The sequence below is a fragment of the Pseudoalteromonas sp. ASV78 genome (genome assembly GCF_047806705.1).
GTDB lineage: Bacteria > Pseudomonadota > Gammaproteobacteria > Enterobacterales > Alteromonadaceae > Pseudoalteromonas > Pseudoalteromonas prydzensis_A.
The window spans coordinates 2,253,629-2,368,971 of sequence record NZ_JBLOPA010000001.1 but is presented as its reverse complement, the minus strand read 5'-3'; the positions used below and the strand labels follow the sequence as shown (position 1 = coordinate 2,368,971).

Annotated in this window: 112 protein-coding genes, 3 tRNA genes and 1 pseudogene (2 of these 116 running past the window's edge); 65 read left to right on the top strand and 51 right to left on the bottom strand. The window is 41.3% G+C overall.

Annotated elements, in window-relative coordinates:
* Both asd and rsgA read right to left on the bottom strand, forming a co-directional pair.
* On the bottom strand, nt 1-423 hold the 5' end (the start) of the coding sequence (gene asd, locus ACMVDV_RS10745) for an archaetidylserine decarboxylase (RefSeq protein WP_416158113.1). It extends 444 nt beyond the left edge of the window; the window shows 423 of its 867 coding nt (coding positions 1-423); the start codon lies at nt 421-423; the stop codon falls past the left edge of the window.
* Between the two features lie 15 nt (nt 424-438).
* Nucleotides 439-1,497 carry a small ribosomal subunit biogenesis GTPase RsgA gene (gene rsgA, locus ACMVDV_RS10740; RefSeq protein WP_416158112.1) on the bottom strand — a complete coding sequence of 353 codons (1,059 nt, stop codon included), beginning with the start codon at nt 1,495-1,497 and terminating at the stop codon, nt 439-441.
* A gap of 122 nt (nt 1,498-1,619) precedes the next feature.
* On the opposite strand from rsgA, the gene orn reads away from it, so the two are divergent.
* The 4 genes from orn (at nt 1,620) to ACMVDV_RS10720 (ending at nt 2,911) form a co-directional block, all read left to right on the top strand.
* Entirely contained in the window at nt 1,620-2,165 is a 546-nt protein-coding gene (orn, locus tag ACMVDV_RS10735; protein WP_416158111.1) for an oligoribonuclease, read from the top strand.
* A gap of 179 nt (nt 2,166-2,344) precedes the next feature.
* Nucleotides 2,345-2,420, top strand: a tRNA-Gly gene (locus ACMVDV_RS10730).
* 139 nt (nt 2,421-2,559) lie between these two features.
* Nucleotides 2,560-2,635 (top strand) — tRNA-Gly (locus ACMVDV_RS10725).
* 200 nt (nt 2,636-2,835) lie between these two features.
* Nucleotides 2,836-2,911, top strand: a tRNA-Gly gene (locus ACMVDV_RS10720).
* Between the two features lie 223 nt (nt 2,912-3,134).
* Here ACMVDV_RS10720 and ACMVDV_RS10715 read toward each other — a convergent pair.
* The 3 genes from ACMVDV_RS10715 to ACMVDV_RS10705 all read right to left on the bottom strand — a co-directional run bounded on the left by ACMVDV_RS10715 (nt 3,135) and on the right by ACMVDV_RS10705 (nt 4,541).
* Nucleotides 3,135-3,560 carry a secondary thiamine-phosphate synthase enzyme YjbQ gene (locus tag ACMVDV_RS10715; RefSeq protein WP_304179436.1) on the bottom strand — a complete coding sequence of 142 codons (426 nt, stop codon included), beginning with the start codon at nt 3,558-3,560 and terminating at the stop codon, nt 3,135-3,137.
* On the bottom strand, nt 3,557-4,024 hold the full coding sequence (locus ACMVDV_RS10710) for a chemotaxis protein CheX (protein WP_064665387.1): 468 nt from the start codon (nt 4,022-4,024) through the stop codon (nt 3,557-3,559). Before ACMVDV_RS10710 ends, ACMVDV_RS10715 begins: the two co-directional genes overlap by 4 nt.
* 82 nt (nt 4,025-4,106) lie before the next feature.
* Entirely contained in the window at nt 4,107-4,541 is a 435-nt protein-coding gene (locus ACMVDV_RS10705) for a transcriptional repressor (RefSeq protein ID WP_416158110.1), read from the bottom strand.
* Between the two features lie 95 nt (nt 4,542-4,636).
* Between ACMVDV_RS10705 and ACMVDV_RS10700 the strand changes: the two genes are divergently transcribed.
* The 9 genes from ACMVDV_RS10700 (at nt 4,637) to ACMVDV_RS10660 (ending at nt 10,768) form a co-directional block, all read left to right on the top strand.
* Complete coding sequence (locus ACMVDV_RS10700) at nt 4,637-5,260, top strand: MarC family protein (RefSeq protein WP_304179442.1); 624 nt, start codon at nt 4,637-4,639, stop codon at nt 5,258-5,260.
* A gap of 105 nt (nt 5,261-5,365) precedes the next feature.
* The gene (locus ACMVDV_RS10695; RefSeq protein WP_416158109.1) at nt 5,366-5,833 is read left to right on the top strand and encodes a hypothetical protein; all 468 of its coding nucleotides are present in this window, start codon (nt 5,366-5,368) and stop codon (nt 5,831-5,833) included.
* A gap of 141 nt (nt 5,834-5,974) precedes the next feature.
* Complete coding sequence (gene dusA, locus ACMVDV_RS10690) at nt 5,975-6,934, top strand: tRNA dihydrouridine(20/20a) synthase DusA (RefSeq protein WP_416158108.1); 960 nt, start codon at nt 5,975-5,977, stop codon at nt 6,932-6,934.
* A 237-nt stretch (nt 6,935-7,171) separates the two neighbouring features.
* A complete protein-coding gene (locus ACMVDV_RS10685; RefSeq protein WP_416158107.1) occupies nt 7,172-7,840 on the top strand; it encodes a PspA/IM30 family protein in 669 nt (222 codons plus the stop codon).
* A gap of 11 nt (nt 7,841-7,851) precedes the next feature.
* A complete protein-coding gene (locus ACMVDV_RS10680; RefSeq protein WP_416158106.1) occupies nt 7,852-8,055 on the top strand; it encodes a PspC domain-containing protein in 204 nt (67 codons plus the stop codon).
* A 9-nt stretch (nt 8,056-8,064) separates the two neighbouring features.
* Nucleotides 8,065-8,388: a hypothetical protein gene (locus ACMVDV_RS10675; RefSeq protein ID WP_416158105.1), complete on the top strand. Its 324-nt coding sequence runs from the start codon at nt 8,065-8,067 to the stop codon at nt 8,386-8,388.
* A 101-nt stretch (nt 8,389-8,489) separates the two neighbouring features.
* Nucleotides 8,490-9,008, top strand: a complete 519-nt coding sequence (locus tag ACMVDV_RS10670; protein ID WP_416158104.1) for a copper chaperone PCu(A)C — start codon at nt 8,490-8,492, stop codon at nt 9,006-9,008.
* An 8-nt stretch (nt 9,009-9,016) separates the two neighbouring features.
* Nucleotides 9,017-10,003, top strand: coding sequence for a DUF2333 family protein (locus ACMVDV_RS10665; protein WP_416158103.1), 987 nt, complete (start codon nt 9,017-9,019; stop codon nt 10,001-10,003).
* A 3-nt stretch (nt 10,004-10,006) separates the two neighbouring features.
* Nucleotides 10,007-10,768 (top strand): TIGR04219 family outer membrane beta-barrel protein, encoded by a 762-nt coding sequence (locus ACMVDV_RS10660; RefSeq protein WP_416158102.1) that lies wholly within the window; start codon nt 10,007-10,009, stop codon nt 10,766-10,768.
* 24 nt (nt 10,769-10,792) lie between these two features.
* On the opposite strand, the gene ACMVDV_RS10655 is transcribed toward ACMVDV_RS10660, so the two are convergent.
* Nucleotides 10,793-11,680 carry a TIGR03899 family protein gene (locus tag ACMVDV_RS10655; RefSeq protein WP_416158101.1) on the bottom strand — a complete coding sequence of 296 codons (888 nt, stop codon included), beginning with the start codon at nt 11,678-11,680 and terminating at the stop codon, nt 10,793-10,795.
* The gene (locus ACMVDV_RS10650) at nt 11,649-12,152 is read right to left on the bottom strand and encodes an SRPBCC family protein (protein ID WP_416158100.1); all 504 of its coding nucleotides are present in this window, start codon (nt 12,150-12,152) and stop codon (nt 11,649-11,651) included. The genes ACMVDV_RS10655 and ACMVDV_RS10650 overlap by 32 nt, the downstream gene beginning before the upstream one ends.
* Nucleotides 12,153-12,420: 268 nt before the next feature.
* On the opposite strand from ACMVDV_RS10650, the gene ACMVDV_RS10645 reads away from it, so the two are divergent.
* Complete coding sequence (locus ACMVDV_RS10645; protein WP_304179462.1) at nt 12,421-14,616, top strand: EAL domain-containing protein; 2,196 nt, start codon at nt 12,421-12,423, stop codon at nt 14,614-14,616.
* Between the two features lie 106 nt (nt 14,617-14,722).
* Nucleotides 14,723-16,897, top strand: a complete 2,175-nt coding sequence (locus tag ACMVDV_RS10640; RefSeq protein WP_416158099.1) for a YgiQ family radical SAM protein — start codon at nt 14,723-14,725, stop codon at nt 16,895-16,897.
* Between the two features lie 83 nt (nt 16,898-16,980).
* On the opposite strand, the gene ACMVDV_RS10635 is transcribed toward ACMVDV_RS10640, so the two are convergent.
* The 3 genes from ACMVDV_RS10635 to coaBC all read right to left on the bottom strand — a co-directional run bounded on the left by ACMVDV_RS10635 (nt 16,981) and on the right by coaBC (nt 21,815).
* Nucleotides 16,981-19,752 carry a prolyl oligopeptidase family serine peptidase gene (locus ACMVDV_RS10635; protein WP_416158098.1) on the bottom strand — a complete coding sequence of 924 codons (2,772 nt, stop codon included), beginning with the start codon at nt 19,750-19,752 and terminating at the stop codon, nt 16,981-16,983.
* A 142-nt stretch (nt 19,753-19,894) separates the two neighbouring features.
* Nucleotides 19,895-20,482: a nucleoid occlusion factor SlmA gene (slmA, locus tag ACMVDV_RS10630; protein WP_192542381.1), complete on the bottom strand. Its 588-nt coding sequence runs from the start codon at nt 20,480-20,482 to the stop codon at nt 19,895-19,897.
* A 115-nt stretch (nt 20,483-20,597) separates the two neighbouring features.
* Nucleotides 20,598-21,815, bottom strand: coding sequence for a bifunctional phosphopantothenoylcysteine decarboxylase/phosphopantothenate--cysteine ligase CoaBC (coaBC, locus tag ACMVDV_RS10625; protein WP_416158097.1), 1,218 nt, complete (start codon nt 21,813-21,815; stop codon nt 20,598-20,600).
* Nucleotides 21,816-21,970: 155 nt separating this feature from the next.
* Between coaBC and radC the strand changes: the two genes are divergently transcribed.
* The 3 genes from radC to rpmG all read left to right on the top strand — a co-directional run bounded on the left by radC (nt 21,971) and on the right by rpmG (nt 23,325).
* Nucleotides 21,971-22,645: a RadC family protein gene (gene radC, locus ACMVDV_RS10620; RefSeq protein ID WP_304179471.1), complete on the top strand. Its 675-nt coding sequence runs from the start codon at nt 21,971-21,973 to the stop codon at nt 22,643-22,645.
* Between the two features lie 276 nt (nt 22,646-22,921).
* The gene (gene rpmB / locus ACMVDV_RS10615) at nt 22,922-23,158 is read left to right on the top strand and encodes a 50S ribosomal protein L28 (RefSeq protein ID WP_004335549.1); all 237 of its coding nucleotides are present in this window, start codon (nt 22,922-22,924) and stop codon (nt 23,156-23,158) included.
* Between the two features lie 11 nt (nt 23,159-23,169).
* Entirely contained in the window at nt 23,170-23,325 is a 156-nt protein-coding gene (gene rpmG, locus ACMVDV_RS10610; RefSeq protein ID WP_004335545.1) for a 50S ribosomal protein L33, read from the top strand.
* A 229-nt stretch (nt 23,326-23,554) separates the two neighbouring features.
* Here the strand turns inward: rpmG and ACMVDV_RS10605 are convergent, their stop codons facing one another.
* Complete coding sequence (locus ACMVDV_RS10605) at nt 23,555-24,481, bottom strand: manganese-dependent inorganic pyrophosphatase (protein WP_416158096.1); 927 nt, start codon at nt 24,479-24,481, stop codon at nt 23,555-23,557.
* Between the two features lie 160 nt (nt 24,482-24,641).
* On the opposite strand from ACMVDV_RS10605, the gene ACMVDV_RS10600 reads away from it, so the two are divergent.
* Complete coding sequence (locus ACMVDV_RS10600) at nt 24,642-25,169, top strand: hypothetical protein (RefSeq protein WP_416158095.1); 528 nt, start codon at nt 24,642-24,644, stop codon at nt 25,167-25,169.
* Nucleotides 25,162-25,971 (top strand): bifunctional DNA-formamidopyrimidine glycosylase/DNA-(apurinic or apyrimidinic site) lyase, encoded by an 810-nt coding sequence (mutM, locus tag ACMVDV_RS10595; RefSeq protein ID WP_416158094.1) that lies wholly within the window; start codon nt 25,162-25,164, stop codon nt 25,969-25,971. The genes ACMVDV_RS10600 and mutM overlap by 8 nt, the downstream gene beginning before the upstream one ends.
* A 51-nt stretch (nt 25,972-26,022) precedes the next feature.
* On the opposite strand, the gene ACMVDV_RS10590 is transcribed toward mutM, so the two are convergent.
* The 3 genes from ACMVDV_RS10590 to ACMVDV_RS10580 are packed head-to-tail and all read right to left on the bottom strand — an operon-like array spanning nt 26,023 to nt 28,482.
* Complete coding sequence (locus tag ACMVDV_RS10590) at nt 26,023-26,523, bottom strand: DUF3299 domain-containing protein (RefSeq protein WP_416158093.1); 501 nt, start codon at nt 26,521-26,523, stop codon at nt 26,023-26,025.
* 10 nt (nt 26,524-26,533) lie between these two features.
* Nucleotides 26,534-27,796 carry an ABC transporter permease gene (locus ACMVDV_RS10585; protein WP_416158092.1) on the bottom strand — a complete coding sequence of 421 codons (1,263 nt, stop codon included), beginning with the start codon at nt 27,794-27,796 and terminating at the stop codon, nt 26,534-26,536.
* Complete coding sequence (locus ACMVDV_RS10580; protein ID WP_416159086.1) at nt 27,793-28,482, bottom strand: ABC transporter ATP-binding protein; 690 nt, start codon at nt 28,480-28,482, stop codon at nt 27,793-27,795. Before ACMVDV_RS10580 ends, ACMVDV_RS10585 begins: the two co-directional genes overlap by 4 nt.
* Nucleotides 28,483-28,666: 184 nt before the next feature.
* Here ACMVDV_RS10580 and ACMVDV_RS10575 point away from each other — a divergent pair, with 184 nt between their 5' ends.
* From ACMVDV_RS10575 to ACMVDV_RS10555, 5 genes are all read left to right on the top strand, one after another.
* Nucleotides 28,667-29,773 carry a phosphoribosylaminoimidazolesuccinocarboxamide synthase gene (locus tag ACMVDV_RS10575; protein WP_416158091.1) on the top strand — a complete coding sequence of 369 codons (1,107 nt, stop codon included), beginning with the start codon at nt 28,667-28,669 and terminating at the stop codon, nt 29,771-29,773.
* Nucleotides 29,774-29,936: 163 nt separating this feature from the next.
* Complete coding sequence (locus ACMVDV_RS10570; RefSeq protein WP_416158090.1) at nt 29,937-30,599, top strand: methylamine utilization protein; 663 nt, start codon at nt 29,937-29,939, stop codon at nt 30,597-30,599.
* Nucleotides 30,589-32,901 carry an EAL domain-containing protein gene (locus tag ACMVDV_RS10565; protein WP_416158089.1) on the top strand — a complete coding sequence of 771 codons (2,313 nt, stop codon included), beginning with the start codon at nt 30,589-30,591 and terminating at the stop codon, nt 32,899-32,901. The genes ACMVDV_RS10570 and ACMVDV_RS10565 overlap by 11 nt, the downstream gene beginning before the upstream one ends.
* Nucleotides 32,888-33,721 (top strand): DUF3034 family protein, encoded by an 834-nt coding sequence (locus tag ACMVDV_RS10560; protein ID WP_416158088.1) that lies wholly within the window; start codon nt 32,888-32,890, stop codon nt 33,719-33,721. Before ACMVDV_RS10565 ends, ACMVDV_RS10560 begins: the two co-directional genes overlap by 14 nt.
* A gap of 32 nt (nt 33,722-33,753) precedes the next feature.
* On the top strand, nt 33,754-34,140 hold the full coding sequence (locus ACMVDV_RS10555; protein WP_416159085.1) for a group I truncated hemoglobin: 387 nt from the start codon (nt 33,754-33,756) through the stop codon (nt 34,138-34,140).
* A gap of 71 nt (nt 34,141-34,211) precedes the next feature.
* Here ACMVDV_RS10555 and ACMVDV_RS10550 read toward each other — a convergent pair whose 3' ends face one another.
* On the bottom strand, nt 34,212-34,964 hold the full coding sequence (locus tag ACMVDV_RS10550) for a glycosyltransferase family 25 protein (RefSeq protein ID WP_416158087.1): 753 nt from the start codon (nt 34,962-34,964) through the stop codon (nt 34,212-34,214).
* A 235-nt stretch (nt 34,965-35,199) separates the two neighbouring features.
* Here ACMVDV_RS10550 and ACMVDV_RS10545 point away from each other — a divergent pair, with 235 nt between their 5' ends.
* Nucleotides 35,200-35,601: an adenylyltransferase/cytidyltransferase family protein gene (locus ACMVDV_RS10545; RefSeq protein ID WP_416158086.1), complete on the top strand. Its 402-nt coding sequence runs from the start codon at nt 35,200-35,202 to the stop codon at nt 35,599-35,601.
* A 36-nt stretch (nt 35,602-35,637) separates the two neighbouring features.
* On the opposite strand, the gene ACMVDV_RS10540 is transcribed toward ACMVDV_RS10545, so the two are convergent.
* Complete coding sequence (locus ACMVDV_RS10540; protein ID WP_416158085.1) at nt 35,638-36,654, bottom strand: CDP-glycerol glycerophosphotransferase family protein; 1,017 nt, start codon at nt 36,652-36,654, stop codon at nt 35,638-35,640.
* Nucleotides 36,655-36,877: 223 nt separating this feature from the next.
* On the opposite strand from ACMVDV_RS10540, the gene ACMVDV_RS10535 reads away from it, so the two are divergent.
* Together ACMVDV_RS10535 and ACMVDV_RS10530 are read left to right on the top strand one after the other, a co-directional pair.
* A complete protein-coding gene (locus ACMVDV_RS10535; protein WP_416158084.1) occupies nt 36,878-38,113 on the top strand; it encodes a capsular biosynthesis protein in 1,236 nt (411 codons plus the stop codon).
* Entirely contained in the window at nt 38,046-38,900 is an 855-nt protein-coding gene (locus tag ACMVDV_RS10530) for a sulfurtransferase (RefSeq protein ID WP_416158083.1), read from the top strand. Before ACMVDV_RS10535 ends, ACMVDV_RS10530 begins: the two co-directional genes overlap by 68 nt.
* Here the strand turns inward: ACMVDV_RS10530 and ACMVDV_RS10525 are convergent.
* From ACMVDV_RS10525 to ACMVDV_RS10515, 3 genes are all read right to left on the bottom strand, one after another.
* On the bottom strand, nt 38,897-40,414 hold the full coding sequence (locus ACMVDV_RS10525; protein WP_416158082.1) for a sulfotransferase: 1,518 nt from the start codon (nt 40,412-40,414) through the stop codon (nt 38,897-38,899). The two genes, ACMVDV_RS10530 and ACMVDV_RS10525, sit on opposite strands and share 4 nt — an antisense overlap.
* A 59-nt stretch (nt 40,415-40,473) precedes the next feature.
* Nucleotides 40,474-42,906, bottom strand: a complete 2,433-nt coding sequence (locus ACMVDV_RS10520) for a TonB-dependent receptor (protein WP_416158081.1) — start codon at nt 42,904-42,906, stop codon at nt 40,474-40,476.
* A 218-nt stretch (nt 42,907-43,124) separates the two neighbouring features.
* Nucleotides 43,125-43,493 carry a DUF5522 domain-containing protein gene (locus ACMVDV_RS10515; protein ID WP_416158080.1) on the bottom strand — a complete coding sequence of 123 codons (369 nt, stop codon included), beginning with the start codon at nt 43,491-43,493 and terminating at the stop codon, nt 43,125-43,127.
* A 50-nt stretch (nt 43,494-43,543) separates the two neighbouring features.
* Here ACMVDV_RS10515 and ACMVDV_RS10510 point away from each other — a divergent pair, with 50 nt between their 5' ends.
* A complete protein-coding gene (locus tag ACMVDV_RS10510) occupies nt 43,544-43,870 on the top strand; it encodes a hypothetical protein (RefSeq protein ID WP_416158079.1) in 327 nt (108 codons plus the stop codon).
* A 139-nt stretch (nt 43,871-44,009) separates the two neighbouring features.
* Here ACMVDV_RS10510 and ACMVDV_RS10505 read toward each other — a convergent pair whose 3' ends face one another.
* Entirely contained in the window at nt 44,010-44,978 is a 969-nt protein-coding gene (locus ACMVDV_RS10505; protein ID WP_416158078.1) for a class 1 fructose-bisphosphatase, read from the bottom strand.
* 162 nt (nt 44,979-45,140) lie between these two features.
* Between ACMVDV_RS10505 and ACMVDV_RS10500 the strand changes: the two genes are divergently transcribed.
* Nucleotides 45,141-47,570 carry a zinc-dependent metalloprotease gene (locus ACMVDV_RS10500; RefSeq protein ID WP_416158077.1) on the top strand — a complete coding sequence of 810 codons (2,430 nt, stop codon included), beginning with the start codon at nt 45,141-45,143 and terminating at the stop codon, nt 47,568-47,570.
* Nucleotides 47,571-47,704: 134 nt separating this feature from the next.
* Nucleotides 47,705-48,478, top strand: coding sequence for a YggN family protein (locus ACMVDV_RS10495; RefSeq protein ID WP_392342992.1), 774 nt, complete (start codon nt 47,705-47,707; stop codon nt 48,476-48,478).
* Between the two features lie 81 nt (nt 48,479-48,559).
* Here ACMVDV_RS10495 and ACMVDV_RS10490 read toward each other — a convergent pair whose 3' ends face one another.
* Both ACMVDV_RS10490 and rsuA read right to left on the bottom strand, forming a co-directional pair.
* Nucleotides 48,560-50,188, bottom strand: a complete 1,629-nt coding sequence (locus ACMVDV_RS10490) for a methyl-accepting chemotaxis protein (protein ID WP_304178400.1) — start codon at nt 50,186-50,188, stop codon at nt 48,560-48,562.
* A gap of 125 nt (nt 50,189-50,313) precedes the next feature.
* Nucleotides 50,314-51,012: a 16S rRNA pseudouridine(516) synthase RsuA gene (gene rsuA / locus ACMVDV_RS10485; RefSeq protein ID WP_416158076.1), complete on the bottom strand. Its 699-nt coding sequence runs from the start codon at nt 51,010-51,012 to the stop codon at nt 50,314-50,316.
* Between the two features lie 58 nt (nt 51,013-51,070).
* On the opposite strand from rsuA, the gene zapE reads away from it, so the two are divergent.
* From zapE to ACMVDV_RS10465, 4 genes are all read left to right on the top strand, one after another.
* Entirely contained in the window at nt 51,071-52,180 is a 1,110-nt protein-coding gene (gene zapE / locus ACMVDV_RS10480; protein ID WP_416158075.1) for a cell division protein ZapE, read from the top strand.
* A 430-nt stretch (nt 52,181-52,610) separates the two neighbouring features.
* Entirely contained in the window at nt 52,611-54,035 is a 1,425-nt protein-coding gene (locus tag ACMVDV_RS10475) for a hypothetical protein (protein ID WP_182739745.1), read from the top strand.
* Nucleotides 54,036-54,364: 329 nt separating this feature from the next.
* Complete coding sequence (locus tag ACMVDV_RS10470) at nt 54,365-54,817, top strand: Panacea domain-containing protein (protein ID WP_416158074.1); 453 nt, start codon at nt 54,365-54,367, stop codon at nt 54,815-54,817.
* 3 nt (nt 54,818-54,820) lie between these two features.
* Nucleotides 54,821-55,267 (top strand): hypothetical protein, encoded by a 447-nt coding sequence (locus ACMVDV_RS10465; RefSeq protein ID WP_416158073.1) that lies wholly within the window; start codon nt 54,821-54,823, stop codon nt 55,265-55,267.
* A 399-nt stretch (nt 55,268-55,666) separates the two neighbouring features.
* Here the strand turns inward: ACMVDV_RS10465 and ACMVDV_RS10460 are convergent, their stop codons facing one another.
* Together ACMVDV_RS10460 and ACMVDV_RS10455 are read right to left on the bottom strand one after the other, a co-directional pair.
* Nucleotides 55,667-55,996, bottom strand: a complete 330-nt coding sequence (locus ACMVDV_RS10460) for a 5-carboxymethyl-2-hydroxymuconate Delta-isomerase (protein WP_016708456.1) — start codon at nt 55,994-55,996, stop codon at nt 55,667-55,669.
* A gap of 16 nt (nt 55,997-56,012) precedes the next feature.
* Complete coding sequence (locus ACMVDV_RS10455) at nt 56,013-56,600, bottom strand: hypothetical protein (protein ID WP_416158072.1); 588 nt, start codon at nt 56,598-56,600, stop codon at nt 56,013-56,015.
* Nucleotides 56,601-56,698: 98 nt separating this feature from the next.
* Between ACMVDV_RS10455 and ACMVDV_RS10450 the strand changes: the two genes are divergently transcribed.
* The 6 genes from ACMVDV_RS10450 to ACMVDV_RS10425 all read left to right on the top strand — a co-directional run bounded on the left by ACMVDV_RS10450 (nt 56,699) and on the right by ACMVDV_RS10425 (nt 61,734).
* The gene (locus ACMVDV_RS10450) at nt 56,699-57,169 is read left to right on the top strand and encodes a CreA family protein (protein ID WP_304178414.1); all 471 of its coding nucleotides are present in this window, start codon (nt 56,699-56,701) and stop codon (nt 57,167-57,169) included.
* Between the two features lie 35 nt (nt 57,170-57,204).
* Entirely contained in the window at nt 57,205-57,987 is a 783-nt protein-coding gene (locus tag ACMVDV_RS10445; RefSeq protein ID WP_304178417.1) for a hypothetical protein, read from the top strand.
* A 3-nt stretch (nt 57,988-57,990) separates the two neighbouring features.
* A complete protein-coding gene (locus tag ACMVDV_RS10440) occupies nt 57,991-58,614 on the top strand; it encodes a LysE family translocator (protein ID WP_304178419.1) in 624 nt (207 codons plus the stop codon).
* A 44-nt stretch (nt 58,615-58,658) separates the two neighbouring features.
* The gene (locus ACMVDV_RS10435) at nt 58,659-59,159 is read left to right on the top strand and encodes a gamma-glutamylcyclotransferase family protein (protein WP_416158071.1); all 501 of its coding nucleotides are present in this window, start codon (nt 58,659-58,661) and stop codon (nt 59,157-59,159) included.
* Between the two features lie 20 nt (nt 59,160-59,179).
* Nucleotides 59,180-60,727 (top strand): serine hydrolase, encoded by a 1,548-nt coding sequence (locus ACMVDV_RS10430; RefSeq protein ID WP_416158070.1) that lies wholly within the window; start codon nt 59,180-59,182, stop codon nt 60,725-60,727.
* 86 nt (nt 60,728-60,813) lie between these two features.
* The gene (locus ACMVDV_RS10425) at nt 60,814-61,734 is read left to right on the top strand and encodes a histone deacetylase family protein (RefSeq protein ID WP_416158069.1); all 921 of its coding nucleotides are present in this window, start codon (nt 60,814-60,816) and stop codon (nt 61,732-61,734) included.
* Here the strand turns inward: ACMVDV_RS10425 and ACMVDV_RS10420 are convergent.
* Complete coding sequence (locus tag ACMVDV_RS10420; protein ID WP_192542438.1) at nt 61,717-62,007, bottom strand: DUF4144 family protein; 291 nt, start codon at nt 62,005-62,007, stop codon at nt 61,717-61,719. The genes ACMVDV_RS10425 and ACMVDV_RS10420 overlap by 18 nt on opposite strands.
* An 81-nt stretch (nt 62,008-62,088) precedes the next feature.
* On the opposite strand from ACMVDV_RS10420, the gene ACMVDV_RS10415 reads away from it, so the two are divergent.
* Nucleotides 62,089-64,605: an EAL domain-containing protein gene (locus tag ACMVDV_RS10415; RefSeq protein ID WP_416158068.1), complete on the top strand. Its 2,517-nt coding sequence runs from the start codon at nt 62,089-62,091 to the stop codon at nt 64,603-64,605.
* Here the strand turns inward: ACMVDV_RS10415 and ACMVDV_RS10410 are convergent.
* The 13 genes from ACMVDV_RS10410 to rsmD form a co-directional block, all read right to left on the bottom strand.
* Nucleotides 64,584-65,393 carry a DUF2797 domain-containing protein gene (locus ACMVDV_RS10410; protein ID WP_192542437.1) on the bottom strand — a complete coding sequence of 270 codons (810 nt, stop codon included), beginning with the start codon at nt 65,391-65,393 and terminating at the stop codon, nt 64,584-64,586. The genes ACMVDV_RS10415 and ACMVDV_RS10410 overlap by 22 nt on opposite strands.
* A 106-nt stretch (nt 65,394-65,499) precedes the next feature.
* On the bottom strand, nt 65,500-68,007 hold the full coding sequence (locus ACMVDV_RS10405) for an EAL domain-containing protein (RefSeq protein ID WP_416159084.1): 2,508 nt from the start codon (nt 68,005-68,007) through the stop codon (nt 65,500-65,502).
* A gap of 92 nt (nt 68,008-68,099) precedes the next feature.
* Nucleotides 68,100-69,383: a phosphoribosylamine--glycine ligase gene (purD, locus tag ACMVDV_RS10400; protein ID WP_416158067.1), complete on the bottom strand. Its 1,284-nt coding sequence runs from the start codon at nt 69,381-69,383 to the stop codon at nt 68,100-68,102.
* 14 nt (nt 69,384-69,397) lie between these two features.
* Nucleotides 69,398-70,216: a class I SAM-dependent methyltransferase gene (locus tag ACMVDV_RS10395; RefSeq protein ID WP_416158066.1), complete on the bottom strand. Its 819-nt coding sequence runs from the start codon at nt 70,214-70,216 to the stop codon at nt 69,398-69,400.
* Between the two features lie 107 nt (nt 70,217-70,323).
* Nucleotides 70,324-71,910, bottom strand: a complete 1,587-nt coding sequence (gene purH / locus ACMVDV_RS10390; protein ID WP_416158065.1) for a bifunctional phosphoribosylaminoimidazolecarboxamide formyltransferase/IMP cyclohydrolase — start codon at nt 71,908-71,910, stop codon at nt 70,324-70,326.
* A gap of 190 nt (nt 71,911-72,100) precedes the next feature.
* The gene (gene fis, locus ACMVDV_RS10385) at nt 72,101-72,391 is read right to left on the bottom strand and encodes a DNA-binding transcriptional regulator Fis (protein ID WP_002957804.1); all 291 of its coding nucleotides are present in this window, start codon (nt 72,389-72,391) and stop codon (nt 72,101-72,103) included.
* 20 nt (nt 72,392-72,411) lie between these two features.
* Nucleotides 72,412-73,383 carry a tRNA dihydrouridine synthase DusB gene (gene dusB / locus ACMVDV_RS10380; RefSeq protein ID WP_304179576.1) on the bottom strand — a complete coding sequence of 324 codons (972 nt, stop codon included), beginning with the start codon at nt 73,381-73,383 and terminating at the stop codon, nt 72,412-72,414.
* Between the two features lie 282 nt (nt 73,384-73,665).
* Entirely contained in the window at nt 73,666-74,547 is an 882-nt protein-coding gene (prmA, locus tag ACMVDV_RS10375) for a 50S ribosomal protein L11 methyltransferase (RefSeq protein WP_304179481.1), read from the bottom strand.
* 73 nt (nt 74,548-74,620) lie between these two features.
* Nucleotides 74,621-76,462, bottom strand: coding sequence for an RNA polymerase sigma factor RpoD (gene rpoD, locus ACMVDV_RS10370; RefSeq protein WP_192542433.1), 1,842 nt, complete (start codon nt 76,460-76,462; stop codon nt 74,621-74,623).
* A gap of 124 nt (nt 76,463-76,586) precedes the next feature.
* Complete coding sequence (dnaG, locus tag ACMVDV_RS10365) at nt 76,587-78,338, bottom strand: DNA primase (RefSeq protein WP_416158064.1); 1,752 nt, start codon at nt 78,336-78,338, stop codon at nt 76,587-76,589.
* A 149-nt stretch (nt 78,339-78,487) separates the two neighbouring features.
* A complete protein-coding gene (locus tag ACMVDV_RS10360; protein WP_416158063.1) occupies nt 78,488-78,934 on the bottom strand; it encodes a GatB/YqeY domain-containing protein in 447 nt (148 codons plus the stop codon).
* A gap of 20 nt (nt 78,935-78,954) precedes the next feature.
* Nucleotides 78,955-79,170, bottom strand: coding sequence for a 30S ribosomal protein S21 (gene rpsU / locus ACMVDV_RS10355; RefSeq protein ID WP_002957797.1), 216 nt, complete (start codon nt 79,168-79,170; stop codon nt 78,955-78,957).
* Between the two features lie 163 nt (nt 79,171-79,333).
* Entirely contained in the window at nt 79,334-79,933 is a 600-nt protein-coding gene (gene rsmD, locus ACMVDV_RS10350; RefSeq protein ID WP_416158062.1) for a 16S rRNA (guanine(966)-N(2))-methyltransferase RsmD, read from the bottom strand.
* A 212-nt stretch (nt 79,934-80,145) separates the two neighbouring features.
* Here rsmD and ftsY point away from each other — a divergent pair, with 212 nt between their 5' ends.
* The 5 genes from ftsY to ACMVDV_RS10325 all read left to right on the top strand — a co-directional run bounded on the left by ftsY (nt 80,146) and on the right by ACMVDV_RS10325 (nt 87,423).
* On the top strand, nt 80,146-82,158 hold the full coding sequence (gene ftsY / locus ACMVDV_RS10345; RefSeq protein ID WP_416158061.1) for a signal recognition particle-docking protein FtsY: 2,013 nt from the start codon (nt 80,146-80,148) through the stop codon (nt 82,156-82,158).
* 52 nt (nt 82,159-82,210) lie between these two features.
* Nucleotides 82,211-82,888: a cell division ATP-binding protein FtsE gene (gene ftsE / locus ACMVDV_RS10340; RefSeq protein WP_064665448.1), complete on the top strand. Its 678-nt coding sequence runs from the start codon at nt 82,211-82,213 to the stop codon at nt 82,886-82,888.
* Complete coding sequence (gene ftsX / locus ACMVDV_RS10335; RefSeq protein ID WP_416158060.1) at nt 82,885-83,871, top strand: permease-like cell division protein FtsX; 987 nt, start codon at nt 82,885-82,887, stop codon at nt 83,869-83,871. Before ftsE ends, ftsX begins: the two co-directional genes overlap by 4 nt.
* Nucleotides 83,872-84,084: 213 nt before the next feature.
* Nucleotides 84,085-84,948 carry an RNA polymerase sigma factor RpoH gene (gene rpoH, locus ACMVDV_RS10330; protein ID WP_416158059.1) on the top strand — a complete coding sequence of 288 codons (864 nt, stop codon included), beginning with the start codon at nt 84,085-84,087 and terminating at the stop codon, nt 84,946-84,948.
* 603 nt (nt 84,949-85,551) lie between these two features.
* Complete coding sequence (locus tag ACMVDV_RS10325) at nt 85,552-87,423, top strand: methyl-accepting chemotaxis protein (protein WP_416158058.1); 1,872 nt, start codon at nt 85,552-85,554, stop codon at nt 87,421-87,423.
* Between the two features lie 318 nt (nt 87,424-87,741).
* On the opposite strand, the gene ACMVDV_RS10320 is transcribed toward ACMVDV_RS10325, so the two are convergent.
* The 5 genes from ACMVDV_RS10320 to gpmM form a co-directional block, all read right to left on the bottom strand.
* Entirely contained in the window at nt 87,742-88,647 is a 906-nt protein-coding gene (locus ACMVDV_RS10320) for an NYN domain-containing protein (RefSeq protein ID WP_416158057.1), read from the bottom strand.
* Between the two features lie 630 nt (nt 88,648-89,277).
* Entirely contained in the window at nt 89,278-90,042 is a 765-nt protein-coding gene (locus ACMVDV_RS10315) for a divergent polysaccharide deacetylase family protein (RefSeq protein ID WP_416158056.1), read from the bottom strand.
* A 40-nt stretch (nt 90,043-90,082) separates the two neighbouring features.
* Nucleotides 90,083-91,342 (bottom strand): S41 family peptidase, encoded by a 1,260-nt coding sequence (locus ACMVDV_RS10310; RefSeq protein WP_416158055.1) that lies wholly within the window; start codon nt 91,340-91,342, stop codon nt 90,083-90,085.
* A gap of 35 nt (nt 91,343-91,377) precedes the next feature.
* Complete coding sequence (locus ACMVDV_RS10305) at nt 91,378-92,517, bottom strand: murein hydrolase activator EnvC family protein (RefSeq protein WP_416158054.1); 1,140 nt, start codon at nt 92,515-92,517, stop codon at nt 91,378-91,380.
* Nucleotides 92,518-92,520: 3 nt separating this feature from the next.
* The gene (gpmM, locus tag ACMVDV_RS10300) at nt 92,521-94,065 is read right to left on the bottom strand and encodes a 2,3-bisphosphoglycerate-independent phosphoglycerate mutase (RefSeq protein ID WP_416158053.1); all 1,545 of its coding nucleotides are present in this window, start codon (nt 94,063-94,065) and stop codon (nt 92,521-92,523) included.
* A gap of 200 nt (nt 94,066-94,265) precedes the next feature.
* Here gpmM and ACMVDV_RS10295 point away from each other — a divergent pair, with 200 nt between their 5' ends.
* Genes ACMVDV_RS10295 through gpsA form a run of 4 tightly spaced genes read left to right on the top strand, consistent with a single transcriptional unit; the run spans nt 94,266 to nt 96,524 of the window.
* Nucleotides 94,266-94,697: a rhodanese-like domain-containing protein gene (locus tag ACMVDV_RS10295; RefSeq protein WP_064665456.1), complete on the top strand. Its 432-nt coding sequence runs from the start codon at nt 94,266-94,268 to the stop codon at nt 94,695-94,697.
* 31 nt (nt 94,698-94,728) lie between these two features.
* Nucleotides 94,729-94,986, top strand: a complete 258-nt coding sequence (grxC, locus tag ACMVDV_RS10290) for a glutaredoxin 3 (RefSeq protein WP_304184112.1) — start codon at nt 94,729-94,731, stop codon at nt 94,984-94,986.
* A 38-nt stretch (nt 94,987-95,024) separates the two neighbouring features.
* Nucleotides 95,025-95,513 carry a protein-export chaperone SecB gene (gene secB / locus ACMVDV_RS10285; protein ID WP_304184116.1) on the top strand — a complete coding sequence of 163 codons (489 nt, stop codon included), beginning with the start codon at nt 95,025-95,027 and terminating at the stop codon, nt 95,511-95,513.
* Between the two features lie 3 nt (nt 95,514-95,516).
* A complete protein-coding gene (gpsA, locus tag ACMVDV_RS10280) occupies nt 95,517-96,524 on the top strand; it encodes an NAD(P)H-dependent glycerol-3-phosphate dehydrogenase (RefSeq protein ID WP_416158052.1) in 1,008 nt (335 codons plus the stop codon).
* A gap of 78 nt (nt 96,525-96,602) precedes the next feature.
* On the opposite strand, the gene ACMVDV_RS10275 is transcribed toward gpsA, so the two are convergent.
* Together ACMVDV_RS10275 and trmL are read right to left on the bottom strand one after the other, a co-directional pair.
* Complete coding sequence (locus tag ACMVDV_RS10275) at nt 96,603-100,439, bottom strand: EAL domain-containing protein (RefSeq protein ID WP_416158051.1); 3,837 nt, start codon at nt 100,437-100,439, stop codon at nt 96,603-96,605.
* 163 nt (nt 100,440-100,602) lie between these two features.
* Nucleotides 100,603-101,067 carry a tRNA (uridine(34)/cytosine(34)/5-carboxymethylaminomethyluridine(34)-2'-O)-methyltransferase TrmL gene (gene trmL, locus ACMVDV_RS10270; protein WP_169021215.1) on the bottom strand — a complete coding sequence of 155 codons (465 nt, stop codon included), beginning with the start codon at nt 101,065-101,067 and terminating at the stop codon, nt 100,603-100,605.
* Nucleotides 101,068-101,176: 109 nt separating this feature from the next.
* Here trmL and ACMVDV_RS10265 point away from each other — a divergent pair, with 109 nt between their 5' ends.
* Complete coding sequence (locus ACMVDV_RS10265; protein WP_416158050.1) at nt 101,177-102,088, top strand: cation diffusion facilitator family transporter; 912 nt, start codon at nt 101,177-101,179, stop codon at nt 102,086-102,088.
* Here the strand turns inward: ACMVDV_RS10265 and ACMVDV_RS10260 are convergent.
* The 3 genes from ACMVDV_RS10260 to ACMVDV_RS10250 are packed head-to-tail and all read right to left on the bottom strand — an operon-like array spanning nt 102,064 to nt 105,102.
* A complete protein-coding gene (locus ACMVDV_RS10260) occupies nt 102,064-103,008 on the bottom strand; it encodes an alpha/beta fold hydrolase (protein WP_416159083.1) in 945 nt (314 codons plus the stop codon). The genes ACMVDV_RS10265 and ACMVDV_RS10260 overlap by 25 nt on opposite strands.
* Nucleotides 103,009-103,019: 11 nt before the next feature.
* Entirely contained in the window at nt 103,020-104,435 is a 1,416-nt protein-coding gene (locus ACMVDV_RS10255; protein WP_416158049.1) for an ATP-binding protein, read from the bottom strand.
* On the bottom strand, nt 104,413-105,102 hold the full coding sequence (locus ACMVDV_RS10250; RefSeq protein ID WP_416158048.1) for a response regulator: 690 nt from the start codon (nt 105,100-105,102) through the stop codon (nt 104,413-104,415). The genes ACMVDV_RS10255 and ACMVDV_RS10250 overlap by 23 nt, the downstream gene beginning before the upstream one ends.
* 169 nt (nt 105,103-105,271) lie before the next feature.
* On the opposite strand from ACMVDV_RS10250, the gene ACMVDV_RS10245 reads away from it, so the two are divergent.
* The 4 genes and pseudogenes from ACMVDV_RS10245 (at nt 105,272) to ACMVDV_RS10230 (ending at nt 107,369) form a co-directional block, all read left to right on the top strand.
* Nucleotides 105,272-105,808 (top strand): Spy/CpxP family protein refolding chaperone, encoded by a 537-nt coding sequence (locus ACMVDV_RS10245; RefSeq protein WP_416158047.1) that lies wholly within the window; start codon nt 105,272-105,274, stop codon nt 105,806-105,808.
* A 587-nt stretch (nt 105,809-106,395) separates the two neighbouring features.
* Nucleotides 106,396-106,614 carry a hypothetical protein gene (locus ACMVDV_RS10240; RefSeq protein ID WP_416158046.1) on the top strand — a complete coding sequence of 73 codons (219 nt, stop codon included), beginning with the start codon at nt 106,396-106,398 and terminating at the stop codon, nt 106,612-106,614.
* Nucleotide 106,615: 1 nt separating this feature from the next.
* Complete coding sequence (locus ACMVDV_RS10235) at nt 106,616-106,987, top strand: hypothetical protein (RefSeq protein ID WP_416158045.1); 372 nt, start codon at nt 106,616-106,618, stop codon at nt 106,985-106,987.
* Between the two features lie 67 nt (nt 106,988-107,054).
* Nucleotides 107,055-107,369 (top strand): annotated as a pseudogene (locus tag ACMVDV_RS10230) (helix-turn-helix domain-containing protein).
* 32 nt (nt 107,370-107,401) lie between these two features.
* On the opposite strand, the gene ACMVDV_RS10225 reads toward ACMVDV_RS10230, so the two are convergent.
* From ACMVDV_RS10225 to ACMVDV_RS10215, 3 genes are read right to left on the bottom strand one after another with little or no spacing between them, the layout of a single operon-like run.
* A complete protein-coding gene (locus tag ACMVDV_RS10225) occupies nt 107,402-108,589 on the bottom strand; it encodes a vWA domain-containing protein (RefSeq protein ID WP_416158044.1) in 1,188 nt (395 codons plus the stop codon).
* Between the two features lies 1 nt (nt 108,590).
* The gene (locus tag ACMVDV_RS10220) at nt 108,591-109,439 is read right to left on the bottom strand and encodes an AAA family ATPase (RefSeq protein ID WP_416158043.1); all 849 of its coding nucleotides are present in this window, start codon (nt 109,437-109,439) and stop codon (nt 108,591-108,593) included.
* 51 nt (nt 109,440-109,490) lie between these two features.
* The gene (locus ACMVDV_RS10215) at nt 109,491-109,730 is read right to left on the bottom strand and encodes a DUF1653 domain-containing protein (protein ID WP_416158042.1); all 240 of its coding nucleotides are present in this window, start codon (nt 109,728-109,730) and stop codon (nt 109,491-109,493) included.
* 60 nt (nt 109,731-109,790) lie between these two features.
* On the opposite strand from ACMVDV_RS10215, the gene ACMVDV_RS10210 reads away from it, so the two are divergent.
* The 9 genes from ACMVDV_RS10210 to ACMVDV_RS10170 form a co-directional block, all read left to right on the top strand.
* Nucleotides 109,791-110,273: a DUF2947 domain-containing protein gene (locus tag ACMVDV_RS10210; protein ID WP_416158041.1), complete on the top strand. Its 483-nt coding sequence runs from the start codon at nt 109,791-109,793 to the stop codon at nt 110,271-110,273.
* Nucleotides 110,274-110,363: 90 nt separating this feature from the next.
* On the top strand, nt 110,364-110,993 hold the full coding sequence (locus tag ACMVDV_RS10205; protein ID WP_304184139.1) for a hypothetical protein: 630 nt from the start codon (nt 110,364-110,366) through the stop codon (nt 110,991-110,993).
* 62 nt (nt 110,994-111,055) lie between these two features.
* Nucleotides 111,056-111,346 carry a cell division protein FtsB gene (gene ftsB / locus ACMVDV_RS10200; RefSeq protein WP_304184141.1) on the top strand — a complete coding sequence of 97 codons (291 nt, stop codon included), beginning with the start codon at nt 111,056-111,058 and terminating at the stop codon, nt 111,344-111,346.
* Nucleotides 111,336-112,037 carry a 2-C-methyl-D-erythritol 4-phosphate cytidylyltransferase gene (gene ispD, locus ACMVDV_RS10195; RefSeq protein ID WP_416158040.1) on the top strand — a complete coding sequence of 234 codons (702 nt, stop codon included), beginning with the start codon at nt 111,336-111,338 and terminating at the stop codon, nt 112,035-112,037. Before ftsB ends, ispD begins: the two co-directional genes overlap by 11 nt.
* Entirely contained in the window at nt 112,034-112,516 is a 483-nt protein-coding gene (gene ispF / locus ACMVDV_RS10190; RefSeq protein WP_304184143.1) for a 2-C-methyl-D-erythritol 2,4-cyclodiphosphate synthase, read from the top strand. Before ispD ends, ispF begins: the two co-directional genes overlap by 4 nt.
* The gene (truD, locus tag ACMVDV_RS10185) at nt 112,513-113,562 is read left to right on the top strand and encodes a tRNA pseudouridine(13) synthase TruD (protein ID WP_416158039.1); all 1,050 of its coding nucleotides are present in this window, start codon (nt 112,513-112,515) and stop codon (nt 113,560-113,562) included. The genes ispF and truD overlap by 4 nt, the downstream gene beginning before the upstream one ends.
* Entirely contained in the window at nt 113,543-114,307 is a 765-nt protein-coding gene (gene surE / locus ACMVDV_RS10180) for a 5'/3'-nucleotidase SurE (protein ID WP_304184146.1), read from the top strand. Before truD ends, surE begins: the two co-directional genes overlap by 20 nt.
* Complete coding sequence (locus tag ACMVDV_RS10175; RefSeq protein ID WP_283711149.1) at nt 114,297-114,935, top strand: protein-L-isoaspartate(D-aspartate) O-methyltransferase; 639 nt, start codon at nt 114,297-114,299, stop codon at nt 114,933-114,935. Before surE ends, ACMVDV_RS10175 begins: the two co-directional genes overlap by 11 nt.
* Before the next feature lie 9 nt (nt 114,936-114,944).
* Nucleotides 114,945-115,343, top strand: the 5' portion of a protein-coding gene (locus tag ACMVDV_RS10170; RefSeq protein WP_416158038.1) for a YqaA family protein. 180 nt of this gene lie beyond the right edge of the window; the window shows 399 of its 579 coding nt (coding positions 1-399); its start codon is at nt 114,945-114,947; the stop codon falls past the right edge of the window.

The window sequence follows — 115,343 nt, the reverse complement described above, 5'->3', positions numbered from 1 at the left end:
TGGTGCCAAATAAATAGTTGCAAAGTCACCACCTAAAAAAGGCGCTGTATCTTGCTCTGAGCCACCAAGTAATGCTTGTAAGCTGTAGTTATGACCTTTAGCTTGAATAAGCTGCCCTTCAACAATCGGGCCTAATTGGCTAATTGCACCATCTACTGGATGTGCAATGATGTCACTATCCGTTGTTAATGGCCGTACGCCGTCTTTTAATGGGCGAGTAAAAAATTCATTAAAAGTTTTATAATGAGCAGGGTCGCTATATTGCGCTTCACTCATATCTATTTTGTATTGCTTAATAAATAGTTTGATCAAGGTAGTGGTTAATGCACCTGCTTTGGCTGCGGCTAATTTACCCACAATGCGCGATACAAAGTGCTTTGGCATTGCGTATTGCATTGCGATTTTGAATTTATCTAAACTCACTGACTTCTTCCTAATTTATACGCGCGGAGCACGAGCTCCGGCACGGCCATCGGCCATTGTTTCTAAAATTCTGTGGTAACTATCAAACCGTAGCTGCGAAATATCACCCTCATCAACTGCTTGGCGAATTATACAACCTGGATCGTTTAAATGCTTGCAGTCTCGAAAACGACAGCCACCGATAAACTCACGAAATTCTTTAAAGCACCAAGTAACGCGCTCTACATCTAAGTGCCATAAACCAAACTCACGAATACCTGGTGAGTCAATTAAATTACCGCCAGAAGGGAGGTGATGTAATCGCGAGACTGTCGTGGTATGTTGGCCAAGGCCACTGTTTTCAGAGACTTCTTTCGTGAGTATTTCGGCATCAGGTAACACGGTATTCACTAAGGTTGATTTACCCACACCACTTTGACCAACAAAAATACTGTTTTTATCAACTAAGGTTTCTTTTAGTGCATCAATGCCGTAACCGTTTTTATTACTTACTAGTAAAACCTGATAACCAAGGCCACGGTAAATATCGAGGACTTGGTTAATGCCTGCTAAGCCTTGCTCATCAATTAAATCTATTTTATTGAGCACTAAAATAGGCTCTATACCCATGTCTTCACAGGCAATTAAATAACGGTCGATAATACTTGGTGTAAATTCAGGTAATACTGCAGACACCATTAGAATTTGGTCAATGTTGGCAGCGATGACTTTTACCCCATCGTAAAAATCAGGGCGTGTTAGTTGCGAGCGACGCTCGTGCATGGCTTCGATCACACCGGCTAAATCACCTTCACTGACTTTGGCACGGCGAAATTGCACTTCGTCACCACATACAATGCCTTTAACAGTACGGCGAATATTACAACGTAGTACATCACCGTTATCGGTTTCGATGTCAGCATGTTGACCAAACCGACTGATCACCACGGCATTTTCCGCAGCGCCTAAATTATCAATTTGCCATTGCGCTGATGTACCTTTAGTCGAGGCAGTATCAGCATTAGACAAACGCTTTTGGTGATTGGCCTTGATCCGGCGGGATTGGCCTTTACTTAATTTCTTCTGTTTTGCCACTTTTGGCCCATAACTTAGTTAAATGTCGTGCTTTTTGAAAAAAAAGCTTTAGGTCGACTGATGATACTAATATGATATAACTAAATGCGTTGGATCTAAAGGAAAGTACCGCTTAGGTAATTATGTCTTTTCATAAATCAAATCTTATCTGGCTCGACCTTGAAATGACAGGTCTTGAACCAGCCACAGATAAAATACTCGAAATTGCGACTGTTGTCACCGACAGTGCGTTAAACATCTTGGCTGAAGGGCCAACTATTGCTATTCATCAAAGTGATGAGCTACTTGATAGCATGGATGAATGGTGTACCAATCAACATGGTCAGTCAGGGTTAACCGCCCGTTGTAAAGCAAGCACATTCACAGAGCAAGATGCTGTAGAGCAAACGTTGGCATTTTTAAAGCAATGGGTTCCTGCGGGCGCTTCACCTATGTGTGGTAATTCAATTGGCCAAGATAGACGCTTTATGAATAAATACATGCGTGAGCTTGAAGATTATTTTCATTATCGTAATTTAGATGTCAGCACCATTAAAGAACTTGCACGACGCTGGAAACCAGAAGTGTTAGCGCAAGTGAATAAAAAAGGCTCACACCTTGCCTTGGACGATATCAAAGATTCCATCATGGAATTAAAAGTCTACCAAGAAAAATTCTTTAATTTGTAAAAAACACTTGCAAACACATCGGATTATTGTAGAATCCTGCCCCGCTTAAGACGATAACCCCCGCGGGGTTAGTGTGTTTGAGCACAAGTTAAAGATTCAAGAAGAAAGGTTAAAGGAACGAGGTTTAATATTGATAGAACCTAGAACCTAGAACCTAGAACCTAGAACCTAGATATTATGCGGCACTAGCTCAGTTGGTAGAGCGCGACCTTGCCAAGGTCGAGGTCACGAGTTCGAGCCTCGTGTGCCGCTCCAATTTCTCACCAAAGAAATTGATTAAAAGTTTCAAGGTAAAAGATGAAAGTCACAAGCTTTTGTTAGAACCTAGAACCTAGAACCTAGAACCTAGAACCTAGAACCTAGAACCTAGAACCTAGAACCTAAAAGTTATAATGCGGCACTAGCTCAGTTGGTAGAGCGCGACCTTGCCAAGGTCGAGGTCACGAGTTCGAGCCTCGTGTGCCGCTCCAATTTCTCACCAAAGAAATTGATTAAAAATTTTAAGGTAAAAGATGAAAGTCACAAGCTTTTGTTAGAACTTAGAACTTAGAACTTAGAACTTAGAACTTAGAACTTAGAACCTAGATATTATGCGGCACTAGCTCAGTTGCCAGAACGTTTACCGCGACTCGTCGCGCACTAACGGACAAATTACTGACTACTTTTAAATGCGGCACTAGCTCAGTTGGTAGAGCGCGACCTTGCCAAGGTCGAGGTCACGAGTTCGAGCCTCGTGTGCCGCTCCAATCTTTATAAAACATCAAAAATAAAAAAATATGCCAAGGTCGAACTAAGTCATAAGCAGTTCGAGCCTCGTGTGCCGCTTCAATTTCTTCGAAGTAAACATCTACCCTCTATTAATCCACTAGCGTAAATTAAAGCAAATAATAGTTTTACTTACTCTGCTGTTGGAATAATGCTTTTTTATAGCTTATAGCTTATAGCTTATAGCTTATAGCTGATAGCTTTTTAAACTTGCCCTTGCAGCGTTGCGACAATACGTCTTGCGCCACCATGGTCACGATGTTCGCCTAAATAGATACCTTGCCATGTACCAAGCTGTAAACGCCCTTGGTTAATTGGAATGGTGAGTTCACAACCTAAGGTGCTGGACTTAATGTGCGCAGGCATATCATCATCGCCCTCGTAATCATGACGATAATAAGGCTGACATTCTGGCACAAATTTGTTGAAGTGACTTTCCATATCCATACGTACAGTAGGATCGGCATTTTCGTTGATGGTTAAGCTTGCAGATGTGTGTTGAATAAAGAGATGTAATAAGCCAATTTGGTAATCGGCTATTTCGGGTAATTGGGTGATTATTTCATTGTCAATAATGTGAAAGCCTCTTGAACGAGGCTTTAACTGAATAGTTTTTTGCAACCAGCTCATATTTTATCGAAACTAACTTCGATATTGGCATTACCTGCATCAGAGGTGAATGGGATCAATATTTTTGCCCCTTCACTTTTATGAGTAATGGTATGACCGTGACCTGAGACAACTATGGGTGTTGCCATATCAAAATCATAGCCTTTTTCGCCTAATAAATTTTTTGCGCCGCCGGTAACCATATTGGTAATTTCACCCACCATATCAGTTACTTCTTCATTGATTGAATCAGGGCGTTCACCAAGCATTCTTTCCATTATAGTCAGTGCTAGGCTCTCATCAAAGGTGATCGAAAATGAGCCTTTAGTTTGCGGTCCTACCATGCCAATTAATCCAGAAACGTCGCCACAGGCAACTTCATCTTTTTTTATTTTCGGCTTTCCCGGTTTTAATTCGGTTTGCGCCATTGTGCTGAGTACATTCAACAAAGATGATAAAAAAGGATTGATGAACTCTACATTCATTGTTGTTTATCCCTCGAATTTAGCAGTTTTACTGCAATTTATTACATTAAAGTGTAGTGACTTATTTTAGCTCTGCACTTAATTATTCTTTACAACTACCACATTTACCGTGGGCTTCAATAGTCTGTCCAGATACGATAAATCCACTTTCAGCAGCAAGACTGTTAAGTTCATGCGAAATGACACTGGAATGTAGTTCTTTGACAAAACCACAGCTGTCGCATATTAAAAGTTGCACCGGATGAATATGATCAAAATGATGACACAGCATAAATGCGTTAGTGCTTTCAATTTTGTGGATAAAGCCAAGTTCGGCTAAAAAGTCTAAGGCACGATAAATGGTGGCTGGTTTTGCCCCTGATTCAGTCAGTTTTAGTTGCTCTAATAAATCATAAGCACCCACACCGCCTTGAGCACTCGCTAATAAGCGAAATACTTTTTCACGGATTGGTGTAAATCGCGCACCGCGATTATCACACACTTGCTTGGCTTTACTAACGAGTGATTCTATATTCATCTTCATCTTATCCTTACGCTACCCGTGATATACTAACATATTGTATTGTAGTTGCAGCGTTTTTATTCAACAGTTTTATTCTAGGATGTCTAGTAATGAATGAGCTATTAGCGATATTTATCTTCTTTTTTGCGGTTATTGATCCAATTGGTACCGTACCTGTTTTTATTGCAGTTACGCGTGGCCATGATGAAAAGTTTAAGCGTAAAGTTATTTTTAAAGCCGTGGCTGTTTCAGCTTTGGTGTTGTTATTTTTTGTAGTTGCGGGTGAGTTGTTACTTAACGCAATTAATATCCCATTATCTGCGTTTCAGATTGCCGGCGGTATTGTTTTATTATTATTCGCATTATCGATGATTTTTGGCGAAAGTAAGCCAGAATCAGAAATTAAAAGTTTGCCTAATAGCACTGAAACGGCCATTTTTCCTTTAGCTATACCTTCTATCGCAAGCCCTGGTGCCATGCTTGGCGCTGTTTTGATGACTCGAAACACAGAATACACTTGGGTTGAGCAATTAATCACATCCTCTATGATGATTGCTGTGCTTGGCGTGGTATTAGTCTTATTACTGTTAGCAACCCATGTACATAAATTAATTGGTGATAGTGGGGCTAGTATCATTAGTCGGATCATGGGACTAATATTATCATCAGTGGCCGTTACTAATATATTAGGCGGAATTGCGCATTACTTTGGCTTAGCTGTTGCTCCACTTTAATAAGTAGTAAATGGGATTAAATATATTTCACTGATTTAATTATTGAAATATCGTTAAGTGTTATCTAGTTTTACACTATAGGTTTTTTTAATTTAAGGAATAGAAATGAAGCTTAAAAGTATTGTTTTATCTGCGTTGATCCTGTTTGGAGCCGTAGCTTGCGTAGAACCTAGTTACGATAACGACAAAGTAAGAGTTGTTGAAGTTACAGAGCATGACTTTGAGTTAAATGGACAAAGTGCAGTAACTATATTTGTTGGTGAGAAGAACACACCTAAATTTAGTTTTACCATTTTAAAAAGTGATTTGAAAAAAGGCACTCTGCTGCAATCAACCTCCAACAGTGAACCAAATCTAGCCGTTAGTGCAAGTGTTGGCTCTGAGTATTATACTCAGTCAGCAGACTTTGCTACGTCAGCGTCATTGCAGATTGTAGAGTTAGACAAAACTAACAAAATTGCAAAAATAGCTGTCGGGGCTAAATTAGTTAATCCTAAAATTAAAAATTACACTGAACTTGCAGTTACCGTTGTTGAAGTTAGCGGTGTTAACTATGATTACTTAGTTAAATAATCTTCATTGAGCCATTTACAACGCTTGTTCGGGGGTTGTGACTGGCTTAATGCTTATCATTGAAGCAGCCCAGCTATTTGTGTAAAATGCAGCGCTTTTACGTAGCTAATACTAGCGACTAATAAACCTGAGGATTTTACTTTGAATAGACGTTTTTCCGTGGCACCGATGCTCGATTGGACAGATCGCCATTGCCGTACTTTTCATCGTAAAATGACTAAGCACGCGGTGCTTTATACCGAAATGGTGACAACAGGGGCGATTTTATTTGGCCGCGGAGATTACCTACATTTTAACCAGCATGAAAATCCCGTTGCTTTGCAATTAGGTGGCTCTGATCCTGATGCACTCGCAAAGTGTGCAAAACTTGCGGCTGAGCGTGGTTACGATGAAGTGAACCTCAATGTTGGTTGCCCATCTGATCGCGTACAGAATGGCCGTTTTGGTGCCTGTTTAATGGCGGAACCACAATTGGTAGCTGAATGTGTGGCTGCCATGAAAGCCGAAGTTAATATCCCGATTACGGTAAAGACACGTATTGGCATTGATGAGCAAGATTCATATGAGTTTTTATGTGCGCTGATCGAAGCGAGTCATAAGGTTGGCTGTGACGATTTTATTATTCATGCTCGTAAAGCTTGGCTCAGTGGCTTAAGTCCGAAAGAAAATCGTGAAGTGCCACCGCTTGATTACCCAAGAGTTTATCAATTAAAAAAAGATTACCCACAACTTGAGCTGAGCTTAAATGGTGGCGTTAAAACAATTGCTGATAGTCTCGCACATTTAGCGCATATCGATGGCGTGATGATAGGTCGTGAAGCTTACAGTAACCCGTTTATTTTAAGCGAAGTTGACGAAAAAGTTTATGGTGATAGCCCATTTACACTTTCTCGCCATGACGTGGTGCGCGCTATGTATGATTACATTGAAGATGAAATGCGTCAAGGTGCCAATTTTTGGCATATTGCACGGCATATGTTGGGAATTTTTCAAGGTCAACCAGGTGCACGCGGCTATAGACGTCATCTTTCAGAAAACGGCCATGGCAAACAGGCCGATTTATCGGTGATGGATAAAGCGTTAAGTTTTGTGCCTGAATAATCATATCATTTAAATATAAAAAGCCACTTTTTAGTGGCTTTTTTTGAACCTAAATAATGGTTAAAAAAGCATTTTTTTAGTCAAATTAACTTATCTACATTCATTTTAAAGTCAGCTTAATTTTTGTTTTTTAATCTTATCCTTTTGTTTTTTATTGTTTAAATTTTTATTTTCGTTACTTGGCACAAGTCTTGGAATCTCTTTGTTGTAATCACCCATAATCAACAGGAGAAAATCATGGGCTTAATTAATCGCGTTAATGATCTAATTCAATCAAACCTCGTTGCGGTATTAGATAAAGCAGAAGATCCAGAAAAACTACTTAACTTATTAATTCACGAAATGCAGCAAGCATTAGATGAATGCCGCACTACAGCTGCGACTATTCTCTGTGAAGAAAAAGCATTACAGCGCCAGCAAGCTGATAAAAAAGCGTCGATAGCGCAATGGCAAACAAAAGCTGAGCTTGCAGTAAGTAAAGGGCGTGATGATTTAGCGTGCGCAGCCTTGAAAGAAAAGCAACGTGTCGCAAATGATTTGGCTGCGATTGCACCAGAGCTAGTTAAATTGTCAGATTCATTAGCTAAGTTACGTGATGATGCACAGCGTTTGCAAGATAAGCTTAGTGCGGCTAAAGCTAAGCAGCAAAGCCTAGCGCAGGTTCATCATGTATTAAATGCACGGGTACGTGTTAATCAACAATTAAATAGCGATAAAGTCGCGCATGCACTTTCTCGGTTTGATGTCATTGAGCGACGTGTGGAATCAATTGAAGCGCAAGTTGAAGCGTATGATGTAACGGCAAAACAACATTCAACTGCAGAGCAAATAGACGCGTTAGTGAAAGATGAAGCGTTAGATAATGAGCTTGCCGAGCTTAAAGCTAAATTGAAACAGACCGCTTAGGAGTAATAACAATGAATACATTTAATCATGCTCGTTGGAGTAAAGATCCGTTAAATAAAAAAATATCGGGTGTATGTAGTGGCTTAGCGCGCCGGTTCGATTTTCCTATCTGGGCGACTAGGCTTGCAACGATCGTACTTTTTATTCAGTTTCCTGTATTTATAGCAGCAGGTTACTTAATTGCTCATTGTTGTTTAGACAATAAAGCGTACTAGGAAAGAGCCATGAAAGTTATTGCGTTTTGTTTATTGGTAATGTTGTTCATAGCATTTAATCCATTTGATGTGGTGCAATTTGACTCATGGCAATTTCCTCTTTGGATTGCAGACTTAAGTTGGGTCGGCATTGAGTTGTTTGGTGCGCTAGTGATGGTGATTGTTGTTATCGCGGTGATTGCACTGGTAAGTGTCGGCTTGCTTGGAGCGGGTCTAATTGTGGGGGTTGGCGTGGTATTAGCCTTGCTGTTTGGTTCTTTAATGATTGCTTGGCCGTTATTACTTATTGTTTGCTTGTGCTGGCTTGTTGCTGATAATCATAAAGTGGCTTAATTTGAGCCACTGAAATTACCTTAAATGCTAATTTAGCTGACTATTTTTTCGCAAATATGCTAAATTTAGTACTTCAAGTGATTACCATAACAAGGATCGAAATGTCTCTTAAGCCATTACTTACTATGCTCACACCCGCTATTTTAGCAATAAGCCTTTATTCTTCAGCGTTATTCGCTCATGCAGATCACCAGCATGAGACTGTAAACAAAGTTGTTGTTAGTAATGCTCAAATAAGAGACTTTTTACCGGGGAGTAAATCCAGCGCTGGTTATTTAACACTTGTAAATCATGGTGATACAGTCATAGAGTTAACAAAGGTTAGTGTTGAAAATTTAGGACGTGTTGAAGTTCATGAACATCAGCATGTTAATGGCATGATGAAAATGCAAAAAGTAGATGTGTTGCAGATCAAAGCTCATCAACAACTCGATTTTAAGCCTGGCGGTTATCATTTAATGGTTTTTGAACCAAAAGAGCCATTAAAAATAGGGCAAGAACTCAAACTCACGCTATATTTTAGCAACGGAGATCGGGTATTTACTCAAGCTTCAGTGGTTTCATTAGAAAGCCAAATTGAAGAAATACCACCATCTCAGCAGCACCATACACATCACTAGGAGGTAAAATGTCACAACATAAAGGGAAAATTATCACGGGGCTAATATTAGTCTTTATTTTATTTTATGCCGTATCTGTGTATTGGAGTATTGAGCCAAGCCGCGTAAATGTGATCACGCAAGCTAAACAGGATGCGCAGCAGCGTGGAGAAAAACTAGTAACAGGTTACACAACGACGACTGCTTTGATTAATGTTGCCAGCACATTATTGAATAAACCTGGCGGCTATTTATCAAATGATGTAATACCTCCGAGTATTTTTATGGATAACATGCCTGCTTGGGAATATGGCGCACTTGAGATGACGCGTGATTTAGCGCTATTAATGCGCAAAGATTTTAGCCGTTCACAGTCACAGTCAACTGAACACGAAGCCTTAAAAAAAGCTCAACCACAATTTAATATCAGCTCAGAAGCCTGGGCGTGGCCAAGTGCTGAAAGTGAGTATCAAAAAGGTATCGATTTTTTAATCGTTTATCGCACTCAAATAGCCGACCAAAACAGCCGTGACAGCCAGTTTTATGCGCGGGCAGATAACTTACGAGGCTGGTTAAAAGAAGCTGAAAAACGCCTTGGTAGCTTAAGTCAGCGTTTAAGTGCCAGTGTTGGTCAAGATCGGTTAAACACTGATTTAGCTGGTGATAAGGAAGCACACCAAGCCACTTATGCACCATTACAAAACCAGATAAAAACCTCTTGGTGGCAAATTGATGATGTGTTTTATGAGTCACGTGGCGCAACTTGGGCTTTATTACATTTTTTGCAAGCGGTAGAATATGACTTTGCAGATGTATTAGAGAAAAAGAATGCGCGAGTAAGCTTACAGCAAATTATACGTGAGCTTGAGGCAACCCAAGAAACCGTTTGGAGCCCAATGATTTTAAATGGTAATGGTTTTGGTTTTGTTGCGAACCATTCATTAGTAATGGCAAATTATATCTCAAGAGCCAATGCGGCTCTTATTGAACTTAGCGAACTTTTAGCGCAAGGATAAAACATGAAAAAGTACTGTTTAGCCGCCGCCCTTTCGATGGCATGTTTAGCTCCAGCGGCACACGCTGACACTTTATTAGGCTTATATGTTGGTGTTGATGGCTGGCAATCTGATAACTCAGGTAGTTTTGCTGACAACGGTAATATGCAAGATTTTAATTTTGAAGATGAAACATTTGTTAGCTACTATGCGGCGCTTGAGCATCCAATCCCATTAGTACCAAACATTAAACTAAAATACACAGAGCTTGAACTCAATGGCTCTACAACTTTAGATGGTACTTTTGAGTTTGGTGATACATCATTCACAACGGATACACCCGCTAGCACCATCACTGACTTATCACACATTGATTATATTCTTTACTATGAGATTTTTGATAATGATTTAGTGTCTATCGATTTAGGTGTCAATGCTAAGCAGTTTGATGGTGATATTATTGTAACAGGTACTTCAAACGGCCAAGCAACAACTGAGACAGTCGATTTTTCAGGTTTTGTGCCATTAGTTTATGGCCGTGCTGAAGTGGGTTTACCGTTAACAGGTTTCAGCGTCTTCTTTGAAGGCAGCTTATTGGCGATTGATGATAGCAAAGTGCAAGATTACCAAGCGGGTATTGCATGGGCTTTACTTGATAACTTAGCAATAGATTTAGATATCAAGGCGGGCTACCGTCAAATGACACTTGAACTTGACGATATTGATGATTTATACACTGATATCGATGCATCCGGTCCATTTGCAGGCGTACAAATTCACTTCTAATTTGTTTGCTTTTACGTGGCACAGCTATTTATTTGCGTGCCACGTTACTTCAAACTCTTCCTCAAGCGCACTACTTAATAATTGCTTATAGGCCTTATTTATGGGCGTGTTGATTAATTTTCGTAATTCATCACCTGTTTGCGTAAATTTATAATAACTCAGTACTAAATCGTTACTTTTTGGCTTAAGTGCGACCCGTTGGGTTAAAAATGTTAGGTTTATTTCTTGGCCAGCTTTAAGCGCCGCAGATTCAATTTCTTTACGGTAGATCAGGCCAATATCCATCAAGGTTAATACATCTGGAAAACTGAGCCCGGCTTTACCTAAATTGAACGACACTTTGTTGCCTTTGCGAAGCAAATCAAATAATGAGGGTTTTTTATAAAAGCCTAATAAAATTAAATGACTGTGATCTTTTTCATTATAACCACAGATTGCCGTACACTTTTGCAGAGCATCGGCTTCGCGCTGGGTCATTTGTTTTAGCGTTTGTAAGCTTTTAATTGAAAATGTGCCAGGGGATACGGTTTCTCCGGCTAAAATTTTTGCCCACAGTTTCTGCATTGACTCATTAGAGGTGTCTTCACACAGTGCGATAAACCGCTCAACCCAATCACTGTCTGGTTGGCCATTACTGGTTACGTCAGGACAAAAATCCATTGCCATGGCCATGATTGCTTCAATATTTTGCTGTTGTTTTACTAGTAGTAATTGTTGGCGATGTTGCGCTCTAGCGAGTGTTGAATTATCACTATTTACTTGATAGGGCAATTTGCTTTGTCCTTGTGGACCATAGCTATCGTCACTGGCAGCGGTAAGACGAGTTGAGTGGGTTTTACTCATAGAGTAACCGAGCTTAGTTTCAATAATATGAGCGAGGTTAATCTTGGCTTGGGCTGTTTGAATCGTCATCAACTTTCTCGCTCTGGGGTATTGTTTGTAGTTGTGCAGTTGTTTTTAAGTTATTAAGTCCAAGTGTTAGGGTGTTTTGTAAAATATATTGACTAAAAAGCGCTAAATAACCGCCAAGAATGGGAGTAGTAACCTCACCGTATAACGTACATGTCACTAAGTTGTCACTCGCTTGTGGTGAAAAAACAACCTCGCCGGCAACAATATGCTCTTCATTAAATAAAATATTAAAATCAATTTTAGCGTGGCTTATATTGGTAATGGTCATTTCACCAAACCCCCAGCTACTTTGCCAAAACTGGTGTGCACCAACGCCAGAGCCTGGCTCTCCAAGGGTGAAAACAATACTCGGATCTACTTTTTGCCACGGTGACCAGCTGGGCCATTTTGTAAAATCACTGAGCAAGGGAGTTATGTTTGTTTGCGGAGCATGTATTGTAATGCTTTTTTGAACTTGGTATTGCTGCGGCAATAGCAGCCCAATTACTAAAAGAATCAAAGTAATAAGAAAAATAAATTTAGTAACTCTGGGTAAAATCTTAATGGCTATTCCTTAGATGATAAATTCCACTGTTGCACAACGAGGCATTGAATATCGACTATAATCTGTCAATCAAGCTTCATTAATTATCAACATTAGTACTGTATCATAAGCTAAATAGTGATAACTTATTAGTCAAGAGTTGAATTGTCTTAATATTAAATGATGGCGCGTAATATTTGAATTTAAAGGATTTGGAATGACGTCAGAACACAATGATTTTTTGTTTTTCAATCATGAAGAAGAGCTTGATGCTGAAGTTGTGCCTGCGGGTTATTGGGACATTTTAATTGTTGATGACGATCCTGAAATTCACACAGTAACAGAACTCGCCTTATCAGGTGTTGAGTTTTGGGGTAAAACACTGCGCTTTCATCATGCTTATTCTGGCGTTGAGGCTGTTGAGGTATTAGCTAACACTAATAATGTGTCGGTATTACTGTTAGATGTGGTCATGGAATCTGATGATGCAGGCCTAAAAGTCGTTAAAGAAGTGCGCGATACGTTGCAAAACCATAATGTGCGTATCATTTTACGTACTGGCCAACCCGGTTACGCCCCTGAAGAAAAAGTTATTCGCGAATATGATATTAACGATTATAAAACTAAAACAGAGCTCACCCGCAGTAAGTTAGTAACCTCGTTAGTTACAGCTATTCGCTCATACGAGCAAGTTTGCCAACTTGAATACCAAAGCAAAGCGTTAAATAATATCTTATTAGCCTCAAAAGCTATTTTAGGTTTTACTGATATTAAAGCATTCACTATGGCAGTGATTAAGCAACTCTCGGTGATTTTAGATTGTGCACCCAGAGGTGTAGTGTGTGGCAGCTTAGGTGACAATAACCAAGTTCAAGTGTTAGGTGGATGCGCGGAGTTTAGTGCTTTTATCGGTCAAGGTGTTGAGCAGCTAGATGATGGACGAATTATTCTCCAAGTGCAAAATTGCTTTGCATTTGGCGAGCATCAACACACCGAGCACGACACTACGTTTTTATTGAAAAGTAAAAACCGCCAAGCCGCTATTTACTTAGAATATGTTAGTCAACCAAGTTTAACACAGCTGCAATTTGCTGAAATATTCTTAACCAATGTCAGTGTGGGATTAGATAATGTTAGGCTTTTTAATAAACTCAGAGATGCCGCCTATAAAGATGTGTTAACAGGTCTTGCCAATAGGACTGATTTTATTCAACAGGTTGAAAAGTATCATCGGTTAAATAGTAATGAGTATGTATTTATTCTAATTGATGTTGCACACTTTTCAGATATCAATAATGGCTTAGGTCAAGAAGTGGGTAACCACTTACTTATTGCAATTGTTGAACGACTCAAGCAAGAATACCCAAGTGCTAAATTGCTGTCACGGATTGGTGCGGATGTATTTGGTTTTTTAATCGAGCGCGCTGGCTTTGATTTAAACGAGTTAAATGAAAATTTAAGCCTGCCGTTTGCTGCAGCAGAGCATTTGCTACCAGTTAATTTTAAAATTGGTTTGTGTGAACAACAGGACTTTCAAGCCACTGGTATTGAAACACTTAAGCTTGCCTATATCGCACTGAATCACGCTAAAAAAGGTAATCAGGGTAATACGGTTTGCTACACTCCTGATATGGAAGAGCAAATGGCTTGGCGATTAGGCATTATTCGTCAGCTTCGCCAGGATTTTGAAAATAATAAATTGGAAGTATGGTATCAACCGCAGTTGGCGTTTAGTGATTTGTCGTTAAAAGGCTGCGAAGCATTACTGCGTTGGCCTTCGGGTAATGGTAATTATATTTCCCCCGCGATTTTTGTACCACTTGCTGAAGATGCCGGGCTAATTGTGGAGATTGGTCAATGGGTATTGGAGCAGGCTTGCCAGCAGCAAAAGCGTCTTGAAGCTCAAGGTGTTGAAATTTGTATTGCGGTGAATGTGTCGGTGCCGCAATTTAAAGTGAAAGGCTACGCACAACAAGTCAAAGATACTTTGCGAAAATATCAGGTGACCCCAAAAAATATTGAGTTAGAAGTCACCGAAAGTGTGGTGATGGATGAGCTTTCGATGGTTATTGAAACACTGCAAGATCTAAAAGAGTTTGGTATTGAAGTGGCGATAGATGATTTTGGTACTGGTTTTTCATCACTCAGTTATTTGCAAAAGTTACCGTTGGATAGGTTGAAGATAGATCGTGCATTTGTTAAAGACTTACCCGCAAAAGACAGCGGTGCAATTGCTAAGCTGGTTATAGCGCTTGGCGCGCAGCTCGGATTAAAAACCATTGCTGAAGGCGTTGAAACACAAGCGCAAGCCGATTTTCTTAAACAATTAGGTTGCGATGAAGTGCAAGGGTTTATGTACGCTAAACCAATGCCAGAAGTTGAGCTTATTCAGTATATTGAAAGTAAAAAATAATACGATTGTTGCAATCTGTTGGCTGCCTGCGTAAATAGCTAATATCGTTTGAAGATTAATTCGGGTATACTTTGCGACCTTTTTTAAAGCAATTGGTTACTTTTTTATGAGCGCACTTAAAGCCAAGCGAGCGTTATTCTCATACCCTAAATATTGGGCTGAGTGTTACGGCACCGCGCCATTTTTACCAACGACACGCGAAGAGATGGATGCCCTTGGCTGGGATAGCTGCGATATAATCATAATTAGTGGCGATGCGTATGTTGACCATCCTAGTTTTGGTATGGCAGTAATAGGCCGCGTACTTGAAGCACAAGGCTTTCGAGTCGGTATTATTGCACAGCCTGATTGGCAATCAAAAGATGCCTTTATGGCACTTGGCAAGCCCAATTTATTCTTTGGTGTTACCGCTGGTAACATGGACTCGATGATCAACCGTTATACGGCTGAAAAGCGTATGCGCCATGATGATGCCTACACCCCAGGTAATATCGGCGGTAAACGCCCAGATCGCGCGGTGATGATTTATTCACAAAAATGCCGCGAAGCCTATAAAGGCGTGCCAATTGTGATAGGTGGTATTGAAGCCAGCCTACGCCGAATTGCCCATTATGATTATTGGCAAGAAAAAGTTCGCCGCAGTATCTTATTTGATGCCAAAGCCGATATTCTTATCTACGGTAATGCTGAGCGTCCACTTGTTGAAGTCGCGCATCGTATTGCTGGTGGTGAGACGATGGATACCATTCAGGATATTCGCGGTACGGCGGTTATTCGTAAAGAGCCATTACCTGGCTGGCGTGGCAGTGATTCCACAGCAATCGATAAAATTGGCAAAATAGACCCAATTCCTAATCCGTACGGTGCCGATGACGTAGGTTGTGGCAAAAGCGAATTTAAAAAAGCGGGTATTGATTTACAAGCCGAAGCCGCTAAACCAATTACTATTCAACCAGCGCGTCCTAAACCGTGGGAAAAAACCTACGTTAAGCTGCCTGCGTTTGAACAAGTCAGTGTTAACAAGCCACTGTATGCCCATGCATCACGTATTTTACATCAAGAAACCAATCCTGGTTGTGCGCGTGCGTTATTCCAGCGTCACGGCGATCGCTCTATTTGGGTGAACCCACCTGCGTATCCGCTTGAAACTCATGAAATGGATGCGGTGTTTGGATTGCCTTATCAGCGTGTTCCGCATCCAAGTTATGGTACTGCAAAAATTCCCGCTTACGACATGATCAAAACCTCAGTTAATATTATGCGAGGTTGTTTTGGGGGCTGTAGTTTCTGTTCAATCACTGAGCATGAAGGGCGGATCATTCAAAGCCGTTCTCAAGAATCGATTATTGAAGAAATTGAACAAATTCGTGACAAAGTGCCAGGATTTACAGGGGTTATTTCAGACCTTGGTGGGCCAACAGCAAACATGTATAAACTGCGCTGTAAGAGCAAAAAAGCCGAAAGTACCTGCCGACGTTTATCGTGTGTGTATCCAGATATTTGTAAGCATATGGATACCGACCATACGCCAACAATCGAGTTATATAAAAAGGCCCGTGAAGTTAAAGGGGTGAAAAAAATCCTAATAGCTTCAGGCGTACGTTACGATTTAGCGGTACAAGATCCTCGTTACGTCAAAGAACTGGTAACCCATCATGTGGGTGGTTATTTAAAGATTGCGCCTGAGCATACCGAAGACGGGCCATTATCGAAAATGATGAAACCAGGCATGGGCGCATATGATCAGTTTAAAGAGCTTTTTGATAAATACTCAAAAGAAGCAGGGAAAAAGCAGTACCTGATCCCTTATTTTATTTCTGCGCATCCTGGCACTAAAGACGAAGACATGGTGAACATGGCGTTGTGGTTAAAGTCGAACGATTTTAAACTAGATCAAGTGCAAAATTTTTATCCGTCACCAATGGCTAATGCCACCACGATTTATCACACTGGGATGAACTCGCTGCGTAATATTAAAAATAATACCGAGCAAGTGCCGGTGCCAAAAGGCGCGCGTCAACGTCGTTTACATAAAGCGATATTGCGTTATCACGATCCTGCAGGTTGGCCGATGATCCGTGAAGCACTGCGCAGTATGGGTAAAGCAAAGTTGATTGGTAAAGGGCCTAACTGTTTAGTGCCAGAAGAAACCCGTGACGAAAAATCGCTTAAAGCAGGTAAGGGTGGGCGTCCAGCGCTTAGCCGCCACACCGGCTTTAGCCAGTTTAAAAAAGCCAATACCAAGCCTAAGGTTGGCGGTAATCGTCTGCAGTCTAGGTAACCTTTCACGTAGCATACTAAAACGCCCAGCATTTGCTGGGCGTTTTAGTTTATGGCCGCTTGTTTTGCAGCTTATTCTTCAGCTTATTCTTCAATAAACGCTTCACCTTCGGTCATCCATTTCGCGGCTGGCTTGCCTTTTAAGTAGTGATCAAAGTACTGCATCATCCGAATTGAAAAATCCACTTGGTTAGGGAATTTTTTCAAGTGATGCGGTTCACCTTCATACTGCAAGAATGTGGCATCTTTACCGGCACGGCGCAGCGCTAAATAATACTGCACACCTTCGTGCCATGGCACAGCGTCATCTTTATCACCAAACATAATTAAGATTGGTGTATTGACTTTATCGGCAAAAAATACCGGTGAGTTTTCGATGTAAAGCTCCGGCGCTTCAAATAAAGTTTTACCGATACGGCTTTGCCCTGTTTCATATTGGAACTGACGCGCTAGCCCTGATTTTAAACGAATACCGCTGTAAGCACTGGTCATGTTTGACACTGGCGCACCCGATACCACGGCTTTAAACATATCGGTCTGAGTGATCATAAAGGCACTTTGATAACCCGCCCATGAATGCCCTTGTAAGCCAATTTTATCAGGGTCGGCAATCCCTAAATCAATCAGCTTTTGGGTGGCGTTGATCATGGTTTGCGTTGATGATTTACCTGGATGACCGATTTCAAAACGAATATCAGGTAAGAAAATCGCATAGCCGTTTGAGGTAAACATTGGGAAGTTAGGGCGGTGATTTAATTCCATCGCAGGGAAATCAAACATGCGCTGGCTCATATAGCGGTAGAAATACACAACTACCGGCACTTTATCGCCTTTTTTATAGCCCGCAGGTTTAATTAACACGCCTTGTAAGTCTTCGCCATCAAAGCCTTTATAGCTAATAAGTTCAGGCTGTTGGCCCCAGGCAAAATCATTCACTTGTGGGTTTAAGTTAGTAACGCGTTGTGGCTTATTAAAGCTAAAGTCGCTTTGATAAAAATCAGGGAATTGCTGATACGTTTGCTCGGTAAATAAATATTTGTCGGCATGTTTGGCTTTTTTCACTACATCAAAGCGTTTTTTACCGCTTAATACTTTGCTGACAGAGTTATCTACAAGGTTAAGTTTTGCGATTTCAGTTTGCTTTTGCTGTAAGTTTGTCGCGCTAAGTAGCAAAATTTCATCTTGTTTAAAGCCAACTTGGTCTTTATCAAGTTTGATAACTCGATATTGCGTGTTGTTTTCTTTGCCTTGTGTCAGGCGTGTGGCTTTGAGGGTGTTAACGTCAAACGCCCAGATATCGTATTTACTATATACCAATACTTGGCTGCTATCGTTAAGCCAACCTGCAACACCATAACCTGGTTGAGCTGATGGGTAATCGTGTTGATCATCGGCGAACGTTGCTTGAATTGCTTTTGTTAGGGTGCTTACTTTATTGCTACCTAAATCTTTAAGTTGCACTTGGCTATTTTCAAAGTAAGTAGCGTATTGTCCACTGGGTGATAGGCTAGGTTTAAATGGGTAGTCACTGATAATTGCTTTGCGCTCACCATTTTGAACATTCACAGCATAATAGTCGGCAAAAAAGCCGCCGTACATTACGCGCTCTAAATAAGGTAAATCGGAGGAACCAAGTAATGCCGTGCGATTGGTATTCAGTGCCACGCTCGGCATATCAACCGTACTTAGTTGTGCGACTTGTTTGCCATTAAGGTGGTAAACCGCCTGATAATGACGATTTTTATTGTTCTCGTTCCATTGTTGTTCTTCGCGGGGTTTTATTTCAGCATCGTTGTTATGCCAAACATTAAGGCCCTTTTGTGCGCGTATCGTATCGTAGTCAAATAGCGAGGTTTGATCTGTGTATTTCTTTTCTGTAATTTTTGCTGCTAACTTAGGGTGATTTTCAAAGTACAGGCGCTCACCGTCTTCAGACCAGCGTAGTTTTGCCGTTTTACCGATAGTCCAATCTTTTTCAGGGGAAGCTATATCTGTGAGTTGTTCGTTTTGCCACAGTTTTAGCTGGTGATCGCGACGGCGCATATCGTCATTTACATAATTGCCGAGCGTGAATGCGGCAATATTCTTAGTTGGATGCCAGACTATTTTATTTGCTACAACGCCTGGCTCATCAATTAATACACTCGCAGCCAAGCTATTATTTAATGTAATTAACGCAACTTGGTTATCGTTACCGTCAGGGTAGCTTTGGCTGACAAGCAGCTCGCTGCCAGATGCATTAATAGCGTAACTAAACACGCTATTTATTGTATCAGTTGTTTTATCTTTTAAATTTACAACAATTAAGTCAAATGCTTTGTCTTTTTTGTCTGGTTTGATTTCACTGGCTTTATCTGCACTTTTAGCGTCATCGATGTCGTCACTATCAGCGTCTTTAGCCGTTTTTTTATCTAAACGATAAGCTAACCAGTTACCGTCATCAGCGAGTTGATAGTCTTTAACGTTCTCAAAAACCTGCTGTTCGCCAGTGATGGTATTAACCAAAACCAGATTGTTTTTTAAGTTGTCTTGCTTTTTTGTGGTTTCTTTTTCAAGCAAAGTAGGGACTTGGGTAAAGGCGACCCAGTTGGCTGCTTTATTGATTGTAGGTTGAGTGCCGCGCTCAATTTCGGCGAGTAATTTATTATTGTTTAAAGTATAAACTTGGCCTGTTGCATCGCCGCGATATGGGGTGGCACTAAAGCTGAGTATTTCACCGTTTTCAGATAATTGTGTTGTTTTAGCGGTTTTAAAACCGAATACATTGTTAAATTGTAGCGCATCTTTTGCGTGGGCGGCTGCGCTACTTAGGCTTGCAACGAGGGCAATGCTTAGTAGGGAAAGTTGGGCTTTCATTCTTGATTCTCTTGTTGTTTCATCATCCCCATCATAACGGGTTTGTTAAACAATTCGAGTAGAAACGATAAGCGGCCGAAAATCGCGGTTGAACGAATAAAAAACCTTGCGAGGAAATTCGCAAGGTTGCTTATTTTAGGAGCTAAAGCCAGATCTTCTGTAGCTCTAGCCATTGTTTTTCAAATTGCGCGCTAGGCTTAGCTTTAAAGTCACTGCGTACGAATTGATTCATTTTGCCTTCGATATAGGCAAGTAAAAAGTTGGCTATAGTTAGCTCATCACTTTGAAAGGTTTTGCCTTCGCGCAGTTTTCGTTCACGTAGTACTTGTTTTAGCTGAGTTTCAAGCTTTTCAAACAAACCTTGTACACGCTCACGTAACCGTTCTTGCTCACCTTGCAGTGCGTCACCCGTTAAAATGCGGGTGATACCGGGGTTTTTTTCAGCGAAGGCCAACAGTAACAATAAAATATTATAGACACGGCTTTGCGTCTCTTTTTCATTTTCAAGAATTAAGTTAATACGCGAAAGTAACGTGTCTTCAATAAACTCAATTAAGCCTTCAAACATCCGTGCTTTACTCGGAAAATGACGATATAGAGCTGCTTCAGATACACCTACTTCAGCAGCTAGTTTTGCTGTTGTGATACGTTGACCTGGGCTGGTTTCTAACATCTGTGCGAGTGCTTGTAGTATTTGCTCTTTGCGATTACTTCTTTTTGTCGCAGGCATGAACATTCCTTTCTTTTATAATAATTTACTTAGCTTTTGTGGTTGAATACCACTCACTTTTTGAACAAGCGATTAAGGCTATGTTAATGTTTTATTCAGCTTCTTGCCAGCCTTTTTACAACCGTTTCGCAAGCTCTGTCATTACACTCAGTGCTAATGCGCTTTTGGTATCGATAGTTAATTCTTTTTGCCCATTGTGCCAGAATAATGTTAAAGCATTATGATCTGAATTAAAGCCAAGGCCACTTTGTGATACGTCATTAGCACAGATCATATCTAAGTTTTTATTGGTCAATTTTCCTTTTGCATAACTTGCAACATTTTGCGTTTCAGCAGCAAAACCCACGGTATAAGGGCGGCCATCCGTTAAGTTGGCAACGGCAGCAATCACATCAGGATTTTTCACTAATGTAACAGTCAGTTCGTCTCCTTGTTTTTTCATTTTTTGCTCGGCAACCGCGGCAGCGCGGTAGTCAGCAACGGCGGCACAGCCAATAAATGCATCTGATTGAGGGGCAAAAATAAGCGCTTGTTCAAGTAATTGCTCTGCACTTTCTATTTTAATCAGGTTAGCACCAGCCGGTGCGGCGATTGTCACTGGGCCTGAAATTAAATTAACCTTAGCACCTAATAGTAAGGCTGCTTGTGTTAATGCATAGCCCATTTTTCCTGAGCTGTGATTCGATATAAAGCGCACTGGATCGAGCGCTTCACGGGTCGGGCCTGCGGTGATTGTAATGGTTTTACCTGCTAGTATTTGTGGCTGCGCAGGCTGTGTGCATAAACTAACAAGTTCATGGGGTTCAAGCATGCGTCCTGCACCTATATCACCACAGGCCTGCTCACCTTTGCCTGGCCCCCAAATTGCAATGCCGCGCTGTTCTAAAGTCATAAGATTCGCTTGCGTGGCCGGGTGGGCATACATTTGTTGATTCATCGCTGGCGCTACGGCTACTTTTGCGGGGGTTGCCAGCAATAAAGTGGTGAGTAAATCGTCGGCAATGCCAGCGGCCATTTTAGCAATGATATTACTGGTAGCTGGTGCAACTAAAATTAAATCAGCCCATTTTGCGAATTCAATATGGCCCATTGCGGCTTCAGCAGAGGGATCGAGCAAAGAGTCTGACACTATTTCACCACTGACTGCTTGCATGGTAAGTGGTGTGATAAAGTGTTTGGCTGATTCGGTCATGACGACTTTGACATCACAACCATGATCTTTTAAACGCCTAACTAGTTCGGCACATTTGTAAGCGGCAATACCACCGCTGATCCCCAGTACAATTTTTTTATTTGCTCGTGCTGTCGGTAAATTGGTCATTAACTTTGTCATACTCTGCTGAAACTCTTTGTCGATATGTGCTAACGATAGCAAATCTTTGTGCTATGGACGAAGGTTTAATAGGGAATTTTATTGCTAGTTAAACAGGCGAAAATTTTTTTTTGCATTACAGTTAAATCATAATACTACTTTTCAGGGACGAAATAATGCAACTTACCTCTTTACCCAGTAATCAACGGCCACGTGAAAAGTTATTAGCCAAAGGGGCTAAGTCGTTAAGTGATGCCGAGTTATTGGCTATTTTTTTACGAACGGGTTTACCTGGTATGAATGTAGTGGAGTTGGCACAACATTTAATGACACAAAATCAAACTCTGCATAACTTATTTAATGCATCAATCGAAGATTTTTGCGCACAAAAAGGCTTGGGGACTGCGAAGTTTGTGCAATTACAGGCTGTGCTGGAGTTGAGTCGTCGCTATATGATGGAGCAGTGTCAGCGCGAAGCGGTATTTAATTCACCACAATCGGTGTATGACTATTTAACGCTTGAGCTGCGTGGCTTACAGCAAGAAATCTTTATGGTGTTGTATTTAGATAGTCAGAACAGATTAATTAAAGAAGAAACGCTTTTTTATGGCACAATTAACGCCGCATCTGTTTACCCAAGAGAAGTTGTCAAAGCGGCCTTAAAAAATAACGCAGCAGCGCTGATTTTGGCTCATAATCATCCATCTGGTATTGCTGAACCTAGCCAAGCTGACAAATTAATTACCACTAAATTGCAGCAAGCTTTGCAATTAGTCGATATAAATATTTTGGATCACATCATTGTTGGCGGAGATAATTGCGTTTCCTTCGCAGAACGAGGCTTGATTTAAGTGCATTCAAATCACTAAGCGTGTTAAAAATGAGCGGTTTAGTACTTATTTGCAAATTAGTTTAATTTAAATGCAGTTTTTACTTTCCCTAAGGGCATTCGATCTTTATAATTAGCCGCTATCAAATTTACACATGAGCTGATTGGATTAGATCAATCACTTGATCTTTGCCTGTATAAGCTGTATAAAGAGCGCCCTTCGATTTATCCCTGGGGCACAAAATACATAGCCTAGGGGAAAATTAAGCTCGAGCGAAGTTATTGGAGATATATAGACATGTCTAAAGTATGTCAAGTTACAGGTAAGCGTCCTGCGGTTGGTAATCACCGTTCACACGCGAGAAACGCGACTAGACGTCGTTTCCTACCTAACCTACAAACACACCGTTTTTGGGTTGAAAGTGAAAAACGTTTTGTAACATTACGCACTACTACTAAAGGTATGCGTATTATCGATAAAAAAGGCATCGACACGGTTCTTACAGAAATCCGTGCTCGCGGCGTTAAAGTTTAAGGACCTGAGTCATGCGTGATAAGATCCGTTTAGTTTCTACAGCTGGTACTGGTTTTTTCTACACTACCGACAAGAACAAGCGTAACATGCCGGAAAAAATGGAAATCAAAAAGTTTGATCCAAAAATCCGTAAACATGTTCTTTTCAAAGAAGCTAAAATCAAGTAATTTTAGTTTTTTATGAATATCAAAAACCCAGCTTAGGCTGGGTTTTTTGTTTTAAGCTAGCCGTCAGCCGTCAGCCGTCAGCCGTCAGCCGTCAGTCTCGAGCTTCAGGTATAAAAAAACCTTGCAGGCAAAACCCACAAGGTTAATATTTTTAGCATTTAGCATTTAGCATTTAGCATTTAGCATTTAGCATTTAGCATTTAGCATTTAGCATTTAGCATTTAGCACTTTAAAGCTTTGCAAAAGCATCTTGTAGCGGTGGCACTACTTGCTTTTTACGGCTCAGTACGCCGTCTAACCATACTTTACCGTCTTTTGGTGTTTCACCATAAGCTTGCTCTACAATGTTTGCATCGTCAGAGACGATTAGCATTTGTGAACCTTCTTTCATAATGTCGGTAAGTAGTAAAAATACAGAGTGGCGTCCGCCTTCTTCCTTAAGCTTGGCAATATCAGCTTCAAGGTCGGCTTTAATGTCATCAAATACCGCAAGGTCGATAACTTCCAATTGACCAATACCAACTAGTTTACCGTTCATGTTGAAGTCTTTAAAATCACGCATCACTAAATCACGTGCTGGTGTGTTTTCAACCGCAGACTTAACGCGGAACATATCCATACCTAATTCTTTAAAGTCTGCAACACCTGCAATTTCAGCAAGTGCTTCAACACATTTAATATCAGCAGTGGTACAGGTTGGTGATTTGAAAATAACCGTGTCACTTAAAATGGCGCACATCATGATGCCAGCAATGTCTTTAGGAATTTCAACATTGTAAAAATCATACATCATTTTAATGATGGTGTTTGAGCAGCCAACAGGACGGATCCAACACTCAAGTGGTGTAGAGCTGGTTAAATCGCCTAGTTTATGGTGATCAACAACACCCACAACTCGTGCTTGGTCGATATCATCAGGTGCTTGGGTTTTTTCTGTGTGGTCAACGATGTATACGTCTTCACCTGCGTAGCTTAATTTTAGCTCTGGCGCTTCAAAGCCAAACTTATCAAGAATAAATTGTGTCTCAGGTGAAATCTCACCAAGACGGGTTGGAATGGCAGGCTCTTCAATTTGGTTTTTCAAATAAGCCAGTGCAATTGCACCACAAATAGAATCTGAATCTGGGATTTTATGACCCACTACATACATTGACATGACGGAACTCCTTAAATTTTGCCGTATATTAGCAAAGTAATCTAACTTTGGCACATTACCACTGCTGAATTTTAATAATATTGCATAACAAATTTCGACTGCCATTTTGACATATTTTTGGTTACACTTTAACTAATTGAATCTTTTAGGAAGAACTCACATGCAGTTAGGCCGCAAGGGCTGGAACAATGTTGTTATTTTTTCCATGCTGTTAATGATTTTCTTTTTTAATGGATTACACACCAAACTTAACAGTGGGCCAGAACAACCTAGCGTACAAAGTGTGTTACCGGCACAAAGTTTTATTTTAGCGCTCGAATTTCCTGAGCAAAAACTAGAGCGTATAGGTACGTCATGGCGTGCTACTGCATTAGTTAAAAATGCACCAGCAAGTATATGGCAAGCAACAACGGTTAATCTTGTCGCATTAATCAATGAATGGCAAAGCATGCAGCTGTCGGTCGTAGAGAATCAGCCAACATTTCATAATAATCCCGCGCTAACTGTTGCCACTGTGTGGCTTGCAGGCGAGCAACTGCCTTGGTTATATCAATTATACCGCGCACCAGAGGGTTACTATTTATTAGATAAAAGTAATCAACGGCTGTTATTGCTTGATCAAGAGACTGCGCAGCGGTTATTTCCAAGTTTTAATTTTTCACACAGCGAGCCTATATCGAATGCCTGAATTACCAGAGGTTGAAGTTAGCCGAATGGGGATCACCCCACATATTTTGCAGCAAACCGTCACTAAGGTGAGTATTCATAACCCGAGTATGCGTTGGCCTGTGCCTGATGATGTTTATAAAATCAATAGTTTACCTGTGTTAGCTGTTGAGCGCAGGGCAAAATATTTGCTACTGGAGTGTGTACTGGGCAGTGTCATTTTACATTTGGGGATGTCGGGTAATTTACGGGTTGTTGATAAAGACGAACCATTAAAAAAACATGATCATATCGAATTTATATTTGCCAACGGTAAAGCACTGAGACTAAATGATCCACGTCGGTTTGGTTGTTGTTTATGGCAAGCTCCTGGGGAGTGTCATAGCTTATTGAGTAAGTTGGGCCCTGAACCGCTTACTGATGAATTTACTGCGAAGCGAGTATACGAGCAGTCGCGTAACAAAAAGGTGCCGGTTAAACAATTTATTATGGATAACGCTGTGGTGGTTGGGGTGGGTAATATTTACGCCAATGAATCTCTTTTTAAAGCCGGTATTCATCCAAAGCGCGAAGCTGGTAAAGTATCACTGGCGCGTTATCAGCAATTAGTGCCAATTATTAAAGAGACACTCGCTGCGGCTATCACCCAAGGTGGTACAACGCTAAAGGATTTTGCGCAAAGTGATGGCAAGCCCGGCTACTTTGCTCAACAACTTTTAGTGTACGGCCGCAAAGGTGAGCCGTGTATAGGTTGCAAAAAGCTATTAACTGAAATTCGTTTAGGGCAACGCAGTACGGTGTTTTGTAGTCAGTGCCAAAAATAATCTAGGGCATGTTGAGCTTGCATTTGCAGCGCTAAGCTCAACACATCTGATTTACAGTTCAAATGGTGCGACACCGACGGCTGTCATTTTATAACCCACTTGGGCTATGTCACCGCTCCAAGTTTCGGTGCTGATAATACCTGTAACGACGATGGCATCGTATAGGCTTTCAATTGGTACGCCGCCTTTAATCGTCACGTGAACAATTTGATTTGGTGGCGGTGGCGGCACATGGATACAAGCACCAAAGTACGGCACCAGTAAAAACTCAGTGATCACTTCGCTGTCACCTTCAAGTGGTACAACAAACCCCGGTAAACTGACTGATTGCTCATTTAGCTCTTTAACAACTGGGGCCTCTAAATCCGGTTGCACCCAGTTTTGCTCTGTTCCTTCATGGCTGGCTTGATCTTGGGTGTCTATTTGCACATGCCCTTTGGGGATTAAATCTTCCCAAAAAATTTCTTTGGGTTCGTTGGCAAAACTACTAAAGCTCAAAACAAAACTAAAAATAACTAAGCAAACTACAGTGAGTTTTTGAAAATACTGCATGGTGTTCCTCTTAAATTTTAATGCTCATGCCATCAGACAGTGAGTAAAAATAGGCGCGGGTAGCTGGTATTAAACCAACGATAAAACCGGCCGCCATAATAGCGCCGATCAGCATCAGTTCATAGCTTGATAGCATTGCTATAGTGATTGTGATCCCTGCATGACTTTGTAAATAGCCTGCTGCGAGAGACATGAGTAAATAAAATAACCCGCAACCAACTAGGCAACCCCAAAATGTTGTGAGTAATGATTCAATGCTGATCAAGGCGAACAGGTGCCAAGGCCTTGCACCGACTGAGCGTAAAATAGCTAATTCGCGACGACGCTGATTGAGGCTCGCTAATAAAGTAGTGAGCATGCCAAGTAGACTGACCAGTACCACCACCATAGAAAACAGCAGTAAGATTTTTTCAACAATGGTGAGCATTTCCCACAACTCACGCAAAGTGACGCCTGGCATGATGGCAAGCAACGCTTCAGGTTTGTATTGATTAATGTTGCGCCTTACTTGCAGAGTATAAAGTGGTGAATCAAAACCAACTAAAAACGCGGTGATCTGTTTTGGTTCGCCAATTAAGTCATCATGCTGTTCATGTTCATGTTCATGTTCATGTTCATGTTCATGGCTGGTGTGGTTAGTATTGTGGATTTGTTCAATGGCAGCTAAAGGAATATGCAAGGTTTTATCAACAGGTGTGCCTGTAGCGTTTAAAATGCCGACCACAGTAAAAGGGTTATCATCATGATGATGAAAACTGGTATTACCCATACCGTGAGAAATAACAATGCTATCGCCAAGGGTATAGCCTAAGTTCGCCGCGACTTGAGCACCTAGTACTACCTCATTTAAATGGCGGAAAGGGCGGCCTTGGCTAAAGCTAAGGGATTGTTTTTTAGCAAATTTATAATGCTGGAAATAGTCAGCGGAAGTACCAAGTACAGCTTGGCCTTTATGGCTATCACCTAATGACAGCGGAATGGTCCATTTGACGCCGCGTTGCTGTTTTATATATTGATAGCTTTGCCAACTCACGGCGTTATTAGCGTGGCCAATACGAAACACAGACGATAATAGCAACTGTATATCGCCTGTTCGAGCGCCAACAATTAGATCAGTACCAGAAATAGTATTACTAAAACTACTTTTGGCATCAACCCGCACACGCTCAATACTTAATAGCAGCATGACACTGATAGCAATAGTGAATAGGGTTAAGAATGCACTAGCGCGGCGGTTATATAGGCTGCTTATAGCAAGTTTTATTAGGATCATGAAACTTGCTCCTGTAACGCGATTAAATCAATGTTACGGTTAAACAAGGGTTGTAAGCTTTCATCGTGACTTACAAAGACGAGGGTGCTGTTAGCGGCTTGAGCTTGCTCGAACAGTAGCGTAATAAATGCTTGGCGATTACGTGTATCAAGGGCTGAGGTTGGTTCATCGGCGATGATAAGCTCAGGGCTGCCAATAAAAGCCCGTGCCGCTGCAACCCGTTGTTGTTGGCCTATGCTTAAGCTAGCCACATTTTGCTGGTGGAATTGCTCGTCTAAGCCAAGTGCATTTAATAGCCGTGCCGCTTCTTTGTTGAGAGTAATGCTATTTACGAGTGCTTTTTTTTGCCGCTGTTTTGAAAATTGGCAACCTAATGTCACGTTTTCAATCGGCGATAAATAGGGCAATAAATTAAAGTTTTGAAAAATATAGCCAATATGATCAGCACGAAAAGCATCACGCTTACTGTTAGTTAGCTTGCTTAGTTCACAGCCAAAAATATTTAAACTACCCGATGTTGGCCGATTTATCCCCGCAAGCAATGATAAGAACGTGGACTTACCGCAGCCGCTGGGGCCATGTAAAAATACATGTTCCCCCTTAGCAATCCCAAGGGATGCAATTGCTAAAGTGGGTTTGGCTTGTTGTTTTTGCCATTTAAAACTTAGCTGCTTTATATTAATCATCACATAAACTACTGCTGGATTTTGATGTTATCTTATAACGTACATAACAAAATACCAACTAAACTGCGTTAAATCACATAGTGCTTTAATTGTGATTTCCTTCGGTCTCGATTATTATTAGCGGCTTATAACCCCAATTCCATACCTGTGCCTGTAATGGGCATGCCATACACCCGGAGATAGCATGACTAGCTATAAAGTTTTAGACGTAAACGATGACTTACCAATACGCACTAAGGGCCCCGTTCACAGTGGCAAAGTACGTTCAGTTTATTGGTTAACAGACGAAGACAGCGCACGTTTGATCAGCGAAAAAGGCTATCAAGTACCTAAAGGTACTGAGCTGGCTATTATGGTAATTTCCGATCGTATCTCTGCCTTTGATTGTATTTGGCAAGGTGAAAATGGCCTAAATGGTGTACCAGGTAAAGGCATGGCGTTAAATACTGTTGCATCGCACTGGTTTAAGCTATTTGATCAAGCAGGTCTGGCGGGCAATCATATTGTTGATATTCCGCATCCGTATGTATGGATTGTTCGTAAAGCCAGTACCGTAAAAGTAGAAGCAATTGCTCGTCAGTATATAACTGGCAGCATGTGGCGTGATTACAGCAAAGGCGTTCGTAATTTTTGTGGTTTAGAATTACCTGAAGGCTTAACCGCTAATCAGCAGTTAGATGATGTGTTAATTACGCCATCAACGAAAGGTATTATTACTGGCGTTGCAGATATTCCTGCTGTGGATGATGTAAATATTACTCGTGACAATATCACTAATAACTTAACTGTGTTTAACTTTAAGTCTGAAGATGATGTTACGCAATACGAAAAACTTCTTGTTGAAGGTTTTACCTTAATTAGCGCTGAGCTGGCTAAATTGGATCAAATCTTCGTCGATACAAAGTTTGAGTTTGGCTATGTAGAAGATATTGATGGTACAGATAAACTTATCTACATCGATGAAGTCGGTACGCCTGATTCATCGCGCATTTGGGATGGTGCTGCGTATCGTGATGGAAAAATTGTTGAGAACTCTAAAGAGGGGTTCCGCCAATTATTAATTAGTAATGTACCTGATAGCGATGTGTTACTGAATAAAGACCGTATGCCTGAGCGAGAGCAACTTGCTAAAGATTACATACTGCCTGAATCAGTTATGTTATCTGTGTCAGAAACATATGTTGGCATTGCCAGTAAAATAGTTGGCTACGATATCGCTATTCCAACAGATCCTCGCGCAGAGGTTATAACTATTTTGGATCAACAATATGGCTTGATTTCCAAGCTTTAGTCATTAGTTATTTGCTTGCTGTTGTTTAAAAGCCTTAAGTTTTCCTATTATTTAGTGTAACTGGGCTTTTATTCTTGCATTTGGAGTCAGTCTCTAATTAACTTAACCTAAGATTAATTAGCGATACTCATAGGTTAGTGTTCGCCCTACCGAGGATGACTAAATGAAGTTGCAAAAAATGGCAACCCAAAGCATTGTGACTCTTTTAACAATGGCGTGTTCATATGTAGCCTTTGCACAAGACGTTACGCTCAATATCGTTGATCAACATGGGCAGCCACTTAAAAATGCAGTAGTAGAACTTGTTAGTGAAGGTGGTAATAAGTCATCACAACAGTTACCGGTACTGATCATGGATCAAGTCGATAAACAGTTTTCACCAACACTGTTAATTGCTCAGCAGGGGCAGCAGGTCAACTTTCCAAATAGCGATAATATTCGCCATCATGTGTACTCTTTTTCTCAAGCTAAACCATTTCAATTGAAACTTTATTCGGGACAACCAGAAAGCCCGATCACATTTGAGAATCAAGGGGTCGTAGTGCTTGGCTGTAATATCCATGATTCTATGTTAGGGTATATTTATGTAGCTAAAAGTTCTCATGTTTATCAAAGTGATGAACTGGGAAATGTGCAGCTAAATGGGCTAACACTACCTGTAAAGCTAAGTCTTTGGTACTCATTACAAAAGAACACACTCGAAGAAAAACAGCCTTTAATGTTAGCTGTAAATGCACCTCATAGTTTACAAGTAACACTGCAAACAACTGAGCCTAAGCCACGCAATACTTTTGGTAGCAAGTTTAAGGGTGGGAATGACAAATAGTTTAAAAAATCGCATAACTATTTTATGTGTAGGCTTAGTGTTATTAACTACAGTTATGAGCTTATTTAGTTTCTGGTGGTCGACTAGTCAATTTAATGAAAAAAAGGTCACCCAAGATATTAATGTGGCTGAAAATGTCTATAAGCAGTACTTAGCGTCGAAAGAAAGTTTATTGCTCACAGCTGCAAAAGTATTGACTGCTGATTTTGGTTTTAAACAAGCGGTTGCCACTAAAGATGCAAATACGATTAGTAGCGCATTGTATAATCATAGTCAGCGAATTAATGCTGATTTAATGTTGTTATTGGACTTATCTGGTAAGTTAGTATCAACTAATCGACAACAAGACTTTGATAATAATTTACAAGCGTTAATGAGTGAGTTGCTCAACAATACCGAGCAATCTAGCTTTGTTGTGCTAAATAATGAGCTATATCAGGTTATTTTATTACCTATTAAAGCCCCACGTACTATCGCGCACAGTTTAGTCGGCTTTAAAATTGATGATGAGGTTGCGGTTGAGCTAAAAAACTTAACCGGTATGGATGTAAGCTTTATTGCTAACAGCGATAATTTGGTTAAAAGCTCTTTGTTAGAGCGCCCGACGCCGTTTATTCCGACTGAATATTTTCATAAAACAACCACGCAACGAATTTTTGGTGAACAACTGGTATATCGCAATCGCGATGTACACCTACCTTCCCTTGACGATCATCCCGTTAATGTATTACTGAGTGCTGATCTAACACAAAGTTACAGTGAATTTGAGCGGCTGTTTTACACGTTAGTCATTCTCGCGTCTTTAACGATTTTTATCGGTGTTATTACCAGTAGTTTATTGGCCAAAAACTTAACCATGCCATTATCACAATTAGTGACTTTAGCGCGGCAGTTTGCCCGAGGAAACTACAGTGTTGACGCGATGAGCAAAAAGCAAAGCAATGAAATAGCTACATTGATAGATGCTTTTAAAAACATGGGTAATGATATTAAAGAGCGTGAACAACAAATTAGCTTTGCAGCAAAACATGACTCTTTAACTGGCTTTTATAATCGTTCTGCAATGCTGGAAGTGTTGAATGAAAACCTTAAAAAAACCCAAGAATACACTTTAGTGGCAATCGATATTCGTGGTCTTAGGCATATTAACGATAAGCTAGGGCCTCGTATTGGTGATGATTGCTTAAAAGCTGTGGCGTTACGGATTGCTGAGTTTTCAGATGAGTTTGGCGGTTTACATGCGCGTATTGGTGGTGATGAATTTTTAACCGTTTTCCCCAGTGGTGCGGGGCGCAATCTTAAAAGTGGTATTGTTGGGTTAATGGCGCAGTTACAAGCGAGTTATACTATTCAAAAGCTTAAAATCAACCTACGCTTTAGTGCTGGTGTAGTGGAGTATCCTTCACAAGGCTTGCAAGCGGATGATTTAATGCGTCGCGTTTTAATTGCTGTGGATAGCGCCGCAAGTGCCCATGAAAATATTCATTATTATCTGCCTGGTGAGGACGAGGCTCATCTTGATAGACTCATTATGATCGATGAGCTCAAACAAGCGATTCATGATGATGATGGTCAATTATTTATGACCTATCAGCCTAAACTACATATTGCCACACAACAAATCAATAAAGTGGAATCGCTTATTCGTTGGCAACGCAAGGATGGTAGCTGGGTATCGCCAGAGCTATTTATTGATTTAGCAGAGCAATCTGGCTTAATTGTTGAGTTAACTGGATGGGTTGTTAAAACGGTAATAGCGCAGGTTGGGCTTTGGCAACAGCAAGGTATTTATATGCAAGCTGCTATTAATGTTTCAGCTCAAGATATCGCTTACCCAGAGTTTCATGCAAATTTAATACGCACTTTAAAACAGTTTTCGGTTGCCCCTGCGCTTATTACTATTGAATTAACCGAACGCGATATGATTGAAAATGAAGAAAAAGGGATCCTAGCATTGGAAAACCTTAAAGCTATTGGCGTAAAAATTTCGCTGGATGATTATGGGGTTGGGCAAACATCCTTGGGTCGTTTAAAAATGCTACCGATTGATGAGCTGAAACTTGATAAATGCTTTATTTTAAAACTAGATGAATCTGAAAAAGATCAATTTATTGTTGAATCAACGATCACCTTAGGCCATCAGCTAGGCTTCTCTGTGGTAGCTGAAGGGGTTGAAACATTGGCTTCGCTTGAGTTGCTACAAAAAATGCAGTGTGATCATGTGCAAGGTTACTACTTAAGTCGGCCACTCAAAGCGGATGTGTTTGAACAATGGCTGGAGCAGCATAATGAACAAGTTTAAATTATTATTGTTAACTGTTATCGCATTACCTGCTTTTGATACCTTTGCATCAAAAGGTAAGCTATTAGCAACACCTGGGGTGTCGCAAGTAGAAGGCAGTGGTGGCGGTGGTATCGTGCCTTGGGCACAGCTTGCCGGTTATGCTAGCGAAGATGAGTTTGCTATTAATGGCTTTTGTAGTCGTGCCAATGTTACTGATTACAGCTTAGATGTATGCGGTGCCCAAATTAACTTATTTAATCGGGTTGAACTCAGTTATGCACAGCAAAACTTTGCTGTACCAGCACTTGATACGGAAATAGAGCAAGCAATCAGTGGTGTTAAGGTGAGGCTCTATGGCGATATTGTGTACAGTGACTGGCCACAGCTAACACTCGGCGCACAGCATAAGTCTCTTGATGATGGCACTGTTGCTACGCTTGTGGGCGCTGAAGATACCTCTGGTACTGATATTTATCTAGCCGCGAGTAAGTTACATTTAGGGGCCGTTGCCGGTTATAACTGGTTCTGGAATATAACCACGCGGTATAGCGAAGCAAATCAGCTCGGCTTACTCGGCTACGGTGGCGCTAATAGTAGTGAAACGCTGTTATTTGAGGCCAGCACGGCTATTTTCTTAACTCGAGAAATTGCCGTTGGTATAGAATATCGACAAAAGTCAAATAATCTCGGGTTGGGTGAGCAAGATTGGCAAGATGTGTTTGTTGCTTGGGTGCCAAATAAATATATAAGTATCACCGCCGCATACCTTGATCTAGGCCGTATTGCAGGTGCTGAAGATCAAACTGGTTGGTACTTATCGGTAACAGGGTATTGGTAATGTTCAAATTTATAACAATAATAATTTTTACTATGGCACTAAGTGCTTGTTCGAATATAGCTAATTTAACCTTGTATCAGCAGCTCGATGGTCAAGCTGGGCTCGAAAGGTTAGTCGACAGTTTTATTAATCAAATCGGTAATGATGAACAGATTATTCACTACTTTGAACATGCCAATATTAGCCATTTCCGCGAGGGCTTTATCAATCACCTGTGTGTGCTAACCGATGGTCCTTGTAAATACACGCGCGATAGTATGGTTGAGATCCACACTGGTATGAATATCAGCGAAGCTGACTTTAACCATGTAGTCGATTTACTAATCAATGCAATGAATGAACAAAATATTGAGCATCCAGTACAAAATAAAATACTCGCGAAAATGGCACCGTTGAGATCTGAGATAATTAAGATTTAGCAAACAGATACCACCAATTGATGCTCAACGGAAGGTGGCTTGGGTATATAACATAGCTAATTTTTAAATATTTAATGGCTTTTATCGGCCGTTATTTTTTTTAGGTCCGCAGTTTTTTCTCTTCGCTGCAAATAGATGCGAATTCTATACTTTAAATTTCTTAAAAATGTACTGCGATTAGAGTGGGTGCCTGTATTGGCATTTACAATCTCACTTTCAAAGTTTCTGTCTTCTGCTAGAGGGTAGGGTTTGATGCCTACTACCTGTAGCCCAACTTCACCATGAAATTGTATATCTACATCAACAGGGCGGTAAAATGGCTTACGAGTTAACAGCTTTTTCGCACCTTCTAAACTTATGATGTAGCCTTGTGTGCCATTAGGGGTTTTTTTATAATTACCTAAAGTTAAGCCGTCTTGCAGTGTAGCCGTATCGATGAATGGAAAATCACGGTTATCTGAGAGTTTAATTAAATCCCAGTGTTGTAACTCGAGGGCAGCCGTTATGACATTGTTTAAATGGGGCTGGATAAATAAGTCATCTTCTAGTACCACGCAAACTGAGATATTTTCGTCGACCATTTTTTGCCAAATACGCATATGGCTAACATAGCAGCCAATCTCACCTAGTGTTAAGTCACGATGATAGTGTTTTTTATTGTTACTTGGACAATACCAAGTTTGCAGTTCAGTTTCGCTAAGTTGTTTTCCTACTGTTGCGTTAAAACGTTCAGCTTCCATGCCTATATTGTTTAATCGAGTTTGAGTTGTATACCAGCGCTCTTCACAGCCTTGCATATTAATAATATAAAGTGGAATAGACATAATTTTGAAGTTATAAAAAATTATAGTAAGAATATTTTAACATTTAAATTGGTTTTTGGGATAATAAAATTGTTTTGTTAACTAAATGTGTTGCTTTTATGTTAAGTCCCTAGTTTACATCATTGCTTTAGCGAATAGGTTGAATCGAAAATAGGGCTAGTGTTTTCAAACCGCACGCTGGTAAAATGGATCGCTTATCTGTTGGGCAAATTGCTAACTATTTAGAGGAAAATAAATGAAACGAGTAATAACTTTTGGAACGTTTGATATTTTCCATGTTGGCCACATCAATATTTTAGAGCGTGCCAAAGCTTTAGGTGATTACCTGATTGTCGGCGTGTCTTCAGATGCGCTTAATATGTCAAAAAAAGGCCGCAATCCAGTCTACAGTGAAGCCGATAGAGTCAGAATTATCAGTTCATTACGTTGTGTTGATGAGGTGTTTATTGAGCACTCATTAGAGCTTAAAGGTGAATACATTACTGAACATAAAGCTGAACTATTGGTAATGGGTGATGACTGGGCTGGACGTTTTGATGAATTTAAAAGCTTGTGTGATGTGAAATACCTTACTCGTACCCCTTCAATTTCAACCACTGAAATTATTGAAGTGGTACGTAATCCATTATCTCAATAAGGATTTTAAGGTGGGTCTATCCAACCCACGATTTAATCACTTTAACTTCATATAGCTTAGTGCTTTACGGATTTTGTATCTGCGCAGTAGATTAAGTGGCTTTTGCATAACTCCCGCTTCAATAACCTGTGCGGTTGCAGCCAGCACGCGTTGAGCACTATTGCCATCAGTAAATGGATGTACTTGGGTTATATACTCATTAATTTTCAGTTGTTGCTCATCGCTCAAAGATAGCGCTTGTTCTAAAGCGTTAATTAATTGCTCCGGTTTGGTGATATTTATTAAAGCATCTTGTGGTTGAGCGTTATTAAAAGTGATCACCGGTTTGCCTAATAATAATGATTCATCAACGGCACTAGATGTATCTGAAATAACCACGTCGGCGTGTTGAATTAAAGGCATTAAATTATCACTTTGGCAAATTTCAAAATGTTCTAATTCTGTAAGTGGTTGATATAATTGCTGCCACTGCTGTTTAGTTTTTGGGTGAAACTTCAGTTTAATAGCGTAGTCACCACTGCTTGCAAGTGTTTTTATTTGCTCAAATAAGATTTCTAGCGAAGATAAATTTGGCGAAAATGTTGGCGCATATAAAATAACAGGCTTTATATTTTGTTGTTTTTGGTAATCAAAATAAGGGTCGAGTTTTGGCCAGCCAGTTTCTATCACTCTAAAATAACCGTGTTTTTCTGCTAACCGTGTAAATGGTTCTGTTGTAAGAGGGCCATGAGTACAGTACAAATCAAAAAAACCTCGAATCGCAAAATGACCTTTTTTCTTATATTCTAAGCCATGAAACACTTGTACTTTTACGCCTGGGAAAAAATCAGGAACAACATTGCCAGGCACGAATACGGCACAAGGGTTAAAGTCTTTAACATCTTCAATAGTATGAAGTTGTTGCTCGCCCTCTAGCAGGCTGTTGGTAATACCGCTTTTTTTTGTAATAAACCAGCAAGCTTTATCCCCTCTCGCGTTGAGCGCAGCTTGAATAGGGCGTAAAATAGCAAAGCTATAGGGTTGTTCTACATAGAATAAATAATGTTTAGGCATGATAAGTCACTTTTCGACTTTAAATTGGTAATAAAATATATTTCGAAGGCATTGGTAAAGACTCTATTTACCAGAATTAGTTACCTATAATACAGTTTTATTATACTAAAACAAAATAATGTACTAATTAAGCTAATAAGCATTGTTGCTGGAGCGTTCATAAATTAGTCATGATGATGGCTTAATATTGCTACCTAAGGTGTTAAATAGGTGTAATATTACTATGCATTTCCTCTTTGTCTCTCGTCGTAATATACATGCTAGATATTATCAAAAGCTAATTGCTCAACTAAGCCTGAATGCAAGTTTGCATATTTTTGGTAAGCCAATACTCAGTGCATTAAAATATTTACCCGAGGCATTTAAAGTGTCCTTTGAGGGTATTATTGCAACCCAGTTAAAACGCAAACAAGCCAAACATGCTATTTGGCATAGCTACTTGTTAATATTAGCTTACTCCCTTTTGATAAACGTGGTTGAGCGTTGTCGTTATGCTAAATATTTAGCACTACTTACGCAGGAAAAGGCAACTCATTTAGTTATCTGGAATGGACATAAACTGCCTAATGTTACAGTCGTGAAAGCAGCTGAAAAGCTAGGGATTAAAGTCATTTATTATGAAAATGGCTTGCTACCTAATACAACGTGTTTGGATCCTAATGGTGTTAACTATGCATCTTCAATTAAGCGCGAGAAACGTTTTTACCTTGATTTTGAATCATCGCAAACAGCACTATTTAAAACACCAGAGTTAACGGCTAGGGTCAATCATAAAAAACGCAAAGCATTTGTACAAAGCAAGCTACCGGCTCGGTATATTTTTGTGCCGTTTCAGGTTCCCCATGATACGCAATTAGTTTGTTATTCGCCCTGGATTAATTCGATGGAAATGCTGTTTACAGAAGTAATGACCGCGGTAGAAAAATTAAATGATCCAGAGTTAAAAGTGGTATTTAAAGAACATCCCACTTGGCATAAACACTATTCTCATTTATATAAAAAGCACCCTCGGGCAGTATTTGCTAACGGCAATGTGACGGCTGATTTAATAGCAAACGCACAGGCCGTGATCACGATTAATTCTACGGTCGGGTTAGAGGCGTTATTGTTAGGGCGCCGTGTTATTACATTAGGGCAGGCTTGTTATAACATTGATGAATTAGTTTTACATGCGCGCAATAGTGAGGAGTTAAGTGAACAAATATCGCAAATGAGTCAAGGTTGGCAATTCAATACTCAACTTAGAAATCAGTTTTTCAGTTATATAAAGCATGTTTACAGTGTTCAAGGAAGGTGGCAAGATTGCTCAAAAGAACATGCTGATGCTGTTGAAAAACGTTTATTAGGATTAGATGTTTTTTCTCAGCAAATTAATGAAGTAAAGGATAACAATGAAAAACATCGTAACTTGCCAGTGGTTGAACGAGCACTTAAACGACCCCAAGCTGATTATTTTTGATGCCGGTATGGTGCGTCCAGGTAAGCTGGGAGAGTATAAACCGCAGGCTAAGTTACCTAATGCATTGCGTTTTGATTTTAAAAAACAATTAGCCGATCAAGACAATCCGCTGCCGCATAGCATGTGTAGTGCGGAGCAGTTTTCTCAGCAGATGCAGTTAATGGGTGTTGATAAAGATTCCTTAGTTATCATCTACGAAGATCAAGGTTTATTTAGTGCCGCCAGAGGCTGGTGGATGTTTAAAGCTATGGGTTTTGATAATGTCAAAGTACTCAGTGGTGGCCTTGCGAAGTGGCAGTCGCTGGGTTATTTAACGCAAATTGAATATAGCCGCCATCATCATAAAGGTAACTTTGTTGCCAAACCGCGAGTGGGTTATTTTATTGATGCGGCTGCAGTCTTTCAGGGCATAGATGATGAGCACACCGTACTGCTTGATGCGCGGGGTTATCAGCGTTATTTAGGTGAGATGGCAGAGCCTAGAGCGGGGATGCGCAGCGGTCATATTCCTAATAGCCGTGCTTTGCCGTTTATTGAGCTATTGGATGATGGCGAAGCAAAACCATTAACCGTTATCAAAGCTGCATTTGACGCTGTACTTGGCGACCAAGCAAACCCTCAAACGAGCTTACAATTTAGCTGTGGCTCCGGCGTTACCGCCTGCATTTTGGCGTTATTTGCCGATGAATGTGGGTATGAAAACCTGCACGTTTACGACGGCTCATGGAGTGAGTGGGGCGGCCGAGACGAATTACCTATCGAAACGGGTCCTTGCCCTACACGTTAAAGTGCAAACGCATAGTGCTGCCAGTAATCAATGGCTTTGTTATTGAGAGGCTGGCGTACTTGTACTTTACTTGCCGTTGCAGATGGAGAATGTTGCTTATGAAAATCCAGGCACTGAGCTTGCCAAGGCAAATCACAAAAATCATAGATCTGTTGCGTGCTTAGCAGCGGCTCTGAAACAAGCGTTTCGTATTGCATGATCATCACATTATTTGGATATTTAGCTGCAAAGTGATTGATCAGCTTACAGTAATCTTGATAGAAGCGGTCTATATCTGGCAGGTTATAACTGTAATGATGAAAGGCACTGGCTGGGCTATATAGTTGGCGATAATTGGCAATACAGCTGTCTTTTCGAGCGCGCTGCATACAAATAATTTTAGCACTTGGGAACGCCGTTAGAATAAAATCGATATAATAAAAATTGAATGGTTGTTTGTCGCAGCTGCGTAGCTGCGGTGCTACTAGTTGATTAATTCGCTGTTTATACTGGCTCAACTGCGCTATTAACTGAGCATTTTTGTATGCATTATTGAGTACGTCGCTATTTAATACCTGAGCATTAGCACCTTGGCAGAGCTGGGCAATATCATTAAGTTCACCCACACCTTGCACCGTTGTTGCCGGATTTATTATTTTTTCCAGCAAGGTCGTACCTGAGCGCGGCATACCAACAATAAATAGCGGAGCAAAATCGCTGCGGCTTATGTCTGGCTTATAATCGTTACTTAATGCGATAAGCTGTTGGCAAAATTCACTATGTGCCTGCGCATTGTATTTAACATGCAAACAAATAGGCTGCTTACTAGCACTAAAGTGCGCAAAAGCTTGCTTATAATCAGCGCAGTGTTCGTAATTGAGTGCAATCGCATGGTGCAAAAATTGTTGCTGCATCGGCGTTTTAACGTATTTGGTTAACTCTAAAAGCTGTGGTAAATGTGCTTTAGCTTGCTTAACATCGTTAAGTTCGGCTAACGAGTAGTGAGCTTGAAAATGCTGTGGGTGCTGTTTAATAAGTGTTTGTAGTCGCAGTATTGCATCACTAAATTGCCCCATTATTTTATAGGCCACTGCTAAGTTATAACTGATCTGCGGGTTTGTAGGGGCATGTTGGTGAGCACGTAATTGCCACTCTAGCGCGAGTTGATAATGTCCTAGGCGAGTTAATACATTAGCAATTAAATCGCATTCAATCGCTTCATACTGTAGGTATTTTATTGCTTCAGTTATATGTTGCTGCGCATCTAACAACTGCCCATTGAGTACGGCGAGTTTGGCTGAGTGAGCAAAATATAAAGGTAGAGGTACAATACTAATCGCTTTGCTTAAGAGTTTATTTGCTTTGCTAATATCGTTTGCTGCAACGTTTACTTGCGCGAGTAAAAAATAACTAAAGTGATCATCTGAGGCGCGTTTGATATTACTGACCAGTAATAAATGCGCGTCGTTAAGCTTGCTATGATTAATAGCAAATTCAATTTGTTGTTGCAGGTGTTTTTGTGTCGATGTCAGCATGGCTATAAGCATAAAAGCCTTGGCGTAAAACGCCAAGGCTTTTTATAAACTCGTATTGTTTACAGTTCAAAGTTATAGGTAAACTTCATACCGATAGTGCGCGGTGTAGTGGTGTAGTGACCATACACACGTTGCAGCTCAGGCAGTTCTTTATTGAGCTCTTCATATTTAGCCATACCTGCCCATGATTTATCGCGGCGTACCGAGGTAAAGGCGTACTTATCGAATAAGTTATCAACGTAAATGGTTGCCGACCACATATCACCGGTTAGCTTGGCTGATAAGTTACTCAGTGCATAGCCTGCAAGCGTTTCACCATCGGCTTTTAAGCCAACTTTAGTGATCACATCACTTTGTGCGGTCATACCGTAGTTAATGCTCAGTAACTTATCATCGAGTACATCTTGCTCATAACGTAGGCCAAACGAAAGCTGATGCTCAGGCGCGCCTGGTAAGCGGTCACCGTCAGCACCATCGTAGTATGCTTGATACTGTGTATACTTTTTATCTAATGTGCCTAATAAACCTGGAGCATCTTCGGTTAGCTCAGCTTTGGCATAGGCGTAGGTGGCGTAGGCCGTCCAGTTATCGGCAATCATAGCGCGAGATGAAATTTCCACGCCTTTTGAATTAGCTGCCCCGGCATTAGAGGTAATTAGCTCTTGACCATTTACCGTTGCAGTACCAACTTGCGCATCTTTCCAATCAACATTAAACAATGCCGCGTTAAAGTGTAAGCGGTTTTTAAACCAGCTCGATTTAAAACCCAGTTCATAGTTTACTGTGGTATCTGGTTTATAATCTTCTTCATCTGGGTATGCACAAACAATTTGTTGATCTGGCAATACATCTGGGCAAGGTGCAATACCGTTACCACCACCAATCCTAAAGCCTTCACTTACAGTAAAGTAAGCAAGTACACCAGAATCGAAAGTGTAGCTGGCATTAAATTTAAACAGATTACCGTTGTCGCTAGCACTGACATTTTCCATTACTAAGTCATCAAGAGAGTCAAAGTTAAGTGAAAACAATGGTGTTGCAGAGCCTGAAGTCGTTGATACATCATATTCATAGAAACGCGCACCAAGTGTCACGTTAAATTGATCGGTAAACGCATAGCCTACTTCACCAAATAGGGCTTTTTCAGTGGTTTCAGAGTCACTGACTAAAATATATTCGAGGTCTTGTTGCAGATTTGGAATATCATCGCCCCAAAACTCAGTTAAACCGGGTGTGTATTCTCTATCGTCCGAGTGAGTTTCAAGCTTGTTATAATAACCACCGACAATCCAGTTAAAGGCACTATCGGAGTTAGACACTAAGCGAATTTCTTGAGTGAAACTATCACGTTTTGAAGTATCCAAAGTTTGCGCTACAAACGCTGGAAATTCTGCATAGCCAGTCCAGATATCGTAAAGCAGGTCAGTTTGGTCACGTTGCCCTGATTGCTCATAGCTTGACCAACCAGAGGCAGATACTAATTCTGCAAAGCCTAGATCCGCTTTGATCTCTAAGCTTAATAAGTCGTTTTCTTCTTCACCTGGCTCAAGTATCCGCGCGGCATTTTCATACTGGCCAACCATCCCCTGTAGGCCGCTGCTGTCACTTAATGAATTATATTGCGATGTAGAGTTACCGCCATTTTCTTGTTTTTGATAAAAATAGTTTAGCGTTGCATCGATAGCTTCGCTGGCTTGCCAACGCAGTGACACACGCCCTGTAGTAATTTGTTCATCATTTACGTCACTGACACTGCGTAAGTTAGCGTTGACATCTTGTGGGTTGGTAAAATCAGGATTTGGGTTTGATACGCCTGGGTTTTGCACTACGTAGTTATAATCAATATACCCTGGGTTAGTGTAATAATTGACGCTGGCACGAATTGCCAATACATCGTCAATTAACGGCGTATTAAATACTAAACCAAACTCACCGCCAGTGCCGTCACTTTCGTTTAAGCTAAACACATCACCAGTGACTTGGCCTTCGGTAATATCGAGCTGAGGTTGTTTTAATAAGTAACGAATTGCACCACCTAATGTTCCCGCTCCGTATAATGTACCTTGTGGGCCAATCAATACTTCAACACGATCTACGTCTGTTAAACGTAAATCAATATTAAGTGGAATTTCACCCACGTAAGTGGCAACAGTGCCGCCATCAGAAATACGATCTGAAGTATTGGTATTTAAGCCACGGACAATAATCGGTGAACCTTCACGGCCACCTTGATCAGAAATGGTTAAACCTGGCACCCAACGGGCTACATCTTCAAGATCAGCAATGTTTTGATCTTTAATTACATCCCCATCAAGGGCGGTGATGTTAAGTGGTGCCTCTTGCACTGAACCTGCTCGACGGGTCGCAGTTATCTGAATTGTTTCAATTGCTTTCTCGGTTATAACTTGCTGATCAGCTGCAACAGCATGATCAGCAGTAAAAAATTGGGCGGCTATTGCGCAAGCGATAATACTAGGCTTGAACTGTTTCATTGATTATCCTGTTTTTTGTTTATCTGGTTGTCGTTTGCTAATAAGAAAACATGTTATAAAAAGATAAACAAGATGACTGAAAGGGTACGGAAATTAATATGCAATTATATAGATAAAGTATTCATCAAAAAACGTTTTTTAGTGCGTTAAAGCGTTTTTATTGCATATAAATATTTGCATGAAATTTTTTCTCTTTATGGCTTTCTTGCTGTTTTGTGTCAATTGTTAATTTTACGTATTCTAAACGGGCAGTTTTTACAATTGTTTTTACAACATGTGCCACGCTTTAAAAAGAACCAACGAGAGAACACCATATAGCTCCCCTGCATTGTATAATCGAGGTTTTCTATTAGGGGATTATGGTTAGAAAAAGAGGCTGCAAAACTAAGCTGGTTTTTAAGTGGTTGTTGATAGAGGACATTTAGAAATTGATTGATTTTAGCCAAGGTACACTTTCGACATAAACAGCTGGTGGTTGTGCTATCAAGCGGTAAAATAGCAGGCAGCTCATTGCACCAACAGGCATTGATATCATCAACATTGCAGTTAAGAGTCGCTTGGCATTGCGAGCAGGCTAAAGTAGTCATTCGAGATACGTTTAATTTTTAATAATCCATAGAATAACAGATAACCAACTATGAACAGAGCACAAGCGTTAGCAGAATTCGTCACTTTTGGTAAACACAAAGACGAGGCCATAAGTATCATCGTTTCATCAACGAGTGATGAGCAAGGCCCAGTTTACGTATTAACGCTGACAACCGTACTCGATGTGCTCACTCGTTGCCTAGCAGGCGAGATAGATTTAGACGACCTAGAGCTGTGGGCGAATGTAATTGAATCTAGAACCGACATCGACTACAGCGCTGTCGAAGGGGTTATCTATGCCCTGAGTAACAGCGAACAAATGGGCGAGCTTGATAAGAGTAAAGTTGCGAGGTTGGTTGGGCTGTTGATAATTTAGTCGTCAGTCGTCAGTCGTCAGTCGTCAGTCGTCAGCCGTCAGTCGTCAGTCGTCAGTTTAGATAAAAAAACCATGCTTGACCTAACAAGCATGGTTCTTACTTTTGAGCTGAGAGCTGAGAGCTGAGAGCTGAGAGCTATTACTTATGATATCCCAAACAGGCTTCTACTTCGTTTTTTGAACCTAAAATCACCGCTACGCGCTGGTGGATGGCGTCGGGTTGAATATCCATAATGCGTTCTGTGCCAGTTGATGCGATGCCGCCGGCTTGTTCGATTAACATCGCCATTGGGTTTGCTTCATAAAGTAGGCGTAGTTTATTTGGTTTGTTTGGATCTTTAGTGTCGGTAGGGTAAGTAAAAATACCACCGCGACATAATACACGATGCACATCACCGACCATGGCGGCAATCCAGCGCATGTTAAAGTTACGCGCTCGTGGACCTGTTTCACCAGCCATTAAGTCATTAATGTAGTTTTGCATCGCCGGTTGCCAATGGCGTTGATTTGATGCATTGATGGCGTATTCGTTGGTATCAACAGGCACTTTGGCAAAATCTTGAGTTAATAAGAAGCTGCCGTGCGTTTTATCTAAGGTGAAAAAGCGTGTGCCTTTACCTGTAGTAAGTGCCAGTACAGTTGATGGGCCATATAAAACATACCCCGCCGCAACTTGGTTTTTACCCGGCTGCATAAAGATACTTTGATCGGCAGGATCAGAGCCTTCTGGCGCTTCCATGATAGAGAAAATCGTGCCGACCAATGAATTGATGTCTGTGTTTGACGAGCCATCTAATGGGTCAAAAGCCACGATATATTTAGCGTCTGGGTTACCGGCAACCGTGTAATCTTCTTCTTCTGAGGCAATTGCTTTTACGTAGCCTGATTCCAGTAATATATCTTTAAGTAGTTGGTTAGTAAGTACGTCGAGTTTCTTTTGTGTTTCGCCTTGGATGTTTTCATCAAGTGTGGAACCGAGCACACCTGATAATGCCCCTTGGCCTACGCGAAAAGAAATTTCCTTACATGCCGCTAAAACTGTTCGGATCAATGAGATTAGCTCTCTTGGGCAACCGTCTTCAAGTAATACTGGAGGTAGTCTACGCATTCTATTTTCCTGATAACGTTATAAGCTATGATAATCATAAGGGTGAGAGGGATCATCACAGCAAGCGCTGAATTTCGTCTTAAATAACTGTATTTTAGGTGCAATATCCTATACTGGATACACCTTGAAAGTATTTAAAACGCGAATAACAAAGATAAGATTATGCAAAAAATACCATCGATACGTTACATACTCTTTACTGTGTTGCTGACTATGATAACCCAAGCGCACGCAGCAATTAAGTCTATTAATGATTTTACTGAGCAAATGAATCATTTTCCGGGCTATTTTTCTTTTTATTATGATACTGAAAACGGCAAAATTTACTTAAAAGTAGATAAACTCAAACAGCAGTTTCTATTACAGCAAAGCTTACCTTATGGAGTGGGCTCTAATGATATTGGCCTGGATCGTGGTCAATTAGGTAATACACATTTAGTGCAGTTTGAACGCTTTGGCGATAAAGTCATGCTGCGGGCTATTAATACCTACTACCGTGCAAATACCAGTAATAAAGCCGAACAAAAAAGTATTCAAGAAGCGTTTGCATCAAGTATTTTAGCGGGTTTTAAAGTGGTGGCACAAAGTCCACAAGCAGTGCTGATTGATTACACGCCGTATTTATTAAGTGATGTACATGGTGTGAGCCGAACGCTTGCAGCACGCAAGCAAGGCAATTTTAGCCTTGATGAAAGCCGCAGTGCGGTAAACATGGAACGCTCTAAAGCGTTTATGAAAAACACCGAGTTGGAAGCCGTATTGACCTTTAATGGCACTCAACCGGGTGAATATATTCGTCAAGTCAGTGCTGATCCGTATGCCTTAACTGTACATATGCATCACTCTTTAATTGAATTACCTGATGACAATTACACACCGCGTATGTTTCATCCGCAATCAGGTTATTGGAGTATTGAACATAAAGATTATGCCGCACCATTAGATGAACCTATGCTGGTGCGCTATATCCCACGCCACCGCCTTAGCAAAAAAGATCCAAACTTACCTATTAGCGAACCGGTTGAGCCGATTATTTATTATTTAGATCCGGGTGTCCCTGAGCCGGTAAAAACAGCACTTTTAGAGGGCGCAAAGTGGTGGGATGAGGCTTTTGCCCAAGCGGGTTATAAAAATGCCTTTATTGTTAAAGTATTACCAGATAACGCTGATCCTATGGATATTCGCTATAACGTGATCCAATGGGTGCACCGCGCAACCCGTGGTTGGTCATACGGCAGCTCGGTAATTGATCCGCGCACCGGTGAGATTTTAAAAGGGCACGTTACCTTAGGCTCATTACGGGTGCGCCAAGATATTTTAATTGCCGAAGCCCTTGCTGCACCTTATTTACAGGGCAATGAAGTCGCTAAAACATTACAAGCCATGGCGCTTAACCGTATTCGTCAATTAAGTGCCCATGAAATTGGCCACACACTCGGTATTGCGCATAACTTTTCAGCATCGGTGGCCGATCGCGCTTCGGTGATGGATTACCCGCACCCATTAGTCGGCTTTAATGACAAAGGTGAGCTGGATGTTAGCCGTGGTTATGCAAATGGTATGGGCCAGTGGGATACTCAGGTTATAAAGTACGGTTACAGTGATTTTCGTAACCTTGATGAAAGTGCCGAGCTGGCAGCAATTTTAGCTGATAACCAAACTAAAGGGCTGGAGTTTATCTCTGATAGTGATGCACGTGCTCAAGGTGGCGCCCATCCCACTGCTCATTTATGGGATAACGGCAGTTCGCCAAGTGAAGAATTATTAAGAGTACTTAATGTAAGGCAACAAGCACTGACTAATTTTGGTATTAACAATATTAAGGTCGGCACGTCTTTATCTCAGCTGGAAGAAATGTTGGTACCACTGTATTTATTTCATCGTTATCAGGTCGAGTCTGTTGTAAAACTGATTGCGGGTGTTGATTATGAGTACGAAGTGCGTGGTGAAGGTGCCGTCAAAGGCGCGCAAGTGGTTGCTAAACAAACTCAGCAACAAGCGTTAGCGGCGCTATTAGCCACCTTGAATGCTGACAATTTAGTATTACCAGAATCCGTGTTAGCGCTAATTCCACCCAAAGCGTATGGTGAATCTAAAAGCCGCGAAAGCATTGTTGGCCGTACTGGCCTAACCTTAGACGCAATGGCGCTCCCTGAAGTTGCAGCACAGCATAGTTTAGCGTTATTGCTAAATAGCCAACGATTAAATCGTTTAGCGCAGCAGCAAGCGCGTAGCGAGGAATTTTTTAGCTTGGATGAACTGCTTGCAAAAGTGTACCAGCAGGTGTTTTTGAGCCAGAGTAAAAAAGGCATGGCGGGTAAGATTAACCAACGCGTGCAATTACTGACAGCAAAGCAATTTGCTGACTTAGTAGCCAGTGATAAAGTGGCTCCAGAAGTGCAAGCCCAACTACGCTATTACTTAACTAAACTCACGAAGGCGTACCAACAAGAGTCTTTACTTAGCAGTGCTGATGTTGGCGAAAGTGCGTTTAAGCAATACTTAGCTGATCAAGTTAAACAATTCTTAACGACTGGCGATTGGCCTGCAAACTTTAAGGCATTACCAATTCCACCCGGCTCACCTATTTAGATGTAGGCGCGGGTTTATCCCGCGCACTTGCTCCATTCATGCGCGATGTAAAATCGCGCTTACCATTTTTCTTGCATAAAACTGGTTTTTTGTTAACCTAGCCGCCTTCCATTTTTAGTCTTTTTGAGGTGTTTATGGCGTTTTTATCTCGTTCGATATTGGCGATGTCCATAGCACTATCAAGTCTTAATGTTAGTGCTAAAGCCGTGTGCGAAGTTGAGCTGGGACATGGTTTGATCATCACCGATGATGTCATTCGTATTGTTGATAAAGGCCAAACTCGTGTGCAAATAAACAATGATAATCAATTGTTTATTCGTGGTTATTGGATAGATTTGAGCCCTGAAGAAAGCCAGGTATTAATGCAGTTCAGTGCCGGTATTCGCGATACTGTGCCGGAGCTGGTGGAGCTGGCAACCGATGGTGTCAATCTTGGCTTAAGTGCCATAGAGCAAGTTGTTGAAGGCATGTCAGACAAAGAACCTGAAGTACTGAAAACGCAATTGCAATATGTAGAACGTGCTTTAATGGACAAGTTTAAACGCGGGGATGACTTCTTTTTTATCGCGCCTCAATCGCTTTCAAAAATCGATGATTTTTTTACAGAAGAGATCAGCAAAAAAATTCACTCTGCCGTTCACGGCTCTCTTGGTGCCATTTTAGTTTCGCTTGGCGATGCATTTAAGTCTCGCGAAGGCAATATCGAAGATCGCATCAATGACATGGGCCTGCGCATGGATATTATTTCTAAAGAAATCGATAAGTCACTGCAGAAAAAAGCCCAACAATTAGAGCTTAAAGCGTCAGAATACTGTGAATGCCTAAATTCGCTGGATGTCACCGAATCGCGATTGCAAATGATAGTGCCAAGCATGGCTGACTTTGACTTAGTACAAATTAAATCTTAGGTTAATTTGTACTGTGGATAAAAAGCTAGATATATAAAAAACCCGCAGGCGATGCGGGTTTTTTGTTGCGTGAATAACCAATTAAGAACTAAATTTGCCTGTTTCAGCCTCTAAATTGTTGGTTAAGCCTTTAATTAAGTCGGTTGCTGCATGGGCTTGATGTGATACATCTGCCGTTTGTGACGCGGTGTCAGAGATGGTCACAATACGTCTTGCGGTATCCTCTCCGGCATCAAGTTGCTCTTTGGCTGCAATCGCTATTTGATGGCTCATTTGCGCGATGGCACTTAGAGATGCAGCCACCCGTTGCAACTCTTCACTGGCAGCTTTAGATTTCGCTACGGTTTGTTCACTGGTCGTAATACTTAAATTCACCGATGTTTTGGCATCTTTAGTGGCGGATTGTAACTTACCTATCATAGTACGAATTTCTTCAGTACTGGTTTGCGTGCGCTGCGCGAGTTGACGTACTTCATCCGCAACTACCGCAAAGCCTCTTCCTTGTTCACCGGCACGGGCAGCTTCAATGGCAGCATTGAGTGCTAATAGGTTAGTTTGCTCGGCAATACTTTGAATAACAGTAAGCACATTTGCAATATTATTTACTTCATCATCAAGGAGTTGGATATTATTACCAGCGCTGTCAATTTGTTGCTCTAAAAGAACAATGGTATTTGCTGCCTCAGTAGTTAAATGACTTGCATTTTGGCCTTGGCTTTCTGCTTCTTGTACTGAAAAAGCGGCTTGCTCGGCATGTTCAACCACTGTTTGTGCCGATGCTGTCAACTCGGTAATAGCTGATGCCACCATATGGGTTTCTTCATTTAGACTACGCGTTAGTTTATCCAGCTCCGTAGAGCGTGATTCGTTATCGAGGCTTTGACTTTTTAAACTATCGGTCACATCTTTTATACCGCCGACTACACCGCGCAGCCCTTGTTGCATATAGTGCATCGCGGCAATAATGCTTTCTGGCTGGGCATCGGTACGAATATGTGAATTGAGATTACCCCGTGAAACCTGCTTAACAATATCAATTACCTCTACTACTTCACCACCTAATGCATTACTGAGTGAAATACCAAAGCGGGCAATCGCCGCGGTTAAGCCAAGCGCAATAAGCAATGAAAGGCCAAGTAACCATTTGGCGGTATTCCAATACCGTTCATCGACTTCTTTGGCGCTGATCCCAGTGCCAACATACCAGCCAAAATACGGGGTTTTTTGTACTACGGAGGTTAAATCAACCGTTTCACCATCGCGTACTGAATCCCAATGGTAGGTAATAATTTTATTGGTTTGGCTGCCAACTAACTGTTCAACCATACGGCCAATGCTATTACCACTGGCATCTTTAAAATCATTAAAGCTAGTGTTATGCAGCTGCGGATCGTGGGGGGTGGCAATAAAGTCGAGCTTGTCATTAACGACGTAGACATACTCACTGTCGTGGTATTTGTTTTCACGCAACATTTGGGTGGCAAATTCGCGCGCCTGTTGCTCACTTAACTGGCCATTTTTTGCGAGTAATTCAAACTGCTCAACAATATTAGCAGTGCTTTTCATCAGCTGATTGATACGAGCGATATTATCGTTTTCACTGGCGTGACGAAGAGATTGTAAACCCAGTAATGCAATAGCATTAAGTGCTATAAACATCGCTCCAGCAAACAAGATTATTTTAGTTCTTAATGCTAAACCTGACAGCACATTGCGCCCCTTATTATTTTTATTGACCTTAAATTTCTACCATGTTTATCGGCCAGATGTTAGTTTTAATTAACGATAATCAGGGATTTTGACGTGACTTTTACTCAAGTTTCCCTTTTGGATCGCTAAAGCGTGATCTCAGCGGCGCTTAAAAGTCGATATTCGCCACTGCTAAGAGTGTCATCAAGTTCAATATTTGCTATTTTTTCTCTATGTAATTCAACTACCTTATTACCAACAGCAGCCAACATACGTTTAACTTGGTGATATTTACCTTCACAAATTGACAAACGTAGGCTGTAAGTCGCAAGTTGTTCCGCGATTGCCGGTCGAGTTAGTTCTTTTTCATTGTGCAATAGCACGCCAAGGCGTAGTTGTTCTAGAGCGTCAGCTGTTAGCGCTTCTTGTGTTTCAACTAGGTAGGTTTTAAATTTATTGTGCTTAGGCGAGGTGATCTTATGCGACCAATCACCATCATTGGTGATCAGTACCAGCCCTGTGGTATCTAGATCAAGGCGACCCGCAACATGAAAATCACTCATGTTAGGTTCGTCTAATAACTCAAATACTGTGGGGTGCAAATCATCACTATTGGCGCACACATAACCAACCGGTTTATTGAGCATATAATAGCGCTTCCCTAAGAATGCCAAGGGGTTGCCTTGGTATAAAATCGTATCAGTGGCTGTGATTTGATGATCATAAGCGGTGATCACTTCGCCATTCACTGTCGCGTCTTTGCGTTTAATACTTGCTCTGGCTTTTGTGCGTGGTATTTCAGTCAGATGGCTAATAAATTTATCTAAGCGGCAAGGGAATTTCATTGGGTTCACATTTTTAGTCAGCTACAATGGTGGCGAGTATAACGAATCAGTACAGTCTATGACAGTGCCAAGCGGGCAAATATTACAGCATTATTATACGCAAATTAATTGTGACAAACTGCAACTTGATGACGCCCAGCTTACGGCTGTGAAGGCGCTTGATGAGTTAGCGCAGGCGTTACAAAAGCAACAAGTTTGGTGGCGTAAGTCGGTGAGCCCACAAGGTATCTATTTATATGGTCCGGTAGGGCGGGGTAAGTCGATGTTGATGGATGTGTTTTTTGAGCGTGTTGCGATCAAGCAAAAAACACGGCTACATTTTCATCATTTTATAGCCCAAGTTCACACCCGGTTAGGGCAATTACAAGGGCTGCAAAACCCGCTTGATAAAATAGCCAGTGAGTGGTCAAAAACACTGAAACTTATTTGTTTTGATGAGTTTTTTGTTTCTGATATTGGTGATGCGATGATCATGGCAGGGCTTTTTAAGGCGCTATTCGCTAAAGGTGTGGTATTAGTTGCCACGTCAAATTGTCAGCCAGATCAGCTTTACTATAACGGTTTACAGCGCGCGCGATTTTTACCCACCATCGAATTATTAAAAACTCATTGCCACATTATTAATATTGCTGGCGTTGTTGATCACCGTTTTCGATTTGGCAAGCATGCGACTTATTACTTTAATAGTGCTGTTGAAAATGAGTTACAAAGTAATTTTTTAGCTTTTTCGGATCAATTGCTTACAGCTAAACGCGTGGCTATTTGTGGACGTAATATTGAATGTATACAACGCAGTAATAATACCATTATGTTTGATTTTATGGCACTGTGCTCAGGCCCGCGCAGCACCGCAGATTACATTTATTTAGCGCAGCATTACCAACGCGTATACGTGTGTAATATTCCAGTTATGGGGCTGGCTGCGACGGGAAAACAAATAGTGCACGGTATTGAAGACAGCTATCAGCGTGAAAAGCAAGACTTACAAGAGCATACGCTTGACGATGAAGCGCGCCGCTTTATTGCTTTAGTGGATGAGTTTTACGATCGCGGTAAGCTGTTGGTACTCAGTGCTGAGGTGGGGATTGCTGATTTATATCAAGGGCAAAAGTTAGCCTTTGAATATGCGCGTACAGAATCTCGGCTAATTGAGATGCAAAATTGGTAGCCACTCTATTAATTATAAACCTTTAATATAGTGAGATATTACAGGTTACTCTTGGTTTGGCTGACCAATTAATAATACTAAATTTAGTCTCTGACTTGGATCGTTCGCTAAGACTAATTAATCATAACCAATCTGTACTTAGACCAAAAGGTGATCAATAGTTTTCACACAGCCTGGGCACTCAGCCGAACATCGGCAAAGAGCGAGAAGCTGCCAGTCAAGAATTGTAATATATGAAATCGAAATTCCCCTTTGGCTTTCACTTTATAGTTGCTCATATATGTCTTATATTAATTGGTCTTAATATTCTTCTAAACCTAGCAATTATTTAGTAAAGGTGGTATTAAATAATAAAGCTGGTGTGAGTTAAAAGCGCACTATTTGCTGTATATAAAAATGCTAACCAAACATCATATCATGGAGTGAATCAATGAGTACTGAATTATTATCACAAGCAGGAATGCTTTCTACAGATACAACTAAGTTCGAAGGGTATCTAGCTCATTTAGGTTTACCGACAGAAAATATTATTGCGGCACTGCCTGAACGAAAAATTATTGAAACTAACTTACCAGCGTTTATTGAATCATTGCCACCAGAAGTAAAAAGAGATGCCCGCTATTTATCTAAATTTGTTGCTGGAGCAGCTATTGGTTTGTTCGATGCATCATTGAATTATGTTTGGAATGAAGTGGTTATCAATTTACGGGAAAAGGTTGTTGTTTATGGACTTGATATGTTTTTTGATGCCGCCGTGGGTGGGAGTAAAAGAGAGTTTTATAACACAGAAGAAGATCTATCTGGCCTAAAAGACAACACTCTTGTAAATACGTGTCGTAAACTCGAATTAATATCTGATATTGTTTATACAAAGTTAAACCACATTTTAACAATGAGAAATGATATTGGTGCATCTCACCCAAACTCTTATTCAATAAATGCTTATGAATTATTAGGTTGGTTACAAACATGTGTCCAAGATATTTTAAATGACAAACCTTCTGCTTCTGCAATTCAAATAAAATCATTTATTGAGAATTTAAAACGGTCTCCTGATGTTTTAGATGCTGCAACTATTGCTAGCATGGAGAAGCCATTAAATGACCTTTCCCTTCAGAATACAGATAACTTACTAAATAGTATTTTTGGAATATATAGCTCTTTAAGCACAGGTAATATCGTTAGAAAAAATATAGCATTATTTGCTCCCCATATTTGGGCAAAGAGTAGTGATAATGTTAAGTACAAACTTGGTGTCACAATTGATGGCTATAAAAATAATCTTCATAACGATAAACATACCTTAGGTGTCGAATTTTTCTCTTTCTGTGATGGAAATCGCTATCAGTCTTTGGATTCAAGAATTATTTCATTGGATGGACATGCTGACGAACTTTTACAAGCTCGATACTCTTGGGATAATTTTTATAATGAGCCGCCTCATATGCGTAAAATTCTTTCTTATTTAGAAACAGAGGCTGACATCCCTGTCGAAAGAGTTAATAAAATCATTAAAGCAGTTCTTATTTGCCGTGTTGGTAAAGGGATCCCTTACAATACTGGAGTGTCCCCTGCCGGTCGCCCTTTATACGACAAGTTTTTTGGTATGCTTGGTGACCAAAATATTATCAATACCGTTATTGCAATGCATAGTAATGAAGTACGAGTAACATTAGATAATACACACTGTCAGAAGCATATGATTACAGTTTTAACAAACTTAAAAGCTAATGCTCGTAGTGAACGAATTCAAGAGATTTTAGACTTCCTTCTACAAAATGGAACAATTCTTAATAAAATTCACAGCGATAAACGCTATAGAGAGTTGACTAAAAATCATCTCTCGTTTAACTAATAAGCTATTAAAAGCATGGGACATGCAGTCGGGGAAAATCTATACTCTAACTATTAGCTGTGAGTTCGAACAATAGCTACCTCCTAGAGTAAATGTTATTCTTTTATATAAATATCCCTAATCACGATATTTATAGTTGTCTATAATTGACACTTTTTTCTGTTAATGAAAGCAGTTCAAATAATGAAATATTTATATAAACATAGGGAGAATGTCCTTATGAAAACTGTTATATGCCCTATGAGTTCAAGAAGTGAGTTTATTAATAAATATTACGTGAAAAATTGTCTGCACTCAGGCAGAATGCTTTCCTTATCATTGGAGGTTTTATGATTAGTGCAAACCAAGTGGCTGATTTTTTTCTTGCTTTTGCAAAAGAGCATGGTGATTATATTAGTCAATTAAAGCTACAAAAAATGGTTTACTACGCAGATGCGTGGTTTCTAGTTAACAATGGCAAAGCCTTGATAAATGAGGATTTTGAGGCTTGGGTTCATGGGCCTGTTGTGCGCTCTTTGTATCATCGATTCAAGGAATACCGTTCGAACCCTATATTGGAAGATGTTAATTTCCCTGAGTTAGATGGTACCCATACAGAACACCTAATAGATATATACGATGTCTTTGGCAAGTTTAGCGGCTACCAACTTGAGCAGATGACTCACGATGAACAGCCATGGATCGAGGCTCGTGGCTCTTGTGCCCCAGATGAAGCTTGTGAGAATATCATCGATAAAGAAACTACTCTTAAATTTTATACAAAAGTGGCTGAAGAGGTTTAAGTATTGGCTAGTAAAAAAATTAAACCTAAAGTTCGACAGCCTAAAAATTCAAAAGTTAATAACGTAAAGACTACGCCACCTAAAAATGAAGAAGGTGCAATGATTTTTTCATTCAAGCACCTTCAACTTGACCATCCGAAAGGAAAGTTCTGTGTAAAAGAAAAAGACGGTGAGTACATTTTCAAAATACTGTCTAGGCTGAAAGATGTATCCCAACAAAAGGCCAGTGATTTGCGTCAATCGGGAGGCAAGGCTCTTAGAGCACATGCTATAGATTGGACATCGACCAGTGAAAAGGGAGGGTTTGCTCATTTGCATGAGCAGCTTCAGTCTGTAACTCCTTATCAGTTTCAAATCAGTGCTAATGAGTACGGCAGGATTCATGGTTTCTTCTTAGATAACGTATTTTATGCCGTTTGGATGGACCCTAGGCATGAGTTATATAAATAAATACAGACGTTGACAGCCGCTGTAAATGGAATGAAGAAAAGTACCCTAAATATTAATTTTAAATTACCCCTCTTTCCTCGTCTCCTAAGCAATTTGTGAATAAATCACTTCTGGGGCTGTCTTTTCTGCACATTAAATTATACGTAGGCAAGGTTTTAGGGGAGCAGAGGCTTCAAAGGTTATACTACCGATCGTCTGCTCATGGCACATATGCGAGTGTCAGATTTGATTGAGTCCTGTTAATCACACCTGTTAATCGAATCTGACAGATCAAGTTAAGACTTATTCACTTTTTTTGTTCACTTTTTATCTGGCGCGACTAAGGAATTTAAGACCATCTTCTTTTGAAGCTGGAGCTGTTATTACAAATTGATTAGAGATTTAAATTTACCTTAAACATTAACACTTTCGGTAAATCTCATGTTCCATATCGTGTACGTTGACACTTAAACTATCAGAGTCCCGACAATAAATTTGCAAGCAATGCAGTAAGCTTTCACTGAGCTGCTGTTTTTGTTCAATACTGCGTCCAGCCATAATATGCACGGCAATATGGATAAACCCTTCCTTACCGTCACCTAGTTGATAATGGGTGTAAGCTATAGCGCGAGTTTTGATCGTTGGCAGTTCAAACAAGCCGGTCGCAAATGCAGCATTGTGTATTTTTTCAACCAACACTTGCGGTAACACGGGTAAATCTTCTGAGTGCTCAATAATAATGTGCGGCATGATCTGGTTACTTCCCTTAAAAACGGTATGTGAAGCCTAAGCTTGTTTGAAATTGATTAAGTACATCGCCATCAAAATGCCATAAACATTGATTGTCTTCATCCGTTGGTAAGGTGCAAGAAACGTTACTGGCGTTATTAACTATCGTCGCTAGCCAACGAGTTTCAAATAAAACCCGTGCTTGGTCGTTAAATAAGTATTCAAATCCACCATATAAGCCACTGGCAAAGAACGTATCTGAGCTGGCAAAATTAGGCTTTACATGGTTAGCGCCAATTTGTGCGCCAACATAGCCGTTGATACGGTTGCCTAAAGGTACTTCAACGGCACTTTGAAATAAAAAATACTGCATTTCTACATCTAACCCAGGGGATGATTGAAAATCACTTTTCGTATTCGAAAAATAAAACCCATAACGAGCAGAGTCGATTGCTCTATCAATACTAAAAGCGAGGTGATTACTATCTTCAAGCTCAATCGCTAAGCCTTCTTCGGTCTGTAATGATTGATTAAAGCTTTTACCTGTGTAAACACTGAGTGAGTAACCAGCTGCTGCGCCATGACTTATTAGCAGTAAACAAAGTAATGTGAATGCTTTTTTCATTGTGTCGGTGCTCGTTGTTGTGATTTATTTGAGTTAGTATTGAAACATAGTTAAATGTAAGCCACAAACCGTTCTACTTATTTGGAGCAAGGAAAATTATGAAAGCGATTATATTTGGCGTATTGGCAAGTTTACTGATCACGCTATCGGGTTGTTCTGACGATGCTGCATCAGTTAGTTTAGGGTTATTTACCACCAAAGATATTAAAGTGGTATCGCAGCAGGATCCTTTAATCACGGGGGTTACTTGTCATATAAGCCATGTTGAAGCTAACTTAGACTTTTCTGATCCATCCGATATGTCAATTTCATGTCGTCAAACTGGGCCAATTACCGCAGAACAGTTGCAAGCGATTGATCGTAGTAAGTCAGGTGAGGTGGTATTTAAATCATCAAAAAGTATTTTATTCAAATCGTTAAAAGTGCGTCGCATTTATGATGCAGAAACTCGTACTTTGCTGTATTTATCATATTCAACTAAAGAATCAACGGGTAGTCATCATCATGCACTATCGACTGTGCCATTGTATAACACCCAAGCGTGGGCGTGGGCACAACAGCAAGAGTAATCCAATGCAATGGGTATAAGTAGAAAGAGCAGACTATGTTAGCGTTATTTAAAAGCAAACCCTTATTAGAACAGCAAGAGCAGCAATGGCTGATTGATACCTTTGTGTGGGCGGTGGAAAATTTTGACAGTGATTACTTTATTAGTCATTCGCAGTTAGTACTGCCAAATCATCAATGTTTTCCTGATGCGGTGTCAAGTATTGAGGAAATGGCGAGTAAAGTGTTTGAGCGCGTAGTGGGTTATGCAGGGTTACAGGCGTGGCCAATCAAGCTGGTGGCTCCGCAACAATTACAGCCGCAAGTATTTCCACATTTTGCCTTTAGTAATTATTTACGCGGTGAGCGAAGCCAATTAATTGTACCGCCTAGTCATAATGTCAATGTGTCATTTAATCCTAATCAAATTAATCAGCCACAAGACTTAGTGGCCAGCTTTGCTGGTACCTTAGCCACCATTATGATCCATCATGTCGGTGTGCTGCCCCCAGGCGGAAAAGAGTTTTTACCGCAAGCGGCAGATGCATTGGCGTGCTTTTTAGGTTTTGGGGTGATGATGAGCAATACTGTTTACCAGTTTAAAGGCGGCTGCGGTTCTTGCTATAATCCGTATGCAAACAGGCAAGCAGCACTTAGCGAAGCGCAAACGGTATTTATGCATGCACTGGTTTGTCACTTTAAAGGCCATCAAGACTCTAAAAAGTATTTAAAGCCGCATTTACGTAGTCAATTTAAAAAGGCGCAGAAAGAGATCAAAGCCTTAGTCAACGATACAGCTAATCCGCTGTTGTTAGCACTTGATGAGCAAAAAGCAGGGTGATAAGTGGTTTATTTAGATGAATTTTTATTAATTGCACTGGCACATTTTTTTGCTGTAGCAAGCCCCGGCCCTGATTTTGCCATTGTACTTAAACAGAGTATTCAACAAGGGCGGGCTAATGCATTGTGGACCAGCTTTGGGGTTGGCTTGGCAATTTTGCTCCATGTTAGTTATTGCTTGTTAGGTGTCGCGGTGCTTTTAACGCAATCACCAAACGTATTTATGGCATTAAAATATTTAGCGGGTGCATATTTGGCGTATATAGGCGTGCAAGCTCTCAGAGCTGCAAAGCCTGCAACAGCACAACAAGAAACCACTTCACAATCCGTTGCGGCCGAATCAAGTTGGATTGCTTTTCGTCGTGGTTTTTTAACCAATGCGCTAAACCCGAAAGCAACGTTATTTTTTATGTCGTTATTTACCTTAGTGATCAGCCAATCAACACCGCTAATTATTCAAGCAGGCTATGGGCTTTATATGGCATTAGCAACTTGGCTGTGGTTTTCGTTTTTATCTTTAGTGTTATCAAAGCCTAATGTGCGCGGTTTTTTTCAAAAAAGTGGCCATTGGTTTGACCGTGGTATTGGGGTTATCCTCATTGCATTAGCAATAAGAATTGTAGTGTAAAAAGGCTCAGTGATCTGGATTTTGCTTAAGTGAAGTAGGTGGGTATGGCTGTATATAATTTTTCGTTTGGTTCTAATATGTCATCTAGTCGTTTATTGGCACGATTACCAAACGCGCGGCGTATTGGTACGGCAACATTGTTTGGCTATGAGTTAAGCTTTGATATGGTCAGTAGCGATGGTTCAGGAAAAGGCAATGTACGGCCTTCAAATGATGATAATGCCCACGTTTATGGTGTGGTATACCAACTTAATGACGACGAAAAAACGATTTTAGATGCCATTGAAGGGCCACGTTATGACTGTGTTGATATTCAGGTTACACTACTCGATGGGCAAAAAATAGCGGCACATTGTTATATGGCCAATACGACTGACGCAAACATCCTGCCCTATGATTGGTATATGCAGCATGTTTATCGCGGGGCACTTGAAGCAGGCGTGCCAAATGCGTACAGTGAAGCCATAAAATCTCGGCCAACATGCCAAGATAGCGATACAGTACGTGCGGCTATTGAGTTTGCTGTACATAAAAATAAAAACTAAAACTTACCCCAAGGATTGTTATGACGTTAACAAAATTAGCGATAGCTGGCGCATTATTGACAGGTTGTGCATTTAATAGCTATGCCGACATTGACACTACCCAGATTGAGCAAGTAATTAAAAATTCAATGGCGCGTTTTGATGTCCCAGGAATGGCTGTGGCCGTAGTTGAAAACGATAAAGTTATTTTGGCTAAAGGCTTTGGGGTTAGCAATTTAGATACCGGTAATAAGGTGAATAAAGATACTTTATTTGGTATCGCATCCAATACTAAAGCTTTTACCGCTGCGGCATTAGCTAAATTAGTTGATGAAGACAAAATCAGTTGGGATGATAAAGTAATTGATCACCTCCCTGAGTTTCGCTTGTATGACCCTTATGTAACCCGCGAACTGACGATCCGTGATTTATTAAGTCACCGCAGTGGCTTAGGGCTTGGCCAAGGCGACTTAATGATTTGGCCTGATACCGACAAATCGATTGAAGATATTTTAGCAGGCCTAAAATATTTAAAACCCGCCAGCAGCTTTCGCAGCAAATACGCCTATAACAACTTGATGTTTGTCACCGCCGGTGAAGTGGTGGCGCGTGTTTCTGGTATGAGCTGGAATGATTACATCGAAAAAAATATTTTGCAGCCTTTGCATATGGATAATTCCCGCGCGGGTTTTTCACGTATTCCAAAAAGTAATCAAAACTGGGCAACGGGCCACATTCCAATGGATGGCAAGTTACACCCATTTTTTGTTAACTATTTAGAGGACTTTCGTGGTGCTGGCGCGATTGCATCAAGTGTCAGTGATATGAGCCAATGGCTACGCACCCAATTAGCGCATGGCACAATGCCAAATGGCGAGCAACTGTTTAGTGAAAAACAACAAGCGCAAATGTGGCATCCGCATATCACCTCACTGGCTTCAAAAAGTGCGTATGAGGCTTACCATCAGCAATTTAGAGGTTATGGCTTAGGTTGGAGTATTGAAGATTTCCATGGCATTAAAAAGTTAGGCCATGGTGGTGGTATTTTAGGCATGGTATCGCAAGTCACGTTATTGCCGGAGAAAAACCTCGGGATTGTGATCCTAAGTAATCAACAAGCGTTTAGTGCTTTATCGGCAGTGACCTATGAAATACTTGAAGATGCACTCGATTTAGAAGATAAGGATTGGGTCGAAGATCTCGCTAAAAAGCACTTTGAAGGTAAGCAAAAAGCCTATGCCAATGCTAAACCTGAAGCGCCTGCAGACTATCAGCCACAATTACCTAATATTAGCTACACTGGCACCTTGCACGATGATTGGTATGGCGATGTGGTGATTGAAGAGCTAGACGGTAAGTTACGGATTGATTTCACGCATACCAAACGTTTAAAAGGTCAACTAGAGCATTACACGGGCAATACCTTCATTGTTAAGTGGGATGAAAAGTTACTGGAGGCTGATGCTTACATTAGCTTTACTATGAGTAGTAAAAATCGCGTGGTTGAGGCAAAAATGCGCGCTGTTTCAACAGCTGTAACCGATTTTAGCTTTGATTTTAGAAATTTGACCCTCAAAGCCAAACAGTAATAGTTGGCGCACATAAACCAAAGTCGCAAAGCCACTGTTTAGTGGCTTTGTTATAGTTATCGCGTAAATTAGTTTTTGGAGCTGTTATGCGTACTGCGATTATTTCCCATCCTTTTTGTCGGAAACACAAAATGATTGACGATCATCCTGAGTGCCGTGAGCGCTTAGATGCGATTGCTGATCGTTTGTTAGCAAGCGGGTTAGATATTGCTGTACAGCAAAAGCAAGCTCCCAAGGCATCCCGCGAGCATTACTTATTAGCTCACGATGAAGCTCTTGTTGCGCTGGTGGAAAATAGCATACCAGAGCAAGGTTTAACGTCACTTGATGGTGATACCTGGTTATGCCCTGATTCACTGATGGCCATTGAGCGTGCGGTAGGAGCTGGGGTTTTAGCTGTTGATGAAATATTAGCGGATAACCTCGATGCAGCATTTTGCTCGGTACGGCCACCGGGTCATCATGCAAACCGTACCACCTCTGCCGGCTTTTGTGTGTTTAATAACTTAGCAATTGCGGTGAAATACGCACAAAGCAAAGGGGTTAAGCGCATTGCGATTGTCGATTTTGATGTACACCATGGTAATGGCACCCAAGACATTTTTATTGATGATGAAAATGTATTATTTTGTTCGTTATTTCAATACCCGTTTTACCCCAATACCGCGATTGAAAATAATGCCACGCTAGTTAACTCGCCGTTGCCAATTGCCAGCGATGGCAATGATTTAAAAGCGCTTTATAATCAGCAGTGGTTACCTAAGTTGACAGAGTTTAAGCCTGAGTTATTGTTTATTAGTGCAGGCTTTGATGCCCACCTTGAAGATGATATGGCAAGCCTAAAGTTCGTTGAAGATGATTATGCTTGGTTGACAGAACAGCTTGCGCAACTTAGTAAAAAACTTGGCTGTAGAGGTATTATCTCTTATTTAGAAGGTGGTTATGCACTTTCAGCCCTTGGCCGTAGCGCTATTGCCCATGTAAAAGCATTAGTCGATAACGACTAAATTAAATGCTTGCTGTGGAGTGAGTTGCTCTATCTTACTTAAACAACAGTGCCCCTCGTTAGCTAAATACTGCTTAACGTAGTGAGTTAATTGTTCACTGCACAGTGCTTGGCAAGGCTCGCCATCAAGAGTATGGTAACTGCCATTATGATCTAACAAAGTTACTTGTGCTTGCGTGTCTTTATTCATTCCATATAAAAAATCATCTACGTCACTTGGCTGAGTAACGACTTCTAGCTCTTCATTATAAATAATGATTTTTGGGTATGGCATGTTTATTTATTGTCCTAAATCAAATTGTCATTTATTGGCTTAATTATACTTGTTGGTTCGTGTAAAGCTAGGGATGCTGTAATGCCAAAAAGTAGTCGTTACCAGAAAGTTTGTGATGTATTCACTGATAAAGTACTTTCATGTAGTAAATACACGCAACTTATCGATGTCGTAAAGTTAATGCGGGCGCATAATGTCAGCGCTATTTTTGTGCAAGAAGATCAGCAGATATGCGGTATCTGGACTGAAGCTGATTGCATTAAGCTCGATTTTACCGACAGTAATATTAAGCATCTTGAGATCCGTAGTGTGATGTCGAGCCCTGTTTTAAGTATTTCATCTTCGCAATTAGTGAGCGATGCTGCGCTTGTTTTTCACCAGCATAACGTACGCCATTTATTGGTTGTTGATGAAAATGAGTTACCGTGCGGTGTGGTTAGTATTACTGATATCGTACGAAATCAGGGGCTTGATCATTATTTGCAATTTAGGCCGATTAAAGATCAATATCATCAAGATGTGTTAGTGGTGCCAAGTCATTGCGCTCTTAATGAAGCCGTTAGTATGATGCGAGAACGTGCAGAGCAAGTGATCTTAGTATATAACCAGCAACTAAACGAGCATGGCATTATTACTCAGCGAGATTTACTGCATCTGATCATTGCACCGAATAACGACATATCATGCTGGCAGTTGGCAAGCCGTCCTTTGTACCAAGTACACTCTAAAAGCAGTTTGTTTGATGCTTATCGATTAATGTCAGAAAACAATGTACGCCATTTAGTTGTCAGTGACGAACAAGCAATTAAAGGGGTACTTACCCTTGAGCACCTTATTAATGAAATAGAAAATGCCTATTGCAGTGAGCTTGAAAAAGTACTTGAGCAGCGTGATATAGCGCTGCAGCATTCACAACGTAACCTGTACTTAGCCAATAAGATTATTGATGCATCATTAGATGGCATTATGATCACTCAGCAAGATGGGGTGATCATTCAAGTTAACCCGGCTTTTACAGTGCTGACTGGTTATAAACCAAAAGACGTCATCGGCCAGCACCCGCGCATTTTAAGTTCAGGTAAACACAGTAAAAATTTTTATATTAAAATGTGGCAATCAATTGTAGAAAAAGGGGTATGGCAAGGGGAGATCTGTAATCGCAAAAAAAATGGTGATGTGTATGTTGAATGGCTCACCATTATTAAAATACGTGAGCCTAATAGTGATGAAATTGTTTACGCGGCTATTTTTAGTGATATTACTGAGCGTAAAAATGCAGAAGAGAAAATTGTTCAACTTGCTTATTTTGATGAACTAACGGGGCTGCCAAATCGGCGCTTATTTAATGACCGATTAAGCATGGCATTAGCCGCGGCGCATCGCTGCAATGATATGCTCGCCGTGATGTTTATTGACCTTGATCGCTTTAAAGAAATTAACGACAGCTTAGGCCACAGCGCCGGTGATGTGCTGCTAAAATTAGTTGCTAAACGAATACAAAGTGTTTTGCGCGAAGGCGATACTTTAGCTCGCTTAGGCGGTGATGAATTTGTGGTGCTATGTGAAATCGATGATATTGCAGCGGTAATAAGCATAGCGGATAAAATACTCAGCTACTTAAATACGCCTTTTCAACTTGAAGGCTTTGAGGTGGGCGCTACGGCATCGATTGGCGCTGCGGTTTACCCTGATGATGGGCTTGATAGTGAAACGCTGCTCAAACATGCTGATATTGCTATGTATCGTTCAAAAGCAGTGGGTCGTAATTCGTTTCAGCTATTTAAATCATCAATGAATGCCCGTTCATTAGAGCGCTTGGCGATGATGAGTCGGTTTCAGCATGCCCTTGAAAATGACGAGTTTGAATTGTACTTTCAGCCTAAGCAATGTTTAAAAACCAATAAAATTAAAGGGGTAGAAGCTCTTTTGCGCTGGCATGATCCAGCGCTTGGGCTGATCTCACCGGCACAGTTTATTCCTCTGGCAGAAGAATTAGGTTTAATTGTCAAGCTCGATCTTTGGGTGCTTAATAATGCCGGTATCCAGTTGGCTTTGTGGCAAAAACTGGGCATAACTGCAGGGCGTTTGGCTATCAATATCTCGGCTTGTCACCTTAGCCAAGGCAAGTTATCGAGCAGTGTTGAACAGATGCTACAACGCTATAACTTGCCAGGCCATTGCTTGGAAATAGAGCTCACTGAAAGCAGTTTTATTAGCTCATTGAGTCAGGCTAAAAAAGAGTTGCAGCAACTTAAAAAAATGGGCGTACAGATTGCACTTGATGATTTTGGTACCGGTTATTCTGCTTTGAGTTATCTGACAAAACTACCCATAGATACGTTAAAAATAGACGCTAGCTTTATTGCGAAAGTCCCCGATGAATATGGCAATAGTGAAGTGGTTGCTGCCATCGTTGCGATGGCAAATAGTTTAAATTTACAGGTTATTGCCGAAGGGGTGGAAAAGCTTGCCCAGTATAGTTATTTATTGGCTATAGGCTGCGATGTGATCCAAGGTTATTACTATTGCCGCCCGTTAACGCAGCGGCAATGGTTAGAGTTTTATCAGGTAAAAAATCAACCTACAGTGACATCATAAGAGGTAAATTTACGGATGTTGATAACGCCAGTATCAAAAATTAAATACTGGCCTTTGATGCCGTTTAAAATACCACTTACTACGGGCTCTTTATCAAAGTTAAAAGAGCTAATTTTGGTTGGGTAAGCAGTAACCGGGAACTCTAAATCAACAACCTCTTCATCTAGTTGCTCAATAGCTGTGGCACCAAATAGCTCTGCCAGTTCATTGAGCTTGCCTGCGATTTGTGGAATTAACTCAGCCGCGGCGGCTTTTAAGTCAAGCACTTCACTTTGACCTTTGAGCATATTACGCCAGTTGGTTTTATCGGCAATAAACTGCGCAAGTGCCACTTCCACTAAACCAGATTGCAACCGCGTTTGTACTTTAAAAATAGGCAGCGCTTGAGTTGCACCTTGGTCAATCCAACGAGTTGGTATTTGTGTATGGCGAGTAATACCGACTTTAAGCCCTGAGGTGTTAGCTAGGTAGACATAATGTGGGATCATGCAGTTTTCTTCACCCCACTGCGGCTCACGGCAAGTACCTTGGTCATAGTGACAGGTTTCAGGTTTCATAATACACATATCACAACTAGCGAGTTTACGCATGCAGACAAAGCAATGTCCTTGCGAGTAGCTTTTTTTAGTTTTTTTACCGCAGCTTGAGCATAAAATTGCGCCATTAAAAGTTAAAGTGAGTTGTTTACCGATATACGCATTTAGATCGACTAACTCATCACCCACAGGTAAATGATACTGAATTGGTTGTGTTAGCGATGATTTTAGTTTTTTGAGAGTGCCTTGCATCTTTACGCCCCTAAAGATGTGAAAAAGGGGATTTTATCAGTTTTGTGGCTACTTTGCTTAAATACCTAAACATGATTAGTCGTTGAAGATGATTTCTATAGAATAGTTATTTATCGGCAAGCCACAGTAAGTAATCATCGACAGCAATGGCTTTGGAGTAATAATACCCTTGGCCATAATCTGCGCCCATAGTGCGTAAAAGTTGTTGCGTTGTTGCATCTTCTACGCCTTCAGCAGTCACTTTTAAACCAAGACTATGGGCCATTTCAATCGCAGCCTTAACAATGACTTTGTTGGCGCTATGTGTAGGTAGGTCGATAATAAATGATTTATCTATTTTTAAGGTTGAAAAATTGTAGCTAACAAAACAATTTAGTGACGAATAGCCAGTACCAAAATCATCTAAAATTACTTCAATACCAAGGCGTGTTAATTGTTCAACTAAGTTAATCATTTGCTGTTGGTTTACAATTAAAGCCGACTCAGTCAGTTCAAATTTAAGTTGTTTGGCGGGAACATTATGTTTAAGTAAGGTGTTTTCGATTTTTTCAATTAAGTTATGGATCATCAAATTCTTAGCGCTTAAATTAACACTGACTTTATGCTCGGTATAACCGGCATAATTGAATTTAGCGATATCTTGACAAGCTTTATCCAACACCCATAAGGTGAGTTCGTTGATAAGCCCTGTACGTTCGGCTAATAAAATTAATGACTCAATATTGAGCTGTTCGTAAGGTGCATTAGGCCAGCGCAATAAAGCTTCACTACCAATCGTTTTGCCTGAGTGTAAATTTATTTGTGGCTGATGATAAATTGTTAATTGGTCTGCTTTTAAAGCATTTTGAAATGCGGTTGCTAAGCTTATATTCATCATCGTGGGCATGGTTTTTGGCGGGCTAGTTGGGCTGGTTATGTGTGGTGCTTCTGCCAATGAAAGATAGCCATTTTGTAACCAGCTATCAAAGCCGTTTTCGTTGTCTAAGGCACAATAACCTATTGAATAACTTAGCTGTAAATCAAATCCTTGGACAGGATAATGTTTTGGTAACCCCTTCATCACTTTGCTGAGATTTGCATGCAGTGTGTGGGTGCTTTGGGTTTTAACTGAAACAAATGCGAGTACCCCGTTGCCTAAGTCAGCAATCCGCGGGCAGGTGTCTAAATCGTTTTCTAAATGTATGAATTCTCTTTCTTTGCTAAGTTGTAGCTCAAGAGCTTGCGCTACATTGACAATTAACTCAGCGCTTTGGGTTTGATTTAAAATATGACTTAATGAGTGAAAGTGGATGATCCTAATTAGACATAAGTTTGCAGGGCGCTGGTTGAGCTGCAAAGTTGTGTATGCATGCTTTAACATTGCGCTGTTTAAAAGTTTTGTTTGCTCGGTATGAGTGGCGTGATAGAGCGCTTTTTCTCGTTGGTAGCGCACCCGATCAGCCAGTGCCATGGCCATTAATGTTACTTCACATAGAATTGCCACTAAAAATGCATGACGGGTGGCAAAGCTATATTCGATGATCCCTGTCAGCTCTAAGGGCTGAATTGCTGCGCCAATTATCAACGGTATCCACGAAATGACATAAAACTTGGCCCAGCGAAAGCCGCTGCGTAATTTGTTGTAAATTAATGTAATACATACAATATAAAGAAAAACTAAGACAACAAAGAATATTTGCGAAGAAATATATTCAACAATGAAAAAGCTAGCGATCCCTAAACAGAGCATAAGGCTCAATAGTGCAAGGCTTAGCTTATAACGCCAGCATTTATCTTTATGGTAGCGCAAAAACATAGCACAGAAGGCTAGTGTAAAAAATGCAATCGCGTAATTACTCACTACAATATAGTGATTAAAAAGCTGCTGTAACGCTACTGGCCATAAGTAAAAACCAAAACCTAATACAGAGCCCATCAAAATCAGTGCAGACAGTATATAGCCAATGTAAATCAGATAAACCCGATCGCGAATACCAAAATACAGTACTAAATTATATAAAGCCGCCATAATTAATACCCCAACAAAAATTCCCCAAATAGCTGTTTGGGCGCGGAGTAAATCTTTAAATTCAGCTTCACCATATAAATTTATTGGGGTTTTGCTGATCCCTGTAGTATCTATTTTTATGATCAACAGGCTATGGCTTTGTGCTGCAATAGCAAAGCTTATATGCGGGACGCTGTATTCAAATAAGCTAAGTTGCTCTTGCCGATCGCCTAAATTAAAGGTGTTAACCAATTTGCCTTGGTTATCTATTTGATAAACAGTTAAATAATCAATCATAGGATTATCAAAGTGAGCGAATAGCTGTTTTGACTCGGCTGATTTATTTTCTAGCTTCATTAAAAGCCAATAATCTTGTGATTTTAAGCCCCATGCAATGGTGTCAAATGGTTCTGAAATACGGGCATCCGGATCGTTTAAAAATTTAGCGAGTGTTAGTGATTTTGATGGATCGATGCGATAGCTTTGCTCTAAATACACTGCAGCGGTTTTATTAATTGTATAGCGGGTAGGTGTAGCTAAATGATTGGCAAAGGTATAGATAATGAACACTAAAATGCTCAAAATAAACAATGCAATAATATGATATTTAAACGGTTGTTGTTCCAAGGTGTTACTTATATGCAAGACGTCACCGCTTTATTGTAGCACTAAAAAAGCGCAGATAAACTGCGCTTATTATTAATAGCTGCTGGTTGGACCTATTTTTCCCGAGCGATAGCGCGATAAGCAATATCGGTACGGTATTCCATACCTAGCCAGCTGATTTCAGCAACTAGTTGGTAGGCACGTTGTTGCGCTTCGGTCACAGTGTTACCCAGTGCCGTTGCACATAATACTCGGCCACCGGCAGTCACTACGTTGTCGCCGTCTTGCTTAGTCCCCGCGTGGAAGACTTTTTCGCCTTCTGGGTAGTTTACTTTCAGGCCACTAATAGCATCACCTTTAGGGTAGTTATCAGGGTAGCCTTTCGCTGCCAGTACCACACCCACTGCTGCGCGTGAGTCAAACTCAATGGTGGTTTTATCAAGTTCAACACGATTAGCTGCTTCAATCAGTTCAACTAAGTCAGACTGTAAACGTAGCATCATAGGTTGTGTTTCAGGGTCACCAAAACGACAGTTATACTCTATAACTTTAGGGGTACCAGAGTCATCGATCATAAGGCCTGCATACAAGAAGCCAGTGTACGGATGGCCTTCGCTTGCCATACCTTCTACCGTTGGGTAGATCACTTCGTTCATGATGCGCTGATGGATTTCATCGGTTACTACCGGCGCTGGTGAGTATGCCCCCATACCACCTGTGTTTGGACCTTGATCGCCATTGTAAGCGCGTTTGTGATCTTGGCTAGTTGCAAACGGGAGTACGTTTTTACCATCCACCATCACGATGAATGATGCTTCTTCACCTTCTAAGAACTCTTCAATCACCACGCGGCTGCCAGCTTCGCCAAAGGCATTACCAGCAAGCATATCGCGGATAGCATCTTCAGCTTCAACTTCGGTCATGGCAACAATAACGCCTTTACCAGCTGCTAAACCGTCCGCTTTAATAACAATCGGTGCGCCTTTTTCTTTTAAGTACGCAAGCGCAGGGTCAATTTGTTCAAAGGTTTGGTAATCAGCCGTTGGAATTGCGTGGCGGGCTAAAAAGTCTTTCGTGAATGACTTAGAGCCTTCTAGCTGCGCAGCACCTGCTGTTGGGCCAAAGATAGCTAAACCGTGTTCACGGAATTTATCTACCACACCAAGTACTAATGGTACTTCAGGGCCAACAATGGTGAGCTCAACATTATTGTTTTGCGCAAAGTTAAGTAGGCCATCGAGGTCTTCAACGTTAATGGCAACATTCTCAAGCTTTGGCTCAAGCGCAGTACCAGCATTACCTGGGGCTACAAATACAGTGTTAACTTTAGTGTTTTGAGCGGCTTTGAACGCAAGTGCGTGTTCGCGGCCGCCGCTGCCAATGACTAATACATTCATGGCGAATATCCTATTTAAAGCGGTTTTTTAAATTTCAGCGTCATGCGGTCGCTTTCACCAATGGCTTTATATTTAGCGGCATCTTGCTCGCCAAGTCTAAGGCTTGGTGGAAGGGTCCATACCCCTTTAGGGTGATCGGCTGTATCAAGTGAGTTTGCATTTATGTCACTGCTTGCTGCAAGTTCAAAGCCTGCTTGTTTAGCAAGTTCGATTACTACGCTTTGCTTCATATAACCTGATGACTTTTGCATTTCATCAGCTTGCGCTTCAGGTAGGCGATGCTCAACCACACCTAAAGTGCCACCTGGTTTAAGTGCTTTGTAAAAAGACTTAAAGGCATTAGCTGCGGCGTCTTTATCTTTGCTCATATACCAATTATGTACATTGCGGAACGTTAACACCATGTCTGCGCTGCCCGCAGGTGCTATGTCTAAATGTGTTGAAGGGGCAAATTCAGTGATTTTTACGTTACTGAATCGCTTATCTTCGGCGACTTTCTGTTTAAAGCCAGCGAGTGAACGTTGATAATAGCCAACCGATGAATCAGCAGGAAAGTGTGCAGCATAATAGGTGCCTTGCTCTTTCAGTACTGGCGCTAAAATTTCACTGTACCAGCCACCGCCTGGTGCAATCTCAACCACTGTCATCGTTGGCTGTAGGCCAAAAAACGCGAGTGTTTCTACAGGGTGGCGATATTGGTCACGTTCAGTGTTGCGCTCGCTTGATTTAACGGCTTGAGCAACCGCTGAGTTTTGGCCATGATCATGGGCAAATACTAACGTTGAGCTCATAGCAAGGGTAGCAACCAGTAGTGTTTTTAGTGCAAATTTCATCGTCTGTTCCTTCACATTATAATTTTATAGAGGTTATAGAATAAGCAGAATACGTGAATTTGGTGCAAACAAAAAGAGCTAACTGATGGTGTTAGCTCTTTGTGTGATTAGTGGCGGAAGTGACGCATGCCAGTAAACACCATTGCCATGCCAGCTTCGTCCGCTGCGGCGATAACTTCTTCATCGCGCATTGAACCACCTGGTTGGATCACCGCTGTAATACCTGCCTCTGCAGCTGCATCAATTCCATCACGGAATGGGAAGAACGCATCAGATGCCATTACTGAACCTTTAACTTCAAGGTTTTCATCAGCGGCTTTAATACCGGCAATTTTAGCTGAGTAAACACGGCTCATTTGGCCTGCGCCTACACCAATGGTCATACCGTCACGGGCATAAACAATGGCGTTTGATTTTACAAATTTAGCCACTTTCCAGCAGAATAATAAGTCTTTAAGCTCTTGCTCAGTAGGCTGGCGCTTAGACACAACTTTTAAGTCGCCTTGAGTAACCATACCTAAATCGCGATCTTGAATGAGTACACCGCCATTTACACGCTTAATGTCATGACCTGTGCCTTTAGCAGAGAACTCACCACATTCTAATAAACGTACATTTTGCTTTGCAGATACGATTTGTGCTGCGGCTTCTGATACTTTAGGCGCAATGATCACTTCAACGAATTGACGTGACACAATCGCTTCAGCGGTGTCTGCATCAAGCTCTTGGTTAAAGGCAATAATGCCACCAAATGCTGATGTAGGATCGGTTTTGAATGCGCGGTCATAGGCTTCAAGGATGTTTTCACCGATTGACACACCACAAGGATTGGCATGTTTTACGATCACACAGGCCGGTACATCGAATTCTTTAACACACTCTAGGGCTGCATCAGTGTCAGCAATGTTGTTGAACGACAATGCTTTACCTTGTAGCTGTACGGCGGTTGCAACAGACGCTTCTTGCACGTCGTTTTCAACATAAAACGCCGCGTCTTGGTGTGAATTTTCACCGTAGCGCATGTCTTGTTTTTTAGTGAACTGCATATTGATAGTGCGTGGGAATTTAGTTTCCTCAGCCGCTTCATCCGTGTAATCAGGCACCATTTTACCGAAGTAGTTAGCAATCATGCCATCGTACTGCGCCGTGTGCTCGTAAGCGGCAATCGCTAAGTCAAAACGTGTTTTGTACGTAGTTGACCCATTGTTGCTTTGCATTTCGCTGATCACGCGCTCGTAATCTTTGGCGTTTACTACAATAGTCACGTCTTTGTGGTTTTTAGCCGCGGCACGCACCATAGTTGGGCCACCGATATCAATGTTTTCAATGGCATCTTCAAGGCTGCAGTTTTCTTGAGCGACAGTATTCGCAAAGGGGTATAAGTTAACTACAACGATATCAATAGCTGAGATGTTATGAGCGTCCATGACGTCTTCATCTTGACCACGACGCGCTAAAATGCCGCCATGAATTTTTGGATGAAGAGTTTTTACGCGACCATCCATGATCTCAGGGTGACCTGTGTGGTCAGATACTTCAGTGACTTTAATGCCATTATCAGCAAGTAATTTACAAGTACCGCCAGTTGATAAGATGTCTACGCCTTGTGATTCCAGAGCGCGAGCAAATTCAACAATACCGGTTTTATCTGACACACTTAGTAGTGCGCGACGAATTGGACGATGTGTATCCATTGTAGTTTGATTACCTCAGTGTTTGAGCTAGCTTAGAAAGGCGCTATTTTAACTGAATACCGCTTAAAAAACGATGTTTAAAGGGTGAGGATTTTGCAATTAGGTGCTTTTTTGAGGATTATTAAAGATATAAAAAAAGCACCCGAAGGTGCTTTTTCAAACGAATGTTGTGATAAATCACAACATCGTATTAGTTCATGCCGTATTTCTTTAGTTTCTTACGTAAAGTACCGCGGTTGATACCTAGTAAGATTGCCGCACGTGTTTGGTTACCACGTGTGTAAGTCATTACTTCTTCAAGTAATGGTGCTTCTAGCTCTGAAAGAACAAGGTCGTAAACGTCTTGCACATCTTGACCGTTAAGCTGTTTTAAATAGTGATGAACAGCTTTCTTCACTGCATCGCGTAATGGCTGCGGTTTCTCGTGTGACTGAACATGAGGGTTAGTGATAAATGGAGAAGTCACGTTTTGTTCGAACATTGTTTATATCTCTTTCTTTCTTAGTTAGCTGCTAGTGTTTTAAAGTATTGCTCTAATGTCTCGATTTGTGCCTGTGGATTATCGAGAGCATTAAATACTCGCCTAAACTGACCGTCACTGTCATGGGTTTGCAAATACCAAGATACATGTTTGCGAGCGATGCGCGCTCCCATTGGTTCGCCGTAAAACGCATGAAGGTTCACTAAGTGTTCCATCAAAATACCACGTACTTCCGCAATTGGAGGCACAGGTAAATGTTCACCGGTTCGCAAATAGTGGTCTATCTCCCTAAATATCCAAGGGCGACCTTGGGCGGCTCGACCAATCATAATGGCATCTGCACCCGTATAGTCCAAAACCTGTTTTGCTTTTTCAGGAGACGTAATGTCTCCATTAGCAACGACAGGTATCGACACTGAACGTTTGATATCCCTAATAGTGGCGTATTCAGCTTCACCTTTGTACATACATGCGCGTGTACGCCCATGTACGGCCAATGAAGCTATGCCATAACGTTCAGCTATTCTCGCAATCTCAACACCGTTACGGTTGTCCTGATCCCATCCAGTACGGATTTTCAGTGTTACAGGTACATCAACAGCGCTAACCACTGCGTCAATAATCTCTTCCACTAAACCAGGAAACTGTAATAGCGCGGAGCCTGCGAGTTTCTTGTTCACTTTCTTAGCTGGGCACCCCATATTAATATCTATGATTTGTGCACCATTACTTACATTGAATTGTGCAGCCTGAGCCATAAGCTCAGGATCAGCTCCTGCGATTTGCACCGCGCGTATTCCCGATTCACCACTATGATCCATACGGTTCATCGATTTCTCGGTTTTCCATACCAAAGGATTCGACGAGAGCATTTCAGACACGGCAAGCCCCGCACCTAAGCGGCGACAAAGTTGTCTAAATGGTCTATCAGTAATTCCCGCCATTGGCGCTACAATTACATTGTTCTCTAATTGGTATGTTCCGATACGCACTGTATTCAATAGGCCTCTTTTCAAGGGGCGCTAAGTTTACGGTTTTTTTTGCAAAAATCAAAGGCTATAAATTGAACAAAAGTGACTTTTTTTTGACTTTTGCGTATTGACATTTGATAACAGTTTGACGAATGGCTTTATTTGTCTGAATTTTATACAGAACTAATTTTCGTCAAGAAAATCATTATGTATAACAGTGTGTAAATAATAGGTAAAGCCTGTTAATTACAGGCTTTACCTAGTGATTTTGAGTTAATACTCTAAAGTACTACAACCAGCAAATTATGCGTTCTTAGTACCGCTAACACGCGTCCATTCACCTTCAACAGCAATCTCATCCAAGGCTAAAAACGGCGCATAAACATCTGCAACTGACTGCGCTTGTTGTTCTAAAATCCCCGACATGGCAATTTTACCACCTGGTTTTAACAAGCCTAATATCACACTGTGTAATTCACGCAGTGGCGCCGCTAAAATATTGGCAACCACGATATCAGCGCTAAACTCAGGCTGATTTTCTGGCAAGTAAACCTCAAGCTTATCGGCAACGCCATTACGCTGTGCGTTATCTAAACTTGCTTCAAGGGCTTGCGGGTCGATATCTATGCCGATCATGCGCTTGGCACCGAGCTTGATTGCTGCAATGCCTAAAATGCCTGAGCCACAACCAAAGTCGACCACGGTTTTACCGGTTAAGTCTTGGCTTTCAAGCCATTTTAAGCAAAGTGCAGTAGTGGCATGGGTGCCGGTACCAAACGCAAGGCCTGGATCGAGTAACACATTGACGGCGTCTGGATCGGGAATATCGCGCCAGCTTGGGCAAATCCACAGTTTTTCACCAAACTGGATGGGGTGGAAGTTATCCATCCATTCGCGTTCCCAGTCCTTATCTTCAAGCTGCTCTATTTTGTATACTAAGGTGTCTTTTAGTTCGTCATGGCGCTTTAATAAAGCAACGACCGCATTCATATCGTGATTAGCTTCGAATAGACCAATCACAGTGGTGTCAGCCCAAAATACCACAGTGCCGATTTTTGGCTCGTAAATTGGGGTGTCTTTAGCATCAATAAAGGTAACAGACGCACTGCCTGCCTCCATTAATAAGTCACTTACTGCATCAGCGGTTGCAGCGTTGGCATTGATACGGATTTGGATCCAAGCCATAATTATTTCCTGTAAATAGAAAAAAGGCCGCTACAGCGGCCTTTTAAATTTTAATCTGTATTTTAGTTGCTAATTATTTAGCATCTAAGAAGCTTTTCAGTAAGTCTGAACGTGAAGGGTGGCGTAATTTACGCAGTGCCTTCGCTTCGATTTGACGAATACGCTCACGGGTAACGTCAAACTGCTTACCTACTTCTTCTAAGGTATGGTCGGTATTCATATCGATACCAAAACGCATACGCAATACTTTCGCTTCACGTGCCGTTAGGCCCGCTAATACATCGTTAGTCGCACCGCGTAAAGATTCCATAGTCGCCGAATCAATAGGCGAATCAATAGTGGTATCTTCGATAAAGTCACCTAAGTGCGAATCTTCATCATCACCGATTGGTGTTTCCATTGAAATTGGCTCTTTCGCGATTTTAAGTACCTTACGGATCTTGTCCTCAGGCATCATCATGCGTTCTGCTAATTCTTCTGGATTTGGCTCACGACCCATTTCTTGCAGCATTTGACGAGAAATACGATTAAGTTTGTTAATCGTTTCAATCATATGCACCGGAATACGGATTGTACGCGCTTGGTCGGCGATAGAGCGGGTGATTGCTTGACGGATCCACCACGTTGCATAAGTTGAGAACTTATAACCACGGCGATATTCAAACTTATCAACAGCTTTCATCAAACCAATGTTACCTTCTTGGATCAAGTCCAAGAATTGTAAACCACGGTTGGTGTATTTTTTAGCAATTGAGATCACAAGACGTAAGTTCGCTTCAACCATTTCTTTTTTCGCACGGCGCGCTTTTGCTTCACCAATGCTCATACGACGGTTGATGTCTTTAATGCGTTCAATGCTTAAACCTGTGCTTTCTTCAATAACACGTAGTTTATTGATACAACGAATGATCTCTGGTTTGATTTCATCTAATTTTGCTGAGTATTTTTCATTCGCAGCAATTTCATGGTCAATCCACGCAGTATCTGTTTCGTTGTTAGCAAAATGCTTCACAAAGGTTTTCTTTGGTAATTTTGCAATCTGTACAGCTTGCTTCATGACGATACGTTCTTGAACACGAACTCTATCCATCATTTCGCGCATGTTATTAACCATGCGGTCAAACTGTTTTGGCACTAATTTAAAGGTTCTGAACAGTTCACCAATTTCAAAAATCGCTGCTTGCGACTCAGGATGTGAACGGCCTTTACTTTCAAATGTATCGCGTGCTTTATTATAAAGATCGCGAAGATTTTCAAAGTGCACACGCGCCTCTTCAGGATCTGGGCCAGTATCTACTTCTTCTTCATCTTCATCATCGCTATCTGCATCATCGTCGTCTTCATCATCAAGCTCTTTTTCGCTTAATTCAGAGCCAATGTGCGTAGCTGAAATTGGTGCTTCATCTGCATTAGGATCAAAGAAACCAGAGATAATGTCGCTTAAGCGCATCTCTTCTGCTTCAAATTTATCCCATTGTTCCAGCAGGTATGTAATTGCTTCAGGGTATTCAGCAACCGAGATTTGTACTTGGTTGATGCCTTCTTCAATACGCTTAGCGATAACGATTTCGCCTTCACGGGTAAGCAGTTCAACAGTACCCATTTCACGCATGTACATACGAACCGGATCCGTAGTACGGCCGATTTCTTTATCTACAGTAGCAAGCGCAGCGGCTGCAGCTTCTGCTGCGTCTTCATCTGTTGTCGTTTCTTGCATCATCAATTCATCGGCATCAGGCGCATTTTCGCTAACCTTGATACCCATATCATTGATCATACTAATGATATCTTCTACTTGATCTGAATCGATAATATCTTGTGGAAGGTGATCATTAACTTCTGCAAAAGTTAAGTAACCTTGCTCTTTACCTTTTTGAATCAGAAGTTTTAATTGTGACTGAGGAGTTGGATCCATAGAGATTGTTTCTTCCACTCTGATAAGTTGATACAACAGGCGCCAGCTCGCTTATTTATTAAGCCAAGCTAAGTATTATTTGACGCAGTGAATAGCACAGTATAACAGCATAAATCGTTTTTGACTAGTTGTTAGTGCCTTTTAAAGCTTGCGTTAATAGGTGACATTCGAGTCGTTCTTCACTATTTAAGCCTTGAGTCTTGTCTTTTATTAATAGGGTCTCGAGTCGATAATTTAAACACTGATCTTCAATAAATTTGAAAGTATTTTTAAATTCGGCTTCTAAACGGTCGTCGCCAATCTCATGTCGCCAAGTAGCGAGTTTAATGAGCGCCTCATACTCGGGCGTTTCACGAAACGATTCAAGCAATTGCGCGGTGGTGATTGGTGATTTTTGTAATGCGTAATGCTGTAAACGAATGAGTAACTCAATGCCTGCAATATTCATCTGTGCTAAATCAGGCAAATAAGGCACTGCGTGTGCTAAATTTGGGTGTTGAATGAGCAAACCAATAGCGCGGCGCATTGGCGTTATTTTAAATTTACGCTCAATAGAGTGTTGTTGCTTCGGCGTTTTTAGGCGGTTATTGAGTTGCTCTTTAGTGCGGCCAATTAAACGTCCTAAATGCTCTAACAGATTCTCTTGATAAAACTCGCTGGGGATTTTTTCAACCAACGGCAATACCGCACTGAGTAACTTGGCTTTTCCTGCATCAGTAGTTAAATCAATTTCTTGGCTGAGTTTATTAAACAGTACTTTGGTAAAGTCATCGGCGTTAGCTAAGCGTTGTTCAAAGGCCTCTTTACCTTCTTTTTGTACTAGAGAGTCTGGATCTTCACCATCAGGTAAAAACACAAACTGTAATGCTTTACCGTCATTTAGATAAGGCAGGGCGTTTTCAAGTGCGCGCCATGCCGCATCACGCCCAGCACGATCGCCATCGTAACAGCAAATAACGCGGTCTGTGGTTCTAAACAGAGTATGCATATGTTCAGCTGTGGTGGCGGTACCAAGTGCTGCTACTGCGTATTCAATACCTTGTTCGCTCAGTGCCACCACATCCATATAGCCTTCAACTATGAGTACATGGTCGAGCTTTTTATGCGCTTGTTTTGCTTCATATAAGCCATATAGTTCAAAGCCTTTATGAAATATACGAGTTTCTGGCGAGTTTAAATATTTAGGCCCTTGATCGGCTTGCATAACGCGGCCACCAAAGGCAATCACACGGCCACGTTTATCGCGAATAGGGAACATTAAGCGATCACGGAAAAAGTCGAACTGGCGGCCTGAGGTTTTCTCTGAGGCCAACTTTAGCTCAACTAATTGCTCTTTTTGTTCTTTATTACGGCCAAGTTGTAGGCACAGGCCTTCCCATTCACTGGGGGCATAACCAATCATAAACTTTTTAACCGTTTCACCGCTCAGGCCTCGGCCTTTTACATAGTCGATTACGGTTGCTGAATTAGCATGGTGCTTTAATTGATGTTGGTAAAAACGCGCACTGTGGAGCATTAAATCGTAATCCGAGCGTTTTTGTTCTGCGGTACGCTCTGGGCCATTACTGGAGCCTTGCTCACGAGGTACATCTAGGTTGAGAATGCTGGCAAGTTCTTCAATAGCATCAACAAATTCTAGCTTGTCGTATTCCATAACAAATGAAATAGCGTTGCCGTTGGCACCACAACCAAAGCAGTGATAAAACTGTTTGTCTTGAGATACGGTAAATGATGGCGATTTTTCGTTGTGAAAAGGGCAGCAGGCTTGGTAATCTTTGCCCGCTTTTTTTAAGCCAACTTTGGAGTCAATTAGCTCGACAATATCGGTTCTGGCAAGTAAGTCATCTATAAAATTACGTGGGATCTTTCCAGCCATTAGTAAAGTCTAGTCCTGAGATAAATAGAAAAAGGTTTAGTTCTACACATTTAGATTTGAACACAAATGCTATTTTTATTAAAGCTAAAAACGAAGAAACCGAGCACATGGCTCGGTTTGCTTAAATCATACATCTGTATGTGGGAGTATTAGGCAGTTAATCGTTGCTTAATTAAACCAGAGATCTTACCTAAATCGGCACGACCTTCAGCTTTGCTTTTGATTATTCCCATTACTTTACCCATATCTTGCATACCTGCTGCGTTAGTATCAGCAATAGCCGCATCAATGAGAGCTACGATTTCATCTTCACTCAATTGTTGAGGTAAAAATTCTTCAAGAGCTGTAATTTCATTGGCTTCAATTTCGGCTAAATCTTCACGGCCAGCATCAGTATACTGAGTGTAAGAGTCACGGCGTTGTTTAACAAGCTTCACTAATACTGCGGTAATACCGTCATCATCAAGTGTTATTTGCTCGTCAATCTCACGCTGCTTGATTGCAGCAAGTACCATACGAATTGGATTAAGACGTTGTTTGTCTTTTGCTCGCATCGCATCTTTTTGCGCATCTTTTAGCTTTATTAAAAGGCTCATTTATACAAGACCAATACTGATCAATATAATTTAACGCGACGTGCGTTATCGCGAGAAAGCTTCTTCATGTGACGCTTAACCGCTGCAGCTTTTTTACGCTTACGCTCAGCTGTTGGCTTTTCATAGTGCTCGCGACGACGAACTTCTGAAAGGATACCTGCTTTTTCACATGAACGCTTGAAGCGACGAAGTGCTACGTCAAACGGTTCGTTCTCTCTTACTTTAATTACTGGCATTAAAAATTCACCTACCTAAATAATGAGCGTTGCTCAAGTTGATCAAACAATGATCAAGTGGTTCAAAAATGGTGCAGTATTGTAATCCGAAGCCACACCACATGTAAAGGATAAATATAGTCTGTTCCAATAGGAAACCGAAAATATTTGTATGTTACTAATTTTACTGCAATTCATAGAGGCGGGACAATACTTGCCCAGCCGCTTTTTCTTTTAATAACAGCCAATTGCTCGGCGTTTGTAATACCGGCAGGTCGCTTTCTACTTCAACATAAATAAGCGCATTTTTAGCTAACCAAGCATTTTCTGTGAGTAAGTCACAGCATTGTTGTGCTAAACCTTGGCGAAAGGGTGGGTCAATAAACACTAAATTAAACTGCTGTTGTTGCGGGTTTTTGCTTAAATGCAGCAAACTATCAGTACAAACAACCTCAGCATTAGTGAGTTTTAAGGTATCTATATTGGTTTTTAATTGCGCCGCTGCGAGTTTATCCATTTCTAAAAAACAGGCTGAGTGAGCAAACCGCGACAGCGCTTCAAAGCCTAATCCACCAGAACCGGCAAAACAATCGAGCACTTTGGCATCGCGGGTATCTTGCATTAACCAGTTAAATACCGTTTCTTTTATACGGTCTGTGGTTGGGCGCAGGCCTTGCACATCTTTTACTGGCAATTTACGGCCACGAAATTGTCCGCTGATGATCCTAATAACGCCATCATTGGCTTTATTACTCATTTGTTTTTGTGGTGATTTATTTCTCATTTAGCTCACTAAAAAATGGTATCTAACATCTAGCTCGGATAATATTGTACTCATATAGCAGCGTGTCATTTTTCAACTGCACTAAAAGTGTTACTATGAGCGTCTTAGACAATATATTGTGGTTATTAGCGGCTTGGTTTTAATACAAGGCAGCGAATTCACAAATTATTACCGTTAGTTTATCAGATTTTTATAAGTGGTTATTAGCAAGTATGGCAAAAAAAAGTAAATTCCTGTCTTGGTTCGGCTTTGGTAAGTCAGATAAAAATCAACAAACAGAGCAAAACACCCAAGAGCTCAATAACCAACAAGCGGAAGCTGAACGTCGAGCGATTGCAGATGCTGAATTAGCTGCAGCTGAAAAAGCAGAGCAGCAACGCCGTGATGAAGCCGCTCGTTTAGCCCAGCAACAAGAAGCGATGCTACTCGAACAAGAGCGACAAGCTGCCGAGCAAGCGCAATGTGAAGCAGAAAGGATTGCCGCTGAAAAAGCACAAGCTGAATGTGAAGAACAACAACGTATTACAGAAGAAGCGCGTGAAGCTGAGCGTCGAGCGATTGCAGATGCTGAATTAGCTGCAGCTGAAAAAGCAGAGCAGCAACGCCGTGATGAAGCCGCGCGTTTAGCCCAGCAACAAGAAGCGATGCTACTCGAACAAGAGCGACAAGCTGCCGAGCAAGCGCAACGTGAAGCAGAAAATATTGCCGCTGAAAAAGCACAAGCTGAACGTGAAGAACAACAACGTATTACAGAAGAAGCGCGTGAAGCTGAGCGTCGAGCGATTGCAGATGCTGAATTAGTCGCAGCTGAAAAAGCAGAGCAGCAACGCCGTGATGAAGCCGCTCGTTTAGCCCAGCAACAAGAAGCGATGCAGCTCGAACAAGAGCGACAAGCTGCTGAGCAAGCGCAACGTGAAGCAGAAAGTATTGCCGCTGAAAAAGCACAAGCTGAACGTGAAGAACAACAGCGTATTGCCGCAGAGCAGGCAGAGGCGGAGCGTTTAGAACAACAGCGCATTGCTGCTGAAAAAGCACAAGCTGAGCGTGTAGAGCAACAACGTATCGCCGCAGAGCAGGCAGAAGCTGAACGTGAAGAACAACAGCGTATTGCTGCCGAGCAGGCAGAAGCTGAGCGTGTAGAGCAGCAACGTATTGCTGCCGAGCAGGCAGAAGCTGAGCGTGTAGAACAACAACGTATTGCTGCAGAAGAGGCGGAAGCGGAACGTTTAGAGCAAGAGCGCTTAACAGCCGAGCTTGCTATCGAGCAAGCTAAAACAGCAGAAAAACCTAAAAAAGAAGGGTTCTTTGCGCGTCTTAAAAAAGGTTTATTAAAAACCAAAGTAAACTTAGGTTCTGGCTTTGCATCGATTTTCACCGGTAAGAAAATTGATGATGAATTATTTGAAGATCTTGAAACTCAGCTATTAACAGCCGATCTGGGGGTTGATACCACCATGAAGCTGATCGACCGTTTGACTGATGCGGCTAACCGCAAACAGTTAAAAGATGGTGATGCGCTGTATGAGTTAATGAAGCAAGAAATGGCGGCAATGCTTAAAACAGCCGAACAACCATTGGAAATTCCTGCTGATAAAAAACCATTTGTTATATTAATGGTGGGTGTCAATGGGGTTGGTAAAACAACGACGATTGGTAAACTTGCTAAGCAATTTCAAGATCAAGGTAAATCAGTGATGTTAGCAGCGGGTGATACCTTCCGTGCGGCGGCTGTAGAGCAATTACAAGTATGGGGTGAGCGTAATAAAATCCCTGTGATCGCACAACATACCGGAGCCGACAGTGCCTCTGTGGTCTTTGATGCATTTCAAGCTGCCAAAGCACGCAATGTTGATGTATTAATTGCCGATACAGCTGGGCGCTTGCAAAATAAAGATAACCTAATGCAAGAGCTTGAAAAAATAGCTCGGGTGATGAAAAAAATTGATGCCGATGCGCCACATGAAGTGATGTTAACTATCGACGCCGGCACAGGGCAAAATGCCATTAGCCAAGTTAACTTATTCAATCAATGTGTTGGCCTTACTGGGATCACCTTGTCTAAGTTAGATGGTACAGCCAAAGGTGGGGTTATCTTTGCGGTGGCCGATAAGTTCAATATTCCAATCCGCTATATTGGTGTGGGCGAAGGCATTGATGATTTACGTGCATTTAATAGTAATGACTTCATTGATGCGCTATTTAGCCAAGACGAGGATGAAGTTTAAATTTCAAAAGGGAGCTTGCTCCCTTTTCAGCTGTGGATGATTGATAACTAAAATGATAAATTTTCAGCAAGTCAGCAAAACATATCCCGGTGGTCATCGAGCGCTGGAAAAAGTTAATTTTCATGTTAAACCGGGTGAACTCGCTTTTTTAACCGGCCACAGTGGCGCCGGTAAAAGTACCTTACTTAAACTCATTAGTTTAATGGAACGCCCATCTGCTGGGCATGTTTTCATTAATGGTGTTGATTTAAATGCGGTTAAATCGCGGCAAATTCCGTACGTACGTCGTGATATTGGGATTATCTTCCAAAACCATCGTTTATTAGAGCGCCACACCATTTTTGATAATGTTGCTTTGCCATTGATCATTGAAGGTACGCATCATAAACAAATTGAAAAGCGTGTGCATGGCGCGCTGGATAAAGTTGGTTTACTAGACAAGGTGAAATGCCACCCATCAACGCTTTCTGGTGGTGAACAACAGCGAGTTGGGATTGCCCGTGCGATCGTCAACTCGCCGCCATTATTACTTGCCGATGAGCCAACGGGTAATTTAGATCCTGAGCTTTCCATGGATATTCTACGGTTGTTTGAAGAGTTTAATAATCATGGTACTACTGTGCTTATTGCCACCCATGATTTAGGGCTGATCTCAAGAATGAAATACCGTAGCTTAACCTTAAAAGATGGCCGCATGAGTCAAGATCCATTGGCAGAGGCAACACTATGAGCTTGTTATTTAAAGGTCGAAAAAGCCAAAATGAGCGTGTTAAAAAATCAGTTTTTTCAGCCGGCTATTTTTTTGTGCTGAATATCTTTCGCCAAGGTGTGCATAGTTTAGGTGAAATGTGGCGCACCCCCATGGCATCAATGATGACCATTGCCGTACTGGGCTTGAGTTTAACCTTGCCAGCAACCCTGTATTTAGTGGTTAAAAACGTGCAGCAAGTAAGTAGTGGTTTTGAAGAGGCGGCAGAGATTTCATTATTTGTTAAAGAATCCATGAGTGAGCAAGAAACGCAAACGTTAGTTAAGCGGTTAGCGCTGTATCCTGAAATAGATAATGTCACCTTTATTTCAAAGCAAAAAGCACTTATTGAATTTAAAGAAGTATCCGGGTTTGGCCAAGCACTTGAGTATTTAGATAGCAACCCACTGCCAGATGTGGTGATTGTGACACCGACTTCTCGTCATCGTCAGCCTAACGCCGCGCAAGCATTGTTAAAAAAGCTTGAAGCAGAGCGTGAGGTTGATTTTGGTAAGTTGGATATTGCCTGGCTTGAGCGTTTAAATGCGTTATTAAGTTTACTGAAAGAAAGCGTCATTACCATTGCATTGCTGTTATTAACGTCGGTTACCTTGATCATTGGCAACACCATTCGCTTATCAATTATGGATAAGAAAGAAGAGATCCAAGTGATGAAGCTCGTAGGCGCAACTAATACCTTTATTCATGCACCCTTTTTATGGACCGGGATTTGGTATGGCATTGTTGGTGGTTTGTTTGCGTTTATATGTGTCGCTTTAATGATGTGGTGGCTAGGCTCAGCGGTATCAGAAGTTGCAGGTGTGTATCAAACTAGCTTTAACTTAATTGGCTTAAGCTTAGGTGAGTTTGGTGCATTAGTGCTGCTGGCAACCAGCTTAGGGTTTGTTGGCTCCTACTTATCTGTAAATCGTTATATAAAAGAAATTGAACCCGATAAAGTGTAACAATAGTTGTTTATAATCATCGATTAAGTTGGTTTTGGTGAGTTGCTTTACCATCACCAACTGACCGCAAAGCTAGAATTCATCGCTTATTCAGGCGTTTAAAGTAGAATAAAAAAACACTTGCTTCAATCGAAAAAAAGTTTTAAATTGAAGTTAGCACTCTAAGTGAAAGAGTGCTAAGATGGTTTCAAATGTTTATCACTGAGGTGAAAAATGAGTAAAGATTTATACGCAATGGCACTCACAGTTGGACAGCAAAGCGCAAGTATGGACGGTTACCTTCAAGCGGTAAGCACTATACCTATGCTAGGTGCTGAGCAAGAAAAAGAGTTGGCGACTCGCTTACAGGAAGATGGCGATCTTAACGCTGCAAAGCAACTCATCATGTCTCACCTTCGGTTTGTTGCACATATAGCGAAAGGTTATTCAGGCTACGGTTTACCGCAAGCCGACTTGATCCAAGAAGGCAATATTGGCCTGATGAAAGCTGTAAAACGTTTCGACCCTTCAGTGGGTGTACGTTTGGTTTCATTTGCAGTGCATTGGATCAAAGCTGAAATACACGAATTTGTACTGAAAAACTGGCGTATCGTAAAAGTTGCGACCACGAAAGCGCAACGTAAATTATTCTTTAATCTTCGTAAGAACAAAAAGCGTTTAGGCTGGTTTAACCAAGCTGAAGTGGCCACCGTAGCGAGCGAGCTAGGTGTGAGTGAAAAAGAAGTACGTGAAATGGAATCGCGCATGAGCGGCCAAGACATGGGCTTTGATTTAACCGGTGACGACAGCGATGACGCACCAACCAGCACTTATTCACCTGTGCAATACTTAACTGATGGCAGTAATGATTTAGCTGAAGAAGTTGAACAGCAACAATATCAAGAGCAATCTCATATCCGTTTATTTAGTGCGTTAAAAACCCTAGATGAACGTTCACAAGACATTGTTAGCGCTCGTTGGTTATCTGATGACAAAGCAACGCTGCAAGAACTGGCTGAAAAATACAGCGTATCTGCAGAGCGTGTTCGTCAGCTTGAAAAAACAGCGATGAAAAAACTACAAGCTGCAATGAGCTAATTACAGCTTTGCAAAATGCCTAAAAGCCCTGCATGAAAATGCGGGGCTTTTGCGTTTAGGGATGTTGTAAGTTATAAGTTTTAAGCGATAAGTCATAAGTGGTACAAGGCAAGACAACCCACCTACTTTGATACCAGTATTGCAAGTGCTGAGGTTGATGGAAAAACGTTACTACTAAAAACTCATGAAGAAGATAAACAGTTGACTAGAAAAATCCTGTTAAACCCTTTCACAGAGGATGATCAGAACAGCAGATCTATAATATCGGTTTCATCCAGAGCGACGGTTTCTTAATCACGGTTTATCATTTTTTTAATGTAGTGATTAGGCAATACTATTATTTTAAATAAAAATATACATGCAGTATTTATACAACGCTATTTATTTACACTCGTTAGGTTATTAATTTAAGTTTTACATTGAATTAATAATGCTTCTTTTTATATTACCCCTAATTCTTTGATTTTAATTTATTTTTCAAATCTTGTATGCGAAAATAAAACAAGGTTGAGATCACTTCTCAATTCATACTCTAAATTAAGCTAACCCCAAGCTGTATTTATCTTCGTTTCTATTTAATTAAAATCAGTATTAGCACTCAATATGAACTCATATTCACTCAAGAAAAAAATATTATTATCGGTTGTTCTCGCGCTGACAATCGTGGTTGTCCTATTGTCATGGTATAGCTACTCCACACAAAAAGCATTATTGTTAAAAAGTAGCGTTGATAGTGTTAGCCTATCGGGTAAGCAACAAGCGGAACGCATTGAAGCATGGTTAGCTGATCGTCAGCGAGTTATTACTTCTGTTGCAGCTAAGATTGAAGATAATACCCTCAATGCACTACAGCAAGCGCAGCGTTCTGGCGATTTTCAGTTAACTTATTATGGCAACAATGATGGCGTAATGATTGACTCGAACCCGAGAATTGACCGTTCAGGGTATGATCCAAGAGCGAGACCTTGGTATCAACAATCACAACAAGCCCGTGAAAGTATTATTACCAAGCCTTATTTAGATGTCGCGTTTAACTTATTAGTGGTAACGATTGCTCAATCTACCCGCGATGGTGTTGTTGGCGGTGATGTATCAATAGCGAGTATTGTTGATAGCGTGAGTAACATGTCATTACCAGCCAATGGTTATGCTGTCATGATGCATAACGACGGCACTGTGATTGCCCATCGAGATGCAAGTAAGTTGATGGGTAAAATAACCAATATCGAGGCCAAATTAAATAACCGCCTTATTCAATTAAATGAGCAAACAGGCAAGCTCACCCCAGTGTATTTTTCAGCTGAAGATCGTGAAAAATTATTGTGGAGTGAACAAATTCCTAACACCGATTGGCAACTTGTTTTTGTACTCGACAAACAAACCCTAGAAGCGCCATTACTGAGCCTAATGGTCACTCAGTTAGGATTGGCGAGCTTAGCGCTAATTGTTAGCGTATTAGCTATCTCGTGGCTATTGGGACTGTTACTTAAACCTCTGAGTCGCGTATCGCAAGCTTTATCACGTATAGCTGCAGGGAATGGCGATTTAACACAGCGTATTAGCGTAGATAGCAAAGATGAAGTCGGGGCATTAGCAGATAGCTTTAACTCTTTTGTGGGTAGCCAACATCAGTTGATCAGTCATATTCGTCAACTGGCGATTGATTTGGATTTAGACGCAGAAAAAAGCCTACTGACAAATCACTCGAGCGTTAATGAATTACAGCGCCAACAGCAAGAAGTCACTATGGTTGCAACCGCGGTTACAGAAATGTCCAGTGCCACCCATGAGATTGCAGCAAATGCAGAAAATACCGCTGCCGCATCACAGCAATCGGCGCAAAGCAGCATTCAGGGTAAAAGCTTGGTCGATAAAACCAGAACCACGATTAACTCTTTAGCCTCTGAAATAGATGAAACTACCGTGGTGATCAGTGAGCTGAGCCTGCATGCACAAGCAATTTCAAGCATTTTAACCACGATTCAAGAGATTGCAGAGCAAACGAATTTACTGGCATTGAATGCTGCAATCGAAGCTGCACGTGCCGGTGAACAAGGCCGTGGCTTTGCCGTTGTCGCCGATGAAGTGCGGGTGTTATCGCATCGTACGCAAAACTCTACCGCAGAGATTTATACCACGATTGAAACGTTGCAAAATACCACTAAAAAAGCGGTTAGCTTGATGGATAGCAGTAAAGGGTTAGCTAATAACAGTGTTAATGATGTCAACGCAGCTGCGCAAGCTTTAGAAGAGATCACTCAAGCAGTGAATGAAATTTCCGACATGGCGGGGCAAATTGCCGTTGCAGCAGAAGAGCAAACTCAAGTGACTAACGAAATCACCCGAAATACGGTCGCAATTAAAGATGTCACTGATGAAATCACCTCATCAGCAATGACTCACTTAAGCCAAGCAAAAACACTTAAAGACCGCGCAACTGATCTAAATGAAAAAGTCGCCACTTTTATCCTGTAGCTTGTCGTTATAGCTAGTAGGGCAGATAGAGCCCTTCTAGCTTCTTTTTAGTTTTAAGTGGTAAGTTTTAAGCCATAAGTGGCAAACGCAGCAACCGCTATTTCCTTTGCCCTGTTGCGAAACATTATAGAAAAAGAACTTTAAGTTAATTATTCACAAAGAGGCTAAGAGGCGCTGCGCTTTAGAGGGATGTAATGCACTTACCCAGCATTCGGCAAATAAGTGGCAAACGTGGGCGGTGGCAATTGATGTCTGAGCCAGTACAAACTACGATCCACTTAATTTTAAATTATTAGATTCTATTGAATTAATTCAGATTTATCGTTTTGATATTTCGACATATCTCTGGGCATAGAGCAACACAATTCTAGCCGAAGCTTCATCATCAAGCATGTTGATTGGCACATCTAACAAATCTGGTAGATCTTCAAATTTTGGTGGTTGCTTTTCCAACCAACGCCAACATTTAGTACGATTTTTTTCTACAGTTAATAGTATTTCAAAAATACCTTCTATGATCTCTGGTTGCCCGTACCAGCCAATAGGTTTAATTGTAGGTTTACGTCCACCTTCAACGGCTCTTGGTAGTTGAGAGCTTTTTAATTCCTCTTCCAAGATATTCTTTCGTGTCCAGTCGGCAAACTTGTCTAATTTTTCGTTTGGCATCCGCACACTGTCTGTTGTAGGTATAACAAGTCCTATCTTAACTTTGTTTAAGGACTGTATTTTTTCAAGGACACGAGACAAATCAGTATCATTTGTGACAAACACTACTTGTTCCAAACTATCATCAGTCATTACATCAAATAATGACTCAACGGCAATATTTACGTCAGTTTGCTTTTCTTCTAACTTCCATATATCAACATACTCACACTCATTCGGGGGTTTTTTAGAGTTGTTTGCATCAACCTTAAAAGCACGTGTTTTATTAATTGCGTAATAGCCCTTAATGATTTCAAGTTGAGCTTCTTGCGTATTAAACTGTAATGCTCGATGATAAGTTTGTTGATCTCTAAGAGAGTCTTCAGACATTGCGGCTTTACCGACAATATCTGCTGTAAAGTACTTAATACTTAAATCATTATATGTGTATGGCTGATGAGAAGAGCTTGGTAAAATGTGATTATAAAATAACTTATACAAATCTAACCACTTATGAGGTGTTCGTTTTAAGCAACCGTAATATAAGTTGTATCCATCAATATAAATACGAGTTTTCAAACAAACTTCCTTATTTCAGTTACAAAAAAACCGACACTAAGGTCGGCTTTTTCTCCCTATATTCAGGAGACTCAATGCTGCGCGTGAAAGTAGGGTTAGTTGTTATGTTTAAGTATACACATTTATTTGATTTTTGTGGTCAGACCAGTTGCTTAGCTATTTTTTAGGATTAAATGGTATTAAGTATAACGAAATTCTGAAAGGCTAAAATAACACTCTTCATCAAAACAATCCACGACCACCTTTAGAAAAAGGGGGAGTAGTTTCAGATAACTGCTTATGACTAACGTGTGTGTAGTGTGTTGTAAGGATTGGCACGACCAAATACTTCTTGAATAAGCAATAGGTATGTGCATTAATCAACTTGATCGATAGTAAAGTTATTTAAAAAAATGTTGCTGAATGTCTGTTTAATACAAAGCCATCACCCAGTTTTATTCTTCCATCGCTGGGCTTCGCTGGGCTTCGTTGCTCTCAACCACAACCTACGTGATTAATTTAACGACGGCCTATTCTGTTTTCCTAGAACCTAGAACCTAGAACCTAGAACCTAGCTCCTTTTCCCTTGCAACTTGTAGCTTTCAACTTAAAATTTACCGCTTACCGCTTACCGCTTACCGCTTACCGCTTTTACCTCGCACTAACCCCTTTATGCTCAGCCTGCGCAAGTTGTATATATTTACGTTCTACCAGTTGCGATAGCGGTACGAGTTCAAAGCCTTGTTGTTCAAGTTCGGGTAGCTTGCGCTGTAAAAATTCGATTGTTTCAGGATAGGGGTGGGCAATCGCGATGGCGAAGTTGTAACGCTCGGCTTTATATTTTAGTTCGTTGAGGCGAAATTGCAGTTGCTGTTCATTAACGATGTTGTCTAAAAATACATGGCGGCCAACATTTTCCACACCATATAAATTAGCCACGTTTTGCGCTTGGCTTAAGCCGGTAGTGCGGCTATCTAAAAAATACAGATTGCGCTTTTTTAGCACTTCCATGGTCCATTTCATGGGCAGGTTTTCTTGGGTAAGCGCTGAGCCCATATGGTTATTCACGCCTTTAACTTGTGGCAGTGTGGCAAGGGCGTTACCGAGTGTATGCTGTAATTGTTGTTTGCTCATATCGCTGGTGAGTGCACCTGGGCCAAGTGCTTTGCTGCTATCAAGTGCTTGCATGGGAATATGCAGCAGTAATTCTTTATCTGATTGACTGGCTAAGCGGGCAAAAACTTGCGAATAGGGGGTATGAGGCAAAATCGAGTACGATATTTTACCGGGTAGATTTAAGGTTTCGAGGTCGCGTTGATGATTGCCAATATCATCGATCACGATGGCTATTTGCTTGCCTGCCGCAACGGCGGGTAAGCTGCAAATAGCCAATAATAGCCAAGCTAGTTTTTTCACGTTTATAATTTTTATTATCTTTTTTTGTGAGCTAAAACGTTTATTTCATCGTTAATAGCTGCTGCGCTTTTAATAACAGAGGATCGGTTGCGGCTGAATTTGGCCATAACGGATCGTCGCTTCCTTGTTCATTTTTTATTATAACTACTTTATCTATTTGTGAAAGGGTTGATTGATTAATCGCCACGTCGGGGGTTACGCCAATGCCATCAATTGATTGCCCTGATGGGGTAAAGTATTTTGCGGTGGTTAATTTTAATGCCGTATTACCGTTGCCAAGTGGGATCAGCGACTGCACTGAGCCTTTGCCAAATGACTGACTACCAATTAACGTGGCGCGGTGGTTGTCTTTTAATGCCGCGGCTAAAATTTCTGCTGCAGAGGCTGAGTTTTCATTGATCAGCACAACAATGGGCGCACCATTTAAAATATCGCCTTTTTTAGCACGGTAATGTTGGTTTGCATCATAGTAGCGCCCTTTGGTGGTGACTATGGTGCCACTGTGTAAAAACAGATCCGATACCGCGACAGCACTTTGTAATGTGCCGCCAGGGTTATCGCGCAGATCAATCACTAAGCCTGTCAGCGCTGCGCCGTAATTACTTTGTAGTATTGCTATTTCTCGTGCTACATCATGGAAGGTGTGATTGCTAAAGCTATTAATCGCTAAATAGCCAATTCCAAAACCAGACAAGGAGCTAGTTACGCTCTCTAAGTTAATTTCAGAGCGAGTAAGATTAAAATCAATTGCTTTAACTGCATTGTCGCGCTCAATCGTTAAGGTGACTGCTGCGGTGCCACTGCTTTTAATCATTTGTGCAACTTGGTTGATGTCTTTATTCATCACTGTTTGCTGATTGATAGCAAGTACCACATCATTTTTTTGTATTCCAGCTATGGCGGCTGGGGAGTTTTTAATGGTGTTGATAATGACAATTTTTTGCTCTTGCTGTTTTACCTCTATGCCAAGCCCTGTATAACGGCCGTTAGTGCTACTAAATAGCGCTTCAAGCTCTTGCTCATCAAGGTACTTAGAATAAGGGTCTAGTTGCGCTAGTAAGGCTTCAAATTGCTGGTTGTTTTCGAAACTTTGTTGCAGTGCTAAGTCTTCCACATAGTAGGCGTGGATATTAAACAGGATTTCATTTCGTTGCTGGCTTTTTAAATCGCCGACAGTCGTAAGCGCAAAGCTATTAAAACTCAGGCACAAAAAAACACTCACGAGTAATAAATAGCTTATTAGAATGCGATTAACAGCAGAGTGTTGTAATTGCTTGATGTTGAATTGTGTATTTGGCATCAGCTGCTCCCAATGGGGTGCAGCTGTTTAATCACTTAAATGCGTCTGCACCATTTTACAGGATTTACTGCGCGTCCTTTGTGGCGTATTTCAAAGTATAGACCAGAATCTGCTTGTCCGCCGCTTTGTCCAACTAATGCGATGATGTCGCCTTGACGAACCATATCGCCGACGTCTTTTAACAGGGTTTGGGTATGACCGTATAAGCTCATAAAGCCATCACCATGATCAAGCACAATCACCCAGCCATAGCCTTTTAACCAATCAGCAAATACAACTTGGCCGTTGTGAACACTTTGTACGTTACTGCCTTCTCGCGCGCCAATTAATACGCCTTTCCAGTCAATGCCGCCGTGTTTTCGTTGGCCGAAACTATGTTCTATTTTGCCTTTTGTTGGCCAGTTTAACTTTCCTTTACTGCTCGCTAAGCCGAGTAGTTCAACTTTTTGAGTTTTCTCTTTTTCAAGTTCTTGCAGGGTTGTGACTAAGGTCTTTTCGTTCTCTTTTAGGTAATCAATAGAGTTTTTTGTTGAGCTAAGTTTAGTTTTTAGTTCACTAATATTGGCTTTACGTTGCTGCTGTGCAGCGATTAGCGCTTGATGGCGAGTGGCTTGCTCTTTATGTAAGGCAACCAAATGGAGTTTGGTTTTTTCAAGTTCAGCTTGCACCGCTTCGATTTCCAGCAGTAAGGCTTTTAACTCTTCAATTTGTTCAATACGTGCTTTGTTAAGATAATTGTAATAACTTAATGCGCGCTCAACCTGCGCGGTGTTTTCTTGATTCAACAGCATTTTTGAGTAGTCATGCCCGCCGGACATATAAGCACTTTTAATTTGTGCGGCAAGTGCTTGTTGCTGTTCTTGGCGTTTTTGCTCAAGCGCGTTAGCTTGTTGCTGTTGCTGTTTTTGTTGTTTTTCGGTATCGCGAATTGATTGCTCAGCAATATTCAGTGCTTTGGCATTTTTAGCGATATCGAGTTCATGCTGTTGCAGGCTTTTTTGTGACTTAGCGATGTCTTTACGCTGGGCGGCCAATTCGGCTTGGCTTTGTTTTAACGCACTTTGAATTTCACTGAGATCTTTTTTAGTACGGTCTTCATTAGCGACAGCCGAAGCTGCCACCAATGAAGACATAATTAATGTACTAACAATGAATTGTTTAACACATTTACGCATAGTTTATTTCAAAGTCATGATCGGTGTGCCAGTCATTTCGCTTGGTTGCTCCATGCCCATTAGGTGTAGCATGGTTGGTGCAACATCGCTCAAGGCTTTGCCTTCGCTTGGGGTTGCATCACGGCCAACATAAATAAATGGCACAGGTTCACTGGTGTGAGCAGTATGAGCTTGGCCTGTAGTTGGGTTTGCCATTTGCTCGGCATTACCATGATCCGCGGTGATCAGCGCTTCGCCACCAAATTCTTGTAATGCAGCAATAACACGACCAATACAATGATCAACCGCTTCACAGGCTTTTACAGCGGCTTCAAACACACCCGAGTGGCCGACCATATCGCCATTTGGATAGTTACAAATAATCGCGTCGTATTTACCGCTTTGAATGGCTGCCACTAGTTTGTCGGTGAGCATCTCTGAGTTCATTTCAGGTTGTAAATCATAGGTAGCAACTTGTGGTGAAGGAATTAGCTCGCGCGTTTCACCTTCGAATTCATTTTCACGTCCGCCGCTGAAGAAAAACGTCACGTGTGCGTATTTTTCGGTTTCAGAAATACGTAGCTGGGTTTTATGGTGTTTTTCAAACCATTCCCCCAATACATTAGTTAAAGGGACGGCGGCGAAAGCTGCTGGTGCGTCGATATCTGCGGCGTATTCGGTTAACATAACAAAAGCACTTAATTTAGGTGCTTTTTTCTTTGCAAAACCGTCGAAATCTTTATCGACAAATGCGCGGGTCATTTCACGGGCACGGTCGGCTCTAAAGTTTAAGAAAATAACGGTATCGCCATCATTAATTTGTACTGGGTCTTGGCCTTGTGGTGCAATTGCTGTGGCAGCTACGAACTCATCATTTTCATCACGCTCATATGCTGCAGCTAATCCTTCGACTGCGTTAGCGTAATTATGTTGTGCAATACCACTTACCATTAGATCATAGGCTTGCTCAACGCGGTTCCAGCGATTATCTCGATCCATTGCGTAGTAGCGACCGATGATAGAAGCAAGACGACCACAATTTAATTTGCTAAACAGTGCTTCAATACGCTCAATCGATGTCTTAGCACTGCGTGGCGGGGTATCGCGGCCATCTAAAAATGCATGAAAGTACACTTCTTTCGCGCCGCGAGCTGCTGCCAACTCGATTGCAGCTACAATGTGATCTTCATGGCTATGCACACCGCCTGGGCTTAGTAAACCCATTAAATGAACGGCCTTACCTGCGTTCACGGCTTTGTCTATGTTTTCAACTAACACTGGGTTATGAGCAAACTCACCGTCGTCTATTGCTTTAGTTATGCGGGTAAAATCTTGATAAACCACACGACCTGCGCCTAGATTGACGTGGCCAACTTCTGAGTTACCCATTTGCCCATCAGGAAGACCAACATCTAAACCCGAGCCAGAAATTAGGGTATGCGGGCGAGTGGCCCAAAGTTCATCTAAAACAGGGGTGTTAGCCGCTAAAATTGCATTACTTTGTGCATCTTCACGGTATCCCCAACCATCTAAAATCATTAATACGAGAGGTTTTTTATGCTGTGTCATTTTGGTTCCTGAAAATTAGCTCCTGTTGCAGCTAAGCATACCGTGTTTTGTAGTTATGATCAGCAATCAAAGCTGCATATTAAAATATTTCACTCTCTGGTAATTTCTAATCAAGCACGTATACTTGCGTGGCTAGGGCATTGCCCTTACGTTTAACCCCAGCGCCAAAGGCGCGGGACAATTTTCATAGTGGAAGACGCATGGATCAATATATTGAATTTGTCGGTAATCATCCGATATTAAGTTTAGCGTGGGTTGCTTTGGTTGCACTCATTGTCGGCGGTTGGTTTAAAAGTAAGTTTTCAGCAATTCGTCAAATAAACCCGCAACAATTAACGTTACTCATTAACCGTGAAGACGGTTTAGTTGTAGATATACGTGCCCAAAAAGAATTTAATAATGGTCGTATTGCAGGCGCTGAGCACCTTAGCCCTGAAAAAGCAAAACAATCTGACTTCTCAAGCCTTGAAAAGTCAAAGAGTAAACCCATTATATTGGTATGCACCACAGGCATGACTGCCTCAGGTATCGCAACTGCCATGCATAAAGCTGGTTTTGAATCAGTGTATGTGTTGTCTGGCGGTATGGGGGCATGGCAAAGTGCCGGTCTACCAACGACAACAGGTCGCTAATTAATTTAGTTAGGCCGCTAGAGGAATTGTTATGAGTAAGGTTGTTCTTTACACCAAAGCGTATTGTCCTTTTTGCCAGCGAGCATTGGCATTGCTAACCAGTAAAGGTGTGCAATTTAAGAATATAGATATCGGTGTACAGCCTGAACTACGCGATGAAATGATCGCCAAAGCAGGTGGCGCGAGCACAGTACCGCAAATCTTTATTAATGATGAGCATATCGGCGGCTGTGACGACATGATGGCAATTGAAGCCCAAGGCAAGCTTGACGCAAAGTTAAACGCTTAAGTATTTATTATAAAAACGATTAAAAGTTAGGAATTATCATGAACGAAGAAAATCAGAACGTAGCAGCACAACAAGAAACTGGCGCACAATTTACTATTCAACGTATTTACACAAAAGACGTGTCTTTTGAAACGCCTAATTCACCTGCTATTTTCCAAAAAGAATGGACACCAGAAGTTAAGCTTGACCTTGATACACGTTCAAACAAATTAGACGAAGGTGTGTTTGAAGTTGTTTTAGCATTGACAGTTACAGCGTCAATTGGCGAAGAAACTGCATTCTTATGTGAAATTCAACAAGCGGGTATTTTCACCATCGCTGAAGTTGAAGAAGTACAACTTGCACACATGCTAGGCGCATTCTGCCCGAATGTACTGTTCCCATATGCGCGTGAAGCGGTATCTAACTTAGTTAACCGTGGTACGTTCCCACAGCTTAACCTTGCACCTGTTAACTTTGACGCGTTATTCGCGCAATACATGCAGCAACGTGCAGCGCAAGCTGAACAGGCAACTGCAGACGCTTAATTGATGAATACAGTCAATTCAGCTGTTACAGTATTAGGGGCGGGGTCTTATGGCACCGCCCTTGCTATTTGTTTAGCCCGAAACGGTCACACTGTGACGCTTTGGGGGCGCAATAGCGATGACGTTGCTACGCTTGCAGCTGAGCGGAAAAATCAACGTTACCTACCAGGCGTCACTTTCCCTGATACTTTACACCTTGAAGCCGACTTACATACTGCGGTGACTGCAAGCCAAGTAATTTTGGTTGTGGTACCAAGCCATGCATTTGGCGATACATTACAGCAAATTAAGCCTTCATTACTTGATGGTGCGCAAGTTGCGTGGGCGACCAAAGGCTTAGAGCCAGATACCGGTCGATTACTGCAAGAAGTTGCCCAGCAAGAACTCGGCGATGATGTGCCGCTGGCTGTGGTATCAGGTCCTACCTTCGCCAAAGAAATGGCAATGGGGTTACCTACAGCTATTTCAGTGTCGTCAACATCAACAGCCTTTGCAAAACAGCTCGCTGATTTACTGCATTGCGGTCGCTCATTTCGGGTCTATAACAATAATGATTTTATTGGTATTCAACTCGGTGGTGCGGTTAAAAATGTGATTGCGATTGGTGCAGGTATGTCTGATGGTTTTGGTTTTGGTGCTAATGCTAGAACTGCCCTTATCACCCGTGGTTTAGCTGAACTATGCCGGTTAGGTTGTGCACTGGGCGCGAAATCTGAAACCTTTATGGGTATGGCCGGTCTTGGTGATTTGATCCTCACCTGTACAGACAATCAGTCTCGCAACCGTCGTTTTGGTTTAGCACTGGGTAAAGGTGAAGGTGTTGAGCAGGCGATAGCATCAATTGGTCAAGTGGTAGAAGGTTACCGCAACACCAAAGAAGTCTATTTACTTGCACAACGTACCGGTATTGAAATGCCGATCACCGAGCAAATCTATCAGGTACTTTATGAAAATAAAGACGTGAAAGAAGCGGCGATGGCGTTATTAGGTCGCGAGCAAAAATCAGAATAATCTTTATACCCAAACCACCTCAAGATGCAGTAGTCAGCGTTGTGTCAATCATTACGCTGACCACAGCTAAAATCTAGGTTACTCATTGCTCGAGCTAGATTGTTTGTTCTGGTTATTTTTTGCAATAAAAGTAGCCACTTTATCAGCATGAAGCGGGCGGCTATAATAATAACCTTGCATGGTATTACAACCCATTACATGCAGCATGTAAGCCTGTTCTTTCGTTTCAACGCCTTCGGCAACTACATCTATTTTTAGGTATTTCGCCAGGCGAATAATGGTCGCGGTGATATTACGGTCCTGTTCGCTATCAATGATGTCTTTAATAAAAGAGCGGTCTATTTTTAAAGTATCGATAGGAAAACGCTTTAAATAACCAAGTGATGAATGCCCAGTGCCAAAGTCATCTAACGCAATAGTAAAGCCAAGCGCTTTTAGGCGGTTCATTTGCTGCTGTGCAAATTCGGGGTTATCCATCATGGCACTTTCGGTGATTTCCAGCTCTACACAGCGCGCTGGTACATCGTAGTTTGTTAAGCATTCGGTGAGCGTTTCTATTAAGCTATTTTGCTGAAAATGCAGTGCAGAAATATTAATTGCCACTTTACCAAAACCGACCCGTTCATTACGCCATAATTCGAGCTGTTTAAATAACTGCTTCATTAATAATAAAGTCAGAGGAATGATTGCGCCATTTTGTTCGGCCAACGGTATAAATTCAGCTGGGCTAATAAGGCTGCCATCAGCTTGTGGCCAACGAACTAATGCCTCAAAACCATGGATTTGGTTTTTATCAGCATTATATTTTACTTGATAAAATAATTGAAAATCTTGATGTTCAATGGCTCTAAATAGCGCGCTTTCTTTACTGAGTTCATTTGAGTCTATGGTGTGTTTAGATTTATCAAAAAACTGATAGTTGTTATGGCCCACTTTTTTTGCGTGGTTAAGCGCACTGTTGGCGCTGCGCATCAGTGCCTCGCTGCTATAGCCGTTTTCAGGGTACACGGCTATGCCACAACAGGCTGAAATAAAGCTTTCTATACCATCAAGTATAAACGGTGTTTGAAACTGTTTAAGGATATTATCAGCAAGCTTTTTAGCGAAAAAGATGGTCATCCCTGAATATAAATAGGGTGGCACCAAAATCGCAAATTCATCGCCCCCTAAGCGGGCGAGTGTATAGCCAGAATCAAGGTTGCGGGAGAGTCTACCTGCCACCTCTTTTAGTAACTCATCACCAATTGCGTGACCGAGAGATTCATTGATTTTATTGAAGTTATCTAAATCGATAAAAATAATCAGCAAGTCAGGGAAGTTGTTGTTACAGCTGTTAATTGCTTTATTAACCGATTCAATAAAAATAGTACGGTTAGACAGCCCAGTAACAGCATCTCGGGTGGTTAGTTTTAACATTGCACGTTCATTGTTTTTGCGTGCGGTTACATCTGAAAATAAACCAATATAATGTGCGCTACTGTTACGCAAGTTAGGCGTTTTTACTTTGGTAATCGACAGATCTAGTGCATAAGGTTGGCCGTCTTTGCGTAAATTCCAAATTTCTCCGGACCAATAACCATCGGTCTCTAAATCATTATGGATGAGGCTTTCTAGTTTTTTATCGCGGCCATTTACAGTTAAGGCTTTTGGTTTTTTACCCACAACATCTGCCAAAGTGAATCCACAAATTGTTGTAAATGCTTGGTTTATATTTGTTATTTGAAAATGTTCATTGGCAATCCAAATCGCATCTTTTGATTGCGCCATTAGTGCGTTAGCTAAATTGTGTTTCGCAGCGCTTTTTAATTTATAAATAATTAGCAGCAGTAACAGAGCAAAAATAATCGTTAAAATTACATAGTTGAACCAGTTGGGAAAGTTAAAAGCGGTTTGTTTGATCGTTAACACTAACGGCTCGCTACTTACTTGATTAAGGTTTTTAACTTCCAGGTAAATATTTTTTTTATTACTCGCCAGTGACAACATAGATTGCGTGCTTGGCAGGGGTTGCCAAAGCCCATTGGGGTCAAGCCGATAAGAGAGTCGCATGGGTAAATTGCTATTACTAGTGAACCACGCTGATATGCCTTGCAGCGGTTGCTGCGCATTCACGGCATTTGTTGCTAAGTGATAATAGTGTTGGTCACTTTCTTGATAGTGCAAGGTTAGGTGACTGACTGAAAATAAACTATTTTGCGGTATTGCTTGTGTGGCATGTACTTCTAATAGCGTACTGCCGTTAGCTGCGAACAGCAGCATTACTTTGTCACGGTAGCTTACGGTAAATAGTGCCTCTGGCAGTTGTTCATGAGTAATTGAATCAGCGATATTTGCGGCCATGCTGTGAGTGGCATTTTCAACCCATATATTAGTACTTGGCTTGTAGAGCTTTATTGCTTGGGAATCGACTATCCATAGTGCATTTAGCGGGGCTCTATAAATGGCTGAAGTGTCAAACACACTGACTCTATGAAACTGTATGCTTTTTGTTGTTTGTGCAAAGTTTTCAGATGTTTGCCATAACCCGTTATTTGTCGCAAGCCAAAGCCTTGATGAGTTGCGTTGATAATAAATATCTTTGATCTCGCCAAGGGATTCAGTTTGCAGCGCTATTGCAGTGACTTGTTGCTTGGCAATGTAATACAATTGCTGGCCATCACTTGCTAAATACTGCTCATCACTGAGGGTTGTTAAAGCGCTAATGTTGCTAATTGGCAGTGTGAGGTTTTGTTGTTGAGTTGCAAAATCATAATTGATTAATTGTTTGTTGGTTGCTATCCACAATGTTGTTAGTGCTGTGAAATGCAGCATGTTTACTTGATCTTGCAGCAATAAATTAAATGTTTGGTTGCGGGCACTGTATAAATATAATCCGCTGGCGGTTGTAATTGCCCACTTATCATCGCGTAAATAGTTAATACCGAGTACTTTTTTATCCTCAGTAAAGCTCGCTATCTGCGCCAACATTTTAAAGTATTGCTGTATTCTGGGAGCTGGGCTATTGGTGATCGGCGTGGCAATAATTTGCATTGCAGGAAGTTTTAACCAATTTTTACTCGTTGTTTGTAACCACAATTGTTGATTGTTTTGCTTCATTGATAAAAACCGAGCAGGAGAATTATAAAATAAAGGTTTGCTGTTTTTGGTTGTTAAATCATATTTATAAGCTTGATTATCATGTAAGTAGTAAAGTTGCTCTTGAAAGTAAGTTAGTTTTTGCACCGGTGTGTGGTTGAGTTTTATTGTTTCTAATGACTGAGTGTTATTGAATAGATAATGTTGTTCATTACTGGTGCTGATAAGCAGTGCTGGAGATGTTTGGCTTGGGCTTAACTGGCTAATTTCTGTAGGTGCAGTGAGCTGGGATATAATCGTATTACTGGCAATATCAAAGCGACTGGCTAAATTCCCGCCTGAATGCAGCCATAGGCTGTTATTAAACCCTAATGTAAGTTCGACTATTTGCTCAGAAAAAGCGAATACAGCATGCAGCTGTTGAGCTTTTATTGTGTAAATCTGGCCTAAGTACAAAAAATAAAAGCCGTGATCTGTAGTAAATATTTGCTGCGTTAAGGAGGTATCGGTTAGTTGAATGAGTTGATTGTTTATTAAGTTTATTAAACTTAATCCTTGCTCAGTATTAATTAATAACCATGATTTATAAGTGGCTACCTGTAAAATATCACGCGTTGCAAATGACGAAAAGGGAGGCGTTTGGCCACTAAAAAGGTGGGCTGAGTCGTAGTTAAATAAGCCTTTCTCAGTGGCGAGCCAAAACGCGTTACTCGGGCTTTGAGTAAAGTCATTAATAGCGGGTATCGAAAGCTCGTTGGCGTTTAATTCAGCTACACTCGCGTTTACATTAATAATAAATAACATGCTGATAAAGCAGCATGTTTTAAGTATAAACCGCATTGCAATCCATTGAATAAGTTTAAAAAGAACTTATTTAGAATAGTGCAGGAATAGATAAAGTGCGAATCGACGTGAGTGAAATTTATTGTATTGCGCGCAATTGAATTTGTAAGGCAATCAGTGGCTAAAACGCCTAACGAAGTAGGCGCTTTATTTGTATGCTTTACTGGGCGTTAGGAAAGCCTAATTGCCGCCATGATTCATAAACAAACACTGCCACTGCATTGGATAAGTTCATGCTTCTACTGTTAGCTTGCATTGGAATACGCACGCGTTGTTCATTCGGTAATGATTGAATTAAATCATCTGGTAAGCCACGGGTTTCTGGGCCAAATACTAAACAGTCACCCGCTTCGTAACTTGCTTGGTGATGGAATTGGCTGCCCTTAGTGGTGCATGCATAGACTTTTTTTGGCTGGCATTTTTCAAGGTAAGCTGCAAATGAAGCATGGCGTTGCACATGGCTAAATTCATGGTAATCAAGGCCCGCTCTTTTTACGCGCTTATCGTCCCACTCAAAGCCCAAAGGCTCGATTAAATGCAACGCATAGCCCGTATTTGCACACAGGCGAATAATATTGCCAGTATTAGGTGGAATTTCAGGTTGGTATAAAACGATATCAAGCATAACGAGCCTTATTGGTGATCTACATTTTGACGTTCGAGAGTATACACGAAATAGATAAAAAAAATGATATACTCGTTTTAAGCAAACAGTTTCAAGCATAGGCAAAAGCGTGCATCAGCGTAGTTATGAATTTTGGGTGAAAACCGCCAGTATCGTTACCATGGTTATGGTGAGCTTGATGATTGCGGCTAAATGTTGGGCATGGCTTGCGTCTGGCTCTGCATCAATGCTTGGCTCACTCACCGACTCGTTGATGGATATTACCGCATCAGCTATGAGCTTTATGGTGCTAGGGTATGCACTGCGGCCCGCGGATGATGATCACCGTTTTGGCCATGGTAAAGCTGAAGCGTTAGCTGGGTTAGGGCAAGCTGCCTTTATTGCCGGCTCTGGTTGTTTATTAGCATTTCATGGCATTGAACGGTTATTTAATCCGGTGGTATTAAATCATTCAATGCTCGGCGTATGGGTAAGTATTTTTGCCATTGCCTGTACGCTGGTGGTGGTTTATGTACAAACTAAAGTGATAAAGCATACCGAGTCTATCGCGATCAAAGCAGACTCAGTACATTATAAAGGTGACTTAATTTTAAATGCCGCGGTGTTCGTTGCGATATTACTAGCACAAAATGGCATGCTGTACGCCGATCCTCTTTTTGCTATTGGTGTTGCGGGTTATTTACTTTATAACAGCTGGGATATCGCAACACAAAGCGCCGACCACCTTATGGATAAAGAGCTTCCAGATGAAGAAAAAGCCAGCATAGTATTCATTGCCAACAGTCATAAGGATGTTTTTGGTGTACATGATGTACGCACGCGACAAGGCGGCAAAGTTAAGTTTATTCAAATGCATTTAGAGCTTGAAGATCAATTACCTTTGATCCGCGCTCATTACGTTGCCGACGAAGTTGTGGCAATGATCCAACGAGAATTTAATTGTGAAATGGATATTTTGATCCACCAAGATCCCATGTCACTGAGTCAAACTAACGCTCAACTCAGTGAATCACAAAATTGATAAAAACGGCTAAGCACGGCTTGGCGAATGCAGTCTTGCTCAAACAGTAATTCATGTTTGGCATTAGCAAAGGTTTGTAAAATTGCATTACTTTGACGATGCACCAAAGCAACTTGGGCTTGGTTATCAACCACAGTATCGTGCTCAGCACTGGCTACAAAAAGTGGAATCGATAACTGTTGTTGCTCAAGGGTCGCCATAAAGCCAAACGCTGCATTTAACCAACCATAAGTCACCCCGCCCAATTGCAGTACGCTATCGGTTTGATAGGTTTGCCTAAATAATTGATAGCGGACCTCACTACTGGTTAGCTCATTGTCTACAAAAGCGGGCGCTAAGTAATCTGTTTGGCCAAATGCGTAAAATTTATTAAAGCCCAATAAGCATGCTGTTCGTGCGGCAAATTTGGCCAGTGGTTTTGGGGTGCCTTTGGTGTAAATATCAAACATTGGGGCCGATAAAAATACCCCACTGTAGTTATGTTCAAAGCGGGTGAGGAAATCAAACGCAATCGCGCCACCCATGGAATGCCCCAGTATTATCTTTTTGCCTGTGAAGAGTTTTGAGACAATTAAACGGTCAAACAGGGCTAAATCATCTGCATAATCACTAAATTTATTAACAAAACCTTTATGAGGATTAGCTAAAGTGCGATAAGAACGGCCTTGTCCTTGATGATCAATAATAAACACCGCGTAGTTATTTTTAACTAACTCCCAGATCAGCTCTTGGTATTTATCTAATCCTTCAATGCGTCCAGAGCTAATAACAACAGCGGCTTTGGCATGCTCAGGTATCACATAGCCATAATATAAATCGCCATTATCGGTAGTCAGCTGCGCTTTGTGTAACTGCTGCTGAAAAAACTGCGTGATCTCAGCTTGTTGGGTAAGTAGCTTTTGTTCTGTGCTGTAAAACATAATGGCCATTATTATTTTTGTTTATCCAGTGGCAATGTAATGCGAACGCAGAGCCCGTTTGGTTGACTATTATGCAGTGTTAAGCTGCCGGCATGAGCGGCAATAGCATTTTTAGCAATCGCTAAACCAAGCCCGGTACCGCCACTGGTTCTGTCTCGCGCATCAGATTGGCGGAAAAACGGCTCACATAATTTGGTTAAATTTTGTGGCTCAACGCCAGGGCCATCATCGCTGATCTCTATATAAATTGCATCGCTTAAACTCAATGTTAGGGTGATTGTTTGTGCTGCATATTTTATTGCGTTACGTAAAACATTCTCTAGTGCACTGGCAATTAGGCTCTCATCACAATAAAGTTCAATATTGAGTTTACCATTTACCAGCAATTGCTTATTGGTCTGTTTAGCTTCAAATTGGGCATCATTCAAAACATGATCAATAATCACTTGTAAAGATTGCTGATGAAGCGATAGCGCCTGACTTTTCGCCTCTAAGCGCGATACTTGTAGTACATCAGCAATCATCTTATCGAGCTGATTTGCTTCTTTTTCAATGCGTAATAAATAGGTTTGGTTTGCTTCTGGGGTTTGCATTTGCGCAAGGCCGGTGGCCATTTTAAGACGAGTTAAGGGGGAGCGCAATTCGTGAGATATATCAGCCAATAAGCGTTTTTGCGCACTGAGCAATTGTTCTAATTGAGTTGCCATACTATTAAAGTCACGGCCAAGCACGCCTAGTTCATCTTGTCGGTTTGGGTCAATTTCAGCACGTGCGGTTAAATCGCCATTAGCGAGTTTGACTGCCGCTTGTTTTAAGTGATTGATCGGCGCAATCAGGTTACGGCTAAATATAAAACTGAGGATCAGCGAAGCAAGTAATGCAATCACCACTTTTAACCAAATCGGCATCAGTTTTAGGCGCACGAAAAACGGCGTTTGGTGACTTTCGTCGATTTCGTATAAATAAAATGTGCCCTCGGGAAGGTCTATTTTAATTGGCCCGAAAGCTTGGTAATACTCGGTAAAGATAATTTGCGGCGACATATTTTTAGTAAAATTAAGTAAACTTAAATCAATCTCACTTGATGGTGTTCGGCTGCTGATAGAATGATCTGGTTGATCTGAATTCAGATAAAGTAACTTTCGTTTTGCAAGCCGCGGATGGGTTAAAATTTCGGCTGCGGGTTTATTATGTTTTTCAATTATACGTTCAATGCCTTTTGCTGTGTATTGTAAGTTTTTTAGCATTGGCCCACGCAAGTCCTCATTGCTAACTTGATTAGTGGCAATATTACTTAAAAACACTAATGCAGTAATGGTGCCTATTACTGTGAGCCAAAACCACACAAAAATTTTAAAAAATAAAAAGTGTTTGGGGTGCTTAAGCCAAGCTAAACGAGTTTTGCTATTCTCCTTGGATAAAGACATAACCCGTTCCTCGCATGGTTTTAATACGTTCAGCACTATTAAATTCGGCAATTTTTTTGCGAATATTACTCACATGCATATCAATAGAGCGGTCAAAAGAAGCCAAACGTCTGCCTAGCACTTGTTCACTGATTTGTTCTTTACTGACCACTTCACCCGCATGTTTAACTAATAAGGCCAATACTTCATATTCAGTACCGGTTAGGCTCAATGGGTGTTCATCAACAGATGCTTCACGGGCCGCTAAATTGATAATGATATTATTAACACTGAGTTTATTAGAGCTGTTATTGGTTAAACTGGTAATGTGTTCAATACGACGAGTAATAGCTTTAACCCGCGCCAGTAACTCACGATGATTAAATGGTTTAGGAATGTAATCATCAGCCCCTAGTTCAAGGCCAAAAATACGGTCAAAGTCTTCACCTTTGGCGGTTAGCATGATCACCGGCGTTAACTTTTTTTGCCTAAGTTGTTTAAGTACTTCAAAGCCATCGAGTTTTGGTAACATTACATCGAGTAAAATTAATGCATATTCTCGCTCAAGCGCTTGTTTTAAACCTTGCTCGCCATCGTGGGCAGATTCTATTTGAAACCCTTGCGCAATTAAGTACTCCGAGAGTAACTCACATAAACCGGTATCATCATCAATCATTAATAGTTTCATTTGCTCACCTTAACCACGCTGGAATAACTTCATTTTACGCCTTAACGCACTTAAAAGTGAACCTTTACACAACCTTTACATTGCTTTGCGTTGCTTTGCACTTGGTTAGTTATAGTGAACATAACAACTGAACAGGCAGTAAGTTCGCAACCAACCAAAGGTAATGATTATGACTATTTCAAGTAAAGTTTCTAAACTAGTATTAATTTGTGGATTAGCGACAGCAACATTAGGCACTGGCGCCGTAATTGCAAAAGAAGGCATGGCTCATAAACCTGGCCATTCTCAACAACACAAACAAGCACGCTTTTTACTCTCTGAGCGTGGCGTTAAAAAGCTTGATTTAACCGAGCAACAACAAACCCAGTTAAAAAGCATTTTTGCTGATCAAAAAGCGCAATATAAAGCGCTTCGTGGTACTGACAAAGAAGCGATGAAACAAGCTCGCGCGGCACATAAAGCACAAATGAAAGCATTATTAGATATGCCAACCTTTGATGAAGCCGCGGCAAAAGAGTTATTAGCGCAGCGCCAAAGCAAGGGCGAGCAATTTGGCTTAATCAACCTTAAAACGCAGCACCAAGTATGGCAAGTATTAAATGCCGAGCAACGTGAAAAGTATCAAGAAATTAAACAGCATATGCGTAAAAAAAGCTACAAAAAAGGTGACCACAAACGCAGCCGTGCTGAGCAAGCAGCAGGCTAAGTAATTACCAAAATTACTAAAGCAAAAAATGAATCGCGGGAGAGATCCCGCGCTTTTTTGTATTCACTTCTAGCCATCCATGTAGCGAGTTTACCTCGTCGCTGGCTTTCGCCACTTAAAGACTTTTTTGCACAAGGAGAAGTGAATGAGCGTAAATGAGAAGAAAAATGCGCGGGCTTCGAGCGACGAATACAGCCTAGCACCTACCGGGGCCCTATTTTTACAATTACTTCTCTAAAAGCGCAGCGCCTCATAACCTCTTTGTGAATAATTCACTTAAGTAATTTTAATTTAATTGCGCGGGGTAAACCCGCGCCTACGTACTGGCAGCAGGCTTTATATCGCGTCATAATGCTAACTTGATAAGTCTACGTAAGTTACGTATATTTAAGCACATTCACAAGGCAAGCTAACCTTACGCACTTATGCTTGAATGACGCAAGGGGCTCGCCATTTCACCCGATGAAATAATCAATATTCGTTAAGCGTTTAATATGTCGCATGGTGTATTTGCAAAGCTATTGCATACATCGGCAAGAATGTTACTAGATTTTATTATTTGATGTTTAATCTACAAGGAAGAAACCATGAAATTTGATATGGCAATTACAGACAACTTTGCATCATTTTTTGATGAACAAAAAGGAAGTCATATTTTTATAGATAGTTTTGATAATGAAAATTTTGAAGTGAGAATAGGAAGCTTAGAAGATTCGAAGCCAGCTGGTAATATTGTTGCTTTTACTGATGATGAACTGAATTCGAAGTTATTGGAGTTATATAATAAGCACATTGGAGGTGCATAAAATGATTACTGAAGCTGAAATATCTGCATTAGAAAGTTCGGTCAATGAAATACTTCGTCAACATAATATGTCTTTTAAAATGTCAAAGCACTTTGTGAAAGACCGGATGAATGACTCCCGTAACACCCCAATGATAATGATTGCTGAACTAAACAGTATATTCAACCGTTTAACCGCGAGACACAAAGAGAGCATTTTAAATCTTAAACACAATAGTACATTTAATATTCGCTGCACAATTTCTCACATAAATATGCCGTGCGCTGTAAATAAGATTCTAAGCCATTCAGGTGAGCATCATGAGAACATTGTAATTACAGTTATGAGAAAGGCTGAATGGAAATCAAAGGACTCTGTAGAGTTCTTAATTTAACTATAAATTAAATAATAAAATAGAGACTCCAAAAAACTAAAACTTGAGTTTTTTGAGGCGTGGCGAAATGAGCAATCGTGATTTATTTTCAGAGCTAACTACAGCGCTTGTAGATGCTAAAGCACATTCACAAGGCAAGCTAACCTTACGCACTCATACTGTTAGTGACGCAAGTGATCTCGCCATTTCACCCGATGAAATAATCAATATTCGTTAAGCGTTTAATATGTCGCATGGTGTATTTGCAAACTTATTACATACCTCAGCAAGAACCCTTGAAAACTGGGAGCAAGGCCGCAGCGCACCTAATGGCCAAGCTGTTACTCTATTAAAGCTGGTGCAGCGCCATCCAGAAACATTGAATCATATAGCTGAATTGTAGAGTTGGCTTTTCTAGCACCTATAACCTAGCATTTATGTTAATTCCTTAATCGCTCTACTGATCCCATCTAAACTCAGTGGATACATGCGGTTGTTCATGAGTTGCTTGATAAAATCAATTGATTGGTAGTAACGCCAGTGTTCTACCGGTTGTGGGTTGAGCCAAGCGACTTTATCAAAGTGATTGGTGATGCGATTAAGCCATACACTACCAGGCTCTTCGTTGTAGTGTTCCACTGAGCCACCCGCATAGGCTATTTCATACGGGCCCATAGTGGCATCGCCGACAAATATGACCTTGTAGTCGCTGGTGAACTTGTTGATCAGCGTCATGGTGTCAATGACGTTTGAGTGGCGGCGTTGGTTGTCTTGCCAAACATGTTCATATAAACAGTTATGAAAGTAGTAAAACTCTAAGTGTTTAAACTCGCTGTAGGCGGCGCTAAATAGCTCTTCACAGGTGTGAATGTAATCATCCATCGAGCCGCCAATATCAAACAGCATTAATACTTTTACCGCGTTGTGGCGCTCAGGGGCCATTTTTACATCAAGCATGCCGCCTTGTTTGGCGGTAGCGCGAATGGTCTCGTTTAAATCGAGGGTGTCACTGGCGCCAGTGCGAGCAAATTTGCGCAGTTTTTTAAGCGCCAGTTTTATGGTGCGTGAGCCAATTTCGCGGTCAGAATCTAGATTACGGTATTCGCGCTTATCCCATACTTTTACCGCTTGGCGGTTGCGGTTGCCGTCTTGACCAATCCGCACGCCTTCTGGGTTGTAGCCATACGCGCCAAATGGCGATGTACCACCTGTGCCTACCCATTTATTGCCGCCAGCGTGGCGTTTTTGTTGCTCTTCTAGGCGCTGTTTGAGGATTTTCATTAGCTCATCAAGGCCGCCCATGGCTTTAAGTTGGGCTTTTTCTTCATCAGTAAGGTGTTTTTCAAACTCTTTGCGCAGCCAATCTTCGGGTAAGGTGTGCTGCTGTTTTAAGCTCTCGAGTAAGTCGAGATCGGCAATGCCGCTAAAGTAATCAGCAAACGCTTTATCAAAACGGTCAAAGTGGGTTTCGTCTTTAACCATAATGGTACGGGCTAAATAATAAAACCCGTCAACATCGGCAAATACCGCGCCTTTTTTTAGCGCGTTGATCAAATCAAGCAGCTCGCGCAAACTAACCGGTAAACGGTATTCACGCAGTTTGAAGAAAAACGCAACCAACATCTTAACGGCGACTCATAAAGGCAAGTTTTTCAATCAGGCTGATATCTTGCTCATTTTTTAAAAGCGCGCCAAACATTGGCATTAAACCGCCTTTTTGAGTTTTGTCATGCAAAGTTTTTGCGTCGATGTCTTCAGCCATTAGCAGTTTTAACCAATCAAGTAACTCGCTGGTGGAAGGCTTTTTCTTAATGCCGTTGACTTCGCGTAGATTAAAGAATACTTCCAGCGCTTGGCGTACTAAATCTTGTTTTACGTGTGGGTGGTGAACATCGATAATTTGCTGCATTTCATCACTAGATGGAAAATCAATGTAATGGAAAAAACAACGGCGTAAAAAGGCATCAGGCAGTTCTTTTTCGTTATTAGAAGTGATGATCACAATAGGGCGTTGTTTGGCGACGATGCGTTCGCCAGTTTCGTAAACATGAAATTCCATTTTATCGAGTTCTAATAGTAAGTCGTTCGGGAATTCGATGTCGGCTTTGTCTACTTCATCAATTAATAATACTGGGCGTTTGTTCTGTTCTTCGCCATAGGTAAATGCCTGCCACAGTTTACCTTTAATAATATAGTTGCCAATGTCGTTTACGCGTTCATCGCCCAATTGGCTGTCACGCAAACGTGATACCGCATCGTATTCATACAAGCCTTGCTGGGCTTTAGTGGTCGATTTGATATGCCATTGGATAAGTGTGGTATCTAAACTTTTAGCCAGCTCCTCAGCCAGCATGGTTTTACCTGTGCCAGGCTCGCCTTTTATAAGCAGCGGCTTTTCCAGCAATATTGCCGCATTAACCGCTTGTTTTAACGCTGAACTTGCGATGTAGTTATCAGTAGAATTAAATTGCACGAAAATACCTATCTGGTCTGAGCAGTAAACAATATGGCTATCATGCCATAGTTAATCGGCTTCACCAAGGTATGCAAAGCGAGCAATAATTTGGCCGTCTTTTTCTATCGTTTCGCTAAACATACTCAATGGGCGTGCCCAAATACCAAACTCACCATACAAGGCTTGGTAAATAACTAATTGTTCGTCGGTTTCACTGTGAGTGGCGACGTACAGAACTTTGTACTTTAGGCCTTTGTAGTGTTGGTATATGCCTGATTTGAGGGTATGTGGTTTTATTGCTGTAGTCATGTTTTGATCTCTTGTATAATTTGTCTTTGCACTTTTAATGCTAACTAATTTGCCAATACTATGAACTATATTTCGTTAGATGATTACAAAAAAGCCTGGGTTTTTCGTCATAAAGATGCGCCAGTAACAGAACAAGACCTTGCCTTAATTAAACCTATGAGCCATGAGCGTGCCGCTGTTTTATGGAGCACTATGGTGAGCCGTGAACATGACCATCCTGATTTTTTTGAAAAAACAGACTGGTGTGGCAACGAAGACAATTTCTCGCAAACAATTGCGTGGGAAGCAGCCTGGGAAGAGGGCGCAGAGCAATTGCCCGCAGAGATTTTAGCTCACCTTGATTGGCAAGCAAATACCACCATCTATTTTTGTATCGCCCGCGATAATATTATCGAAACCAGTTTTGATGTGTTCAAACGCAATTGGCAGAACTTTATGTTTTTAGCCGATGGTAGTTTATTACTTGGTAAAAAGCGTAACGAAGTAGTGCAGTTTTTAGCAACTGGCGATGCAAAATTAGGCGTAAAGGCAGACGTTAAATAGTTTGAACTTGAGTTAGGTAAAGAGCAGAGCTTAAAAAGCAGTCAATACTGTGCTATAAAACAAGCAACTAGATGTTTTTGAGTACAATCGTTGGCTGCAAGCGACCCCTTTCAACAAGTCGATATTTGGCAATCTGATGCGCAGCGTGTGCTATACACACAGCTGTGTAATGCCTTTTATGCGCGAGAAATTGCTTTGTTAGTCGCTGAACCTAATGAGCAACGCCTGCGTAAACGATTAAAAAGTCTTCCTTTTTATATTGAACGTGCGGCAGCCGCGGTGGTTAATGGTCAGGTTCCTTTTCAGTTAGATCCCCATAATGGCAGTTGGCTTGATAAGCAAAAGTTGCAGCCGCCTAACGAAAAAAGTAATGATGATTTTTACCAAACACATAAAAAAGTGGGTTTAATTGTGCCGCTTTTACTCAATCGCGCAAATCAAACCCGCGTTGCAATAGACAGCATCGACCAAGTAAGCGACAATAAACTTCATTGTAATGAACATGGTTGGTTTGATGACCAAGGTCAGCCACTTGAAGGGCAATCTGTGGTGTTATTAAAACCTACAAAAGCAACAATGGCCGCCGCATGCTGTGGCCATCAGTGGTCTTTTGCTAAACGCACGACACCGCGAACGTTATCACTGAGAGAAATGCTGCTAGCAGGCAATATCAATTGGCGCAATTTAAAACGTCCCCATGTTCGAGTTAAAAAAATATAATACCAGTCGCCTTAAGCGCATTATAAATTTGTACTGGTAGAGTAAAAATCAAGGAGTGTTTAATGCGACTGTTTCAACTCACGCTGCTGTGTTTAGCGTTATTTGTACAATACCGATTATGGTTTGGCCACAACGGTGTACAAGATTATAGTCGTTTACAAGCCGCTGTTACTGCTCATCAAGAAACCAACGCTCAGCTACTTAAGCGAAATAAAGTACTTAAAGCTGACATTGAAGATTTAAAGCTTGGTCAAGAAGGGGTGGAAGAGCGTGCCCGTAATGAATTAGGGATGATCAAACCCGGCGAAACATTTATTCGTGTTTTACCTGGGCAACAATTAAATGAAAACTAATTATACCCTTGCCGTTATAGTCCCAGCCGCTGGTGTGGGAAGTCGGATGCAACACTCGGCCCCTAAGCAATACATACGTTTGGCAGGCAAAACAATTCTTGAGCATACGCTGGTTAAATTAGCGCAACTTAAACAAGCAGCCAGTATTATAGTGGTGGTCAGTGATGAAGACCCATACTTTGACTCTCTGGAATTTATTGATCAGCGTATTGTCCGTGCCAGCGGCGGCAAAGAACGCGCAGACTCAGTACTGAATGGTTTATTAGTCCTTGCAGATAACCCGCCTGATTGGGTGTTAGTGCATGATGCGGCAAGGCCGTTAGTGACACTTGCAGATATTGAGCACTTACTAACTGAATGTATTAGCGCAGATGAAGGTGGCATTTTAGCCAGTAAAGTGAAAGATACCATTAAGCGTGGCACCACACATAGTGAGCAAACCGTACCACGAGATGACTTATGGCAAGCGTTGACTCCGCAATTATTTAAGTATCAGGAGTTAACGCAGGCACTACAAACTGCGCTCGCTCAGCAGGTAACGATCACCGATGAAGCCTCAGCCATCGAATGGGCAAATAAGCCTGTAAAGCTGGTGGCGGGGCGTAGCGATAATATTAAAATAACCACCCCAGAAGATTTAGATTTAGCCAACTTTTTACTCCAAAAACAACACAGTGAGAATGCATCATGATTCGAATCGGCCATGGCTTCGATGTCCATAAATTTGCTGGCGAAGGCCCGTTAACTATTTGTGGTGAAAAGATTGCTTACCCACAAGGCTTTTTAGCGCACTCAGATGGTGATGTTGCTATTCATGCATTATGCGATGCTATTTTAGGTGCATTGGCGATGGGCGATATTGGCAAGCATTTTCCGGATACCGCCAGTGAGTATGAGAATATAGACAGCCGTATTTTATTACGCCATGTGGTTGATTTAGCAAAGCAGCAAGGCTATGTACTGGGCAATGCCGATGTCACCATAGTGGCACAAGCGCCAAAGATGCTACCGCATATTCAAGCCATGCGTACTAATTTAGCCGCGGATTTAAATGCTGAGATTAGCCAAGTAAACGTAAAAGCCACCACCACGGAAAAGCTCGGTTTTGAAGGCCGTAAAGAAGGTATTTCCAGCCATGCCGTAGTGCTAATGAGCAAGCAATCACTATGAGCGAGCTAAATTATTTATACGGTGCGCCATTATCTAAAGCTGATTTTAAAACCACCGCTGAAGATTTTATGGTTGATGAAGACTTAGGCATAGAATTTACTGGTAGTGGCGAACATGTTTGTTTGCAGGTGGTAAAAAAAGGCGAAAACACCCAATACGTTGCTAAGTTACTTGCCCAAAAAGCCGGTATTTCGCCACGTGACGTAAGTTACGCCGGTATGAAAGATCGCCACGGTGTATGTAGCCAATGGTTTAGTGTGCCAGTACCAATTAAAAAAGACATTGATTTTACTGAGCTTAACAGTGAATCACTGTTTATCATTGCTCAGCAACGCCATAATCGTAAGCTACGTACGGGTTGCCATAAAGGTAATAAATTTACCATTACGCTACGTAATGTCACCCAGCCGTTAGATATCCTTTGTAGAATTAATGCCGTACGTGCCGGTGTACCAAACTATTTTGGTGAACAACGCTTTGGTCATGATGGGCACAACCTTGAAATGGCCAAGCGAATGTTTGCCGGTGAGCGCATTCGTGACAAAAAACTGCGCGGTTTAATTATCTCTGCGGCACGCTCTTACGTGTTTAATCAAATCGTGAACTTACGTGTTGCCGAGCACGGTTTGGCGAAAACCATGCACCGTGAAGTGTTTATGCTCAGTGGTAGTAATGCTTTTTTTGAAGATGCCATTAGCGATGAAAATATCGCACGCCTTGCCTCTGGCGACATTATGATGTCAGCACCTTTGGTCGGCAAAAGTGAAAAAGGCCTCACCGCACAAGAAAAAATATGGCTAGAGCCGTATCAAGAGTGGTGTGAAGGGCTTGGTGAGTTAGGACTTAAAAATGAACGTAGAATGCTGCGTTTGATACCACAAGATTTAACCGTTGCAACGATTGACGAAACCACCATTAAATTAAGTTTTGGCCTTCCTAAAGGCACCTTTGCCACGGCATTGTTACGTGAGCTGGTGGACTACACAGATGCAAGCCCCCGAGTACATAAAAAACAGGACGCTGAAAATGAAAATTCTGCTAAGTAATGACGATGGCGTAAATGCAAAAGGCATTGCGGTGCTGTACCAAGCGCTGACGCAAATTGCTGAGGTTACCTTAGTGGCGCCTGATCGCAATTGCAGCGGTGCAAGCAACTCATTAACCTTAATGAATCCACTGCGGGCCACCACGCTTGATAACGGCTTTATTTCGGTCAATGGCACACCAACCGATTGCGTACATTTGGGTGTGAATGAATTACTGACTGAAAAGCCTGACTTGGTGGTTGCGGGTATTAATCACGGCGCCAATTTAGGGGATGATACTTTGTACTCAGGTACCGTCGCAGCTGCAACCGAAGGACGTCATTTAGGCTTGCCCGCAGTGGCCGTATCTTTGTGTTCAAAAGAAGGCAATCATTTTGAAACGGCAGCTGCGGTGACTGTCAGCATAATTAAAGAGCTGGCTTCTCATCCACTGCCAAAAGATCAAATCATTAATATCAATGTGCCAGATATTCCATTAGCTGAGCTAAAAGGCGTGCAAGTTACCCGTTTAGGTGCGCGCCATAAAGCAGAAACCATGACAAAACAACAAGATCCATGGGGACGTGATATTTATTGGTACGGTGTTTTGGGGGCTGAAAGTGATGCCGGTGAGGGCACTGACTTTTATGCTATCAATAATGGCTATGCCTCGGTTACACCATTAAGTGTTGATATGACGGCGAAAGACAGTTTGATAGCGGTAGGAAATTGGCTGAAAACAATGGAGATCAACGGTGCTGGCTAATTATACTCGCAGCGCTCGTGCGCTGGCTGAATTACTACAGCGTGAGGGGGTTGAAGATAGTGTGGTGCTCAGTGCTATTGCTGATATTCCACGGCATTTGTTTATTGATGATGTGCTTAAACACAAAGCATATCAAAATACAGCATTGCCAATAGGCCAAGGGCAAACAATCTCACAGCCATATATTGTTGCGCGAATGACGGAGCTGTTACGTTTAGCGGGAGTACGTGAAAAAGTGCTCGAAATTGGCACAGGTTCAGGTTACCAAACCGCGATACTGGCTAAAACCTTTACAAAAGTATTTTCGGTGGAACGCATTAAAGCGTTACAATGGCAAGCTAAGCGCCGTTTACATAACCTCGATCTTTATAACGTGTCCATGAAACATGGCGATGGTTGGCAAGGTTGGCAATCGCAAGCGCCATTTGATGGCATTATTGTCACTGCTGCAGCATCGCAGGTACCGCAAGCATTACTTGACCAACTCAGTGATGGTGGGGTGATGATTGCACCAATAGGTAATGAAGATCAACAACTGGTTATGGTTGTGCGCGAAGGCGAAAAATTTACTCAACATGTTATTGCGCCAGTTAGGTTTGTGCCTTTAGTGCCTGGCGATATTGAATAGGAAGTCACTTTGAAATTGTTTACCAAGTTGTATGATATGGCATTAGTGTGGGCAAAGCATCGCCACGCTGAGCGTTATTTAGCAGGGATGAGTTTTGCTGAATCAGTTATTTTTCCTATTCCACCGGATGTCATGCTCGCGCCTATGGCGCTTGCACAACCTAGCAAAGCATGGCGTTATGCAACATTTGCTACTGTTGCTTCTGTACTTGGTGGTGTGTTTGGTTATTTATTAGGGTTTTGGTTATTTGAGCCTGTAGTCGAGCCATTAATTGCGCAAATGGGCTGGCAAGAAAAGTTTAATACCGCCTTAAATTGGTTTAAAGATTATGGCGTATGGGTGGTGTTTTTAGCTGGTTTTTCGCCAATACCTTATAAAGTGTTTACCATAGGTGCAGGGCTTTTACAC

Excerpts from the sequence above, each read along its gene's own strand:
- orn (WP_416158111.1), top strand. The coding sequence starts at position 1,620 with ATGTCTTTTCATAAATCAAATCTTATCTGGCTCGACCTTGAAATGACA.
- ACMVDV_RS10715 (WP_304179436.1), bottom strand. The coding sequence starts at position 3,560 with ATGAGCTGGTTGCAAAAAACTATTCAGTTAAAGCCTCGTTCAAGAGGC.
- ACMVDV_RS10710 (WP_064665387.1), bottom strand. The coding sequence starts at position 4,024 with ATGAATGTAGAGTTCATCAATCCTTTTTTATCATCTTTGTTGAATGTA.
- ACMVDV_RS10705 (WP_416158110.1), bottom strand. The coding sequence starts at position 4,541 with ATGAATATAGAATCACTCGTTAGTAAAGCCAAGCAAGTGTGTGATAAT.
- ACMVDV_RS10700 (WP_304179442.1), top strand. The coding sequence starts at position 4,637 with ATGAATGAGCTATTAGCGATATTTATCTTCTTTTTTGCGGTTATTGAT.
- ACMVDV_RS10695 (WP_416158109.1), top strand. The coding sequence starts at position 5,366 with ATGAAGCTTAAAAGTATTGTTTTATCTGCGTTGATCCTGTTTGGAGCC.
- ACMVDV_RS10685 (WP_416158107.1), top strand. The coding sequence starts at position 7,172 with ATGGGCTTAATTAATCGCGTTAATGATCTAATTCAATCAAACCTCGTT.
- ACMVDV_RS10680 (WP_416158106.1), top strand. The coding sequence starts at position 7,852 with ATGAATACATTTAATCATGCTCGTTGGAGTAAAGATCCGTTAAATAAA.
- ACMVDV_RS10675 (WP_416158105.1), top strand. The coding sequence starts at position 8,065 with ATGAAAGTTATTGCGTTTTGTTTATTGGTAATGTTGTTCATAGCATTT.
- ACMVDV_RS10670 (WP_416158104.1), top strand. The coding sequence starts at position 8,490 with ATGTCTCTTAAGCCATTACTTACTATGCTCACACCCGCTATTTTAGCA.
- ACMVDV_RS10665 (WP_416158103.1), top strand. The coding sequence starts at position 9,017 with ATGTCACAACATAAAGGGAAAATTATCACGGGGCTAATATTAGTCTTT.
- ACMVDV_RS10660 (WP_416158102.1), top strand. The coding sequence starts at position 10,007 with ATGAAAAAGTACTGTTTAGCCGCCGCCCTTTCGATGGCATGTTTAGCT.
- ACMVDV_RS10655 (WP_416158101.1), bottom strand. The coding sequence starts at position 11,680 with ATGACGATTCAAACAGCCCAAGCCAAGATTAACCTCGCTCATATTATT.
- ACMVDV_RS10645 (WP_304179462.1), top strand. The coding sequence starts at position 12,421 with ATGACGTCAGAACACAATGATTTTTTGTTTTTCAATCATGAAGAAGAG.
- ACMVDV_RS10640 (WP_416158099.1), top strand. The coding sequence starts at position 14,723 with ATGAGCGCACTTAAAGCCAAGCGAGCGTTATTCTCATACCCTAAATAT.
- ACMVDV_RS10635 (WP_416158098.1), bottom strand. The coding sequence starts at position 19,752 with ATGAAAGCCCAACTTTCCCTACTAAGCATTGCCCTCGTTGCAAGCCTA.
- slmA (WP_192542381.1), bottom strand. The coding sequence starts at position 20,482 with ATGCCTGCGACAAAAAGAAGTAATCGCAAAGAGCAAATACTACAAGCA.
- coaBC (WP_416158097.1), bottom strand. The coding sequence starts at position 21,815 with ATGACAAAGTTAATGACCAATTTACCGACAGCACGAGCAAATAAAAAA.
- radC (WP_304179471.1), top strand. The coding sequence starts at position 21,971 with ATGCAACTTACCTCTTTACCCAGTAATCAACGGCCACGTGAAAAGTTA.
- rpmB (WP_004335549.1), top strand. The coding sequence starts at position 22,922 with ATGTCTAAAGTATGTCAAGTTACAGGTAAGCGTCCTGCGGTTGGTAAT.
- rpmG (WP_004335545.1), top strand. The coding sequence starts at position 23,170 with ATGCGTGATAAGATCCGTTTAGTTTCTACAGCTGGTACTGGTTTTTTC.
- ACMVDV_RS10605 (WP_416158096.1), bottom strand. The coding sequence starts at position 24,481 with ATGTCAATGTATGTAGTGGGTCATAAAATCCCAGATTCAGATTCTATT.
- ACMVDV_RS10600 (WP_416158095.1), top strand. The coding sequence starts at position 24,642 with ATGCAGTTAGGCCGCAAGGGCTGGAACAATGTTGTTATTTTTTCCATG.
- mutM (WP_416158094.1), top strand. The coding sequence starts at position 25,162 with ATGCCTGAATTACCAGAGGTTGAAGTTAGCCGAATGGGGATCACCCCA.
- ACMVDV_RS10590 (WP_416158093.1), bottom strand. The coding sequence starts at position 26,523 with ATGCAGTATTTTCAAAAACTCACTGTAGTTTGCTTAGTTATTTTTAGT.
- ACMVDV_RS10585 (WP_416158092.1), bottom strand. The coding sequence starts at position 27,796 with ATGATCCTAATAAAACTTGCTATAAGCAGCCTATATAACCGCCGCGCT.
- ACMVDV_RS10580 (WP_416159086.1), bottom strand. The coding sequence starts at position 28,482 with ATGATTAATATAAAGCAGCTAAGTTTTAAATGGCAAAAACAACAAGCC.
- ACMVDV_RS10575 (WP_416158091.1), top strand. The coding sequence starts at position 28,667 with ATGACTAGCTATAAAGTTTTAGACGTAAACGATGACTTACCAATACGC.
- ACMVDV_RS10570 (WP_416158090.1), top strand. The coding sequence starts at position 29,937 with ATGAAGTTGCAAAAAATGGCAACCCAAAGCATTGTGACTCTTTTAACA.
- ACMVDV_RS10565 (WP_416158089.1), top strand. The coding sequence starts at position 30,589 with ATGACAAATAGTTTAAAAAATCGCATAACTATTTTATGTGTAGGCTTA.
- ACMVDV_RS10560 (WP_416158088.1), top strand. The coding sequence starts at position 32,888 with ATGAACAAGTTTAAATTATTATTGTTAACTGTTATCGCATTACCTGCT.
- ACMVDV_RS10555 (WP_416159085.1), top strand. The coding sequence starts at position 33,754 with ATGGCACTAAGTGCTTGTTCGAATATAGCTAATTTAACCTTGTATCAG.
- ACMVDV_RS10550 (WP_416158087.1), bottom strand. The coding sequence starts at position 34,964 with ATGTCTATTCCACTTTATATTATTAATATGCAAGGCTGTGAAGAGCGC.
- ACMVDV_RS10545 (WP_416158086.1), top strand. The coding sequence starts at position 35,200 with ATGAAACGAGTAATAACTTTTGGAACGTTTGATATTTTCCATGTTGGC.
- ACMVDV_RS10540 (WP_416158085.1), bottom strand. The coding sequence starts at position 36,654 with ATGCCTAAACATTATTTATTCTATGTAGAACAACCCTATAGCTTTGCT.
- ACMVDV_RS10535 (WP_416158084.1), top strand. The coding sequence starts at position 36,878 with ATGCATTTCCTCTTTGTCTCTCGTCGTAATATACATGCTAGATATTAT.
- ACMVDV_RS10530 (WP_416158083.1), top strand. The coding sequence starts at position 38,046 with ATGAAAAACATCGTAACTTGCCAGTGGTTGAACGAGCACTTAAACGAC.
- ACMVDV_RS10525 (WP_416158082.1), bottom strand. The coding sequence starts at position 40,414 with ATGCTGACATCGACACAAAAACACCTGCAACAACAAATTGAATTTGCT.
- ACMVDV_RS10520 (WP_416158081.1), bottom strand. The coding sequence starts at position 42,906 with ATGAAACAGTTCAAGCCTAGTATTATCGCTTGCGCAATAGCCGCCCAA.
- ACMVDV_RS10515 (WP_416158080.1), bottom strand. The coding sequence starts at position 43,493 with ATGACTACTTTAGCCTGCTCGCAATGCCAAGCGACTCTTAACTGCAAT.
- ACMVDV_RS10510 (WP_416158079.1), top strand. The coding sequence starts at position 43,544 with ATGAACAGAGCACAAGCGTTAGCAGAATTCGTCACTTTTGGTAAACAC.
- ACMVDV_RS10505 (WP_416158078.1), bottom strand. The coding sequence starts at position 44,978 with ATGCGTAGACTACCTCCAGTATTACTTGAAGACGGTTGCCCAAGAGAG.
- ACMVDV_RS10500 (WP_416158077.1), top strand. The coding sequence starts at position 45,141 with ATGCAAAAAATACCATCGATACGTTACATACTCTTTACTGTGTTGCTG.
- ACMVDV_RS10495 (WP_392342992.1), top strand. The coding sequence starts at position 47,705 with ATGGCGTTTTTATCTCGTTCGATATTGGCGATGTCCATAGCACTATCA.
- rsuA (WP_416158076.1), bottom strand. The coding sequence starts at position 51,012 with ATGAAATTCCCTTGCCGCTTAGATAAATTTATTAGCCATCTGACTGAA.
- zapE (WP_416158075.1), top strand. The coding sequence starts at position 51,071 with ATGACAGTGCCAAGCGGGCAAATATTACAGCATTATTATACGCAAATT.
- ACMVDV_RS10475 (WP_182739745.1), top strand. The coding sequence starts at position 52,611 with ATGAGTACTGAATTATTATCACAAGCAGGAATGCTTTCTACAGATACA.
- ACMVDV_RS10470 (WP_416158074.1), top strand. The coding sequence starts at position 54,365 with ATGATTAGTGCAAACCAAGTGGCTGATTTTTTTCTTGCTTTTGCAAAA.
- ACMVDV_RS10460 (WP_016708456.1), bottom strand. The coding sequence starts at position 55,996 with ATGCCGCACATTATTATTGAGCACTCAGAAGATTTACCCGTGTTACCG.
- ACMVDV_RS10455 (WP_416158072.1), bottom strand. The coding sequence starts at position 56,600 with ATGAAAAAAGCATTCACATTACTTTGTTTACTGCTAATAAGTCATGGC.
- ACMVDV_RS10450 (WP_304178414.1), top strand. The coding sequence starts at position 56,699 with ATGAAAGCGATTATATTTGGCGTATTGGCAAGTTTACTGATCACGCTA.
- ACMVDV_RS10445 (WP_304178417.1), top strand. The coding sequence starts at position 57,205 with ATGTTAGCGTTATTTAAAAGCAAACCCTTATTAGAACAGCAAGAGCAG.
- ACMVDV_RS10435 (WP_416158071.1), top strand. The coding sequence starts at position 58,659 with ATGGCTGTATATAATTTTTCGTTTGGTTCTAATATGTCATCTAGTCGT.
- ACMVDV_RS10430 (WP_416158070.1), top strand. The coding sequence starts at position 59,180 with ATGACGTTAACAAAATTAGCGATAGCTGGCGCATTATTGACAGGTTGT.
- ACMVDV_RS10425 (WP_416158069.1), top strand. The coding sequence starts at position 60,814 with ATGCGTACTGCGATTATTTCCCATCCTTTTTGTCGGAAACACAAAATG.
- ACMVDV_RS10420 (WP_192542438.1), bottom strand. The coding sequence starts at position 62,007 with ATGCCATACCCAAAAATCATTATTTATAATGAAGAGCTAGAAGTCGTT.
- ACMVDV_RS10415 (WP_416158068.1), top strand. The coding sequence starts at position 62,089 with ATGCCAAAAAGTAGTCGTTACCAGAAAGTTTGTGATGTATTCACTGAT.
- ACMVDV_RS10410 (WP_192542437.1), bottom strand. The coding sequence starts at position 65,393 with ATGCAAGGCACTCTCAAAAAACTAAAATCATCGCTAACACAACCAATT.
- purD (WP_416158067.1), bottom strand. The coding sequence starts at position 69,383 with ATGAATGTATTAGTCATTGGCAGCGGCGGCCGCGAACACGCACTTGCG.
- ACMVDV_RS10395 (WP_416158066.1), bottom strand. The coding sequence starts at position 70,216 with ATGAAATTTGCACTAAAAACACTACTGGTTGCTACCCTTGCTATGAGC.
- purH (WP_416158065.1), bottom strand. The coding sequence starts at position 71,910 with ATGGATACACATCGTCCAATTCGTCGCGCACTACTAAGTGTGTCAGAT.
- fis (WP_002957804.1), bottom strand. The coding sequence starts at position 72,391 with ATGTTCGAACAAAACGTGACTTCTCCATTTATCACTAACCCTCATGTT.
- prmA (WP_304179481.1), bottom strand. The coding sequence starts at position 74,547 with ATGGCTTGGATCCAAATCCGTATCAATGCCAACGCTGCAACCGCTGAT.
- rpoD (WP_192542433.1), bottom strand. The coding sequence starts at position 76,462 with ATGGATCCAACTCCTCAGTCACAATTAAAACTTCTGATTCAAAAAGGT.
- dnaG (WP_416158064.1), bottom strand. The coding sequence starts at position 78,338 with ATGGCTGGAAAGATCCCACGTAATTTTATAGATGACTTACTTGCCAGA.
- ACMVDV_RS10360 (WP_416158063.1), bottom strand. The coding sequence starts at position 78,934 with ATGAGCCTTTTAATAAAGCTAAAAGATGCGCAAAAAGATGCGATGCGA.
- rpsU (WP_002957797.1), bottom strand. The coding sequence starts at position 79,170 with ATGCCAGTAATTAAAGTAAGAGAGAACGAACCGTTTGACGTAGCACTT.
- rsmD (WP_416158062.1), bottom strand. The coding sequence starts at position 79,933 with ATGAGAAATAAATCACCACAAAAACAAATGAGTAATAAAGCCAATGAT.
- ftsY (WP_416158061.1), top strand. The coding sequence starts at position 80,146 with ATGGCAAAAAAAAGTAAATTCCTGTCTTGGTTCGGCTTTGGTAAGTCA.
- ftsE (WP_064665448.1), top strand. The coding sequence starts at position 82,211 with ATGATAAATTTTCAGCAAGTCAGCAAAACATATCCCGGTGGTCATCGA.
- ftsX (WP_416158060.1), top strand. The coding sequence starts at position 82,885 with ATGAGCTTGTTATTTAAAGGTCGAAAAAGCCAAAATGAGCGTGTTAAA.
- rpoH (WP_416158059.1), top strand. The coding sequence starts at position 84,085 with ATGAGTAAAGATTTATACGCAATGGCACTCACAGTTGGACAGCAAAGC.
- ACMVDV_RS10325 (WP_416158058.1), top strand. The coding sequence starts at position 85,552 with ATGAACTCATATTCACTCAAGAAAAAAATATTATTATCGGTTGTTCTC.
- ACMVDV_RS10310 (WP_416158055.1), bottom strand. The coding sequence starts at position 91,342 with ATGCCAAATACACAATTCAACATCAAGCAATTACAACACTCTGCTGTT.
- ACMVDV_RS10305 (WP_416158054.1), bottom strand. The coding sequence starts at position 92,517 with ATGCGTAAATGTGTTAAACAATTCATTGTTAGTACATTAATTATGTCT.
- gpmM (WP_416158053.1), bottom strand. The coding sequence starts at position 94,065 with ATGACACAGCATAAAAAACCTCTCGTATTAATGATTTTAGATGGTTGG.
- ACMVDV_RS10295 (WP_064665456.1), top strand. The coding sequence starts at position 94,266 with ATGGATCAATATATTGAATTTGTCGGTAATCATCCGATATTAAGTTTA.
- grxC (WP_304184112.1), top strand. The coding sequence starts at position 94,729 with ATGAGTAAGGTTGTTCTTTACACCAAAGCGTATTGTCCTTTTTGCCAG.
- secB (WP_304184116.1), top strand. The coding sequence starts at position 95,025 with ATGAACGAAGAAAATCAGAACGTAGCAGCACAACAAGAAACTGGCGCA.
- gpsA (WP_416158052.1), top strand. The coding sequence starts at position 95,517 with ATGAATACAGTCAATTCAGCTGTTACAGTATTAGGGGCGGGGTCTTAT.
- ACMVDV_RS10275 (WP_416158051.1), bottom strand. The coding sequence starts at position 100,439 with ATGCGGTTTATACTTAAAACATGCTGCTTTATCAGCATGTTATTTATT.
- trmL (WP_169021215.1), bottom strand. The coding sequence starts at position 101,067 with ATGCTTGATATCGTTTTATACCAACCTGAAATTCCACCTAATACTGGC.
- ACMVDV_RS10260 (WP_416159083.1), bottom strand. The coding sequence starts at position 103,008 with ATGTTTTACAGCACAGAACAAAAGCTACTTACCCAACAAGCTGAGATC.
- ACMVDV_RS10255 (WP_416158049.1), bottom strand. The coding sequence starts at position 104,435 with ATGTCTTTATCCAAGGAGAATAGCAAAACTCGTTTAGCTTGGCTTAAG.
- ACMVDV_RS10250 (WP_416158048.1), bottom strand. The coding sequence starts at position 105,102 with ATGAAACTATTAATGATTGATGATGATACCGGTTTATGTGAGTTACTC.
- ACMVDV_RS10245 (WP_416158047.1), top strand. The coding sequence starts at position 105,272 with ATGACTATTTCAAGTAAAGTTTCTAAACTAGTATTAATTTGTGGATTA.
- ACMVDV_RS10240 (WP_416158046.1), top strand. The coding sequence starts at position 106,396 with ATGAAATTTGATATGGCAATTACAGACAACTTTGCATCATTTTTTGAT.
- ACMVDV_RS10235 (WP_416158045.1), top strand. The coding sequence starts at position 106,616 with ATGATTACTGAAGCTGAAATATCTGCATTAGAAAGTTCGGTCAATGAA.
- ACMVDV_RS10225 (WP_416158044.1), bottom strand. The coding sequence starts at position 108,589 with ATGTTGGTTGCGTTTTTCTTCAAACTGCGTGAATACCGTTTACCGGTT.
- ACMVDV_RS10215 (WP_416158042.1), bottom strand. The coding sequence starts at position 109,730 with ATGACTACAGCAATAAAACCACATACCCTCAAATCAGGCATATACCAA.
- ACMVDV_RS10210 (WP_416158041.1), top strand. The coding sequence starts at position 109,791 with ATGAACTATATTTCGTTAGATGATTACAAAAAAGCCTGGGTTTTTCGT.
- ftsB (WP_304184141.1), top strand. The coding sequence starts at position 111,056 with ATGCGACTGTTTCAACTCACGCTGCTGTGTTTAGCGTTATTTGTACAA.
- ispD (WP_416158040.1), top strand. The coding sequence starts at position 111,336 with ATGAAAACTAATTATACCCTTGCCGTTATAGTCCCAGCCGCTGGTGTG.
- ispF (WP_304184143.1), top strand. The coding sequence starts at position 112,034 with ATGATTCGAATCGGCCATGGCTTCGATGTCCATAAATTTGCTGGCGAA.
- truD (WP_416158039.1), top strand. The coding sequence starts at position 112,513 with ATGAGCGAGCTAAATTATTTATACGGTGCGCCATTATCTAAAGCTGAT.
- surE (WP_304184146.1), top strand. The coding sequence starts at position 113,543 with ATGAAAATTCTGCTAAGTAATGACGATGGCGTAAATGCAAAAGGCATT.